Genomic DNA, 115,343 nt, shown 5'->3' with positions numbered 1-115,343 from the left:
TTAGCATTCATGACTTACGACGTACGATGCGTACCCAGATGGCAGCATTGGGGATTGATCCTGTAATAGCTGAAAGATGTCTTAATCATAAAATACCCGGTGTTGAAGGTATTTATAATCGCCACCACTATTTTGAAGAGAGAAAAGCTGCGTTGGAGCAGTGGGCTGAACTGCTGGTTACGCTGGAAAGTGGTGAAGATTACAACGTCGTCCCCATGAGAAAATATAGTAACTGTAATTAGCTGGAGATCGAAATTATGGTGGCGATACAGCTTGTGTGGAGCTAGCGTATATGAAATTGAAACAGAACAAGGGCGAACTATAGGGATTGCTACGCGGGAATTTTTTTTGTTGTAGACTTGGGATAATTGAAAAAATTATGTACAGTATTTATGGGGCAGGATGCCCCATAATGTGAACTAAACATAAACATGGATCGTTTTTATGGAAAATTACCTTACCGCGCGAGAGTCCGCGCAATATCTTGGCGTTTGTCTATCACGCTTTTACCAATATAAGCGTTACATTCCAGCTTTTCCGACTTGCACCATCCAATCTATCAACGGCAGAAAGCGCAGAGTATGGTTGGTTGCAGATCTCGACCAATTCGCAGCCCGATTTCTGTAAGGGGCGAATGATGGAAGTATTAACACGAAACCAAGCTACCGCACAGATCCGCGATATTCTGTTAGATGGTCATAGCCTCACCCCAGCCCAATTTGATAGATACTTATCTGCTGCTGGTGGACATGAGCGCAGCCGTGTTTTAACACTGTTACGTAATGATTGGGGAGTTCCCGTCGAACAGCGAATGGATGGTGCATATCACATTCCAGAAAGGGATTTGGTAAAATATCGACTCGACAAAGCGGGAACGCTTTGTATATGGCGCACCAATGCAAGATACACGAAGATATTACGCAAGGTTGAGTCTGCGTTACGAATACTTAGGGGGATCAGAGGGGACGTGTCTGAATCGTCGTTCTCAGAGGTAACGCGAGCAATTGGGGAAAAGTACCTGTAAGACATAAAAAAACCCGCCCTGCCAGGCGGGTAATTTTAGGAACATATTTGCAATGAAATTATATCACGGGGATCGCGCTGAACAACACATCGTGCGCAAGCGTGGTGCATTTGTTGACGCTTACATGAAACCACGCAACCAAAACAGGCAAAGAAAGAAAACATGCCCAAACAGCCACATCAGAAAGCGCAAAGTGGCTTTTTCGATTGACAGGCTTAGAGCCTTCAAAAGACGTCTACTCTCTATCGATCTGGATGCTACACAAGGTGGAAACGCATATATGCTGACCTTACGCCCAGCACAGTGCATTACGCCGGAAACGTTTAAAACGGCGATAACCACATTCACACGCTCGCTGACGAGACGCAGTATTCCGTGGATATATTGCGTTGAGTGGGCAGCGTTTCAGGATACCCTACATTTACACATGATTGTGAAAGTTCCAGATGAGAATACAGCGAGAGACTTGCTGGTTGCGTGGGTAAAGCGCCAGCCATATGAGGGTCGCCGTAATTTAATTGAAAATCAAAATGTTAGAGTTGTATACAGCTTTGAGGTCCTATCGTACCTTACAAAAGGTAAAACTAAACTTAAGGAGTTTAATGCCAGAGCAGAAAAAAGCCCGTACGACTGGTTATCAATGTCCGTATGGGCGTCATCCAGTAATTGGACAACGCACGCATCGCAGATCATAACCCCAGAAGCAGCAGGATACTTTGAAGTACGGCGTACGCAGTTGAAACTTGAAGCGTCAAAAGCAAAAAGACCAGCACAGCGCCGCAGGATACAGCGAACACTGGCTGACTCACTCGAACGATCACATGTGAAACCAATCATCGTTACATGTAGCGATAAAACATACCACAACTTACAAACGCTAGCCCTCAGAAAAGCCGCAGAGGTAGAGCGTAGAAAGGCGCTACAAGCCAGACAGTACTCACCGAAGGCGATAACGCTTTGTGAATTGTTAAGAAGTAAACCGCTGTTGCTGGTGCTGAGAAAAGCACGCTTGAACATATCCAGAGAGAGAAGGATGCGCAGTTACTATTAGTAGTAGAGTTTTGCGACCGTTTGTGTTTTTTTTAATCAAAAATAGTCATTAAACCACAACATAATCTCCTTAAACGTCAGTAGCGAGAAAGCCGCCAAAGGCGGCGACTCGCATTCGACGATTAAGACCTGCCGCGGGAGAAAGCCGCCAGAGGCGGCGTATCCGCGTAGCTCAATGAAAAATCAACAGTCTTAGAAAAAACGCAATTTTGATGAAGGGCAACCCCATAGAAATATCAATGTTTAGGATTCACTCTTATAGAAAAATTGACGTATAAAAAACAACCAATATTATGGCGGAAAAAAGAAAAATAACAGGAAAAAACAATGGTATAGATGCTTACAATTGTATTGCTGAAAGCCCGAAAACCTGCAACGTAACGTCAACACTGTAAGCGTTTTTTGGCTGTTTTACCTATTCTCGACGCGTAAAAATCCCAGTCAGCGAAAAATCGTAATAGGAGCGATATTTGAGGTTTTCGGTGTGAAGTGGTGAAGAATACATATCGACAAAAAAACAGCGTTAGAAAGCATTTTAGGTGGCTAAAATTGGATGTACTAAACGATGAGTAGCCTCATGAGTACTGATTTGTACTCGATCTAACACTATTGTTGACCTGACGCAAACACTCTTAACAATCGGCTATGGGTCAAAGCTAACATTACTGACATAGTAGGACGTTAATTGGTTGGTATATAATGAGACATATGATTGTTGACGGAGAAATCAACAATCTATAGTGGCTACTTGTTTGAATGTGATATTTTTGTTAAACAGGTGACTGGGTAATCAAGATAGGAGCACTAAGCTATGACTTATGATGAATGCTACTACACGATTCATATTGGATAAGTAATCTAGTGTAGATGTAGAGCTTCTTACCCTTGGCTTTGAAAGCGATCGATAAAGGAAATAATATGAATTGCAGTGACCTTTTTTATGCTGATACAAATACAGAAAACACACTTCATCAGAGAACTCAATTATCTGAAGTTATATTATCTAAAGGTATTGCAAAGAAAAATGAGTTAATAGAATTTCTAAGACAAGAGTTAAAGGAAGCGTTTGACTGTGATGTGCGATTTTGGTTACAAGGTTCATATAAAAGCCATACGCTGATAAAACCGGTAGATAAGTTTTCATCATATGATATCGATATCGGCGTATATTTATTTTTCGATGCTGAAAATGAGGGGGTTGATTCTAAAGATGTTAAGGAAACGCTGAGGGATGCACTATTGTCTTATTGTTCCATTAATAATGAAGCAAAACTGCAAGAGTCAAAAAATGCTTGTGAAGGACTAAAGTTCTCTACTTTTCTTACTGTTGATACTCCTATTTATTATAAAACAGATACTAAGATAAAATTAGCGACAGACAAAGGCTGGAGTGACAGTGATCCAAAAGCTATTCAGGATTGGATTACAAATTATTATAAAGACAAATCTGACAGAGCTTTAATGAAGCGACTCGTTCGATACTTCAAAGCTTGGGTAAATGTAAAGTGGCAAAACACCGGGTTTAAAAAAATACCCTCATTAGCTATTAATGTTTTGGTAGCCCAGCATATGAAACAGCATGTGCGAGAAGATGATTGTTTTATATATACGGCGTTAAGTATTTGCGAGGAACTAGAATCTACATTAATAGTTAGAAATCCTTTAAATAATAGCAACTTAATTTCCATGCCTCAAGATGCTGAGTGCTTTGCACATCAAAAACTTGATGAATTAAAGCAAGTATGCCTTAGCTGCATTAAGTCCGATGATATTAAAAGGGGAGCCCATTTTTCAAATCTTTTCCAACATTACTTCCCACAAATATCATTAGATTCTGCTACAGGTAGCACTGGTCTGCCTGCGGTAGTTAATGTTCCTGAAATCTCAGTTTGTAGATATGATAAAAATGGTAATCATGTTGAAACAATAATTACTGATAGATTGACTGTTAATAAAGGGGATTCACTAACTTTTACAATCCGTAATCATTATGATTTTAATATCTATTCTAGTGCGCAATGGACAGTCAGAAATATTGGCTCACAAGCAAATGATGCTAATGATATTGGACACGCAGTCACAGGTAAACCTAGTGAAAGTCATAAACGAGGCACTTCGTATACGGGGTCTCATACTATGGAATGTATGATTTTACATAATGGGGCAATAATAGGATTTAAAACTATACATGTAATAGTAAAACCTGCGCGTACAGTAAGAAGAAAAACACTTAAATTCTGGAGGGCATGAGAATGTGGGAGCTTTTACCATCGAAGATAAAATATGGGATATCTACTATAATATCTATTATTGTTTTTTTGTTTTTTTTGGAGTTTCTCGGGCAACCAGTTTTGAAGTCGGTTTCTTATACTATTACTACTATTACGATTTTGGCTTTTATATTTGGTAAGTATTTATGGAAGTATTTTTATATAGACTATTTAAAACATAAATTCTGCCCTGATTTTAATGGGCGATGGATAGGTAAAATAGAGTCAAATTACAGTGGTGGAACTAAGGTTGAGTTTCCACTGGAGATTAAAGCTGATTTTTTTTCAATTAAAATGAAAGGAAATACCACAATAGGGAGAACTTACTCAAATTACTGTAAGGTTGTAAGGGCTGAAGATGATAGTTTTGAACTTGTATACATGTTTAAAGTTTTCAATGATACACCTTCAATAACTGATACTAGCTTTTACGAAGGTGCAGCCAGATTACGAGTGATTGATATTAAGACAATGAACATGAAAGGGGTGTTTTGGACTAATCGATGTTGGGAAAATGGCAAGAATACAGCAGGTATAATTGAACTTTCAAAAGAAGTTTAACAGTGCTGTATATGTTTTTCATTGTACACTCTGTTAATAAAAATTTGGCTTTGTTTTTTATCACTAACTTTAGCCATTTTTTATCTCTTAACGATGCGTAGATATATGTATATTGCTCTTTACTGGTGGTTAGATCAAGTATGAGTCAATATACTGGTCACCACGAATCAACGAGCGGGTGGCGAAAATACGTACAATCAACAACGACCTGTAGGGCGTTGTTGATTGCTTGAACTCAAATTATCTGGCTAGTGTCTACCGCATCCATCCAATCAGAATCTATTCCTAGACGTTGTCGAATGTCTTCGTTACTGACCTCTTCCGTTATATTATCCACCAGCAAAGGGTTTTCTTCCGGATAGTTGGGGGAGAGGTTTAGATCCGTCCGTATTTCTTGCATGGTCATATCCATATGTAATTTCTTACTCCAATTGCTAGATAACTACTTACTATTTGTATTATAACTTATATTGTTTACTTTTGTATTAATGCTTGGATAGATATTCAGGTGGATAGATGATTCGCAAGCCACATTTTCCTCATTCCGAATATGATATTGAAGAAGCCAGAGAAGCGTTAACTTACCAGCTTCGGTTGCATCAGCCAGAACACTTCGAAATAACAAGCGCAGAAATGGACAAGTTGCTTAGATTTGGGGTACTGGAACTACGTCCGGATCGTGAAACAATGAGTTACGGTGTACTGACACCAGAAGATTTAGTGAGGGCTTACTATTACTATTTACCACCAGAGCCGACGCCTGAGCCACCAGCCAAAAAACATCCTCTTAAGATACACAAAAAGCTCAGAATTGAGTCTGACCCTGTAAAAGATAAAGCGCGGGAGAAACCGCATAAAATACCTTCAAAGAAGGCTGGTTTTCATGAAGAGGCAAGGATAGAACTGGAGAATGATGTCACCAGCTCTGATATTCCAAGCCAAGGATACGTGAGTGTGCAAAAGGTAGCCGATTTTCTTGCTGTTAGCAAAAGTACATTACAGCGATGGAAGATGAGACCTGATTTTCCAAAGCCAGTTAAAATGGGTGAGAGGCGAGTAATGTTCGATGCCTCAGAGATTTTAGCATGGAGCAAAAAACAAGCAAAAAATCGATAAAGTGTCAATTTTATGTGTACACAAGGGTGTACCCAATGGAAAGACAGCTGTTAGAAAATCATTTAAAATCAAATGTTTTTAGTTGTTTTTGTGTTTCACATTAAGAAAAGTAAGTAATTACTTATTGGGTTTCTCTTGCCATCCAGGAAGAGAAACCCAACCAATCGCGAGGAACAAATATGGAACTCAACTGCCCTGTCTGCCAAAACCCTCTCGAACGCAATGGCGAGACGGCTCACTGCACAACTTGCGATAAAGATTTCACTGTTCAGGCGCTTTGCCCTGACTGTCATCAGCCGTTACAGGTATTAAAAGCCTGTGGCGCGGTGGATTATTTCTGCCAGAATGGACACGGTTTAATTTCTAAAAAGCGCGTTGAATTTACCACTGCTTAATATCACGGGAATATATGTTTTCTTTTATATATTCCCGGTATAAATATAATGAACCAATTTCTATTAGCTTAACACGTAATTAGAGTGAACAAACTCCCATTGTTATAACTTTAAGAATATATTTAGCATTTCTGGTGTGTAATATCTGAACTATCTGGAATACAATGCCGAAGCTGATTTCAGATTATAAAATCGTTACAGGGAAAAGGCATGTTGCGATGGATACGCTATTTTATGCTAATTTTTATCTCTGGTGCTGCTTATGCGACACCAGAGATAAATGTTAAGCAAAGTGACTCTTCATTACCGGATTTGGGAAGCGAAGCTGCCTTACAAGAAGAACAAAATAATAAAGGTAAATCCTTGAAAGAGCGTGGTGTCAACTACGTCGCCGAATCCGCCCAGCAGGGATTTGAGAACCTGACCCCAGAAGCTCTGGAATCTCAAGCAAGAAGCTATCTGCAAGGGCAAATCACCTCATCTGCACAGTCTTATATCGAAGGTGCGCTTTCTCCATACGGTAAAGTCCGTTCGAATCTTTCTATCGGTCAGGATGGCTCGCTGGACGGCAGTTCAATCGACTATTTTGTTCCTTTATATGATTCTCAAAAAAGTGTTTATTTCAGCCAGTTATCCGCTCAACGTAAAGAGGAACGCACGATAGGTAATATTGGCTTCGGCGTTAGACATAATTTAGATAAATGGTTATTGGGTGGAAATATATTTTATGATTATGATTTCACTCGTGGACATCGCCGTTTAGGGTTAGGGACTGAAGCCTGGACGGATTATTTAAAACTTTCTGGTAACTATTATCATCCACTTTCTGACTGGAAAGATTCAAAAGATTTCGACTTCTATTTAGAACGACCTGCGCGTGGTTGGGATGTTCGTGCGGAAGCCTGGCTACCTTCTTATCCACAGTTGGGGGGCAAAGTTGTTTTCGAGCAATATTATGGTGACGAAGTTGCGTTGTTCGGCACCGATAATTTAGAAAAAGATCCCTATGCAGTGACGCTCGGCATGAACTATCAACCAGTTCCGTTATTGACAGTCGGGGCGGACTATAAAGCAGGCACTGGAGATAACAGTGATCTTAGTGTTAACGCCACGATTAATTATCAGTTCGGTGTTCCGCTAAAAGATCAACTGAATAGCGATAACGTCAAAGTCGCTCACTCGCTGATGGGGAGCCGCCATGACTTCGTCGAACGTAATAACTTTATCGTGCTGGAATACAAAGAAAAAGACCCACTTGATGTCACCTTGTGGCTTAAAGCGGACGCCACCAATGAGCACCCGGAATGTGTGATTAAAGACACGCCAGAAGAAGCGGTTGGACTGGAAAAATGTAAATGGACCATCAACGCGCTGATCAACCATCATTACAAAATTATTTCCGCCTCGTGGCAGGCGAAAAATAACGCTGCCCGCACGCTGGTCATGCCTGTTGTTAAAGCGAATACCATCACTGAAGGTAACAACAACCACTGGAATCTGGTGCTGCCCGCCTGGCAGTACAGTTCCGATAAAGCAGAGCAGGAAAAGCTGAATACCTGGCGGGTACGGTTGGCGCTGGAGGATGAAAAGGGTAATCGGCAGAATTCCGGTGTGGTGGAAATCACCGTGCAGCAAGACCGTAAAATTGAGCTGATCGTCAACAATATTGCGGATGTACCTGAAGAGAACAATCACAGCCACGAAGCCAGCGCCCAGGCAGACGGCGTTGATGGCGTGGTGATGGATCTCGACGTCACTGACAGCTTCGGTGATGACACTGACCGCAACGGCAATACACTGCCAGAAGATAACCTTTCCCCGCAGCTTTACGATGCGCAGGATAAAAAAGTCACGCTCACCAATAAACCCTGTTCAACCGAGAATCCCTGCGTCTTTATCGCCAAACAAGATAAAGAAAAAGGAACCGTCACACTCTCCAGTACGTTACCCGGCACTTTCCGTTGGAAAGCAAAAGCTGCTCCGTATGACGACAGCAACTATGTGGATGTGACATTCCTTGGTGCGGGAGGGAATGATGTTAATGCGTTTATCTACTGTGTATCTGCGACTAATCCCGTCAATCTTATCGACAATGAGAAAGAGCATTTGCCTGTGGATAACGCCTACCGCTTTGTTTTGTGGCGCGATGCCAACAAAGATGGCGTTTTCCAGCAGTCGGAAAAACTGACGGAAGAGGAAATGACGCAATACGACTACCAGTGGGAATTTACCGGGCAAAGCGTTAACGGCTACACCGGCGCCCAAACAAATACCAGCAATGAAGATATTGTCATCCCTGCCACTAACGAAGAAGCCGTGCAGAAATTTGGTGCCCAAAAACAAGATGGCGTGCAAGGGTATGGATTACGTGTGGTTTACAGCAAGCACTAGATCGGCGTAATGGCCGATCGGCCAGTCACTGGATATTAATCAAGGAGAGAGTTGAATGAAACATTATTTAAAGCGACCGATGACCAAAGTTGCGCTGGCGCTGGCTTTAGCAGGGTACTGCGCAGTACCAGCAGCCATGGCAGAAGGGCAGGGTAATCTAAGAGCTGGTCAGTGGCAATCAGAGACGCAATCAACCGGAACGATTCAGGGTACAGTGCCGTGGATAACTCGTAGCGCGACAGAAACGAGCGATGCTGATAAATCTCATGTGACTATTACTATTGATCGCGGTGCGCGAACTGCTTCAACGGATGGCGAAAAGCAATTTCATGTTGGCGATAAGTTAACGGCAAACTGGGCCATTGGCGATACCCAGGGCGATCTTGATGACAACAACACAGCGACAAAAGCCACGCTGCAATGGATGAGCTACAAAGATCAAGCGGGTGGTGACCCAAGAGAGATTGGTACAGTTGGCAGTGACACTTACACCATCGCTGCAGCAGATGCGGATCGATACATCGGCTTGAAGATCACACCAACCACCACAACCGGTGACCCTAACGTCGCAGAACAGTTGGTGATGCTTGACCTCTCGACAAATGCTGGTGGTGGTTCTGACAGCGATGATATTCCTGAAGGTCCGGTGTTTGATGATGCGGTTAAAGTGGTCATTCATGAACAGGGCGTTAATACCAACCTGCTGGGCAAAGCAACCAAACTCAAAACCAATACCACCTATCAGGTCATGCTGTGGAAAGATGGAAACAGCAATGGAACCTATGATACGGGTGAAGAAGTTACCAACCAGTACAACTACCGCTGGCGCTTTACAGGCACCAGTTTGCAGTTGGGTACTAACGGCGGGATTGTCAACCCGAGCCACAACAACAACGACCTGGTCATCCCGGTTACCAACGCCGAAGCGAAGACCTCTTTCGACTATTCCGAAGGCGGCCTCACTATTGGCGCAGACGGTGTTCAGGGCTACGGTTTGTCTATCGACTACCAGAGAAAATAATCTTTACCGGCACCATTCCCGTATGGGAATGGTGCTTTTCCGCACACTTTGCTTAGCCAACGTTAAGCAAAGTGGGTTGAGGTAAGAAAGTAACGTTAACGGGCAGGTTTCACTCATGGACGGGAAATTGAAACGCGTAAAAATGGTGATGGCATGTTTAATGCTTACTCTGGCTACGCCAGCAGTAGCGGCATTGAAAGGGAGCCAGTGGCAACATACCGCCGTTTCAACGGATGCCATAAATGGCACCCCTCCCATAGCAGACAGCGCCAGTGTGCCCGTTTATCAGGGCAGTATCCAGCTTGATCCCGCCAAAGAGCATAATGTCGCCAGTACGGCCATGCCGGGGAACTTCAGCGTGGATGCCAGCGCAACCAGTATGATTTTAATTAACCCGGGCGATACCGAAGGTGACATGTTCAGCACTCCGCCGCTGCTGCGCTGGCAAAACCAAACGCTACCTGACGTTTCGCTGGTATGGGCGGAGGCTGCCACGTCTGATGTGCCGCTCGACCCGCAGCCTCGCGCCGATCGCTCCTTCTGCGCGCAAAACCTGGCGGGGCATAAGCTGGTAGTCATTCCACAGTTTGACTCTAAAGAAACGCTTCCGACGCTGAATCTTTTTACCCTGACCGGCGTGCCAAATCAGGGTTCGGTGTTGTTGAACGAAAAGCAGGTGACGCTCAATATTGCCGCAGCCCAGGGTGATTTAGTGAGTGCAAGCGTCAGTGGTTATGACGATACGCTAAAGGCAGCAAAAACCACCGTCGGCAGTACGATAACCTTAACGGTGACCACCAAAAACTGCGAGGGTAACCCAACAGGAAATCTTCCCTTTGTTATCAAACGGAAAGACGCAAGGAATCGCCAGGATGTTGTCAATAACACCGGCCCGGTGAGCATCGATAGCACGGAACTTACCACGACCACAACAGAGTATCACGGCACAACCGATGCCAACGGCACCGCGACCGTCACCGTCACGCAGCCTGCCGGACCAGGCGTAAAAACTCCGCTGGTTGTCAGTCTGCCAGGCATTACACAAACCAGCGAAACGGCAGTGATTTTTACCGTTCTGACCAGCCCGGACGTTGCGGTCGCCAGTATGTGGGGTCACATGCCGGATACGCTGAAAGCGCAGCAGTACACCTTCAGCCGACCAAAACTGGCGGCGGAAGTCAGCAATGAGGATGGCACCGCAGACGATCACAATGAAACCTGGTCCACGTTTGTCTGGAGTGGGGCTGATAACCACTGTGACATTTTGCCGGGTATGCGTCAGTTCGGCGCGTTGGCAACGGTCATTCCCACCTCGATTCAGGAAGTGGCGGGATGGCCAATGCAGGGAAACTATTACTGGTCTTCGCTGGCGGGGGCAAGTGGAATGCACCACGCGGCTGACGTTTCTAACCGTAGCGAGGCGCAAAAACCAGATGCGACGAAATTCCTGGTCAGTTGTGTCGATAAAGAAGCTCCGGACGTCGAACCGAAAATTGTTCTCACGCCCGCGAGTTTTAATGATACGGCGCAGGCGATGAAAGCGAAGGTTGGGGAAGACGCCATCATGCGTCTGACTATTACTGACAACAAAAATAACGATCAGCCGTTAGCGTATTACTATTTCTCTTTGCATCTGGACGACGGCGTTAACCGTAAAAATCAATCCAATCCCACCTGGGAGACGCACCCGGTTCAAATCAGTGGTGGCACCAACCTACAACAGGTAGATGCGCATAATTACGAAGGGATTACTGACGCTAATGGCCAGGCCACACTGACGTTAAGTCAGCCAGACGGCGTTGGTGTGAAAACACACATCACGGCGGCGATGCGTAGTAACTATAACGCATCGGATGCCAAAGACGTCATCTTCACCGTGGTCACCAGCCCGGACAGCGAATATGCCCGCATGTGGGGCCATATGGGCAGTGGGATTATGGCGGAGGGGAATCTCTATAAACGGCCACGCCTGGCGGATGAAACGACGCATGAAGTAGGGGTGATGCGTGAAAATAATGAAGACTGGGCGTTGTTTGACCAGAATACCAGTATGCAGGCGGAATGCGGTGTGGGGCATATTCCCTCGCAAAGTTCTCTGGAGATTTTATTTGCGGGTCATCAGGGAAATACGATAGGCACTGAACATGGCTGGCCGACGGCAAACTATGATTATCTTACCGCCGCCCAGCAAGCCGAATTGCATTCGTCTGTAGACCTGGGAACGGGGGGAGTGGATACCTATTCCGGTTTTAAACCCAACTATCTCTCCTGTTCTGCCAACGAACTGATTGCGCGGGTGGTGGTGGAAACCGATAAAGATGTTTCACCCACCTCTAAACAGGCAAGAGCAAAAGTCGGCGAAAAAATCACCATGACGGTGCGTACAGTCAATGGTCAAAATAATGCGCCCATCCCTTATGCTGACTTTACTATCACGAAAGATATCAGCCTTGATAGAGAAGGAAAGGCAACCGACTATAGCGATCCCAGCAATGGTGCGATAACCCTGAACGGCACGCAATATGGCACCTCACAGCCTTCGATGGTCTACTCTGGCACCACGGACGCGCAGGGCATGGCGACCGTCGTTATCGAGCAGCCGCAGGGGGTAGGTTTAAGAACCAAACTTATCGTCACACCGACCAATTCCGTGCTGCCGAACACAATCAACTACTACGTGATCTTTACCGTTCCCACCAGCCCGGATGTGACCGGTGCGAAAATGTGGGGTCACATGGATAACACCATCACCGTTGGGTCGCTAACCTTTGAACGCCCAAAACTGATTAATGAAGTCAGTGGTGAAACCAGTCAACTGGCTGAAAATAACGAAACCTGGGTACGCGTGGCGCAGGCGGATATTGAAAATACGGCGGCGGGCGGTTGCGGAGTCAATAAAGTGCCGCGCAAAGAACAGCTAAATATGCTTTATGCCGCCAACGACAATAATACTATCCAGACGGTTCACGGTTGGCCAACCCAGCGTGAAGAGTACTGGAGCAGCACACCTGTCGATAAAGTGCCGCATCTGGCGGCGGTCTGGTTGAATAACGGCAGTATAGAGAGTGCGAATACCACGCCAACGTATATGACGTGTTTAGCTACCGCTAATCCGCCTGCAAGTATCATCATGCTTGAAGTTGTGAACCAGGCGCAGTGGAACAGTTCGCTTAACGCAGCGAAGCTGAAAAAGGGCGAGACGTTGCAGGTGAAAGTGACGGTAAAAGATGCTGCCGGTAACCCGATGGCAGATATGCCGTTTACCCTGAAACGCGGTGATGGCTATACCCGCCCAGGTGAGCGTCATACGGCAGGCAGCAGCGATGGGGTTGTCTCATCGGTGGTGGTTGATGCTGGTCTGCCAGATGAAATGGCGCTCAATGATACCGCTACGGCGTATGCCGCCCTGACAGGTAGCGATGGCAGTAAAATACTCAACATTACGCGCCCGGATACCTATGGCACGAAAACGGCACTCACCGCTGCGCTCTATTCCGATCCAACAAAAAATGCATCGATGGATACCATTTTCACCGTCGTCACCAGCCCGGATAGTGCAAAAGCAAAAATGTGGGGGCACATGCCGGAAACGCTAACGGCAGGTGGTCTGACGTTTAAGCGCCCGATCCTGTTTTCAGAGTTGACCGGTAGCCCCGGCAATAAACGCAAGGGGCCGGAAGAAGATAACGAAATCTGGGCGCTGTTTACAGAAGCGCAGGCAGCGAAGAACAGTAATGGCGGCTGTGGTACGGATTATGTCCCCTCCATGAACTCGCTGGTCGCGCTCTCTGGCGCCTGGCACGGGCACTCGGTTGACGGCTGGCCGATACTGAAATCCTATGACTCCAGTACGCCGGACCAGAACAGTATTGGCGATCGTAAATACAAAGGCGTGCAGCTTAACGGCGGCACCAGCAGTAGTCTGGCGGCAACGGACAACGGGTATTTGACCTGTCAGACAACGGCAAACCCGTCGGTTAGCACCATTGAGTTGAGGTCAGCCCAGGCGGCTAAATATGATGGTAACGATGCGGTAAAAGTCAGAACGGATTACAACAAAGTCGGGGATCAAATCACTATGGTAGTGACGACCCGAGATGCGCAGGGTAACCCGCTGGGCTATGTACCGTTTACGCTGAATCATGGTATCACACTGCCCCGTAACCCGAATTCGATTAGCATGGATAACCAGTCACGGTTGTTACATGTAGGGGACAGCTACAGTAACAGTAGCGACTACCTTGATGATGGCAATAAATATTACAGCGTGACTGGGGCTGATGGTTCGACGACATTTACGCTATATCAGCCCAATAATGGGAAGGGGACGCGTATTCCACTGACGGCGGAAATCGATGACGGTAGCGCAATAACGTCGAATACCCTGAGTGCTATTTTCACTGCCATCACCAGCCCGGATACGCCAAAAGCGAATTTCTGGGGGCATATGCCGGAAACCTTAACAGCACATAACGGCAAGGTATTTAAACGTCCATTGTTAAAAGTGGAGGCAGGTTCTTCAAACGGGCTTATTGTCAACAATGAGAACTGGCAGCGACTGACTATCGCTAATGCGCTGAGTGGTATGCAGGGAGGTTGTAAAGATAAACTGCCGTCTATTAACGATTTGCAATCGTTATATGAAGCGTATCCTTCGGGAACCATTGAAACGGCACAGGGCTGGCCGCTGGATAAGTCAACATTGCCAAGACCGTACTTCTGGTCGCGAAGCGTAGTCACTAGTCCAGGCACAGCGAAGATCAGTTATCAGTACATTAATCTCAAATCGGGAACGACTGGGCAGGCAGCTTCAGATGCTACAGATCTCAACTTCCAGACCTGCCTGGAGAGTGCGGAGTCGGTAGGCAAAATTACCCTGACCACGGCGGCGGAAAACTGGGATAGTTCGTTGCCGGCCGGAAAAGCGCATAAAGGCTCACCGCTGCCGCTGACGATTACGGTGACCCGACCAGATGGCTCTCCTGCGGCATTTGAGTCGGTGGGGATTTTGCGTGCCGCCAGTTACAATCGTGCGGGCACATCGCTCAGCGAAACGGTAACGACGGATGATTTGGTGGCCGATACGTTCAACCCAGCACAAACCATACAAAGCGCCAGCATGAATGGTCGGAGTAATACCAGTTATCTGGTTATTCAGACCGATGCTCAGGGTAAAGCGACGCTGAATCTTCACCAGGATAGCTCGACCGGTCTTAGAACACCGATAACCGCATCAGCACTTGGCAGTAGCCCTATGCTAACCGACTCGCTGGACGCAATTTTCACGGTTCTCACCAGCCCGGACGTTAGCGTAGCCAACATGTGGGGGCATATGGCGGAAATGGTGACGGCGGCAGATGGCACCGTTTTTGTGCGGCCTAAAATAAAGGCTGAGTTAACGAACACCTCAGGCGTTCACGTTAAGGATTTAAATAGTGAAAGTTGGCTTGTGCCTACTGTTCAGGAAAGGGAACGTAGCGGCACGGCGGCGTGTGAGGCCGCGCGCTGGCCGACCAACGAGCAACTTATATCGCTGTATCACCGTCATCCCAATGGAACATTGGTGGCTGATACCGGCTGGCCGGTGGAGTCATCGGGATATGCCTGGTGGGCAGTGGACTCGACGTGTGATACCAGCGGAGCCAACAGATGCGCGACTGTCGATTTGTATAATGGCCAGGCTGAGGCGGCGAGCAGAAGCCGTGCATTGCAGGCCTGCTTGCTGAACCCTAACGTTTCGGTGTCTACCGTAACGCTCACCTCAACGGTATTTGACGCTACCACTCAGGCTGCGAAGGTGAAGAAAGGGGAATCTATGCCGGTGACAGTCACAGTGAAAGACAGCGCCGGGAAACCGGTGCCGAACGTGGCCTTTACACTGACGCGCGGTGATGCCGTGCCACGCAACCCAGGGGCGACTTTGTATGGCGACGTGGCGGCGATGGATGACCTGCGCGTTCAGCCGTCCACTGGCGCGATGGTCACGTTATCCGATAGCGGTAATACACTTCAGGGAACCACCGGTTCTGACGGTACGGCGACGTTTATGATTAAACAGGATAATACGCCTGGATATAAAACGCCGCTGACGGTGACGCTGACCGATAACACCAGCATCACCGCGACGATGGATGCCATTTTCACAGTAGTGACCAGCCCGAACGTGGCAAGTGCCTACTTCTGGGGGAATATGAGCGACACCGAGACGGTAAGCGGCAAAACATTGCACCGTCCGTTGCTGAAGTCAGAACTGTCGTCGAATGCTGTCGCAGCGGTAACGCCGGTCGTCAATAATGAAATCTGGGCGCTGGCGCATACGGTTGACAGCAGTAAATGGGATCTGGCGAAACAGTGCGGCAGACTGGGGAATGCACCGGAATACAGCGAACTGCAAACGCTGCATTCCAGCTTTAGCGCGTTGGGATGGCCGTCATCGCCCAGCTTCCCGTATTTATCGCAAAGCCGCTCTGGCAGCCTCTATTGCGGTATCATTGAACCTGCGGGCTCATTGGACTGTGCAATCTCCCCGGCGACGACATCAGGGTTTGCCACCTGCTTCCAGTAACACTTACGCCGCATCCGGCATGAGCGAGAGCCTGTGCCGGATGCGATGCTTGGCGCATCTTATCCGGCCTACGGATTAGCCGCTTTCTTACGCGGTTTACGCGTTTTTGTTACAGCACTGACTTCGCTAATCACCACGCCATCACCTAACCGCGTGGTCAACGTATCGCCCGTTTTCACCTGCTTAACCTGCTTTAGCACTGTTCCATCGGCGGTGCTGGTGACGCTATAGCCACGCGCCAGCGTGGATAGTGGACTCACGGCTTCCAGATGTGTCACTGCATTACCAAAGCGTTCACGCGTGGCACTAAGCTGTGCTCGCAGAGTTTCTGCCAGGCGATATTCCAGTTGTTGAATGCGAGTCTGCGCGCGATGAATGCGTGGTTGAGGATTTTGCTGATTCAGACGCTGTTCAAGCCGTTGCTGTTGCTGCACGACTCGTTTGAGTTGATTTTCCAGTGCATAGCTCATCCGCTTTTGCAGCCGCTCCAGCATGGTTTGCTGGCGCGCCAGACGTAACTGCGGATGTTGCTGCTGTAAACGATGGTGGATCTGCGTAAAGCGCCTGGTACGGTTGGCGAGATAATAATCCATCGCCATTTCCAGCCGCTGGCGGGAAGATTGCACCTGGCGCAGTAACTCCTGCTGATTGCGGCTCACCACTTCGGCGGCGGCAGAGGGGGTTGGTGCGCGTAGGTCGGCAACAAAGTCGGCGATAGTCACATCGGTTTCATGACCGACGGCGCTGACAATCGGAATACGGCTGGCAAAAATCGCCCTCGCCACGCGCTCGTCGTTAAAACTCCACAAATCTTCCAGCGAACCGCCGCCGCGACCGACGATCAAGACGTCGCATTCGTTGCGCAGGTTCGCCAGTTCAATTGCGCGAACGATTTGCCCCGGCGCATCATCGCCCTGTACGGCGGTAGGGTAAATAATCACCGGCAGAGAAGGATCTCGACGTTTTAACACATGCAAAATATCGTGCAGCGCCGCGCCGGTTTTGGATGTAATCACACCGACACAGTGCGCGGGGGAGGGGAGAGGTTTTTTTAGTTGCTGATCGAACAAACCTTCAGCCTGCAACTTCGCTTTTAGCTGTTCGTATTTCTGTTGCAACAAGCCTTCACCGGCTGGCTGCATACTCTCGACGATAATCTGATAATCACCGCGCGGCTCATACAGCGTAATGTTGGCGCGAACCAGAACCTGTTGCCCGTGCTGTGGGCGAAAGGTAACCCGGCGGTTGCTGTTGCGGAACATCGCGCAGCGAACCTGGGCGGTATCGTCTTTGAGCGTAAAGTACCAGTGACCGGAGGCCGGTTGTGTGAAGTTCGAGATTTCACCGCTGATCCACACCTGTCCCATCTCCTGCTCAAGCAGCAGACGAACCGTTTGATTCAGGCGGCTAACGGTAAAAATTGCAGGGGATTGAGACGGTAACATGTGAGCGAGATCAAATTCTAAATCAGCAAGTTATTCAATCGATAGTAACCCGCCTTCTGGGGATAGCAAGCATTATTTGCAAAAAGGGGTAGATGCAATCGGTTACGCTCTGTATAATGCCACGGCAATATTTATTAACCACTCTGGTCGAGATATTGCCCATGCTACGTATCGCTAAAGAAGCTCTCACATTTGACGACGTTCTCCTCGTTCCTGCTCATTCTACCGTTCTGCCGAATACTGCTGACCTCAGCACCCAGCTGACGAAAACTATTCGTCTGAATATCCCTATGCTCTCCGCAGCAATGGATACCGTAACGGAAGCGCGCCTGGCTATTGCTCTGGCTCAGGAAGGCGGTATCGGCTTTATCCACAAAAACATGTCTATTGAACGCCAGGCTGAAGAAGTTCGCCGTGTGAAAAAACACGAATCTGGCGTGGTGACTGACCCACAGACGGTTCTTCCAACCACGACGCTGCGCGAAGTGAAAGAACTGACTGAACGTAATGGCTTTGCGGGCTACCCGGTCGTTACTGAAGAAAACGAACTGGTCGGCATCATCACCGGTCGTGACGTGCGTTTTGTGACCGATCTGAACCAACCGGTTAGCGTTTACATGACGCCGAAAGAGCGTCTGGTGACCGTGCGTGAAGGTGAAGCCCGCGAAGTTGTGCTGGCAAAAATGCACGAAAAACGCGTTGAGAAGGCGCTGGTGGTTGATGATGAATTCCACCTGATCGGCATGATCACCGTGAAAGACTTCCAGAAAGCGGAACGTAAACCGAACGCGTGTAAAGATGAACAAGGTCGTCTGCGTGTTGGCGCAGCGGTTGGCGCGGGTGCTGGAAACGAAGAGCGTGTTGATGCGCTGGTTGCCGCAGGCGTTGACGTTCTGCTGATCGACTCCTCTCACGGCCATTCTGAAGGCGTTCTGCAGCGTATCCGTGAAACCCGTGCTAAATATCCGGATCTGCAAATCATCGGCGGCAACGTGGCAACGGCTGCTGGTGCTCGCGCGCTGGCAGAAGCAGGTTGCAGCGCGGTTAAAGTCGGTATCGGTCCTGGCTCTATTTGTACGACTCGTATCGTTACTGGTGTAGGTGTTCCGCAGATCACTGCCGTTGCTGATGCAGTAGAAGCCCTGGAAGGCACCGGTATTCCGGTTATCGCTGATGGTGGTATTCGTTTCTCTGGCGATATTGCGAAAGCTATCGCTGCTGGTGCAAGCGCGGTGATGGTAGGTTCTATGCTGGCAGGTACTGAAGAATCTCCGGGTGAAATCGAACTCTACCAGGGGCGTTCTTACAAATCTTACCGTGGGATGGGCTCTCTGGGCGCAATGTCCAAAGGTTCTTCTGACCGTTACTTCCAGAGCGACAATGCCGCTGACAAACTGGTGCCGGAAGGTATCGAAGGTCGCGTTGCGTACAAAGGCCGCCTGAAAGAGATCATCCACCAGCAGATGGGCGGCCTGCGCTCCTGTATGGGGCTGACCGGCTGTGGTACTATCGACGAACTGCGTACTAAAGCGGAGTTTGTACGTATCAGCGGTGCGGGCATTCAGGAAAGCCACGTTCACGACGTGACCATCACCAAAGAGTCCCCGAACTACCGTCTGGGCTCCTGATTCTCTTCGCCCGACTTCATGTCGGGCGATTTATATTATCTGTTTCACTTGCCTCGGAATAAGCGTCAATGACGGAAAACATTCATAAGCATCGCATCCTCATTCTGGACTTCGGTTCTCAGTACACTCAACTGGTTGCGCGCCGCGTGCGTGAACTGGGTGTTTACTGCGAACTGTGGGCGTGGGATGTGACAGAAGCACAAATTCGTGACTTCAATCCAAGCGGCATTATTCTTTCCGGCGGCCCGGAAAGTACCACCGAAGAAAACAGCCCGCGTGCGCCGCAGTATGTCTTTGAAGCAGGCGTACCGGTATTTGGCGTTTGCTATGGTATGCAGACTATGGCGATGCAGTTAGGTGGTCATGTTGAAGCCTCTAACGAACGTGAATTTGGTTATGCGCAGGTTGAAGTACAAACTGATAGCGCGCTGATTCATGGTATCGAAGATGCATTAAGCGCAGATGGCAAACCGCTGCTTGACGTGTGGATGAGCCACGGTGATAAGGTAACTGCGATTCCTCAAGATTTCGTCACCGTAGCCAGCACCGAAAGCTGCCCGTTTGCCATTATGGCTAACGAAGAAAAACGCTTCTATGGTGTGCAGTTCCACCCGGAAGTGACTCACACCCGTCAGGGTATGCGTATGCTGGAGCGTTTTGTGCGTGATATCTGCCAGTGTGAAGCCCTGTGGACACCGGCGAAAATTATCGACGACGCGGTAGCCCGCATCCGCGAGCAGGTGGGTGACGATAAAGTGATCCTTGGCCTCTCTGGTGGCGTGGACTCTTCCGTTACTGCGATGCTGCTGCACCGTGCAATTGGTAAAAACCTGACCTGCGTATTTGTCGACAACGGCCTGCTGCGTCTCAACGAAGCAGAGCAGGTTCTGGATATGTTTGGCGATCGCTTCGGCCTGAACATTGTTCACGTTCCGGCAGAAGATCGCTTCCTGTCAGCACTGGCTGGCGAAAACGATCCGGAAGCAAAACGTAAAATCATCGGTCGTGTCTTTGTTGAAGTATTCGATGAAGAAGCCCTGAAACTGGAAGATGTGAAGTGGCTGGCGCAGGGAACTATCTATCCTGACGTTATTGAATCTGCCGCGTCTGCAACCGGTAAAGCGCACGTTATCAAATCTCACCACAACGTTGGCGGCCTGCCGAAAGAGATGAAGATGGGCCTGGTTGAACCGCTGAAAGAGCTGTTCAAAGACGAAGTGCGTAAGATTGGTCTGGAGCTGGGCCTGCCGTACGACATGCTGTACCGTCATCCGTTCCCGGGGCCGGGTCTCGGCGTTCGTGTTCTGGGCGAAGTGAAGAAAGAGTACTGCGACCTGCTGCGCCGTGCGGATGCCATCTTCATTGAAGAGCTGCGTAAAGCGGATCTGTACGACAAAGTCAGCCAGGCGTTCACTGTCTTCCTGCCAGTTCGTTCCGTTGGCGTAATGGGCGATGGTCGTAAGTATGATTGGGTTGTTTCTCTGCGTGCTGTCGAAACTATCGACTTTATGACCGCACACTGGGCGCACCTGCCGTACGATTTCCTCGGTCGTGTTTCCAATCGCATTATCAATGAAGTGAACGGTATTTCCCGCGTGGTGTATGACATCAGCGGCAAGCCGCCTGCGACTATTGAGTGGGAATGATTTGACCCTGCACTATGAATGAACAAAACCCTCTGTTACTACAGAGGGTTTTTTATCCTCAAGAATTATAGGCTTGAAGTTACTAACATCGATTAATTAAACCAACTGTCCGATTTATTCTCTTCTGCTTTACCTACGCTCTTCATTAAATCGCGACCGCCTTCAGTCATATTCCTGTTAGCATCAGCTTCTGACTGCACAACATCGGTTTGCGCGGCTTTGTGCTTCAGTTCCTGATCGATAAATTCGTTTTCTCGCTTAACGCGGGCTTCTTCTTTCGCCAGCGCCATTTTTTGTTTCTGAATCTCTAAGCTGCGCAGCTCATCCTCATAACTTTGATCGCGCTTTTTGTCCGCAGTGGCTTCGGCGTCCAGTTTATCCTGACGAGCTTTCTTATTTGCCGCTGCCGTTGCCGCTCTTTTGTTAGCGGCGGCCTGGGCATTTGCACGCCGTTGCTTCTCTTGCTGGATTTCCCTGTTGCGCTCCGCTACCCATTCGTCATGCTGCCTTTGCTCTTCATTTTTACCTTGCTGTTCCGCTTCTGCGACAGCAGAGAGTTGATCCTGTAATGAAGAGGCGAAAGTTGAACTACTTAAGGCGGCTAAGATGGCGCAAAGTAAAACCTTCTTCATGAATCCTCCTGATTATTAGCTTTTTTCAGGACATTTTGTATTTGGCTGAATACGCGTTTCGTTATACGTAGTGGTAATAACAACGGCTAAACCCGTCGTGAACTGGCACTCTTTACCCACCTGGGTGGAGGTATACACTTTGGTGCCTTCTTTGTATGTTAAAGAAACACCTTCCACTAAGGTTTTATCATTCACCATAGAACCTGCCGCCGCACCTACGGCTCCGCCGCCAACTGCACCTGCCGTCGTTCCAGAGTTACTGCCGGAGCCGACGTTATGGCCAATAACGCCGCCAGCGACTGCGCCAATAAGTGCGCCGAAGGCTTGTGCATTCCGTTTATTTTGTGAGTTGTCTACGGCAACTTTGGCAGGAAGAATAGAAATAATATTAACAGTTTTGGTTTCTTGTTTTGTATTCAGTTGATCGGTTTGATAAACATCGGCGGCATGATCGTCAGCGTTTGACTGGCATCCAGCCAGGGTGAATGACGCTAAAATTGCCACAGGCAGAAGACATTTTTTAAATTTCATCACTATTCCTTGTTATACACATTACGAAAAATAAGATATTTAAGATCATCAAAAGAGCAAAGTAAATGTATTGCGTATAAAGTAATAGATTAAATTTATGAAAATTCATGCGAGAAATAAATTATTAAATAAATATAATTTAAATATATGTATTAATTTAGAGCTTATGCCTTCTAAGGCAGGATCTACGTCAGTCGGGACAATGGGTGAAATTTAAGGTGAAAGAATGCCTGCCGCTTTGTTAACTACAAAGAGCAAAAACATCGGGCAGCAATGCGCCGTCTTGTTAAGTTAAAATGGAGAAGGTAACCGCTAACGTTGTACCGGGGATTCGATAGAGAGAGTGGATTGCTGCGCTTCTTTTTTGCTCTGATGATGCTGCCAGGCACCCACGGACGAGTAGATAAAGCGACCAAAGAAGAAGATAAAGCTGATGAGCAGTACGATACGGGTCATGCGACTGTTAAATCGGTGTCGTTTTCGCATACTGGTTGCCTGACTCACAAAAGGTTCCTTGAAGTATGTCCCACACTGTGGACGGTACTTACATTAAGGCACACCTGGGCAAAATGGTCAATTCTCTATTATGTAAAAAAGCGTCAGCGGATACATATTCTAATGTTATGGAAATTGATTTAATTATTTACAACAATGATGTAATAATGATGGCTTAACATGATAAACGTAATAATTCATTAATCATGGTTATTTTGTTTGATATATATCAATTGGAACTTTCATATGACACTTAGAATCGATACTCTCTATAGTGATGAATAATCATCCGTCGAATTCAGGTGGGATGCCTGTCTGAATACACCCCTTTCAGGATGTGGGGAATTCTGTTGAGCATCTATGAAACTGAATGCAACTTATATAAAAATACGTGATAAATGGTGGGGGCTTCCGCTGATCCTGCCTTCTTTAATCTTGCCCATTTTCGCACAAATAAATACTTTTGCGCATATTTCCTCCGGTGAAGTCTTTCTCTTTTATCTGCCCTTGGCTCTGATGATCAGCATGATGATGTTTTTTAGCTGGGCTGCATTACCGGGTATAGCATTAGGCATTTTTGTTCGTAAGTATGCGGAGCTTGGCCTTTATGAAACGCTTTCCTTAACAGCTAATTTTATTATCATTATTATTATTTGTTGGGGCGGTTACAGGGTCTTTTCTCCCCGGCGTAACAACGTTTCACATGGTGATATCCGCTTAATTTCCCAGCGAATTTTCTGGCAGATTGTTTTTCCTGCAACGTTGTTTCTGGTACTTTTCCAGTTTGCGGCATTTGTAGGGTTACTGGCGAGCAGAGATAATCTGGTAGGGGTTATGCCCTTTAACCTCGGGACATTAATCAATTACCAGGCCTTGCTGGTAGGTAATCTTATCGGCGTCCCACTGTGCTACTTCATCATTCGGGTGGTGCGGAATCCGTTTTATTTACGTAGCTATTATTCGCAATTAAAACAGCAGGTTGACAAAAAGGTTACCAAAAAAGAATTTGCGATCTGGTTGCTTGCATTGGGTGCGTTGTTGTTGTTGCTATGTATGCCATTAAATGAAAAAAGCACAATTTTTAGCACCAACTATACGTTATCGTTATTGCTACCGCTGATGATGTGGGGAGCAATGCGCTATGGCTATAAGTTTATATCACTGCTCTGGGCGGTAGTGCTGATGATCAGCATTCACAGCTATCAGAATTACATTCCCCTTTATCCTGGATATACCACGCAACTGACCATAACTTCCTCCAGTTATCTGGTATTTTCTTTTATTGTGAATTATATGGCTGTTCTGGCAACCCGTCAGCGAGCGGTGGTCAGACGCATTCAACGGCTTGCATATGTGGATCCGGTTGTTCATCTGCCAAACATTCGTGCCCTGAATCGCGCATTGCGTGATGCTCCCTGGTCCGCGCTATGTTATTTACGCATCCCCGGCATGGAAATGCTGGTAAAGAACTATGGCATCATGCTACGCATTCAATATAAACAAAAACTTTCACACTGGCTGACACCGTTGCTGGAACCGGGCGAAGCTGTTTATCAGCTTTCCGGTAACGACCTTGCGTTGCGACTGAATACAGAATCATACCAGGAGCGCATTACCACGCTGGATAATCATCTGAAGCAGTTTCGTTTCTTTTGGGATGGAATGCCGTTACAGCCTCAGATTGGCGTCAGTTATTGCTATGTCCGCTCACCGGTTAATCATATATATCTGCTGCTGGGAGAGCTAAATACGGTTGCCGAACTTTCTATCGTGACCAATACTCCGGAAAATATGCAGCGTCGCGGGGCAATGTATTTACAACGTGAATTGAAAGACAAGGTGGCGATGATGAATCGGCTACAACAGGCGCTTGAGCATAACGATTTTTGCCTGATGGCTCAGCCGATTACAGGGGTGCGCGGTGATGTTTATCATGAAATTCTGCTGCGCATGAAAGGAGATAATGGCGAACTCATCAATCCTGACAATTTCTTACCGGTCGCGCATGAGTTTGGCTTATCGTCCAGTATCGACATGTGGGTTATCGAGCATACACTGCAATTTATGGCAGAAAATAGAGAAAAAATGCCAGCTCGTCGGTTTGCTATTAACCTGTCGCCAACTTCCGTTTGTCAGGCGAGTTTCCCTTTAGATATCAGTAAATTTTTAAGTAAATATCAAATAGAAGCGTGGCAGCTTATCTTTGAGGTAACCGAGAGTAATACCCTGACCAATGTTAAGCAGGCGCAGAATACGTTGCTGCATCTTCAGGAGTTAGGATGTCAAATTGCAATTGATGATTTCGGCACCGGCTACGCCAGTTATGCGCGGCTAAAAAATGTGAATGCCAATTTATTAAAAATTGATGGCAGCTTCATACGCAATATTGCCTCGAATAGTCTGGATTACCAGATAGTGGCGTCAATTTGTCATCTGGCGCGAATGAAGAAAATGCAAGTGGTTGCGGAATATGTTGAAAATGAAGAGATTCGCAAAGCGGTGCATTCTTTAGGTATTGATTATCTGCAAGGATTTTTGATTGGTGAACCTCAGCCGTTAGTGGCGATACTGGGTGAAAGAGAGCCAGTCCGGGAAAGCGCGTAATTTATTTGGGCCAACATAACATGTTGGCCCGTTTTCATTTCATATTAAGCCGCAATTTCAGGCGTGCTTTCTTCTTCAATTTTTAGTCGCCAGCCAGCCACGCCTTCCCAGTATTCTTGTTCCTTTTCCAGATCAAGCAATACCAGCGCGTTCTGGCTAAACCAGTCATGCGGAAAACGCAGGGTCCAGTGGCTGTCATCGGTAATCAGCGTCAATGTTGGCGGCGTGGTGGTAGCCTGACGTTGATTATTGAGTAATACGCCAAGGCGTAATAGCTGAATCAGTGGCAGGAACTGTTTCTTCTTAAACAAGGTAAAGCGCGGCAGATCGTCGAGCTTAATCGCTTTACGGTGATAGCGCACCAGTGTCGCCATCATCAACTGCTGTTCCTGATTAAAACCCGGCAAGTCGCTGTTTTGCAGAATATAAGCGGAGTGGCGATGCAAACCGCTATGGTTGATATTCAACCCGACCTCATGCAGCATGGCGGCCCATCGCAGTAGCGCCTCCAGTTGCGGATGCGCCAGCTTCGGTTGTTGTTCTCGCCACTGTCCGTACATTTGCATAGTGGTATCCAGCACCCGTCGTGCCTGTTCACTGTCGATATGATACTGGTTAGCCAGACTACTGGCGGTGCGGCTACGCACATCCTGATGGCGAAAACGTCCTTCCATCTCATACAGTACGCCTTCACGAAGCGCCCCGTCAGAAAGTCGCAGTTCACGGATGGCTAAGGCATCAAACACACCGCATAAAATCGCCAGTCCAGGAACGAAGACAGTTTTCCGCTCTTCGGAAAGACCCGGTAAACTCAGCGATGCGAAATTACGGTGCCGTAAAACCTCTTTTACCAGTTTTTCCAGACGTTCCGGGGTAATTATCCCGTCTTTCTCGCCCATTTCCATCAACACTTCATGAGCAGCTTTAATGGTGCCGGAAGCGCCCATTGCCACATTCCAGCCCTGGATACGGAATTGCCAGGTTAAGGTTTCAAGTTTTTGCGCTGCTGCCATGCGTGCGCGCTGAAAATTTTCTTTATTGATGACGCCGCCCTGGAAATAAAGCTGGGCAAAGCTGACACAACCCATCCGGCGACTTTCCACGAGAATAGGTTCGAAATTTTCACCAATCACCAGTTCTGTTGAGCCGCCACCAATATCAATAACCAGTTTGCGGCCTTTTTCCGGCTGGGTATGCTCCACGCCCATAAAAATCAGACGCGCTTCTTCGTTGCCGGAAATAATTTCAATTGGGTAGGGGATAACCTTTTCTGCTCGCTTCAGAAAGTCAGTGGCATTCAGCGCCTGACGTAGAGTATGGGTTCCGACAATACAGACGCTGGAAGGAGAAAAACCCTGCAGGCGTTCGGCAAACAGCGACAGGCAGTTTAAGCCACGCGTCATCGCTTCCTCACTCAACATATTATCTGGCCCCAGGCCGTCCGCCAGATGTACCCGTTGTTTCAGGCGACCAATAATCTGCATTGCGCCATCAACCACACGGGCAATGACCATGTGGAAACTGTTTGAACCAAGATCGACCGCAGCAAACTCCTGTGGGCGAGGGGATTTGTCGTGTATTGGCATAGGGTTATTCAGATTGTTCGAGTGATTTGATGTAGTCGTAGATCGCCAATTGCGCCCGTACTTTGCGGCGGTTACCACGGGGGACGTAGCGATTACTGAGTTCTTTATCGATATAACGCGCTTTGACCGTGTCGCTGAACAGAATTTCGATGATGTCCAGCACCCGCTGCTTCAGTCGGGGATCGAGTAGCGGTGTAGCCACTTCAATACGATAATCAATATTGCGTGTCATCCAGTCGGCGGAAGAAAGGTAAACTTTTTTATCGCCGCCGTTTTCAAAAATATAAACCCGATCATGTTCAAGGTAACGATCGACAATACTAATAGCACGAATATTGTCGCTAATACCTTCCAGATTGGGGATCAGCGAACACATTCCGCGTACCAGTAGATTCACCGGCACGCCGGAACTGGAGGCCGCATACAGTCGATCGACCAGACCTTTATCGACCAGGTTATTCAGTTTCAGGGTAATACCGCAAGGCAGCCCTTGTTGAGCGTTGGCTATCTCACGATCCACCATTTCATACAGCAAACGACGGGAGTTTTGCGGCGACACCATTAAATAATCGAAAGTCACCGGACGGTATGGATTTTCAATAAAGTTGAACACCCGCCGTACTTCGTTGGTGATGCGCGCATCGGCGGTCAGCAGTGAGTAGTCGGTATAAAGACGCGCGGTTTTTTCATTAAAGTTCCCGGTTCCGATATGCGCGTAACGCACGACTTCGCCGTTTTCTTTACGTGAAATCAGGAACAGTTTGGCGTGAATTTTCAGCCCCGGCGCAGAGAAAATTACGTGTACGCCCGCTTCAGTCAGCCGTTTTGCCCAGTGAATGTTGGCTTCTTCATCGAAACGCGCCTGTAACTCAACCACCACGGTGACTTTCTTACCGTTGTGAGCGGCGTGGATCATCGAGTCGATGATGCGCGAATCTTTCGCTACGCGGTAAATGTTAATTTTAATCGCCAGTACGCTTGGGTCGAACGAGGCCTGGCGTAGCAGTTCCAGCACATGTTCAAAAGTGTGATAAGGATAATAGAGCAGCACATCGTGTTCGCGAATGGCATCAAAACCGTTACGGAACTGGGCTTTATCAAACCAAATGTGGCGTAAACGTGGCAGTGGCTTATTCACCAGATTCGCTTTGCCGACATTGGGGAAATTAATAAAGTCTTTAAAATTATGATAACGACCACCGGGTACGATGGAGTCGTAGCGGGAAATCGTCAGTTTTTCGCGCAACACCTCAACCAGAGCACTGGGCATATCGCGCTGATAAACAAAACGCACCGGTTCTGCGGTTAAACGCTGCTTCAGACTGGAAGACATCAGCTCCATCAGGCTGGCTTCCATCTCGTGCACTAAATCGTATTCAGCATCGCGGGTCATCTTCATTGAATAGGCATTCAGCGCGTCATAATCAAAGAAGCCTTTGAAAATATCATCAAGGCAGTAACGCAGAATGTTATCCAGAAGAATCATAGGCTTGCGTCTGCGCGGTGCTTCCGGCGGCAAATTCACAAAGCGCGGCACTTTATCTGAGGGGATCTCCAGCAGCGCGTAACGAATAGTGTCGCCACGGATAATTTCTACCGCCAGATAGGTGTAGTCATCTTTCAGGAACTGCACTAAGTCAGTGTCAGGGTTGATTAGAATCGGCGTAATGTGCTGACGCAGATACTGCTTAAAATAATGACGCAGCCAGTTTTGTTGATTGACAGAGAGCTGGCGTTCATTAATCAGGAAAATCTGGTTGCGCGCCATCTCCAGCAACAGTTCGTTGTAGAGGCCGTCGAATTCCTGATCGGCTTTCAGCACGCGGGATTGAATTTTGCCCAGCAAATGGCGGGAATGAGAATTAGAACCTTGTTCTTCGCTAATAATGATGCGTCGCTTCAGTTCAGCGAAGCGGACTTTATAGAACTCATCAAGGTTATTGGAATAGATCCCCAGGAAACGCATCCTTTCAATCAGCGGGTTAGATTTGTCCGCCGCTTCCTGAAGCACGCGTTCATTGAACGATAACCAACTGAGCTCTTTTTCGATGTATAGCTTTTCCTGACCCATTACCACTTTTACTCCGTTTTATTCACGGGACACTGCCTGGATATTATGGCGAGCAATATTGGCAGATGTCCAACTATGCCAGAAAAGGGAGAAAAAAACTGCTGGAGCCTGCGATTTACAGGTGAATTGAAAAACGCCAACGCAGGGCTGGCGCTTTAACTACGGCGGCGTTACTCGTCGGCAGCGTAGCCCTGCGGCGGCAGACGCTGACCATCCAGCCACGCGGCGTTTTCGTGCATCTTCAGACGACCATCGGCAAACCAGCTAATCACCAGCGGATAAATAGCGTGCTCCTGGGTTTGTACGCGGGCGGTGATTTCATCTTCTGTATCACCGGCAAATACCGGGACTTTTGCCTGTAAAATAACCGGCCCACCGTCCAGTTCATCGGTAACGAAATGCACCGATGTACCGTGTTCCTCGTCGCCATTTTCCAGCGCCTGACGATGGGTGTGCAAACCGGGATATTTTGGCAGCAGGGAAGGGTGAATGTTCAGCAAACGACCAGCATAGTGGGAGACAAACGCCGGGCTGAGAATGCGCATAAAACCGGCCAGTACAACCACGTCGGGAGCGTACATATCGATCTCGTGAATCAACTCCCGGTCATAGGCTTCACGACTGTCAAACGCGCTGGCGATGAGCGTATGCGTTGCAATACCGGCTTTGCGGGCGCGTTCAAGGCCGAACGCGTCGGCCTTATTACTGAAAACTGCCCGTAGGGTGCCTTTAATTTTGTTGGTTTTGCAGGCGTCTATAATTGCCTGCAAGTTACTTCCGTTGCCGGAAATAAGCACCACAATATTCATTATTCGATAACCACGCGTTGTTCGGAATCAGAGGCTTTGATGATACCGATTTTCCACGCGTTTTCACCGTTGGCATTAAGCAGAGTGAGAGCTTTGTCCACTTCCGGAGCAGGCAGGGCGATAATCATCCCGACGCCGCAGTTGAAGGTGCGATACATTTCATGGCGCTCGACATTACCCGCCGTTTGCAGCCAGTTGAACACTTCCGGCCACTGCCAGGAGGATTCATCAATGACTGCCTGAGTGTTTTCCGGCAATACGCGCGGAATATTTTCCCAGAAGCCGCCACCGGTCAGGTGCGCAATAGCGTGCACGTCGACCTTTTCGATCAACTCCAGCACTGACTTCACGTAAATGCGGGTCGGTGCCAACAGATGATCGGCTAATGGCTTACCATCAAGTTCGGTAGTTTGTGGATCACAACCGCTGACTTCGAGAATTTTGCGCACCAGCGAATAGCCGTTCGAATGCGGACCGCTGGAGCCAAGCGCAATCAGCACATCGCCGTCGCTGACTTTAGAACCGTCGATGATTTCTGATTTTTCTACCACGCCAACGCAGAAACCCGCAACGTCATAATCTTCACCGTGATACATCCCCGGCATTTCCGCCGTTTCGCCACCTACCAGCGAACACCCGGATTGCAGACAACCTTCGGCGATGCCGCTGATCACTGATGAAGCAGTATCGACATCTAATTTTCCGGTTGCGTAATAGTCGAGGAAAAACAGCGGCTCAGCGCCTTGCACCACCAGGTCATTAACGCACATGGCGACCAGATCGATACCAATGGTGTCGTGACGTTTTAAGTCCATTGCCAGGCGCAGCTTGGTGCCTACACCGTCAGTGCCGGAAACCAGCACGGGTTCACGATATTTTTGCGGCAACGCACACAGCGCACCGAAGCCGCCCAGACCGCCCATCACTTCCGGGCGACGCGTTTTCTTCACTACGCCTTTGATTCTTCCAACCAGAGCATTACCTGCGTCTATATCAACACCGGCATCTTTGTAGCTAAGAGAGGTTTTATCGGTCACTGCTTGGGTCCCCACGCGTTACTTGCGGTAGAAAAATAAAATTCGGCGCAATTCTAACAGGGAAAGCAAACGTTTGCGAGACTGCTTTACATAACCTTTTTTAACCTCTTTTTACCGAGAGAGTGACAAAAAATGTGTACATAGAGAGGATGAATGATTTTTTGCCAGGATAATTACCACTATTAACTATTTGATTATAAAATAACTTTATCTAAAATCTTTATGATCTTGACTGAAGTCAACGAAAATAATATTGCCGCCTTGAAGAAAGGCGGTATAATCCGTCGATTTTTTTTGTGGCTGCCCTCAAAGGAGAAAGAGTATGAAGATCGTGGAAGTCAAACACCCACTCGTCAAACACAAGCTGGGACTGATGCGTGAGCAAGATATCAGCACCAAGCGCTTTCGCGAACTCGCTTCCGAAGTGGGTAGCCTGCTGACTTACGAAGCGACCGCTGACCTCGAAACTGAAAAAGTAACCATCGAAGGCTGGAACGGCCCGGTGGAAATCGACCAGATTAAAGGTAAGAAAATTACCGTGGTGCCGATTCTGCGCGCTGGTCTGGGGATGATGGATGGCGTGCTGGAAAACGTTCCGAGCGCGCGCATCAGCGTAGTCGGTATGTACCGTAATGAAGAAACGCTGGAACCAGTACCGTACTTCCAGAAACTGGTTTCTAACATCGATGAGCGTATGGCGCTGATCGTTGACCCAATGCTGGCAACCGGTGGTTCCGTTATCGCGACTATCGACCTGTTGAAAAAAGCGGGCTGCAGCAGCATCAAAGTTCTGGTGCTGGTCGCTGCACCAGAAGGTATCGCTGCGCTGGAAAAAGCGCACCCGGACGTCGAGCTGTATACTGCATCGATTGACCAGGGATTGAACGAGCACGGATACATTATTCCGGGTCTTGGCGATGCCGGTGACAAAATCTTTGGTACAAAATAAAGAATAAAAATAATTAAAGCCGACTTTAAGAGTCGGCTTTTTTTTGAGTAAAGCGCCTATAACACATAATACAGAGGAATATACTATGACGCGCCGTGCTATCGGGGTGAGTGAAAGACCGCCACTTTTACAGACAATCCCGCTTAGTTTGCAACATTTGTTCGCCATGTTTGGTGCAACCGTCCTGGTGCCCGTCTTATTTCATATTAACCCGGCGACTGTACTGTTATTTAACGGTATCGGGACGCTGCTGTATCTCTTCATCTGTAAAGGGAAAATCCCGGCTTATCTTGGTTCCAGCTTTGCCTTTATTTCACCGGTATTGTTACTGTTGCCATTGGGATATGAAGTCGCGCTGGGCGGCTTTATTATGTGCGGCGTGCTGTTCTGCCTGGTCTCTTTCATCGTGAAGAAAGCGGGAACCGGCTGGCTGGACGTGCTGTTTCCACCTGCGGCAATGGGCGCAATCGTTGCCGTCATCGGTCTGGAGCTGGCGGGCGTAGCTGCTGGTATGGCGGGTTTACTCCCGGCTGAAGGGCAAACGCCAGACTCCAAAACCATCATCATCTCTATTACCACCCTGGCGGTCACGGTTTTAGGTTCCGTGCTGTTCCGTGGTTTCCTGGCAATTATCCCGATTTTAATTGGCGTGCTGGTGGGTTACGCGCTCTCCTTCGCCATGGGAATTGTCGATACCACGCCGATTATTAATGCTCACTGGTTTGCGCTGCCAACCCTCTATACGCCGCGCTTCGAGTGGTTCGCTATTCTGACTATTCTGCCAGCGGCATTAGTGGTTATTGCCGAACACGTAGGTCACCTGGTAGTAACGGCTAACATTGTCAAAAAGGATTTGCTGCGCGATCCGGGTCTGCACCGTTCGATGTTCGCTAACGGCCTGTCGACTGTGATCTCCGGTTTCTTTGGCTCCACGCCAAACACCACCTACGGGGAAAACATTGGCGTGATGGCGATCACCCGTGTTTACAGTACCTGGGTTATCGGCGGCGCGGCGATTTTCGCTATCCTGCTTTCCTGCGTCGGTAAACTGGCTGCTGCTATCCAGATGATTCCATTGCCGGTGATGGGCGGCGTTTCGCTGCTGCTTTACGGTGTCATCGGTGCTTCCGGTATTCGTGTGTTGATCGAATCGAAAGTGGATTACAACAAAGCACAGAACCTGATCCTGACTTCCGTGATTTTGATCATCGGCGTCAGTGGTGCCAAGGTAAACATCGGCGCGGCGGAGCTGAAAGGCATGGCGCTGGCGACTATCGTCGGTATCGGCTTAAGCCTGATCTTCAAACTGATTAGCGTGCTGCGCCCTGAAGAAGTGGTGCTGGACGCAGAAGACGCAGATATAACAGACAAATAATGTACCGACCGGGCAGTGCTGCTGCCCGGTTCAAACATCATGGGATTCTGTGGTAAACTTCTCGCGATTTTGTGAAATCCTGGTTGAGGTATCTCTGAACACACCGGCACAGCTCTCTTTGCCACTTTATCTTCCTGACGACGAAACCTTTGCAAGTTTCTGGCCGGGGGATAATTCCTCTCTACTGGCCGCGCTGCAAAACGTGCTGCGTCAGGAACATAGCGGTTACATCTATCTCTGGGCACGCGAAGGCGCGGGGCGCAGCCATCTGCTGCACGCGGCTTGCGCGGAATTGTCGCAGCGTGGTGATGCGGTGGGCTATGTCCCGCTGGATAAACGCACCTGGTTTGTACCTGAAGTGCTCGACGGTATGGAGCATTTGTCGCTGGTTTGCATCGACAATATCGAGTGTATTGCCGGCGATGAGTTGTGGGAGATGGCGATTTTCGATCTCTACAATCGGATTCTGGAGTCGGGCAAAACACGGTTGTTGATCACCGGCGATCGCCCACCGCGTCAGTTGAATCTGGGATTACCGGATCTCGCGTCGCGTCTTGACTGGGGGCAGATCTACAAATTGCAGCCACTTTCTGATGAAGATAAGTTGCAGGCGCTACAGTTACGCGCGCGTTTGCGTGGTTTTGAACTGCCGGAAGATGTGGGACGCTTCTTGCTGAAGCGGCTCGACAGAGAGATGCGCACGCTATTTATGACGCTGGATCAGCTTGATCGCGCGTCGATTACCGCGCAACGTAAGCTGACCATTCCGTTTGTGAAAGAAATTCTGAAGTTGTAGATAAGGTGTTTATTGTCGGATGCGGCGCGAGCGCCTTATCCGACCTACGCGAAGTTAATCCATAGTATTCCTGGGCCGGACAAGACGCGGCAAGCGTCGCATCCGGCAATGTGCCTTAACTAGCGATGGGGCACATCTTAATCCACGATTTCCAGCACTTGCTCCGGTGGACGTCCAATCCGCGCTTTGCCATTGGCGACCACAATCGGGCGCTCCATCAGCTTCGGATTATCCACCATCGCCTGAATCAGCGCCTCTTCGCTAAGCGAACTGTCAGCCAGGTTCAGCTCTTTATAAAGATCTTCTTTCTGGCGCATCAATTCACGGGCGCTATTCATCCCCAGCATTTTCAGCAAATCGCGCAGCGTTGCCGCATCGGCGGGAGTCTCAAGGTAGAGCACCACTTCTGGCTCCACGCCGTTTTCTTTCAGCAGGGTCAGCGTTTCCCGGCTCTTTGAACAGCGTGGGTTATGGTAGATTTTTACCTGTTTGGTCATTGTTCTTCCTTTAATGCAAATTACATCTTGGTATAAGGCTTAAAGCGTTCCTGCAACTGGCGCAACTGGTCGATGCGCGCATCGTAACGCGCTTGTTGCAGGCTGCCTAATTTCACCTGCGAACTGGCGCTACTCAACAAGGAAATTGCCTGATCGAGTCGCCCGGCGAGCGCATAACCTTCTGCTCGCGCTGCCAGTTCCTGATCGCGATTATTTAGCGCGGCCTCCGCCTGTGCCAGTAAATCCCAGCCATTGCTGTCATCTTTATTGTTAAAGGTGTAGCGGTTCAGAATATTGGCGGCTTCCTGTGGTTGCCCCCCTTGCAGATAAGCGTTCGCCAGGTTGAGCTGCAACACAGGATTGGTGCGCAAATCACGGGCATTTTTCAGGCGATTGATCGCGTCATTGGCTTTGTTTTGCCCAAGATCGATATCGGTAGCTAGATCGAGATACCACGCGTTGCCGGGTTCTGCCGCCAGTAACGGTTGCAGCGTTTTCCGTGCCTCGTCGTATTTATTGGCTTCCATCGCCTGTAGAGCACGACCATATTGCGCCGCTCGTTGCTGACGAACGTTACCTTTTGCCCATTCATCCAGCAAATCACTGGTGAGCTGATTACGTCCGGAATTGTACATCCCCAGTGTGCGCGCTTTCGCCAGATAGAAATCTTCTGACGACTGCACCACCATTGGGCGCATCTGATTGGCACGGTTACGGGCATCAGCCAGACGGCTTTCCGGCAGCGGGTGAGTCAGCAAAATTTCCGGCGGACGCGAAGAGTAACGTGCCTGATCGAGCAGTTTTTCGAGGAAGGTCGGCATCGCCTGCGGATCGAACCCCGAGCGTTGCAGCACTTGAATACCAATGCGGTCCGCTTCCTGTTCATTTTGCTGGGTGAAGCTGATCATCCCCTGGCGCGTTCCAGCCAGTGTACCGGTCAGCGCCGCCATCCCCGCCTGCGGGCTGGCCATTGCCAGTAAAATAGAACCTAACGCCCCGACCCAGGTCAGTGGCGCGCTGCGCTGCTGATCTTCCATCGCTCGCGCCAGGTGACGTTGGGTGACGTGGGAGATTTCGTGCGCCATAACTGAAGCCAGTTGACTTTCGTTATCGGAATAACGGAACAGGGCAGAGTGCAGCACCACGTTGCCGCCAAAGAAAGCAAAGGCGTTAATTTCGTCATTGTTGATCAGAAAGAAATGAAACGGTGTCTTAACTGAGTTGGCATGTGAAACCAGGCGCATCCCCAGCGAATTAATATATTGCGTTAATAGCGGGTCATTAATTAACGGTGCGCTGCCGCGTAGCTGGCGGACATAATAGTCGCCCATCTGCATTTCCTGTCCAATGGAAAGCGTGCTTCCTGCGGAGGTTCCCATATCCGGCAAGGTGTCTGCGCTATCGGCAAACGCCGGGGCTACCTGACCGATGGTCATAGCAGCAATGAGGGTTGCAACCAGGTTTTTTTTCAACTGCCTGAACATAACCTCTGTCCTGTATTTCTGGAGATAGTCATTTGACCGATACTGTAAAATATCGTTCCCACCGCGCCGTCTTTGAGTGTAACGGCGAAGATTAACCCACTCAAATGACTTTTCAGTTTCCTGAATCCGTCATAAAAAGCGAAGTCTTTTTTGTGACATTTCGATACAATTGCGGATCGCAATCCCGCTCTTGAGGTTCAGGGAAGGTCTTTATGCTCGAAATGTTGATGCAATGGTATCGCCGCCGTTTTAGTGATCCGGAAGCGATTGCCTTGCTGGTTATTTTAGTTGCCGGATTTGGCATTATCTTTTTCTTTAGTGGCCTACTCGCACCGTTGCTGGTTGCTATTGTGCTGGCCTATTTGCTGGAATGGCCAACCGTGCGCCTGCAATCTATTGGCTGTTCCCGCCGTTGGGCGACGTCGATTGTATTGGTGGTTTTCGTTGGAATTTTGCTGCTGATGGCGTTCGTGGTACTGCCTATCGCCTGGCAGCAGGGCATATATTTAATCCGCGATATGCCGGGGATGCTCAATAAGCTATCTGATTTTGCCGCCACGTTGCCGCGCCGTTATCCGGCGTTAATGGATGCGGGCATTATTGATGCGATGGCCGACAATATGCGCAGCCGGATGCTCACCATGGGCGATTCGGTGGTGAAAATCTCTCTCGCATCGCTGGTGGGCCTGCTGACCATTGCCGTCTATCTTGTTCTGGTGCCGCTGATGGTCTTTTTCCTTCTGAAAGATAAAGAGCAAATGTTGAATGCCGTCCGCCGGGTGCTTCCGCGTAACCGTGGGCTGGCAGGTCAGGTCTGGAAGGAGATGAACCAGCAAATCACCAACTACATCCGTGGCAAGGTACTGGAGATGATTGTGGTGGGGATAGCCACCTGGCTGGGGTTCTTGCTTTTCGGGTTGAACTATTCACTGCTGCTGGCGGTGCTGGTCGGTTTCTCGGTGCTTATTCCGTACATTGGCGCATTTGTGGTGACCATTCCGGTGGTCGGCGTGGCGCTATTCCAGTTTGGCGCTGGCACTGAATTCTGGAGCTGCTTCGCGGTTTATCTGATTATTCAGGCGCTGGATGGCAACCTGTTAGTACCGGTGTTGTTCTCCGAAGCGGTTAACCTGCATCCGCTGGTGATTATTTTATCGGTGGTGATCTTCGGTGGTCTGTGGGGATTCTGGGGGGTGTTCTTTGCCATTCCTCTGGCGACGCTAATTAAAGCGGTAATCCATGCCTGGCCCGATGGTCAAATTGCGCAAGATTAACCTCCATTCCGCTATATCGCCGGAGGTGAGGAGTGCTGGCCGCAAGCGCAGCCAGCACGGAATGGAGCAAAGTAATCAGGCGTGTTCTTTCAGCCAGTTAATCACTACGTCGTGGTGATTGCTGGTTTTGAAATCGTCAAAGACATGTTCGATTTTGCCGTCAGCATCGATCAAGAAGCTGATGCGGTGAATACCATCGTAGGTTTTGCCCATGAAGGACTTCTCTCCCCAGACGCCGAATTGTTCGCACACCTGGTGGTCTTCATCAGACAGAAGCGTAAAGTTGAGCAGCTCTTTTTCCGCAAAACGGAAGAGTTTTTCGGGTTTATCGGTGCTAATACCCAGTACATCAACACCGGCTTTTTTCAACTCATCCATGTTATCGCGTAAGCCACAGGCTTGTACGGTACAGCCGGGGGTCATGGCTTTCGGGTAGAAATAAACCAGAACACGCTGTCCCTGGAAGTCGGTCAAATTAACTTGTTCTCCGTCTTGATCCGGCAAGCTAAATTTCGGTGCGATGTCACCGGCTTTCAGTGGATTCATTACTTAACTCCATCCTGTTCATCATGTTGGGAATAATTGACGACGCTAATACTGCCTTGCGCATTGAGTTCTGTACATAGTGCTTTGAAAGCTTGTTCAATATTTGCTGAATCCGCAGACGCCGGGCTGTGGGCGGTTATCTGAATATGCAGTTGCGCAGCTCGTTCATTTTCAGCAGGTTGCGTGCGAGACACTAGCTCCGCAATGTTCATATGGTGCGCGTCAAAAAGTGCGGTAAAGCGTTCAATTAAATGCGGTGAATCTGCCACATCGATCTGAACCCAGACAGATGCTGGCATCGGCGGACGCGGACGAGCCGTCGTGCGCTTCATCACGATTAAAAGATCCAGTTCGGCACCTTTCAACGGTAACGTTGATTCGATCAAGGTGATTGCGTTCCATGAACCGGAAAGCAGCATGATAAAGGTGAACTCTTCTCCCAGCATCGCCAGGCGACTGTCTTCAATATTACAGCCGCAACTACTGACATGACGGGTGATAGTGTTCACAATTCCTGGGCGATCGGCACCCAGCGCAGTGATCACCAGATAATGTTGCGATGACAGTGTCAAACCGGTTATTCCTTCAAGGGGGAGAGTAGCTCTTAAGGAAAGCATAAAAAAAACATGCATACAACAATCAGAACGGTTCTGTTTGCTTGCTTTTAATGCCATACCAAACGTACCATTGAGACACTTGTTTGCACAGAGGATGGCCCATGTTCACGGGAAGTATTGTCGCGATTGTTACTCCGATGGATGAAAAAGGTAATGTCTGTCGGGCTAGCTTAAAAAAACTGATTGATTATCATGTCGCCAGCGGTACTTCGGCGATTGTTTCTGTTGGCACCACTGGTGAGTCCGCTACCCTGAATCATGACGAACATGTTGATGTGGTGATGATGACCCTGGAGCTGGCTGACGGGCGTATTCCGGTGATTGCCGGAACCGGCGCTAACGCTACTGCGGAAGCCATTAGCCTGACACAGCGTTTCAATGACAGTGGCATTGCTGGCTGCCTGACGGTGACCCCTTATTACAACCGCCCGTCGCAGGAAGGTCTGTATCAGCATTTCAAAGCCATCGCTGAACATACTGACCTGCCGCAAATCCTGTATAATGTGCCGTCCCGTACTGGCTGCGATCTGCTACCAGAAACGGTGGGCCGTCTGGCGAAAGTAAAAAATATTATCGGAATCAAAGAGGCAACAGGGAACTTAACGCGTGTTAACCAGATCAAAGAGCTGGTTTCAGACGATTTTGTTCTGCTGAGCGGCGATGATGCGAGCACGCTGGACTTCATGCAGTTAGGTGGTCATGGCGTTATTTCCGTTACTGCTAACGTCGCAGCGCGTGATATGGCTCAGATGTGCAAACTGGCGGCAGAAGGGCATTTTGCCGAGGCACGCGTTATTAACCAGCGTCTGATGCCATTACACAACAAACTATTTGTCGAACCCAATCCAATCCCGGTGAAATGGGCATGTAAGGAACTGGGTCTTGTGGCGACCGATACGCTGCGCCTGCCAATGACACCAATCACCGATAGTGGTCGTGAGACGGTCAGAGCGGCGCTTAAGTATGCCGGTTTGCTGTAAAGTTTAGGGAGATTTGATGGCTTACTCTGTTCAAAAGTCGCGCCTGGCAAAGGTTGCGGGTGTATCGCTTGTTCTGTTACTCGCAGCCTGTAGTTCTGACTCACGCTATAAGCGTCAGGTGAGTGGTGATGAAGCCTATCTGGAAGCGGCACCGCTTGCGGAGCTTCATGCCCCGGCAGGAATGATTTTGCCGGTGACTTCCGGTGATTATGCAATACCGGTGACCAACGGTAGCGGTGCTGTCGGTAAGGCGCTGGACATTCGTCCACCTGCCCAGCCGTTGGCGCTGATTTCCGGCGCACGTACCCAGTTTACGGGCGACACCGCCTCGCTGCTGGTAGAAAATGGTCGTGGTAATACTTTGTGGCCGCAGGTTGTTAGCGTGCTGCAGGCGAAAAACTACACCATTACCCAACGCGATGATGCTGGTCAGACGCTGACTACCGATTGGGTGCAATGGAATCGTCTGGACGAAGACGAGCAGTATCGCGGTCGTTATCAAATCTCTGTTAAACCGCAGGGTTATCAGCAGGCGGTAACGGTGAAACTGCTGAACCTGGAGCAGGCGGGCAAACCGGTTGCAGACGCGGCTTCCATGCAGCGTTACAGCACGGAGATGATGAACGTCATTTCCGCCGGTCTGGATAAATCCGTGACCGATGCGGCTAATGCGGCACAAAACCGTGCTTCCACCACCATGGACGTACAAAGTGCTGCTGATGACACAGGCTTACCAATGCTGGTCGTTCGCGGGCCGTTCAACGTGGTTTGGCAACGTCTGCCAGCGGCGCTGGAAAAAGTGGGCATGAAAGTGACCGACAGCACCCGTTCGCAGGGCAGCATGGCCGTGACCTATAAGCCGTTGTCTGACAGCGACTGGCAGGAACTGGGCGCGAGCGATCCAGGCCTGGCATCCGGTGACTATAAACTGCAAGTCGGTGATTTGGATAACCGCAGCAGCTTGCAGTTCATCGATCCGAAAGGCTATACGCTGACTCAAAGCCAAAACGACGCACTGGTATCTGTCTTCCAGGCAGCGTTTAGCAAGTAAAAATACAGGGCTGGAGTAATCCGGCCCTTTTTTCTGTTATGATACGCAAACGTGTGCGTCGGCAGAAAAACGCGATTTTAGCGTTAATTCGCACGAAATTTGTTTGTCGGACACAGGTCAGATAAGGCGTTCACGCCGCATCCGACAAAATATCCGGCACACCAGACAGCAAAAGATTTTAAAACGTTAATTCACACCCAGGAGTGATAAAGATGCAAAAGCAAGCTGAGTTGTATCGTGGTAAAGCGAAAACCGTATACAGCACGGAAAACCCGGATCTGTTGGTGCTCGAATTCCGCAATGATACGTCAGCAGGTGATGGTGCGCGCATTGAGCAGTTTGATCGCAAAGGTATGGTGAACAACAAGTTCAACTACTTCATTATGAGCAAACTGGCTGAAGCGGGTATCCCGACTCAAATGGAGCGTCTGCTCTCCGATACTGAATGTCTGGTGAAAAAGCTGGATATGGTGCCGGTTGAGTGTGTCGTACGTAACCGTGCTGCTGGCTCTCTGGTGAAACGTCTTGGAATTGAAGAAGGTATTGAGCTGAACCCGCCGCTGTTCGATCTGTTCCTGAAAAACGATGCCATGCATGACCCGATGGTTAACGAATCTTATTGCGAAACCTTTGGCTGGGTAAGCAAAGAGAACCTGGCACGTATGAAAGAACTGACCTACAAAGCGAACGACGTGCTGAAAAAACTGTTTGATGATGCCGGTCTGATTCTGGTCGACTTTAAGCTGGAGTTTGGCCTGTACAAAGGCGAAGTGGTACTGGGCGATGAGTTCTCCCCGGACGGCAGCCGCCTGTGGGACAAAGAAACGCTGGAGAAAATGGACAAAGACCGTTTCCGCCAGAGCCTCGGTGGCCTGATCGAGGCCTATGAAGCCGTCGCCCGCCGCCTGGGTGTACAGTTGGACTGATTTTTCTATTCATCATCTTGCCGTGCTGCTGGCACGGCAAGATGACTGCTCTTGTAATACGTGAATTGAACGCTCATTCCTCCATCATTTCCTCCCGTTTTTCTGTGGTAATCTTCCTCTGAAGCACCTACGATCATCACTATAATGAATATATTGTTGAGGTATCTATGCGCTGGCAAGGGCGTCGTGAAAGTGACAATGTTGAAGACAGGCGAAACAGCTCTGGTGGCCCGTCAATGGGCGGCCCCGGTTTCCGTCTGCCAAGCGGTAAAGGTGGGCTGATTTTACTGGTAGTGGTGCTGGTTGCTGGCTACTATGGTGTTGATTTAACTGGGTTGATGACCGGACAGCCGATTTCCCAACAGCAATCAACGCGCTCAATTAGCCCAAATGAAGATGAAGCAGCAAAATTCACCTCGGTAATTCTGGCAACCACGGAAGACACCTGGGGACAGCAATTCGAGAAGATGGGTAAGACTTATCAGCAACCGAAGCTGGTGATGTATCGCGGAATGACACGCACCGGTTGCGGCGCCGGACAGTCCATTATGGGGCCGTTCTATTGCCCGGCGGATGGTACGGTCTATATCGATCTCTCTTTCTATGATGACATGAAAGACAAACTGGGCGCGGATGGTGATTTCGCTCAGGGATACGTTATCGCCCATGAAGTCGGTCATCATGTGCAGAAACTGTTAGGCATTGAACCGAAAGTCCGTCAATTGCAACAAAACGCGACGCAGGCGGAAGTGAACCGCTTGTCTGTGCGTATGGAACTCCAGGCCGACTGTTTTGCCGGTGTCTGGGGGCACAGTATGCAGCAACAAGGCGTTCTGGAAACTGGCGATCTGGAAGAGGCGCTGAATGCGGCGCAAGCCATCGGCGATGACCGCTTACAGCAGCAAAGTCAGGGGCGGGTAGTGCCGGACAGCTTTACTCATGGTACATCCCAACAACGCTATAGCTGGTTTAAACGTGGTTTCGACAGCGGCGATCCGGCACAATGCAATACTTTCGGTAAAAGCATTTAACTTTCGGGGCAGGGATGGCTGAACTGACCGCGCTACACACATTCACAGCGCAAATGAAACGCGAAGGGATTCGCCGCCTGTTGGTGTTGAGCGGGGATGCGTGCTGGTGCTGTGAACATGCACTCAAATTGCGTGACGCATTACCTGGCGACTGGCTGTGGATATCGCCGCAGCCAACTTCTGAAAACCACTGTACGCCAGCGGCGCTACAAACTTTACTTGGGCGCGAGTTCCAGCATTCGGTATTCGATGCTCGCCAGGGCTTTGATGCCGCAGCCTTTGCGGCGCTTGGTGGAACGCTGAAAGCGGGCAGTTGGCTGGTTTTGTTACTCCCTGTATGGGAAGAATGGGAAAACCATCCCGATGCTGATTCGCTGCGCTGGAGTGATTGCGCCAGTCCCATCGCTACACCGCATTTTGTCCAGCATCTCAAACGCGTACTTACGGCGGATAACGACGCTATCCTCTGGCGGCAAAATCAGCCGTTCACGTTGGCGCATTTTGCTCCCCGTACTGACTGGCAATCCGCTACCGGCGCACCGCAACCAGAACAACAACAGATACTACAACAGCTTCTGACTATGCCACCGGGCGTGGCAGCGGTAACTGCTGCGCGCGGACGCGGTAAGTCGGCGCTGGCAGGGCAACTCATTTCCCGTATCGCTGGCAGTGCGATAGTCACTGCGCCTGCGAGAGCCGCAACGAATGTGCTGGCACAATTTGCCGGAGAGAAGTTTCGTTTTGTTGCGCCGGATGCATTGCTGTCCAGTGATGAAAAAGCTGATTGGCTGGTTGTCGATGAAGCTGCTGCAATACCCGCCCCACTATTACATCAACTGGTATCACGCTTTCCGCGTACTTTGTTAACCACTACGGTGCAGGGCTATGAAGGCACCGGGCGTGGCTTTTTGCTGAAATTTTGCGCCCGCTTCCCGCATTTGCAGCGTTTTGAATTGCAACAGCCGATCCGCTGGGCGCAGGGATGCCCGCTGGAAAAAATGGTTAGCGAGGCACTGGTTTTTGACGATGAAACCTTCACGCGCGTACCACAAGGCAAGATCACCATTTCTGCATTTGAACAGACTTCATGGCGAAGCAAGCCAGAAACGCCGTTAAAGGTTTACCAGTTATTGTCTGGTGCGCACTACCGGACTTCACCGCTGGATTTACGCCGGATGATGGACGCGCCTGGACAACATTTTTTACAAGCTGCTTGCGAAAACGAGATTGCCGGGGCGCAGTGGCTGGTGGATGAGGGGGGATTATCTGAAGAGCTCAGTCAGGCGGTATGGGCGGGTTTTCGTCGCCCGCGTGGCAACCTGGTGGCTCAGTCGCTGGCGGCACACGGTAGCAATCCACTGGCAGCAACGTTACGCGGACGGCGTGTCAGCCGCATTGCCGTCCATCCGGCGCGTCAGCGGGAAGGTACAGGGCAGCAACTTATTGCTGACGCTGTGCAATATATGCATGGCCTCGACTATCTTTCGGTGAGTTTTGGCTACACCGAGGAATTATGGCGTTTCTGGCAACGCTGCGGTTTTGTGCTGGTACGGATGGGTAATCATCGCGAAGCCAGTAGCGGCTGTTATACGGCGATGGCACTATTACCCATTAGCGAAGCGGGTAAACAATTGGCAGAATGTGAGCATTATCGTTTACGCCGCGACGCACAAATTCTCTCGCAATGGAATGGTGAAAGCATCTCGGTTGATCCGTTAAACGACATCATGCTTTCTGATAATGACTGGCTTGAACTGGCCGGTTTTGCTTTCGCCCATCGTCCCCTTTTAACGTCGTTAGGTTGTTTAACACGCCTGCTGCAAACCAGTGAACGGGCATTACCGGCGCTGCGAGGACGGTTGCAGAAAAACGTCAGCGACGCGCAGTTATGTACCACACTTAAACTTTCAGGCCGTAAGGCATTGCTGGTTTGCCAACGCGAAGAAGCCGCGCAGGCGCTATTCGCACTTGATGATGTCCGCACTGAACGCCTGCGCAATCGCATAACACAATGGCAATTTTTTCACTGACTCCTTCAATTTTCTCCCATGGTCATTGTGAGTCAGCGGCGTAAAATTAATGACATCAGTTAAGGAGTTCGCCATGAAACATGACCATTTTGTTGTTCAAAGCCCGGATAAACCTGCCCAACAGTTGTTACTGCTTTTCCACGGTGTCGGGGATAACCCGGTGGCAATGGGGGAAATCGGTAGCTGGTTTGCACCGTTGTTTCCAGATGCGCTGGTGGTAAGTGTCGGTGGTGCTGAGCCGAGCGGTAATCCGGCAGGGCGTCAATGGTTTTCGGTACAGGGCGTAACGGAAGAGAATCGCCAGGCGCGGGTGGATGCCATCATGCCGACGTTTATTGAGACAGTACGCTACTGGCAGAAACAGAGCGGAGTAGGGGCTAACGCCACGGCGCTGATCGGGTTCTCACAAGGGGCCATTATGGCGCTGGAGAGTATTAAAGCCGAACCGGGACTTGCCTCACGCGTCATCGCCTTTAACGGACGTTATGCCAGCCTGCCGGAAACGGCTTTTACTGCTACAACAATTCACCTGATCCACGGTGGTGAAGATCCGGTTATCGATCTGGCTCACGCGGTTGCGGCGCAGGAAGCGTTAATTAACGCCGGTGGAGATGTGACGCTGGATATCGTGGAGGATTTAGGTCATGCGATCGATAATCGCAGTATGCAATTTGCCCTGGATCACTTGCGTTATACCATTCCGAAACATTACTTCGACGAGGCGTTAAGCGGCGGTAAGCCTGGCGATGATGATGTGATTGAAATGATGTAAAAGACAGGTGCCGGACGCGTAGGCCGGATAAGGCGTTCACGTCGCATCCGGCTATGATGCCTGATGCGACGCTGACGCGTCTTATCCGGCCTACGGTTGAGCGCCAGACATTATCCGGCCCCTCCAGCTTACTTCTTCGGTTGATCCTTCTTCGGCCAGTCGTCGTCATCGTCCCATTTATCGTTGAAATCACGATGCGGGGGAAGCTCCGGCTTGTTGGCGAGAAATTTCTTATGGTCGACGCGCTTGAGATCTTTGATAACATTCAGCAGGACGCCCACCAAAAAGACAATTACCAGAATCCACCAATATTTAGCCAGCCAGTCCATGCTTTTTTCCTCTTGCAGAACCACTCATCAGGCGACGAGCTGTTCCATGATACGTTGATACATACGGGCAAGTAGCTGCAGGTCGGCAGCGTTCACACATTCATTAATTTTATGAATGGTGGCATTGACCGGCCCAAGTTCCACCACCTGCGCCCCCATGCGGGCAATAAAGCGCCCATCGGACGTTCCGCCTGTGGTCAGTAGCTGCGGTTTAATTTCATTATAGTGCTCAACCGCGTTGACGACCGCATCTACCAGTTTACCGCGCGCAGTCAAAAATGGCTGCCCGGAAAGCCACCAATCGACCGTATAACGCAGTTGATGTTTTTCAAGCAGGGTAAGCACCTGTGCTTTGATCATTTCATCAGTAAGTTCGGTGCTAAAGCGGAAGTTAAACTGTACAAACAGCTCACCCGGAATGACATTATTACTGCCAGTACCCGCCTGAATATTGGCTATTTGCATACTGGTTGCCGGGAAAAACTCATTGCCCTGATCCCACTCGATAGCCACTAACTCATTGAGGAAAGGCGCTGCACGATGTACAGGGTTATCTGCAAGGTGTGGGTAGGCCACATGTCCCTGCACGCCATGAATAGTAAGGTTACAGGTCAACGATCCGCGACGGCCATTTTTCACTACATCACCGACCACTTCGATACTCGACGGTTCACCAACCAGGCAGTAATCCAGCCGTTCACGGCGTGCCATTAAGGTTTCGACCACTTTGACCGTGCCGTTGTGGGCGCTGGCTTCTTCGTCTGAGGTGATCAGAAACGCCAGTCGACCTTTATGGTTGGGATGTTGAGCGACAAAGCGTTCTGCTGCTACCACCATCGCCGCCAGCGACCCTTTCATATCTGCCGCGCCGCGCCCGAATAACATACCGTCGCGAATGGTCGGTTCAAATGGTGGATTGATCCAACGGTCGGCATCGCCAGGCGGTACAACGTCGGTATGTCCGGCAAAGGCTAACGTTTCTCCCTGTCCACGCCACGCCCAAAAATTCTGCGTATCCGCAAAGTCCATGCGTTCGATGGTAAAACCGATCGCCTGTAAACGTTCGGTAATGATTGCCTGACATCCTGCGTCATCAGGACTTAAGGATGGGCGGCGAATAAGCTGCTGTGTCAGCTCAATAACCGGACACGACATAGACTACACCTCATGGAAAAATTGCTGATAACTGGATTCACTGAAACCAAGCAGCATAGGCTTCCCTGGCGCGCAGAGCAATGGGCGTTTGATAATTGCAGGCATTTCAGTCATTAATGCCGCCGCAGAAGCCGCATCGGTGATTTTATTGCGCGTGGTTTCGTCCAGTTTACGCCAGGTAGTACCACGGATGTTGAGTAACGCTTCCCAGCCTAATTCGTTGATAAAACCGTTCAATAATTCGCTGTCCAGCCCATCAACGCGATAATCATGAAAACGATAGTCGATGTTATTGGCTTCCAGCCAACGGCGAGCCTTTTTAATGGTGTCACAATTTTTAATGCCGTAAAGTGTAACCATAATGAATCCTTTTTCGATTTATAAGAATAAATACTCATTTAACGGTCAATACATTTCCCCGACAAATGAATACCAGGGAATATAACATTATTAAGGTGTTTCACTTAACAATTATTAAATAGTTGTGAGCATTTTGAATGTAATTATTAAGAATATTCCCCTAGGTATCTGTATGTATTTCAAACAGAATTAAGCAAGTATTAGAATCCGTATGAATCTGTTGAAATGTTGCTTTGCATCACATAAAAATCCCTGTCTCAGGGCCATAGTATTTACATAGGTTTTGCCCCGGAGGTAGTAATCACTGCAATCGAATAAATTAGCTTCACCACGGTATATTGTTTCCGTAGAATACCCATAATTATAAGAGAGGTTGTTATGATTGAACGTGAACTGGGGAACTGGAAAGACTTTATCGAAGTTATGCTTCGCAAGTAATTACCAGGACAGAAGGTAAAATGAAAGAACCTGATGAACAGGTTCTTTATCAGAAAGTTGAAAAAGGCGACACGTTGGCATGTCGCCTTTTTTATTGCTTATTCCGGGCGTGGCTTCAGAGGGAAACGACGGCGTACCAGCACAAAGAACAGCGGCACGAAGTAAATCGCCAGAATGGTGGCGGAGATCATTCCCCCCATTACGCCAGTACCCACCGCATGTTGACCACCGGAACCGGCACCGCTGCTGATTGCCATCGGCAGTACGCCGAAGATAAACGCCAGCGAGGTCATCAGTATCGGGCGTAAACGCTGGCGGCAGGCATAAAGCGTCGCTTCAAACAGGTCGTGACCTTTTTGGTTCATCTCGTTAGCGAACTCGACAATGAGGATGGCGTTTTTCGCCGATAAACCAATGACCGTTAATAAACCCACCTGGAAGTAAACGTCGTTTTCCAGCCCACGCATCCAGGTTGCCAGCAGTGCGCCGATAACTCCCAGCGGTACAACCAGCATTACCGAGAACGGTACTGACCAACTTTCATAAAGTGCAGCCAGACACAGGAATACCACCAGCAATGAAATGGCATACAGCGCCGGAGCTTGCGCACCGGAAAGTCGTTCCTGGTACGACATCGCCGTCCACTCCAGTCCAAAGCCGTTCGGCAACTGCTTCACTAACGATTCCATAATATCCATCGCTGTACCCGTACTGACGCCCGGTGCGGCTTCCCCGACAATCTCTACCGCAGAATAGCCGTTATAGCGTTCCAGACGCGGCGAACCTGTCTCCCAGCGAGAGGTCGCGAAGGCAGAGAAGGGCACCATCCCACCGTCTTTGTTACGCACATACCACAGGTTGATATCATCCGGCAGCATCCGATACGGCGCGGCGGCCTGCACATAGACTTTCTTCACGCGACCGCGATCCATAAAGTCATTTACATAGCTTGAACCCCACGCGGTTTGCAGCGTGTCGTTAATATCGTCAATGGCAACGCCCAGCGCCTGAGCTTTACGTTGGTCGATATCAATCTGCAACTGCGGACTGTCATCAAGACCGTTATGGCGCACGCGGGTTAATTCCGGATTTTCCGCTGCCAGCGCCAGCAACTGGTTACGTGCAGCCATCAGCGCATCGTGACCCGCTCCGGCGTGATCCTGCAACTCCATATCAAAACCCGCAGAACTGCCAAGACCGCTAATTGCCGGCGGGCTGCTGGCGATAACGCGGGCTTCTTTAATCTTATTAAATTCTTTCGTTGCACGTTCGATAATGGCAAACGAAGTGCCGGTCTTACTGTCGCGCTCACTCCAGTCTTTCAGGCGGATAAACATACGCGCCACGTTTTGCCCGTTGCCGCCAGGGCCTGAACCGACCGTGGCAAATACCGACGTGATATTGTCTTTCTCATGAGTGAAGTAATACTTCTCGATCTGTTCCACCACTTTCAGCGTCTGTTGCTGGGTCGAACCGCTGGGTAGCTGCACCGACGTGGTGAACATGCCACGGTCTTCCAGTGGCAGGAATGACGTCGGCAGACGCAGGAACAGAAACACCATACCGCCTAACAGCAGGACGTAAATCAAAATCCAGCGCAGGCTGCGGTGGAGAATTTTCGCCACCCCTTTCTCGTAGCGTTCGGCGTTACGGTTGAACATCTGGTTAAACCAGGCAAAAAAGCCTTTCTGCCCGTGATGCTCACCTTTTTTCAGTGGCTTAAGTAGCGTGGCACACAGCGCCGGAGTGAGGATCATCGCCACCAGCACCGACAGCACCATCGCCGCAACAATGGTAATAGAGAACTGGCGATAGATAGCTCCGGTCGTGCCGCCAAAGAAGGCCATTGGCACAAATACCGCCGACAGCACCATCGCAATCCCGACCAGTGCCCCCTGGATCTGCCCCATCGATTTACGTGTAGCTTCGCGAGGAGTGAGTCCTTCCTCACTCATAATACGTTCGACGTTTTCCACTACCACGATGGCGTCATCCACCAGCAGACCGATCGCCAGCACCATCGCAAACATGGTTAAGGTGTTGACGCTGTAACCGAAGGCGTAAAGCACGGAGAAAGTGCCCATCAACACCACCGGCACGGCGATAGTTGGAATCAATGTAGCGCGGAAGTTTTGCAGGAACAGATACATGACGAGGAAAACCAGCGCGATAGCTTCTAACAGGGTTTTCACCACGTCTTCAATGGAGGCTTTAACAAACGAGGTGGTTTCATACGCCACCTTATATTCCAGACCGGGAGGGAAGTATTGCGCCAGTTCGTCGAGCCGGTTCAGTACCAGCTTCGCCGTGGCCATTTCGTTCGCGCCGGAAGCCAGTTTTACTCCCAGACCGGAGGCAGGCTTACAATTAAAGCGACTAAGATAATCGTATTTCTCCGCCCCCATTTCGACGGTGGCAACATCGCCCAGTTTCACTTCCGAACCATCCTGATTTACCCGCAAGGTGATATCGCGGAACTGTTCAGGCGTTTGCAACAGCGACTGGGCGTTAATAGTAGCGTTCAATGCTTGTTTATCGACAGAAGGTGTACCGCCAAGCTGTCCGACCGCAATCTGCGCGTTCTGTGACTCAATGGCGTCGGTTACATCTTTAGCCGTCATCTGGAAGCTGTTCAGTTTTACCGGATCAAGCCAGATACGCATCGAATACTGTGAACCATAGGCGTCGATATCACCAACGCCGTTAACGCGGCTTAACGGATCCTGAATATTGCTGGCAACGTAATCGGCAATATCTTGTTTATCCATCGAACCATCGGTAGAGACGAAAGCAATGGTCAGGATGTTAGTATCGCCGGTTTTACGTACTGTCACGCCCTGGTTTTGTACCGCCTGTGGGAGTTTACGCATGGCCGATTGCAGCTGGTTTTGCACCTGTTGCACCGCCTCGTCCGGGTCGGTTCCGGCTTTAAAACTTAAGGTGACAGATGCCTGACCGGTGCCACTGCTTTGTGACGACATATACATCAGGTTATCGAGGCCAGTCATATTCTGCTCGATAACCTGGGTTACGGTGTTTTCCAGCGTCTGAGCCGAAGCGCCTGGATAGTTAGCGGTCACTCGCACGTTCGGCGGCGCGAGATCCGGGTATTGTTCAACGGGCAATGAGAAAATCGCCAGGGTTCCTGTCAGACACAACAGGATTGCCAGTACCCAGGCAAAAATGGGGCGATCAATAAAGAAATTCGCCATTAAAAGAGGACCTCGTGTTTCTGCGTATCGTTGTAGGCTTGACTTGCTTCACTGTAGCGGCAAGGTACGAGCCAATCGTGGAGAAAAAAAGGAGATAATGTAAATTATCATGCCCTTTTATACTGAACCTTAAGTGCCCGTATTCTTTGGTCAACAAGAGGTATTACATCAGTTGACTTTTCTCACCCGCCGCAGAGCGAAAGCTAATACTCACTAACGTGCCGCCGCCGGAAGGTTGCGAAAATGTCAGCGTTCCGCCCAGTCGTTCCGCGCGCTCGCGCATAATATTCAGACCATAATGGCCTTCAGGTTCTTTCGGTTCACCGATGCCAATCCCGTTGTCACGGATATAGACCGTGTGGTTGCCGTCCGGTGCGGTGACGCAGCTAACAGCGATTTCGCTGGCGTTGGCGTGCTTCATCGCATTCAGCACCGCTTCACGAATAATTTGCAACAGATGCACCTGCATTTGCGCATCCAGCGCCAGGGTTGGCAAGCGGCAGTCGAGGGTCAGTTTGGCGCTGGTTTGATTTTGTAATGTATCCAGCATTTCCCGCAGCGCGGAAGGGAGATCCGCCTGCTGCAGCGTGAGGCGGAAAGTGGTCAGCAGCTCGCGTAACTGCCGATACGCATCATTCAATGCCTGGGAAAAATCGGCCATGATACTTTGTGCGGTGGCATTATCTTCCGGTATCGAACGCTTCAGTAACGTCAACTGGATACGCAAATAAGAAAGCACCTGAGCCAGCGAGTCGTGTAATTCGCGGGCGATGGTCGCGCGTTCCTCCATCAACAGCAATTGCTGAAAATGTTTCTGTGCCTGGTTAAAGTACAAACCGCGCCCCAGCATCGATGAAACGCTATTAAGCAGCGGTTCGGAGGCCGACACGTTGCTGTTTTGCCAGTGCAGCTCGCCGTAAACCGTCTCTTGCATGGTCACCGGTAAAATCTGCATCGGCAGTTGCGGGTTGGGCTTTCCTTCGCTAATCCGCCAGTTTTCACCGACATTTAACTCCAGATATTCAGCCGCTTCATTGTCGCGAACAATCTGCAAAATATGGCGGAAACAATGCACATCAATCTGGCTGGTGTTCAGCGCCTGCGAACACTGATACAACACCTCCAGACGGCGCTTGGCCTCGTGGAGATCGCGGGTTTTTTCTTCTACTGACGCTTCCAGCGAACGGTACAATTTATGCAGTTCGCTCGACATCTGGTTAAAGGTTTTGGCCAGCAGTCCCAGCTCATTGGGCAGGCTGGTATCCAGCGGCGGTGAGTCGAACTGACCGTGTTCAATACGCTGACTGGCGGTAACCAGTTGATTCAGTGGGGCAACGACCTGATGGCGTATGCGGCGCAGAGTAAAAAAGACCAGCGTGAAAATACCGATGCCGCCAGCCAGCGAAATCGCCACCACCAGCAGCATTTTGCGTTCAGCGTAGTGCTGTAAAGCCAGCACGAACAGGTCTATCTGATTGACATAATTATCGATATTGGCCTGATACCACGGCAAATCCCCCTTGCTGAGCCGATTATTCATCTCCAGCCAGTTGGCATTCAGATGCGCATAGCGGGTTTTTACTGCCTCTGGCACATACCAGACGTTGAGATTGGTTAATACCGGTGAATGCAGCGCCTGCTGGAACAACTGGCGATGCGCATTGAGTTGTGGACTGCCACTTTGCAAGTCGTAGCCCAGGCGGTAACTCTGCATACGCAGCGATCCGGCAATATTGATCGCCTCAGCGTCGCGCAAACTGCTCGCCAGAGTTAGCAGGGCGATACCCGTGGAAAGAATCGACAGCAGCACAATGTAAAAAAAGGCCCTGGCCAGACTGGCCGAGACGGGTCGTTTAACAATCACACGCGTCTTCTCCACATAAAATCATTAATGTTCCAGGTTGTTGAAACGCAATTTAGTCAGTGATGGGATTATTTGATCTGCCACAGTTTATAGCGAAATAGTTACTTGTTCTGGGCACATGGACATTGCCGATTCCCCTGCAAGTCGGGTAATAACAACACTCATATAAAGAATAAGGTTTTTACAACCAAAAAAGAAGGTCGTTATGAATCGTTTTATTATGGCCAACAGTCAGCAATGTCTGGGTTGTCATGCTTGTGAAATTGCCTGTGTCATGGCTCACAATGATGAGCAACATGTCCTGAGCCAACACCATTTTCATCCCCGAATTACGGTTATCAAACATCAGCAGCAACGTAGTGCAGTGACCTGTCACCATTGCGAAGATGCGCCCTGTGCCCGTAGCTGCCCCAATGGCGCAATCAGCCATGTTGATGACAGCATTCAGGTCAATCAGCAAAAGTGTATTGGCTGTAAATCCTGTGTGGTAGCCTGTCCGTTTGGCACCATGCAGATTGTCCTGACACCCGTCACAGCGGGTAAAGTGAAAGCCACGGCACATAAATGCGATCTGTGCGCAGGGCGAGAAAACGGCCCCGCCTGTGTCGAAAACTGCCCGGCGGATGCGCTGCAACTGGTCACCGACGCCGCACTCTCCGGCATAGCGAAATCTCGCCGCTTGCGCACTGCACGTCAGGAACATCAACCGTGGCATACCAGTACAGCGGCACAAGAAATGCCGGTAATGAGTAAAGTCGAGCAAATGCAGGCAACGCCCGCGCGCGGCGAGCCGGATAAACTGGCAATTGAAGCGCGCAAAACCGGCTTTGATGAAATTTATCTGCCATTCCGCACCGACCAGGCACAACGGGAAGCCTCGCGCTGCCTGAAGTGCGGCGAGCATAGCGTCTGTGAATGGACCTGCCCGCTGCATAACCATATTCCGCAGTGGATTGAACTGGTGAAAGCCGGAAATATCGACGCCGCCGTCGAGCTTTCTCACCAGACCAACACCCTGCCAGAAATTACCGGACGCGTCTGTCCGCAAGATCGCTTGTGTGAAGGCGCCTGCACCATTCGCGATGAGCACGGCGCGGTGACTATCGGCAACATTGAACGCTACATTTCAGATCAGGCGTTGGCGAAAGGTTGGCGTCCTGACTTAAGCCATGTCACCAAAGTGGACAAGCGAGTGGCGATTATCGGTGCGGGGCCTGCGGGGCTGGCCTGTGCGGACGTCCTGACCCGCAGCGGCGTGGAGGTGACGGTATACGATCGCCATCCAGAAATCGGTGGCTTGCTCACCTTTGGCATTCCTTCTTTCAAATTGGATAAATCGCTGATGGCGCGCCGTCGGGAAATCTTCAGCGCAATGGGGATTCACTTCAAACTCAATTGTGAAGTGGGTAAAGATGTCTCTTTGGATTCGCTGCTCGAACAATACGACGCAGTCTTCGTTGGCGTCGGCACTTACCGTTCCATGAAAGCGGGCTTACCCAATGAAGATGCGCCGGGCGTTTATGACGCGCTGCCGTTCCTCATCGCCAACACTAAACAGGTGATGGGGCTCGAAGAGCTACCGGAAGAGCCGTTTATCAATACCGCCGGGCTAAATGTCGTTGTACTGGGCGGCGGCGACACCGCGATGGACTGTGTGCGCACCGCGCTGCGCCACGGCGCAAGTAACGTCACCTGCGCCTATCGTCGTGATGAAGCTAACATGCCCGGTTCGAAAAAAGAGGTGAAGAACGCCCGCGAAGAGGGGGCTAACTTCGAATTTAACGTCCAGCCAGTGGCGCTTGAATTGAATGAGCAAGGTCACGTCTGCGGGATTCGTTTCCTGCGCACGCGTCTTGGCGAGCCGGATGCACAAGGGCGTCGGCGTCCGGTGCCGGTGGAAGGCAGTGAATTTGTCATGCCTGCCGACGCGGTGATTATGGCGTTTGGTTTTAATCCGCATGATATGCCGTGGCTTCAGTCACACGGTGTAACGGTGGATAAATGGGGGCGCATCGTGGCTGATGTTGAAAGTCAGTACCGTTACCAGACGACGAACCCGAAAATCTTCGCCGGTGGCGATGCCGTGCGCGGTGCGGATCTCGTGGTGACTGCAATGGCGGAAGGGCGCCATGCGGCGCAGGGAATTATTGACTGGCTGGGGATAAAATCAGTCAAATCTCACTAATTCCATCCGCAGACAAACCCGACTTCACAGCGTAAGATACTTGTTCATTTCGCGCTGTGGAGTCGGTATGACGCAACAAATCACCCTCATCAAAGACCAAATTCTCTCCGATAACTATTTCACCCTGCACAACATTACCTACGATCTCACCCGCAAAGATGGCGAAGTTATCCGCCATAAACGTGAAGTTTACGATCGCGGCAATGGCGCGACGATCCTCCTGTACAACGCGAAGAAAAAGACCGTAGTTCTGATTCGTCAGTTCCGCGTCGCGACCTGGGTTAATGGCAATGAAAGCGGGCAGTTGATTGAAACCTGTGCCGGGCTGCTGGACAACGACGAACCCGAAGTGTGCATTCGCAAAGAAGCGATTGAAGAGACGGGTTATGAGGTTGGCGAAGTACGCAAATTATTTGAACTGTATATGTCGCCTGGCGGTGTGACCGAGCTAATCCACTTTTTTATCGCCGAATACAGTGACAGTCAGCGTGCTAACGCGGGGGGCGGCGTCGAAGATGAAGATATTGAAGTGCTTGAGCTGCCGTTCAGCCAGGCGCTTGAGATGATTAATACCGGCGAGATACGTGACGGTAAGACGGTGTTATTGCTTAACTATTTACAAACGTCACATTTAATGGACTGAAAAATAACAATAATATTTCGTTGTTTATTATTGGCTCAATCCGATAAATCCGATTGAGCCGCGCTACCTGCGCAACGAAGATACGACTTGTGCTGTTTGTTTGAACTTCTGGGGTCGTACCGTCCATGCGCTATCGCATTTTCCTGCTCTTTTTTTTCGCTTTGTTGCCGACGTCTTTGGCGTGGGCAGCACCAGCGCAACGGACGTTTTCCGACTGGCAGGTCACCTGTAACAACCAAAATTTCTGCGTAGCGCGCAACACTGGCAATCATAATGGACTGGTGATGACTCTCAGTCGCAGTGCCGGGGCGCATACCGATGCCGTTTTACGTATTGAGCGCGGCGGGTTGAAGTCGCCGGATGCGTCGGAAGAGGCGATAGCGCCACGACTGCTGTTAGATGGCGAGCCGCTGGCGTTAAGCGGGGACAAGTGGCGGATTTCGCCGTGGTTATTAGTGACCGATGATACGGCGACCATCACCGCGTTTTTGCAAATGATTCAGGAAGGGAAGGCAATTACCTTACGCGACGGCGATCAGACCATTTCTCTTAATGGATTAAAAGCGGCGTTGTTGTTTATTGATGCTCAGCAAAAGCGCGTTGGCAGTGAAACCGCCTGGATCAAGAAAGGGGACGAACCGCCGCTCAGCGTACCGCCCGCGCCTGCGCTGAAAGAGGTCGTGGTGGTTAACCCAACGCCGACGCCACTCTCACTCGAAGAACGCAACGATTTGCTGGATTATGGAAACTGGCGGATGAATGGTCTGCGCTGCTCGCTTGATCCATTGCGTCGTGAGGTGAATGTCACTGCGCTGACTGATGATAAAGCGCTGATGATGATTAGCTGTGAGGCGGGCGCCTATAACACCATTGATCTGGCGTGGATTGTATCGCGTAAAAAGCCACTGGCCTCGCGCCCGGTACGGTTACGTTTGCCGTTCCACAACGGTCAGGAGACGAATGAACTGGAACTGATGAACGCAACATTCGATGAAAAAACGCGTGAACTGGTGACCTTAGCGAAAGGTCGCGGATTAAGCGATTGTGGCATTCAGGCGCGCTGGCGTTTTGACGGCCAGCGTTTTCGCCTGGTGCGTTACGCTGCCGAACCCACCTGCGATAACTGGCATGGGCCAGACGCCTGGCCCACGTTGTGGATCACCCGTTAAACAAAATGGCGGGAACATGTAGGCCGGATAAGACGCTGTAGGCCGGATAAGACGCGTCAGCGTCGCATCCGGCAATCAGCATCCGGCACCTTTCACTCCCAGCACCTTATGCGCTTTTGCCACAATATTCTCGGCGGTAAAGCCAAAGAACGGGAACAGCTTATCCGCCGGAGCCGATTCGCCATAACCCGTCATCCCGACAATCGCACCTTTGAGGCCAACGTATTTGTACCAGTAATCGGCGATGCCTGCTTCCACCGCTACGCGAGCCGTAACGTTAGAAGGCAACACCGACTCCCGATATTCCTCATCCTGGGCGTCGAAAATATCGGTCGAGGGCAGGGAAACCACGCGAACATTGCGACCTTCTCCCGCTAATTTCTCCGCCGCTTGTAGGGTGATTTCCATCTCTGAACCGGTAGCAATCAAAATAATATCCGGCTTGCCGCCGCTGTCTTTCAGCACATAACCACCACGAGCAATCTCTTTTACCTGATCCGGCGTACGTTCCACCTGCGCCAGATTCTGCCTTGAGAGGATCAGCGCCGTCGGCCCGTTGTGGCGCTCAACCGCCAGCTTCCAGCCCACCGCTGCTTCCACCTGATCGCACGGTCGCCAGGTACTGAAATTCGGGGTTAAGCGCAAACTGGCCAGTTGCTCAACCGCCTGGTGCGTCGGACCATCTTCCCCCAGACCAATCGAGTCATGGGTATAAACCATAATCTGCCGCGCTTTCATCAGCGCCGCCATACGTGCGGCGTTGCGGGCGTATTCAACAAACATCAGGAACGTCGCGGTATACGGTACAAATCCACCGTGGTGCGCGATGCCGTTGGCGATGGCGGTCATACCAAATTCACGCACTCCGTAGTGAATATAATTCCCTGCCAGATCTTCTTTCAGCGACACCGAACCTTTCCAGATGGTTAAGTTACTGGGAGCCAGATCCGCCGAACCGCCGAGCAGTTCCGGCAGCATGGGGCCGTAAGCGTTAAGCGTATTTTGCGACGCCTTACGGGTAGCGATTTTCGCCGGATTCGCCTGCAACTCATTGATATATTTCTGCGTCGTTTTCTCCCAGTCCTTCGGCAAACCTCCGCTCATCCGGCGGGTAAACTCCTCTGCCAGTTGCGGATGGGCTTTTTTATAAGCTGCAAACTTTTCATTCCAGCTCTGCTGCGCTTTTTCGCCTTTTTCGCGGGCATCCCAGGCGTGATAAATCTCTTTAGGGATCTCAAATGGCGGATGGTGCCAGCCCAGTTTTTGCCGTGCCAGCGCCACTTCTTCTTCCCCCAGTGGTGCGCCGTGCGCCTCTTCCTTACCCGCTTTATTAGGCGAACCGAAGCCAATCACCGTGCGGCAGATAATCAACGACGGCTTATCTTTCACGCTTTGCGCTTCGAGAATCGCTTCTTTCACCGCCTGCGGATCGTGACCGTCGATTTCATGGACAACATGCCAGTGATAGGCCTCAAAACGTTTTGCCGTATCGTCGGTAAACCAGCCTTCGGTTTCACCGTCGATGGAAATACCGTTGTGATCGTAAAAACCAATCAGCTTGCCTAGCCCCAGCGTGCCCGCCAGCGAACAGACTTCGTGAGAAATACCTTCCATCAGGCAGCCGTCGCCCATAAACACATAAGTGAAGTGATCGACAATTTCATGATCCGGCTGGTTAAACTGCGCCGCCAGCGTACGTTCTGCTATCGCCAGTCCAACCGCGTTCGCCAGCCCTTGCCCCAGCGGCCCTGTGGTGGTTTCAACGCCTGGCGTATAGCCAAGCTCAGGGTGTCCTGGGGTTTTTGAATGCAACTGACGGAAGTTCTTCAGCTCTTCCAGCGGCAGGTCGTAACCGGTCAGATGCAGCAAACTGTAGAGCAGCATCGAGGCATGACCGTTGGAGAGAATAAAGCGGTCGCGATCATACCAGGTTGGATCGGTGGGGTTATGTTTAAGAAAATCGTTCCACAGCACTTCGGCAATATCGGCCATGCCCATCGGCGCGCCGGGATGACCAGAATTGGCTTTTTGCACCGCATCCATACTGAGCGCGCGAATAGCATTGGCAAGGTCTTTTCGGGACATATAACACTCCGTGGCTGGTTTATAGTTTGGCGGCAAGAAGATCTTCCAGTTTGCGTTGATCGACGGCGAACAGGCGGATACCTTCAGACAGTTTTTCTACCGCCATCGCATCCTGATTGTGCTCCCAACGGAACTCCGATTCGCTCATGGGGGCAGGGCGTGGGAACGTCTGAGAAGGCGGGATCAATTTGCGGACGACTGGCGAGACTTTTTCCTGCAACTCTTTCAGCAAGTTCGGCGCGATAGTCAGACGATCGCAACCGGTTAAAGCGAGGATTTGCTCGGTACGGCGGAAACTTGCGCCCATCACAATGGTTTCATAGCGGTGCTGCTTGAAATAGTCGTAGATATTACGCACCGACTTAACGCCCGGATCTTCTTCCACCACATACGGATCCAGCGGCTTGCGCGCCTGATACCAGTCATAAATACGCCCGACAAATGGCGAAATCAGAAAAACGCCCGCTTCTGCACAGGCGCGTGCCTGAGCAAAGGAAAACAGCAGCGTCAGATTGCAATTAATGCCTTCTTTTTCCAGCTCTTCTGCCGCGCGGATCCCTTCCCAGGTTGAAGCTAGCTTGATCAGAATGCGTGATTTCTCAACGCCCTGCTGCTGGTACAAATCCACCAGATGACGCGCTTTCTCAATACTCTTTTCTTTATCAAAAGAGAGGCGTGCGTCAACTTCTGTCGATACACGACCGGGTACGATTTTGAGAATTTCTGTACCGAAATTGACCGCCAGCTTATCGCAGGCAGCTACCACTTGTTGTTCCTGCGTTTGACCATTTTTTTTACCCCAGGCGATAGCATCGTCTATTAAATGCTCATATTGTGATAATCCGGCAGCCTTGAGTAATAGCGAAGGATTGGTGGTGGCATCCTGAGGATGATAATGGCGAATGGACTCAATATCGCCGCTGTCTGCCACGACAGTGGTGAATTGTTTAATGCCGTCTAACTCGTTCATAGGAAATACTCCTTGAAAAGTAAAGTGTTAGGTGAGTGCGTTAATTCACACTTCTGAGAAATTTTGCTAATCGCATCAAAAAAGCATAGCAGACAGGCATGGTATTGCCGGATTAAGCAGGTAACATCAGTGTTATAGGATTATTGCCAAAATATTATTTTTATGAGGAGAGTTTGGACTTGCTCAAAGTCTGAAAGCTCCGGCAAGGTAATAATGTGCGCCATGTTGTGGGCTGAGGCAGTTGCCCACGCATTTTTGTGAACGTTACGTGAAAGGAACAACCAAATGGATGACCAGTTAAAACAAAGTGCACTTGATTTCCATGAATTTCCAGTTCCAGGGAAAATCCAGGTTTCTCCCACTAAACCTCTGGCCACGCAGCGCGATCTGGCGCTGGCCTACTCACCTGGCGTCGCCGCGCCTTGTCTTGAAATCGAGAAAGATCCGTTAAAAGCCTACAAATATACTGCGCGCGGTAACCTGGTGGCGGTGATCTCCAACGGTACGGCGGTACTGGGGTTAGGCAACATTGGCGCGCTGGCAGGCAAACCAGTGATGGAAGGCAAGGGCGTTCTGTTTAAGAAATTCGCCGGGATTGATGTGTTTGACATTGAAGTTGATGAACTCGATCCGGACAAATTTATCGAAGTGGTCGCTGCGCTGGAACCGACCTTTGGCGGCATCAACCTCGAAGACATTAAAGCGCCAGAATGCTTCTATATTGAGCAGAAACTGCGCCAGCGGATGAACATTCCGGTATTCCACGACGACCAGCACGGAACGGCAATCATCAGCACCGCCGCTATCCTTAACGGCTTGCGCGTGGTAGAGAAAAACATCTCCGACGTGCGGATGGTAGTTTCCGGCGCGGGGGCAGCCGCCATCGCCTGTATGAACCTGCTGGTGGCACTGGGGCTGCAAAAACATAACATCGTGGTTTGTGACTCGAAAGGCGTTATCTATCAGGGTCGAGAGCCGAACATGGCGGAAACCAAAGCCGCTTATGCGGTGGTGGATGACGGTAAACGTACCCTCGACGATGTAATTGAAGGCGCGGATATTTTCCTTGGCTGCTCCGGCCCGAAAGTGCTCACCCAGGAAATGGTGAAGAAAATGGCTCGCGCGCCGATGATCCTGGCGCTGGCGAATCCGGAACCGGAAATTCTGCCGCCGCTGGCGAAAGAAGTGCGTCCGGATGCCATCATCTGTACTGGTCGTTCTGACTATCCAAACCAGGTCAACAACGTGCTTTGCTTCCCGTTCATTTTCCGTGGCGCGCTGGACGTTGGTGCAACCGCTATTAATGAAGAGATGAAACTGGCGGCGGTACGTGCGATTGCTGAACTGGCTCATGCGGAACAGAGTGACGTGGTTGCTTCTGCCTATGGCGATCAGGATCTGAGCTTTGGCCCGGAATACATCATTCCTAAACCGTTCGATCCGCGTCTGATCGTCAAGATCGCGCCAGCGGTGGCAAAAGCGGCAATGGAGTCCGGTGTGGCGACGCGTCCGATTGCTGATTTCGACGTCTACATCGACAAACTGACCGAGTTCGTTTACAAAACCAACCTGTTTATGAAGCCGATCTTCTCTCAGGCTCGCAAAGCGCCGAAGCGCGTGGTGCTGCCGGAAGGGGAAGAGGCGCGCGTGTTGCACGCGACTCAGGAACTGGTAACGCTGGGACTGGCGAAACCGATTCTTATTGGTCGTCCGAACGTGATCGAAATGCGTATTCAGAAACTGGGCTTGCAGATCAAAGCGGGCGTTGATTTTGAGATCGTCAATAACGAATCCGATCCGCGCTTTAAAGAGTACTGGAGCGAATACTTCCAGATCATGAAACGTTGCGGGGTCACCCAGGAACAGGCACAGCGTGCATTGATCGGCAATCCGACAGTGATCGGCGCGATTATGGTTCAGCGTGGCGAAGCCGATGCAATGATCTGCGGTACGGTGGGGGATTATCACGAACACTTTAGTGTGGTGAAAAATGTGTTTGGTTATCGCGATGGCGTTCACACCGCAGGCGCAATGAACGCGCTGCTGCTGCCGAGTGGTAACACCTTCATTGCTGACACCTACGTCAACGATGATCCAGACGCAGAAGGGCTGGCGGAGATCACGCTGATGGCGGCAGAAACTGTCCGTCGTTTCGGTATTGAGCCGCGTGTTGCCTTACTCTCGCACTCCAACTTTGGTTCTTCAAATTGCCCGTCGTCCAGCAAAATGCGTAAAGCCCTGGAACTGGTCAGGGAACGTGCGCCAGAACTGATGATTGATGGCGAAATGCACGGTGATGCGGCGCTGGTGGAAGCGATTCGCAACGATCGTATGCCGGACAGCTCTCTGAAAGGTTCCGCTAATATTCTGGTGATGCCGAATATGGAAGCCGCCCGCATTAGTTACAACTTACTACGCGTTTCCAGCTCGGAAGGTGTAACGGTTGGTCCGGTGCTGATGGGCGTGGCGAAACCGGTTCACGTATTAACGCCAATCGCGTCGGTACGTCGTATCGTCAACATGGTGGCGCTGGCCGTGGTTGAAGCGCAAACCCAGCCGCTGTAATTCTTTCTTAACTCTTACGCTTACCCTGAATATTCAGGGTAAGCGGTTTATCGCAATATATCAGAAGGGATTATTACTTGTTTTTCGAATAATAAAGCGCGCCATATAAAAATAAATCAATATCAATTTAATTATATTCATGTGCTGTACATGAAAATTTATGCATTAGATAAAATATCTCTCCATTCTTAGTGATCTACCTCACCTTTTAAACTCCCTTGCCGAATTTTGTTATTTACTCTGACGAAAAATTGTCACGATAGCGCCAGATTTTTCACAGGCGGCGACTCATGGATAAAGAACGCATCATTCAGGAATTTGTGCCCGGTAAACAGGTCACGCTGGCGCATTTAATTGCGCATCCCGGTGAGGAACTGGCGAAGAAAATCGGCGTTCCCGATGCTGGCGCAATCGGCATTATGACGCTAACTCCCGGTGAAACAGCGATGATCGCCGGCGATTTAGCACTGAAAGCCGCCGATGTGCATATCGGTTTTCTTGACCGTTTTAGCGGCGCGCTGGTGATTTATGGCTCGGTGGGCGCGGTAGAAGAAGCGTTATCACAAACCGTCAGCGGTTTAGGGCGCTTATTAAATTATACGCTTTGTGAAATGACCAAAAGTTAATGCGAGGCATTCATGAAACGAATTGCGTTTGTGGGTGCTGTCGGAGCAGGAAAGACAACGTTATTTAATGCGTTGCAAGGGGATTATACCCTCGCGCGAAAAACGCAGGCTGTGGAATTTAATAATAAGGGTGATATTGATACGCCAGGTGAATATTTTAGCCATCCCCGCTGGTATCACGCCTTAATTACCACGCTACAGGATGTGGACATGCTGATATATGTCCACGGCGCGAATGACCCGGAAAGCCGATTACCTGCCGGGTTGCTGGATATTGGCGTCACGAAACGGCAAATCGCCGTCATCAGTAAAACGGACATGCCGGATGCTGACGTCGCCGCAACGCGACAGTTATTGCGCGAGACTGGCTTTGAAGAGCCGATTTTCGAGCTAAACAGCCACGACCCGCAAAGCGTGCAGCAACTGGTGGATTATCTGGCATCTCTCACCGAACAGGAGGAAGCAGGTGAAAAAACTCATCACAGCGAATGATATTCGTGAAGCCTATGCGCGCGGCGAACAGGCAATGTCCGTGGTTCTGCGCGCCAGCATTATCACCCCGGAAGCGCGAGAAGTGGCGGATCTGCTGGGGTTTACCATCACCGAATGCGATGAATCGACACCGGTAACGGCGTCCGTTCCTGCCAGCGCGCCTGCCGATAAAACCGAAAGTCAGCGCATTCGCGAAACCATCATCGCCCAACTGCCGGAAGGCCAGTTTACCGAAAGCCTGGTCGCGCAACTGATGGAAAAAGTGATGAAGGAAAAGCAGTCGCTGGAGCAGGGCGCAATGCAGTCGAGTTTTAAATCGGTGACCGGCAAAGGCGGCATCAAAGTTATCGATGGCGGCAGCGTGAAGTTTGGTCGTTTCGACGGCGCGGAGCCTCAATGCGTCGGGTTGACCGACCTGGTTACCGGAGATGACGGCAGCAGCATGGCTGCGGGTTTTATGCAGTGGGATAACGCCTTCTTCCCGTGGAAGCTGAACTACGACGAAATCGACATGGTACTGGAAAGTGAACTGCACGTTCGCCATGAAGGCGAAACCATGATCGCCAAAGCGGGCGACGTGATGTTTATCCCGAAGGGTTCCAGCATCGAATTTGGTACGACATCCAGCGAGAAATTCCTGTATGTCGCCTGGCCGGCTAACTGGCAATCCCTATGAAAGATTTCATCACCGAAGCATGGCTAAGAGCGAACCATACGCTTAGCGAAGGCGCAGAGATCCATCTCCCTGCGCACAGTCGCCTGACGCCCTCTGCCCGGGAGTTACTGGAAAGCCGCCATCTGCGCATCAAGTTTATTGACGAGCAGGGCAGCCTGTTTGTTGACGATGAACAGCAGCAGCCGCAGCGCGTTCACGGGCTGACCAGTAGCGATGAATATCCGCAGGCGTGCTGCGAACTCTGCCACCAGCCGGTGGCGAAAAAGCCAGACACGCTGACTCATCTGTCGGCGGAAAAAATGGTCGCTAAAAGCGATCCGCGCCTGGGTTTTCGCGCTGTTCTCGACAGCACCATTGCGCTGACAGTGTGGCTGCAAATTGAACTGGCGGAACCGTGGCAGCCGTGGCTGGCGGACATCCGTTCGCGTCTTGGCAACATTATGCGCGCCGATGCGCTGGGGGAACCGTTGGGCAATCAAGCGATTGTCGGGCTTTCTGACGAAGATCTGCATCGGCTTTCCCATCAGCCTCTGCGTTATCTCGATCACGATCATCTGGTGCCGGAAGCCAGCCACGGGCGCGATGCCGCGTTGCTCAATCTGCTACGCACCAAAGTGCGTGAAACCGAAACCGTAGCGGCGCAGGTGTTTATCACCCGCAGCTTTGACGTAGTACGTCCGGACATCTTGCAGGCGCTGAACCGCCTTTCCAGCACAGTTTACGTGATGATGATCCTGAGCGTGACGAAGCAGCCGCTAACGGTGAAGCAGATCCAACAACGACTGGGAGAGACGCCATGATAATTGAACGTTGTCGTGAACTGGCGTTGCGAGCGCCCGCCAGAGTGATTTTTCCGGATGCGTTAGATCAACGTGTGCTGAAAGCCGCGCAATATTTACATCAACAAGCTCTGGCAACGCCCATTCTGGTCGCCAATCCGTTTGAACTTCGCCAGTTTGCGCTCAGTCATGGTGTGGCGATGGACGGGCTACAGGTGATAGATCCACACAGCAATCTTGCGATGCGGGAAGAATTTGCCCACCGCTGGCTTGCTCGCGCAGGCGATAAAACGCCGCCGGACGTGCTGGATAAACTAACCGATCCGCTGATGTTTGCCGCCGCAATGGTCAGCGCCGGTAAAGCGAATGTTTGCATTGCGGGCAACCTCTCTTCCACGGCGAATGTGTTACGCGCCGGATTACGCATTATTGGTTTGCAGCCGGGCTGTAAAACGCTCTCCTCCATTTTCCTGATGCTGCCGCAGTACAGCGGCTCCGCGTTGGGTTTTGCCGATTGCAGCGTGGTGCCACAGCCGACGGCGGCGCAACTGGCGGATATCGCGCTTGCCAGCGCCGACACCTGGCGCGCTATCACCGGAGAAGAACCGCGCGTGGCGATGCTGTCGTTTTCCAGCAACGGCAGCGCCCGTCACCCCTGCGTTGCTAACGTTCAGCAGGCGACCGAAATCGTCCGTGAACGCGCGCCACAGCTTGTGGTGGATGGAGAATTACAGTTTGACGCCGCCTTCGTGCCGGATGTCGCGGCGCAAAAAGCGCCTGCCAGCCCGCTACAGGGCAAAGCGAATGTAATGGTTTTTCCGTCGCTGGAGGCAGGAAATATTGGCTACAAAATCGCACAACGACTTGGCGGATATCGTGCCGTCGGACCGTTGATACAAGGGCTTGCCGCGCCGATGCACGATCTCTCTCGTGGCTGTAGCGTACAGGAAATTATCGAACTGGCGCTGGTGGCAGCCGTACCGCGTCAGACAGAAGTGAACCGCGAAAGCAGTTTACAAACACTGGTTGAATGAACGGTCCCGTTCTGGACCCTGATAAAGAGGAAAGCACAATGGAAGCATTAGGAATGATCGAAACCCGGGGCCTGGTTGCACTGATTGAGGCTTCTGACGCGATGGTTAAAGCTGCGCGCGTCAAGCTGGTTGGTGTTAAGCAAATTGGCGGCGGCCTGTGTACTGCTATGGTTCGTGGTGATGTTGCAGCCTGTAAAGCGGCGACCGATGCCGGTGCCGCAGCGGCACAGCGTATCGGCGAGCTGGTATCTGTACATGTTATCCCGCGTCCGCACGGCGACCTGGAAGAAGTGTTCCCGATCGGCCTGAAAGGCGACAGCAGTAACCTGTAATCACCCTGTGTGACGTCGATTCGGGCGTCACGCTCTCTCCTTTTTCTATTTACCTTCTGCGGAGGGTAGGGGGAGCTTTTACCTGAAATACGCCACGGAGGCGGGTATGAAACTGGCAGTCGTCACTGGACAAATTGTTTGTACCGTACGCCATCACGGACTGGCGCATGACAAATTGCTGATGGTGGAAATGATTGATTCACAGGGAAACCCTGACGGGCAGTGTGCCGTTGCCATCGACAACATTGGCGCAGGAGCCGGGGAGTGGGTGTTGCTGGTGAGTGGCAGTTCCGCCCGCCAGGCGCATAAAAGCGAAACGTCACCGGTCGATCTGTGCGTGATTGGCATCGTCGATGAGGTGGTCTCTGGCGGTCAGGTAATTTTCCACAAATAAGGCAGAACATCATGAATCAACAGGATATTGAACAGGTGGTGAAAGCGGTACTGCTGAAAATGCAAAGCAGCGACATGCCGCCCGCCGTCGTTCATGAGATGGGCGTTTTCGCTTCCCTGGATGACGCCGTTGCGGCAGCCAAAATTGCTCAGCAGGGGTTAAAAAGCGTGGCAATGCGCCAGTTAGCTATTGCTGCCATTCGTGAAGCAGGCGAAAAACACGCCAGAGATTTAGCGGAACTTGCCGTCAGTGAAACCGGCATGGGGCGCGTGGAAGATAAATTTGCCAAAAACGTCGCTCAGGCGCGCGGTACGCCGGGCGTTGAGTGTCTCTCTGCGCAGGTGCTGACCGGCGACAACGGCCTGACCCTAATTGAAAACGCGCCCTGGGGCGTGGTGGCTTCGGTAACGCCGTCCACTAACCCGGCGGCGACCGTTATTAATAACGCCATCAGCCTGATTGCGGCGGGCAACAGCGTCATTTTTGCCCCGCATCCGGCGGCGAAAAAAGTCTCCCAGCGGGCGATTACGCTGCTCAACCAGGCGATTGTTGCCGCAGGCGGGCCGGAAAACTTACTGGTGACTGTGGCAAATCCGGATATCGAAACCGCGCAACACTTGTTCAAGTTTCCGGGCATCGGCCTTTTGGTGGTGACCGGCGGCGAAGCAGTGGTGGAAGCGGCGCGCAAACACACCAATAAACGTCTGATAGCCGCAGGTGCAGGCAACCCGCCGGTAGTGGTGGATGAAACCGCCGACCTTGCCCGTGCCGCTCAGTCCATTGTCAAAGGAGCTTCTTTCGATAACAACATTATTTGTGCCGATGAAAAGGTACTGATTGTCGTCGATAGCGTAGCCGATGAACTGATGCGTCTGATGCAAGGCCAGAACGCGGTGAAACTGACCGCAGAGCAGGCGCAGCAGTTGCAACCGGTGTTGCTGAAAAATATCGACGAACGCGGAAAGGGCACAGTCAGCCGCGACTGGGTAGGTCGCGATGCGGCGAAAATCGCGGCGGCAATCGGCCTGAACGTGCCGCAAGAAACACGCTTGCTGTTTGTGGAAACCACCGCAGAACATCCTTTTGCCGTGACCGAACTGATGATGCCGGTACTGCCGGTGGTGCGCGTCGCCAATGTGGCGGATGCCATTGCGCTGGCGGTGAAACTGGAAGGCGGTTGCCACCATACGGCGGCAATGCACTCGCGCAATATCGAAAACATGAACCAGATGGCGAACGCCATTGATACCAGCATTTTCGTTAAGAACGGACCGTGCATTGCCGGGCTGGGTCTGGGCGGGGAAGGCTGGACCACCATGACCATCACCACGCCAACCGGTGAAGGGGTAACCAGCGCACGGACGTTTGTCCGTCTGCGTCGCTGTGTATTAGTCGATGCGTTTCGCATTGTTTAAGGAGTAACCGATGGCGCACGACGAACAATGGCTCACCCCGCGTCTGCAAACGGCGGCAACGCTGTGTAACCAGACGCCTGGCGCGACGGAGTCTCCGCTGTGGCTGGGGGTGGATCTGGGCACCTGCGATGTGGTGTCGATGGTTGTCGACCGCGAAGGTCAGCCGGTGGCGGTATGCCTCGACTGGGCCGATGTGGTCCGCGACGGCATCGTCTGGGATTTCTTCGGCGCAGTCACCATTGTTCGTCGCCATCTCGACACCCTTGAGCAGCAATTCGGTCGCCGTTTTAGCCATGCGGCGACGTCATTTCCCCCAGGTACGGATGCGCGTATTTCCATCAACGTACTGGAATCTGCCGGACTGGAAGTCAGCCATGTTCTGGATGAACCAACGGCGGTGGTGGATCTGCTGCAACTGGATAACGCCGGCGTAGTGGATATTGGCGGCGGCACCACCGGTATTGCCATCGTGAAACAGGGCAAAGTGACTTACTCGGCGGATGAAGCCACCGGCGGACATCACATTTCTCTGACGCTCGCCGGAAATCGTCGTATTCCGCTGGAAGAGGCGGAGCAGTACAAGCGCGGTCACGGTGAAGAGATTTGGCCTGTGGTGAAACCGGTGTACGAAAAAATGGCGGACATTGTCGCGCGGCATATCGCAGGGCAGGGCATTACTGATTTATGGCTGGCAGGCGGCTCCTGTATGCAACCGGGCGTGGCGGAGCTATTTCGCAAACAATTCCCGACATTCCAGGTGCATTTACCGCAGCACAGTCTGTTTATGACCCCGCTGGCGATTGCCAGTAGCGGGCGAGAGAAAGCGGAGGGGATCTATGCAAAATGAATTGCAGACCGCGCTCTTTCAGGCATTCGATGCCCTGAATCTGCAACGGGTAAAAACATTTAGCGTCCCGCCGGTGACGCTTTGCGGCTCTGGTGCGGTGAGCAGTTGCGGACAGCAAGCGCAAATGCGCGGGTTGAAACATCTGTTCGTGATGGCAGACAGCTTTTTGCATCAGGCGGGGATGACCGCCGGGCTTATGCGTAGCCTGGCGGTAAAAGGTATCGCCATGACGCTCTGGCCATGTCCGGTGGGCGAACCGTGTATTACCGACGTGTGTGCGGCTGTGGCGCAACTGCGTGAATCGGGTTGCGATGGGGTGATTGCGTTTGGCGGTGGATCGGTGCTCGATGCGGCGAAAGCCGTGGCGTTGCTGGTGACGAACCCCGATAGCACGCTGGCAGAAATGTCAGAAACCCGCGTTCTGCAACCGCGCCTGCCGTTGATTGCCATTCCAACGACCGCCGGAACCGGCTCTGAAACCACTAACGTAACGGTGATTATCGACGCTGTGAGCGGGCGCAAGCAGGTGTTAGCACATGCCTCGCTGATGCCGGATGTGGCGATTCTCGATGCCGCGCTGACCGAAGGCGTGCCGTCGCATGTCACGGCGATGACCGGCATCGATGCGTTAACCCATGCCATTGAAGCGTATAGCGCACTGAACGCCACACCGTTTACCGACAGTCTGGCGATTGGCGCCATTGCGATGATTGGTAAATCGCTGCCGAAAACGGTGGGCTACGGGCACGACCTTGCCGCGCGCGAAAGTATGTTGCTCGCATCATGCATGGCGGGAATGGCGTTTTCCAGTGCGGGGCTTGGGTTATGCCACGCGATGGCGCATCAGCCGGGCGCGGTGCTGCATATTCCGCACGGTCTGGCGAATGCCATGCTGCTGCCAACGGTGATGGAGTTTAACCGGATGGTATGCCGCGAACGTTTTAGTCAGGTAGGCAGGGCGCTGCGAACTAAAAAATCCGACGAGCGTGATGCTATTAACGCGGTTAGTGAGCTGATTGCGGAAGTTGGGATTGGTAAACGACTGGGCGATGTTGGTGCGACATCTGCGCATTACGGCGCATGGGCGCAGGCCGCGCTGGAAGATATTTGTCTGCGCAGTAATCCGCGTACCGCCAGCCTGGAACAGATTGTCGGCCTGTACGCAGCAGCACAATAAATGCCGGATGCGACGCTTGCCGCGTCTTATCCGGCCTACGGGATTGCACATGTAGGGCGGATAAGGCGTTCACGCCGCATCCGCCAATAAATAACAACTAACAGGGAGTAAAGGCGATGGGAATTAACGAAATCATCATGTACATCATGATGTTCTTTATGCTGATAGCGGCCGTAGACAGGATCTTGTCGCAGTTCGGCGGTTCTGCACGTTTCCTCGGTAAATTCGGTAAAAGTATTGAAGGATCGGGCGGGCAGTTCGAAGAAGGCTTTATGGCGATGGGCGCACTGGGTCTGGCGATGGTCGGTATGACCGCGCTGGCGCCGGTACTGGCGCATGTACTTGGGCCGGTAATCATCCCCGTTTATGAAATGCTCGGCGCAAACCCTTCCATGTTCGCCGGAACACTGCTGGCGTGCGATATGGGCGGCTTCTTCCTCGCCAAAGAGCTGGCGGGCGGTGACGTAGCAGCGTGGCTATACTCTGGGTTAATTCTCGGATCGATGATGGGGCCAACGATTGTGTTTTCCATTCCGGTGGCGCTCGGCATTATCGAACCCTCAGATCGTCGTTATCTGGCACTCGGCGTACTGGCGGGCATTGTGACCATTCCGATAGGTTGTATCGCCGGTGGCCTGGTGGCAATGTACTCAGGCGTACAGATCAACGGCCAGCCGGTGGAGTTCACCTTCGCCCTGATTCTGATGAACATGATCCCGGTACTTATCGTTGCGGTGCTGGTGGCGCTGGGGCTGAAGTTCATCCCGGAAAAAATGATCAACGGCTTCCAGATCTTTGCCAAATTTCTCGTTGCATTAATCACCCTCGGTCTTGCCGCTGCGGTGGTGAAATTCCTGCTTGGCTGGGAACTGATCCCCGGTCTTGATCCCATCTTCATGGCGCCTGGCGACAAACCTGGTGAAGTGATGCGCGCGATTGAGGTTATCGGTTCGATCTCCTGCGTCCTGCTTGGCGCGTATCCGATGGTACTGCTACTGACCCGCTGGTTTGAAAAACCGCTGATGAGCGTCGGTAAAGTGCTGAATATGAACAATATCGCGGCAGCAGGCATGGTGGCGACGCTTGCCAACAATATCCCGATGTTCGGCATGATGAAGCAGATGGATACTCGCGGCAAAGTCATCAACTGTGCCTTCGCCGTTTCCGCAGCCTTCGCCCTGGGCGACCATTTAGGCTTCGCGGCTGCCAACATGAACGCCATGATCTTCCCGATGATTGTTGGCAAGCTGATCGGCGGCGTCACGGCGATTGGCGTGGCGATGATGCTGGTGCCAAAAGAAGACGCGGCAACGGCTAAAAACGCAGCGGAGGCGCAATCGTGAGCACTCGCCAGCTACTGAGCGTCGGTATAGATATCGGCACCACCACCACTCAGGTGATCTTCTCCCATCTGGAACTGGTTAACCGTGCGGCGGTGTCGCAGGTGCCGCGCTACGAATTTATCAAACGCGAAATTAGCTGGCAAAGCCCGGTGTTCTTTACCCCTGTCGATAAACAGGGCGGGCTAAAAGAAGCGGAACTGAAATCCTTAATCCTCGAGCAATATCAGGCCGCAGGCATCGCGCCGGAAAGCGTTGATTCCGGCGCCATCATCATCACCGGCGAAAGCGCGAAAACCCGCAATGCCCGTCCGGCGGTGATGGCGCTCTCCCGGTCGCTGGGCGATTTTGTCGTCGCCAGCGCCGGACCGCATCTCGAATCCGTGATTGCAGGCCACGGCGCCGGGGCGCAAACCCTTTCTGAACAACGGTTATGTCGGGTACTGAATATTGACATCGGCGGTGGCACCGCGAACTACGCCCTGTTCGATGCCGGAAAAATCAGCGGGACTGCCTGCCTCAACGTCGGCGGTCGCCTGCTGGAAACCGACAGCCAGGGGCGCGTGGTTTACGCCCATAAACCGGGGCAGATGGTTGTGGATGAGTGCTTCGGCGCAGGCACCGATGCCCGTTCACTGACCGGTGCGCAACTGGTGCAGGTCACCCGGCGGATGGCGGCGCTGATTGTCGAAGTGATTGACGGTACGCTCTCGCCGCTCGCGCAGGCATTGATGCAAACCGGTTTGCTGCCCGCAGGCGCTACGCCGGAAATCATTACGCTCTCCGGCGGGGTTGGCGAATGTTATCGCCACCAGCCCGCTGACCCGTTCTGTTTTGCCGATATTGGCCCGTTGCTGGCAACGGCGCTGCATGAGCATCCGCGCCTGCGTGAAATGAACGTGCAGTTTCCGGCGCAAACCGTGCGCGCCACGGTGATTGGCGCGGGCGCGCATACCCTTTCGCTCTCGGGCAGCACTATCTGGCTGGAGGGCGTACAACTGCCGCTGCGCAATTTGCCAGTGGCGATCCCAATTGATGAAACGGATCTGGTGAATGGCTGGCAACAGGCGCTGATTCAGCTTGATCTATGCCCCAAAACTGACGCGTACGTGCTGGCGCTTCCCGCCGGGCTTCCGGTGCGTTACGCCTCGGTACTGACGGTCATCAACGCGCTGGTCGATTTCGTCGCACGTTTTCCGAATCCGCATCCCCTGCTGGTGGTAGCCGGGCAGGACTTTGGTAAAGCTCTGGGCATGTTATTGCGCCCACAGCTACAACAACTCCCGTTGGCAGTCATTGACGAAGTGATTGTTCGCGCGGGGGACTATATCGACATTGGTACGCCTCTTTTTGGCGGATCGGTTGTGCCGGTGACGGTGAAATCACTCGCATTTCCTTCCTGAATACGGTAGTTATCAGGCGTGGCGCGGTGTGGTGGGGTGTTAGTGGGATTATATCCGGCTGTGTATCCGGTGAAAATGATTGGTCTGGCAGGATGAAATTAATGCTTTTGTGGCTAAAATGTTTTGGTGTTTTCACCACAACCCTGAAGAAAGAATAAAAATAAAAAGGAAAAAACCAAAACCAGAAAGAAGAGAAACCGGAAAAGAGAAGAAAGAGAAAATGAAAAAATAAAAACAAAAAAAGAAAGAACGCTTTGATTTTCGCGTGTTTTTCGGGAGGTGCGCAAGCCTGTTCATCTTACCACGCAATAAATTTATCCTTACAAAATAATAAGTTACATCCTATACCACTTTTTTAGATAAGTATAACCAGAAAAAATCATTATCTGGTTTGTGTGTTTTTTGTTCGATTATAAGTTGTGATAATTATGATTTGATTAGTATTAGCATGTTTAATAATGATGGCATTAAAACCATGCGCGGGGCCTGGGTAGGTTGCTAACTACCTGGGCCTTTGTTTATCCGGTGTCCGGTATAAGCGGGCGTGTATCCGGTAGCGGGGATATGGGCGCGTGTACGTGAAATCTGGCAAATTGACAGGGTAGTTGTGAGGGATTTTTGCGTAGGAGCGTTTATGGCGGGAAGGTTAATTCTAACGCGCGGTTATAATTAAGAAGAATCAATAGCTTATATTAAGAGTGATTGGTCTGTATAGCAAAGCCCGGCGCGGATCCTGGTGGAGTTAACTAAAGAGCATCAGACAGATCAGCATTGTGATAAAAATTATGGCTTGCCCGATAGCAAATAGCATAAATACCAGGTATATAAGCCTTCTCATTTGTTTTTCTTCCCCAAAAACACAGCAACACGCGAAACAGGTGAAAAACTGCCACGCCAACTCTAACGGCTGCAATAATAAGAGCAAGCAAAAAACAATAAATTATGTTAAACACGGTGTGCGACCGTCTTTGAAGGTCCGCCAGTCTGTTCCCCTGGCGTGGGAGTTGGTTAACGGCGGCGCGGGGCTAACATTCCTCCCGGTCTGGTTGACTCCTGCCTGCAAACGCCCATAGCTACGCGCTTCATCGCTTCCTCAAGACGCCTTGAGTCTTCATCACTGAAGCCATTCGTAGTGTTAATGGTGATCGGGCTGTTGATTGTTACGCCGCCACCGCCGCCAATGTCACGATTACTTATCACGCGACCGTTATCACCTGGGATCATGTACTGGCTGCCATTGTTCGCCTTGAATATCTCAGGCTTACCGTGTTCACCCACGCGGTACAGGTTGCCAGCACCAACCGCGCCGCCGTTGTAGCGTCCGCCACCGAAAGCTATTCCACGAATAGCTGAAATGATCTGCGTACCCGCTGACATAGCTTGCGCATAGGCCGGAAGATTAGCCGGGAAAGGCAAGGCGTTTGCCTCAGCAAGCGATTTCTGAAGGCTTAAAGCTGCCGACGCCAATACAAACCCCTTCTGCACAGCAAATAGTGCTTGATATGCCGCATTTTGCTCACCCGCGCCGTCTGCTATGACTCCAGACAGTTCACCGAAGAAATCGCCAAATGTGCCGATCAACTGCTGCTGATTGTTGAATAACGTGTCAGCCTCGTCTTTGATGATTTGCTGGCGGCGCATTGACGCGGTTTTCTGGATGGCGGTTAACGTGTTCTGGTACTGCTGCTCATCCAATACACCCAATTGTCTGTATTTATCCAGCGCCGCTTTTTTCTGCTGCTCCTGCATTTCTACTTGCGCGGCAGGGTTAAACGCCTGGCCTGTTGCCGGATCTACGGTTGTGAGGTATTCCGTCATTACCTGTTGCGTAAAGCGTCCAGCCTGCTCCTTCTGCGCAGCTAACTGTTTAGCCTTGCGTTGTGCTTCAGCTTCTTCCTGTTTTGCTTTACGCGCAGCTTCTGCGGTCTGGCGTTTAGCGAGCGCCACGGCTTCTCGGTCAGCTCTGTTCTTCTCGTCCTGGGCGGCTTTGGCGTCTCGGTACGCCGTTTCCATGTTCACCAGTTCGTCGATCTGCTCCTCGGTATAGCCTTGCGCTTTCAGTTGCATCCTCAAACCAGCTTCCCAGCCTTGCTCAATGGTAGCCAACCGCGCCGCTACACCGTCCAGCATTCTGGTAAAGTTGGCGTTTCGTGCCTCTTCCGCAGCGTCAGAAATAGCGCCTTTTAGTCGGTTTAGTTGATCTTCCAGCATTGCGCCTTTAGTTTGCGCATCAACGAATTTGATAGCCAGTTCCCTGAATGCCTCGTTACCGTTTTCGGTGTCCTGTAGCAATACCTGCATGAAGCCCGATAGTTCCTGCATGGCTTCCGGCGTTCTCGTTGTCGCGGCCCTATTTAGTGCTCGGATGAACTCGTAGGCTTGCTGGTTTGTCAGGTTGTATTCCTCGCCTATGTACATCACGGATTTAGCCAGCGTTGCCATCTGCGCCTGTGTGGTGGGCTGGTTGGCGTTAAGTATGGCTATCGCCTCTTTGTAGTCGTTGGTTGTGATTCCCAGGTCATCAAGTGCCTGCGCTGCCGCTTGTGCGTCAGCTTTACCACCCTGCAAGCTGCGCCAGAATGATGACATTTCCCCCTGCGCCTGTCCTGCCTGCTCTTTCAGGTCACGCAGTGCTGCAATAGCCTGGATCTCAGCCATGTTCCGCATCTGTTTCGCTACTTCAGCGTTAACCTTAGAAAGATTGGCGTAACTATCAGTCATCACCGTCACGCCCTGCTCATTTACAGCGATGACGTCGTTTAGCTTGGTTATCGCTTTATCCAGGTACTCAATTGATCCGGCTGCACTATCAGCGCCTTGCGATAGGCTTCCACCCATAGCGCCAGCGATAGCCAGCACCGCGCCCGCTACAGCGCCCATAGTACCGAAACCAGCTAATAACTGAGCGCCCTGTACGGCGAACGCCTGGAGTGCATTGCCGCCCATCTGAAGTTGTGTAGCAAGGTCTGCTATCTGGTATGATGCGTTACGGATTGCCGGGGAAAGGTTGGTTTTTACTGCTGCTGACGTTTTAGTTAACTGCGTATTTAACTTTTTGACGCCGCTATCAGCTTTCATTGCCCCGCGCTCTATACGATCGAATGCGTCGTCAGCTTGTTTCCCTGCTGTTAATAGCTTCCCTGTACGGGCGTCGACCTCATAGTATATGGTCCCAAGATTCCCACTCATAATATCTTTATCCGCATTGTGCGGACACCTCCAATTATTCTTTACTCTAATAATTCCACCATGAAACAGTTTATTGCCGCTTCAGTGGCTTCGTGTTCCGGTTTGCTTCAATCAATCACAAAAAACATCGCTTAATAGAATCAATGGCTTATAAAGTTGCATCAGCTATGCTTCTTTGTCCGGGCCACTGAAAATCATCTTTTTCCAATGGAATCAATACTGATATACATCCATATCGTTTTTCACATAATGTACGTTATGCGCACTGCGGGAAACGTACTGGATTTATTTACTGGTCGCCGTTCAGTTCATGCAGAGTCTGTTCTGGCAATGAATCCAGCCAGTTTTCTGCATCCTCCCTGTAACACTCCTGGATGCAACGGTTTGTGAAGTTGATAAAAGCGGTCAGTGATTCTGCTTCGTAGTTCCTGTGCGCTCTTCTGGCCTGTTTACGTAGTTGTTTCGCTTCTGCCCGCTGGCCTTCGAGTATCTCCAGCCTGTCTGCAATATCTTGCTTCATGTTCAGCTCCTCGCGCGCGCATAGTACTTGTCCGAAAATTAATCGCCCGTCCCATCATTAATATCGATTCCCACGCTGTGTAACTGGCTATGAATGTCTCTGCGAATGAGAATTAAACGCCTGATGAACTCCATTTCCTCCGCGCTCTGGTTGCTCGGCCCCGATTTCATGTCGATGATTTTATTGATAGTTCCAAGCGATATTCAGCCCACAGACGAAGCGTTTGGCGCTTCATGGCCTGTTTGCTCAGTGGCGAATGTTTCAGGTCTAAGACATGTTCTGCGAGGGTCTTAGCGATGCCCTGCATGATGCGTAGTGCCAACATGATGATTTTCTCCGGACTTGTGCTAATATAGTTCCCGAACATTGTTTCGAGACTGCTTATCCTGTTTGTCTTGTCCGATTTGTTCATTGGTCACATTGTTAAGTCAGCCGGGGTAATTCCCGGCTTTCTTTTATCCGATCAGTACCGAATCCCTATCGCATTGAATACGCGTTTCCGTTGCTCAGCTTCAGGATCGGCGGCCATTTCTGGTTCTGGCTCCGGCATAGACGGGGCGGCATCAAAATGCTCAATTTCACGACCGAAATACGAGTTCAGGTCAATACCTGCCGCACTATCCACTACATCAAAATAGCGACGCTGTTCCTCGGTGAGACAGCTACCCAGACGTTCCTCAACCTGCGCCATAAACTCAGCATCCGGTGAGAAGTACTCATCCGGAGTCGGAGCACCGCTCTGTTTGTGCATCTCCATTTTCTCTGCGTTCGTTTTCAGCCCGGCAATGCGTTTCTCCGGTCCGGCGGCTTTAATAGCGTCAGCAACGATTTGTGGGATCTGCGGTTTAATTATTTCGATAACTTCATTGCTGATTAATTTAAACTGGGCCATACGGATCGCTTTAATCTGCTTATTTAACAGTGCGCGTTCCCCTTCGTTGGCGGTTTTATCGCGCTGTGCTACCAGTTCATCGCCTTTGTTTGTCAGTACATCAAATGCGTCCATTGTCTTTCCTCCTCCGATTATTTAAAAGTGCTTATTGACACGCCGAAACGACGACTTAATTCAAAAAGGAGTCGCGCCTTTGCAGTGCCTTCCATGTCTTCCGGCATTTCAGACTGAAGTTTATCAGCTACTTCATCAACAAGTGGCCGAACCGTTTCCACGAACTTGTCCGCAATATAATCAGCAGAACGCATCACTTTTTCCTGGAATTCCTCACGGCGTTCCTGGGCGGCTGATTTAGGGGCTGTCGTGCGCTGAAAATAACTGTCTAATGAATGCATGGCATCTGCTCCTTTTACTTTGATTGATGTTATTTCTTTAATTGTGTTTGCTTTGATTTTCATGCTGCCTATTCCTTCAGAAATTGCGGTAGCTAGCTTTTTAAATCAATAGGTTATTTGATAATCTCAGTAGCTGTTTTCATTGGTGGCGAGCGCCTTTGTTTTTATAGAATTCCAAAATCTCAGATCGGATAAACTTAATTCTTGAGCCAATCGGACTGACCGGGACGGGCCAGCCTTTAATCTTGTTCATCCACCGGAATATTGTCCGACGGGTAACGCCGAATAAAGCTGCTACCTCGTTAACCGTCATTAATTCGCTATCATTCATGTTCTCACCTCAAAAAGTAGCGGTGAGGAAAATATGGAGAAAACCCTCACCGCGCCCTGAGTGAAATTAAAGGCCAACATTACTGTTGATACTTAATATTATATTCCTCCTGTCCCTGTTTCACATCTTTTACCATATAGGGAAAGGGGATATTCTGTAATGTTTACAAAACTTTTAATTAGCAAAAAATAATTGCGCATCTCACGTAATACAGGGATAATATTACTCAAGGGCTGGTAACCCTTACTCAAAATGTGATCTATAACTACAACGATTGATTTCACTTCCCCGCTCTCTCTCCGGCGGGATTTTTTTTGCCTGAAATCACTACATCAAAACTAATTAAAATTCGATGCCGTTTAAACGCAATATAACGCATTCTGACGGCCTTAATTTTTGGCAATGCATTTGCTCAGGTGTGATTAGATTGATTCGTCTAGCGTGTAATGGTGCGGCGGTAATATCAGATCTCAGCGTTCTGTGTGGCGATTCCTCAGCTCTGAGGGGTGGGGCGTCCGTCATTCAGTCTCAGCACCTTGCTCAAACGAGATCGGCAGCGATGGCGACGCAGGCGGCATTCCATCGTTTAATGAGACATGGCTAACGGGACGATCTGAAATCTGATTGGTGAGACTATTCAGGCGAGACTGTTCAGCGGGAAAAGTGGCACACCATCGTGCTGATTGTTGGATGGCTTAAAAATTTAATGAAATCGCATCGATTTTAAGGCGTCTGAATCGCTCTGTGACGACGTGAAGTTTTAAGGCAAGCAAGTGTAGCGGTCAGGTGTCTTCATTGCGTTACAGATAGCATTCCGTTCGAATTTGGCACGGTCAGGATAGTTTGCGGTGGTCGGTGGCGGGGATAAACCTGCCTGAGTGGTCACTTAAGCCTTCCGTGCGTTGGTGATTGTACTGTTTGCGCCTGGCTATACGCTGGCTGTACTGCTGTTTCCTGTCTGGTCTGTATACGCTGATGAAGCCCATTGTCTTTGCAGTGAGCAATCCCTTTGCGCTTTGCCTTCCTTCGGTTTGCTTACTGCTGCTGTGTGTCTGTGCGGTAGCGATCAATGCTGTTGACGATAGCCATCACTGCTAAGCCGTCTTTTAAGCTGGCGATTGCTCGATGTCTTCCGAAGGTCCACCAATGATGGCAATTCGCCTTTTAAATCCATCAAGACCCCTTCGCCTGGAAGCCGCATGGCTTCCTGTATATTAATTCCTTGTATATTAATTCATGTATATTAGTTTAGTGCTCAGAATGATAACGAGTTGTGCTCAAAATGATAACGAGTTAGTGCTCAGAATGATAACGAGTTACTTTTTTCCGGCTAACTCGTGCTCAAAATGATAACGAGTTGCCCGCCAGCCCGCGCCGTTACTGGCTTTGCTGCATTTTGGTATAGGTTGTTTGTTTAAAGGTGTGCTCAAAATGATAACGAGTTGCCCGCTATGCCGCGTGGTTGCTGGCTTTGTCGTGAATTGCGGAAATAAAAAAGGCCATCGAGTTGACAGCCTTTGTGCGGTGGATTTGGCGGGGTTAATTGACGTTGATTCTGTATGTGTCACCTTTCACCCTGGCTATTCCCTTTCTTGTTCTTGTGATGATCTTCATCGATTCGAGTTTTATCAGCGCCCTTGTAACCGTGGCACGACCAAGCCCGCTCATTTCCGCCATTCTGTTGATTGAGTACCAGAGGATCCATTGTCCATCCTTCCGGCTGGCTTTCGTCGCCATAAACCATAACAAGGTCATGCACGCCGGGGAAAGCTCACGCTGTAATGCGTTTTTGGTGATAAAGCGGCTTACCGCTACGACGCACTCATCACAATGAAAAGTATTGTGATTGTTATTGTCCTGCTCGCGTTCTTCCTGTTCCTGTTCCTGTTCTTCTTCGTGCGCTTCCGGTTCTTCCTGCTGCGGTGCTGGCTGCGAAGGCTTAGCGGCTGCTTTACTGCGTAAGTCGTTCACGATATCGACGGCGGATTTCTTCTCGCTTTTGCCTTTTGGCTTGACCGATAAATACTCACCTTGTAACGCCAGGAAGTCAGCGCGGGCGTCTGCCTGGCTTTGTTCGGGTGATTCCGGTTCTGCGTTGGCGGGTGATGAAATCAGTGATACACGCGCCCAGCCTGTTTTGGCGTTGCATTCCCAGCGATAACCATTAAAGCGGATATCATTCAGGCCATCATTAATGGCGTTCCGTACTTCTTCCGGGATGGCGTCGATTTTCTTGATATCGTATTCGCCGAGTGATTCGCCTTGCCGTGGGGCGTAGGCTGTTGGTAAAATGTTCATGTGGAATTTCTCCTTTTAACTTGTTTCCACGTCGCCCGGAACTGGTTGCCGCCTTTCCGGGCTTTTTTATTATGTTGATCACATTTTCGATCCCCGGATCTGTTATTTGCAAGTTTGAGCAAATCTTTGATTTCATTGGTATAGCTGTATAAAAGGATAACAGGATAAAAGGGTGGTAGGTTGTGTAACCTATTAACCTTTTATACCAGTAAGGCGAAAGAAAAGCCGGACGAATCCGGCAAAGTGAATATAGGTTTTTCTCAGGCTAGAGTAAAACTCCACAAAACAACTACTTACACTAAGCTAAATTGCGCTTTGCGAAAAACCAGCTTAATTATTCATTCCGGCTCCAGCGGATTGCCAGCACCAGCCAGTATTGAATCAATGGCGTCGGCGTAGTCCTGCATCATGGCCCGTCGTTGTTTCAGGTAGGCCGCCTGGTTATAAACTCCCCTGATTCCCTTCGGAACGTGAGCCAATTGGATTTCGATCCAGTCGGGATTGTAGCTGCCGCTTTCGTTAAGTGCGGTTGAATAGGTGGTCCGCCAGCCATGACCAGTGGCGATCGACTTGTACCCGATACGCTCCAGGGCCTTAAGGATGGCACTGGCTGACAAGGGCTTATCCATGAAGCGCCCCGGAAAGACGAAATCACTGTATCCGCTCCTTGTAAACTGGTCCTGTAATAGCTCGACCGCCTGCCTGGATAGCGGGACCACATGCGGGCGGCGGGCCTTCATGACTTCAGCGGGCAATGTGATTGTTGCCGACTCCAGATCCACCCATTCCCAGCGCATTAAACGAAGCTCTGCCGTCCTTAGGGCGCTTAATATAAGCAAACGTATTGCCGTCTGAATCTGAACGCTCCCGGCTCTCTCAAGGGCTTTGTAGAAGGCCGGGATTTCGTTAATTTGTATCCATGCGTTATGGCCTGGGCGGCGGGCTTTCAGTGCCGTGTCCAGATCTGCTACCGGATTACGGCTAACCAGTTCGGTGATGACGGCAAATTTAAAGATCTCACCGATGCGCTGGCGTAACTTGCGGGCAGCCTCCGGCGCGGTGCGCTCTTTCTTCTGGAGCAATGCCAGAACATCACGGGCGGTTATATCCACTATCGACCGCTTACCCAGCACGGGGTAAACATCTTTCTCCAGTGCCGATCGGACCTGCTTTGTATAGCTCTCACTCCAACCGCTCACTCTGGTAGCAAACCAGTCTTCCGCTACCGTCTTAAAACTTGCCGCCATGTTGAGCGCATCAATGGCTTTCTCCTTGCGCGCTTCTTCCATTGGATCAATTCCCTGGGCTATCAGTAAACGGCTCTCTGTGGCGCGTTTGCGGGCTTCCTTGAGGCTAATCAGCGGATATACCCCAATAGCCTGCAACCTTTCTTTCTTGTCTATCCAGTACCGGAATCGCCAGTATTTGCTGCCGTTGGGATGGACCAGCAAAAACAGGCCAGGTGTCTGTGAATCGGTGAGTTTATAGGGCTTGTCCTGCGGTTGTGCGGCCTCTATGGCCTTTGCTGTCAGTGGTGTCTTGCTCAAAACCGGATACCTCGATCTAACGACTCGATAACCCCGCTCATGTATCCGGCGCGTTCGGTTGCGTTCGGCAGGATGAATAACGGGCGTACTAAGGCAATTACCTTACAGGACAAGGGCTAATGATGAAATAGAATTGTTCGAATGCTGGAAGAAATGTTACTCATCACTTCTTCCTGAGGGAACGACTTATGAAACTAAAGACCACATTGTTCGGCAATGTATATCAGTTTAAGGATGTAAAAGAGGTGCTGGCTAAAGCCAACGAACTGCGTTCGGGGGATATGCTGGCGGGCGTTGCAGCGGCAAGCTCGCAGGAGCGCGTGGCGGCAAAGCAGGTGTTGTCGGAAATGACGGTGGCGGATATCCGCAATAATCCGGTGATTTCTTATGAAGAGGACTGCGTAACGCGGCTGATTCAGGACGACGTTAACGAAACGGCCTACAACCAGATTAAAAACTGGAGCATCAGCGAACTGCGCGAGTATGTGCTGAGCGACGAAACCAGCGTGGATGACATTGCCTTTACCCGCAAAGGGCTGACCTCGGAAGTGGTCGCGGCGGTGGCGAAGATTTGTTCCAACGCGGATCTCATCTACGGCGCGAAGAAAATGCCGGTGATCAAAAAGGCCAATACCACCATCGGTATCCCAGGCACTTTCAGCGCCCGTTTGCAGCCAAATGATACCCGTGACGACGTGCAAAGTATTGCCGCACAAATCTACGAAGGGCTTTCTTTCGGCGTGGGCGATGCGGTGATTGGCGTTAACCCGGTGACTGATGACGTGGAAAACTTAAGCCGCGTGCTGGACACCATTTACGGTGTTATCGACAAATTCAACATTCCAACTCAGGGCTGCGTGCTGGCGCATGTCACCACCCAGATCGAAGCGATCCGTCGCGGCGCGCCGGGCGGCCTGATTTTCCAGAGTATTTGCGGCAGTGAAAAAGGGCTGAAAGAGTTTGGCGTGGAGCTGGCGATGCTTGACGAAGCCCGCGCAGTGGGCGCGGAGTTCAACCGTATTGCCGGGGAAAACTGCCTCTACTTCGAAACCGGGCAAGGTTCTGCGCTCTCCGCTGGCGCTAATTTCGGCGCTGACCAGGTGACGATGGAAGCGCGAAACTACGGGCTGGCGCGTCATTACGATCCGTTTATCGTCAACACCGTGGTCGGTTTTATTGGGCCGGAGTATCTCTACAATGACCGGCAGATTATCCGCGCGGGCTTAGAAGATCACTTTATGGGCAAGCTGAGCGGCATCTCTATGGGCTGTGACTGCTGCTACACCAACCACGCTGACGCTGACCAGAACCTCAACGAAAACCTGATGATCCTGCTCGCTACCGCAGGCTGCAACTACATCATGGGGATGCCGCTGGGCGATGACATCATGCTCAACTATCAGACCACCGCCTTCCATGACACCGCCACAGTGCGTCAGTTACTCAACCTGCGTCCGTCACCGGAGTTTGAACGCTGGCTGGAAAGCATGGGCATTATGGCAAACGGTCGCCTGACCAAACGGGCGGGCGATCCGTCACTGTTCTTCTGATGACGCGGAGATAACACATCATGGATCAAAAACAGATTGAAGAAATTGTACGCAGCGTGATGGCGTCAATGGGGCAGGCGGATGCCGCGCCAGCGGAAACCAAATGCGCCACCACAACGTGCGCTGCGCCGGTGACCTCTGAAAGTTGCGCGCTGGATTTAGGTTCCGCTGAAGCGAAGGCATGGATTGGCGTGGAAAATCCGCATCGCGCAGACGTATTAACAGAACTGCGTCGCAGCACCGTGGCTCGCGTTTGTACCGGTCGTGCCGGCCCGCGTCCGCGTACTCAGGCGTTGCTGCGTTTCCTGGCCGATCACTCTCGTTCGAAAGATACCGTACTGAAAGAAGTGCCGGAAGAGTGGGTGAAAGCGCAGGGTTTGCTGGAAGTACGCTCTGAAATCAGTGACAAAAATCTCTACCTGACTCGCCCGGACATGGGGCGTCGCCTGTGTGCGGAAGCTGTTGAAGCCTTGAAAGCACAGTGCGTTGCCAATCCGGACGTACAGGTCGTTGTCTCCGATGGTTTGTCAACTGATGCCATCACCGTCAACTATGAAGAGATCCTGCCGCCGCTGATGGCAGGTCTGCAACAGGCGGGGCTGAAAGTCGGTACGCCGTTCTTTGTGCGTTATGGTCGCGTGAAAATTGAAGACCAGATTGGCGAACTTCTCGGCGCGAAAGTGGTGATCCTGCTGGTGGGTGAACGTCCGGGGTTAGGGCAGTCGGAAAGTCTCTCCTGCTACGCTGTTTACTCGCCGCGTATGGCGACCACCGTTGAGGCCGATCGCACCTGCATCTCTAACATTCACCAGGGCGGTACACCGCCGGTTGAAGCCGCAGCCGTCATTGTGGATTTGGCGAAACGTATGCTGGAGCAGAAAGCATCCGGCATCAACATGACCCGATAAGGAGGCATCATGCCAGCTTTAGATTTGATTCGACCGTCGGTCACCGCCATGCGGGTGATTGCCTCCGTTAACGCTGATTTTGCGCGTGAACTGAAATTACCGCCGCATATTCGTAGTCTCGGGCTGATTTCTGCTGATTCCGATGACGTCACCTACATTGCGGCTGACGAAGCGACCAAGCAGGCGATGGTCGAAGTGGTGTATGGCCGCTCGCTGTATGCCGGAGCGGCGCACGGGCCGTCACCGACTGCCGGTGAGGTGCTGGTTATGCTCGGTGGGCCAAACCCGGCAGAAGTGCGTGCCGGCCTGGATGCGATGGTTGCGCATATTGAAAATGGTGCGGCGTTCCAGTGGGCGAACGATAAGCAAGACACCGCATTCCTCGCGCATGTAGTTTCGCGTACCGGTTCTTATCTCTCATCAACCGCCGGGATCACGCTTGGCGATCCGCTGGCGTATCTGGTGGCACCGCCGCTGGAAGCGACCTATGGCATTGATGCGGCGTTGAAATCGGCTGACGTGCAACTGGTGACCTATGTCCCGCCACCGTCTGAAACTAACTACTCGGCAGCATTTTTAACCGGTAGTCAGGCCGCGTGTAAAGCGGCCTGTAACGCCTTTACCGATGCAGTGCTGGAAATCGCGCGTAATCCAATCCAGCGTGCGTAACGGAGGTTGCCGATGATCAATGCACTGGGATTGCTGGAAGTGGACGGCATGGTCGCCGCGATAGATGCGGCAGATGCCATGCTGAAAGCGGCTAACGTGCGTCTGCTCAGTCACGAAGTGCTTGACCCTGGTCGCTTAACGCTGGTGGTGGAAGGCGATCTGGCGGCGTGTCGTGCGGCGCTGGACGCAGGTTGTGCCGCCGCGATGCGTACCGGGCGTGTCATCAGCCGCAAGGAGATTGGTCGGCCTGATGATGACACCCAGTGGCTGGTTGCAGGCTTTAACCGCCAGCCGAAGCAACCTGATGCGTCCGCTATTGCCGAGGGATCTGCTGACGAGTTGTTGGCGCTGTTAACATCAGTACGTCAGGGAATGACGGCAGGAGAAGTGGCTGCCCACTTTGGCTGGACGCTGGAAAAAGCCAGAAATGCGCTCGAACAGCTCTTTTCTGCCGGGACGTTACGTAAACGCAGTAGTCGTTATCGTCTCAAGCCCCATTAACCTGTCGGAGGTGCCGGGTGTCATACAACACCCGGCATTAACATCATGAAAAAGACCCGTACAGCCAATTTGCACCATCTTTATCATGAACCCTTACCCGAAAACCTGAAGCTCACGCCGAAGGTCGAAGTGGATAATGTTCATCAACGACAGACAACGGATGTCTATGAACATGCCTTGACGATTACCGCCTGGCAGCAGATTTACGATCAGCTCCATCCGGGCAAGTTTCATGGTGAATTTACGGAAATCCTGCTCGATGATATTCAGGTTTTCCGTGAATACACCGGTCTGGCGCTGCGTCAGTCGTGCCTGGTCTGGTCGAACTCGTTCTGGTTTGGCATTCCGGCGACACGTGGTGAACAGGGATTTATCGGTTCGCAATGTCTGGGAAGCGCAGAAATTGCCACGCGCCCTGGTGGAACCGAGTTTGAATTAAGTACGCCGGACGATTACACAATTCTTGGCGTGGTGCTTTCTGAAGACGTCATTACCCGGCAGGCTAACTTTTTGCATAATCCGGATCGGGTATTACATATGCTGCGTAGCCAGTCGGCGCTGGAAGTGAAAGAGCAGCATAAAGCCGCTCTGTGGGGCTTTGTCCAACAGGCGCTGGCGACGTTTTGCGAGAACCCGGAAAATCTTCATCAGCCTGCGGTGCGTAAAGTGCTGGGGGATAATTTGCTAATGGCGATGGGGGCGATGCTGGAAGAAGCGCAGCCGATGATGACGGCGGAAAGCATCAGTCATCAGAGTTACCGTCGATTGCTTTCCCGCGCCCGTGAATATGTGCTGGAAAACATGTCCGAACCGGTGACGGTGCTGGACTTGTGTAATCAACTGCATGTCAGTCGCCGCATGTTACAAAACGCGTTTCACGCTATTTTAGGCATTGGCCCGAACGCGTGGTTGAAACGTATTCGTCTGAACGCCGTGCGACGCGAACTGATAAGCCCGTGGTCGCAAAGCACAACGGTAAAAGACGCCGCCATGCAATGGGGATTCTGGCATCTGGGGCAATTCGCCACGGATTACCAGCAACTGTTTGCCGAGAAGCCGTCACTGACGCTGCATCAGCGGATGCGGGAGTTGGGGTGAGGGAGTTACACCCAATCCCTGACCTGAATAAACTCACTCAACGCCGCTTCCGGACTGCCATCTTCTGGCTGATAATCATACTCCCAGCGAACCAGTGGCGGCATTGACATCAGGATTGATTCAGTGCGCCCGCCGGTTTGCAAACCAAACAGCGTGCCGCGATCCCAGACCAGGTTGAATTCGACATAACGACCGCGACGGTAGAGCTGGAAATTACGCTCGCGCTCGCCATATTCCATCGCTTTACGTCGTTCTACAATTGGTAAATAAGCGTCGGTGTAGCCTTTGCCTACCGCCTGCATAAAGGCAAAACAGTGGTCGAAATCTGGCGTGTTCAGATCATCAAAGAACAGCCCGCCAATACCGCGCTGTTCGTTGCGATGTTTGAGGTAGAAGTATTCGTCGCACCACTTTTTATAACGTGGATAAACGTCTTCGCCAAACGGCTGGCACAGGTCACGGGCGGTGCGGTGCCAGTGAATGGCGTCTTCTTCAAAGCCATAGAAGGGGGTTAAGTCGAAGCCGCCGCCAAACCACCAGACGGGCTCTGCACCCGGTTTTTCGGCAATAAAAAAACGCACATTCGCGTGGCTGGTGGGAACATACGGGTTATGCGGATGCACGACCAGCGAAACGCCCATCGCCTCGAAACTGCGCCCGGCAAGTTCCGGGCGATGAGCGGTGGCGGAAGACGGCATTGCATCGCCGTGGACGTGTGAAAAGTTGACGCCTGCCTGTTCGAAAACACCACCATTACGCAACACCCGGCTACGTCCGCCGCCGCCAGCGTCGCGCTGCCAGCTATCTTCGACAAACTCTGTGCCATCTACGGCGCTTAGCTGCTGGCAAATTGTGTCCTGAAGGTTGAGCAGGAACTGTTTAACCTGGTGTGCGTCGGGCTTCATAACTTACCGTTTTTTCGAGTGTGCTTTCTGGTTGTCAAACCAGTGGAAATAACTGATCACGCCTTCAGCAATCGCTGTGGCGATTTTCTGACGAAACGCCGCCGTGCCTAACAGTCGCTCTTCTTCCGGGTTGGTGATAAACGAAGTTTCCACCAGCACTGAAGGAACCGACGGCGATTTCAACACCACAAACGCGGCTTGCTCAGTGTTGCGGCTGTGCAGTTTATGCACCGGCTTAATCTTTTTCAGAATATGCGAGCCAAGCGTCAGGCTGTTTTTAATGGTATCTGTTTGCACCAGATCAAACAGCACTTGCTGCAATAGATGATCTCTGTCAGTCGCTTTTTTCCCGGCGACTTCATCGGCACGGTTTTCGCGTTCCGACAAATATTTTGCCATCGCACTACTTGCGCCACGGTTAGAGAGGGCAAAGACTGATGCACCTGCGGCTTTTGGGTTGGTAAAGCCGTCGGCGTGAATTGACATAAACAGATCCGCGCCATGTTTATGGGCGATTTCAACGCGATCGTAAAGTGGGATAAACGTATCGCCAGAACGCGTTAAACGCGCATCAATGCCATGATTGCGCAAAATGGAACGGACGTTTTTGGCAATTGCCAGCACCACGTGTTTTTCTTTCGAACCGTTGCGACCGATCGCCCCGGTATCAATCCCGCCGTGGCCTGGATCGAGAACAACGACACGTTTGCCGCCAGCTTTTTTGGCTTTTGGCTTGCTGTGTCCGTTACTGGTTTTTAAAGGTTCTTCTTTGGCGATGGCTTGCGACATGCCTGACAACGTCAGGGCAGCCAATCCGGCTTTCAGCACCTGGCGGCGCGAAGTGAGTGTTTTTAGTGGTTTAAAAGTGCTCATACGGCCTGAGTTGTAATAATAAAGTTCCAGATGTTATATCGTATCGCGTAATCCGTTACGACCGTTTGCTGTTGAGAATTGTTTTACTTTTCATTTCAATAGTTGACAACTCCCCATTATGCCACTTTTTCAACCGATTTTCGTCAGATATTGGCTAATTCAACCGTTCACGCCATAATCACCCTTTTAACCCGCAAAAAGGTAACGAATACCATGGAGATACGCGTATTTCGCCAGGAAGATTTCGAAGAGGTCATCACCCTTTGGGAGCGTTGCGACTTGCTGCGTCCGTGGAATGATCCGGAAATGGACATCGAGCGCAAGATGAACCATGACGTCAGTTTGTTTCTGGTCGCTGAGGTGAACGGTGAAGTGGTGGGAACGGTGATGGGCGGTTATGACGGGCATCGCGGATCTGCTTATTATCTTGGCGTGCATCCTGAGTTTCGTGGGCGTGGCATTGCTAATGCGCTGCTTAATCGGCTGGAGAAAAAGCTGATTGCTCGCGGCTGCCCGAAAATTCAGATCAACGTGCCGGAAGATAACGACATGGTGCTCGGAATGTATGAACGCCTGGGATATGAACACGCCGACGTGCTGAGTCTGGGTAAGCGTTTGATTGAAGATGAAGAGTACTGAGTTTCATCCTGTCCATTATGATGCGCACGGACGCCTGCGTTTACCTTTTCTCTTCTGGATTGTGCTTTTGCTACAGGCGCGAACCTGGGTACTGTTTGTTATTGCCGGTGCATCGCGCGAGCAGGGTAGTGCGCTGCTGAATCTGTTTTATCCCGATCACGATAATTTCTGGCTGGGGTTGATCCCGGGTATTCCGGCGGTGCTGGCGTTTTTGCTGAGTGGTCGGCGGGCTACGTTTTCCCGTATCTGGCATGTGCTCTATTTTCTGTTGCTGTTGGCGCAGTTCGTTTTGCTTTGCTGGCAACCGTGGCTGTGGCTGAACGGCGAATCGGTTAGCGGTATCGGTCTGGCGCTGGTAGTGGCAGATATTGTGGCGTTAATCTGGCTTTTGACCAATCGACGTTTACGCGCTTGTTTTAATGAAGAAAAAGAATAACGGCACTTTTTGGTGAATTTGCACTCCAAGCAACGTTATTGAATAACCAAAGGAAGTGACATGAAATCGCTGCGTTTAATGTTATGCGCTATGCCGTTGATGCTGACCGGCTGTTCCACGATGTCGTCAGTTAACTGGTCTGCCGCTAATCCATGGAACTGGTTTGGGTCGTCCACCAAAGCGAGCGAGCAGGGCGTGGGTGAATTAACGGCGTCCACACCACTGCAAGAACAAGCCATTGCCGATGCGCTTGATGGCGATTATCACCTGCGCAGCGGAATGAAAACCGCGAACGGCAACGTGGTGCGCTTTTTCGAAGTGATGAAAGGCGACAACGTGGCGATGGTGATTAACGGCGATCAGGGCACAATCAGCCGTATTGACGTGCTGGATAGCGATATTCCTGCTGATACGGGTGTTAAAATCGGAACACCGTTTAGCGACCTTTACAGCAAAGCATTTGGCAATTGCCAAAAAGCTGATGGTGATGATAATCGTGCTGTCGAATGTAAAGCCGAAGGCAGTCAACATATTAGCTACCAGTTCAGCGGTGAGTGGAGTGGTCCTGAAGGGTTAATGCCTTCAGACGATACCCTGAAAAACTGGAAAGTCAGTAAAATTATCTGGCGGCGTTAATTTGCGTCTGAACAAACCGCCGCCGCGAAAAAACACGTAAAATAGCGCCCAACAATGCCACGGATTGCGTGGCATTCTTATTTTCAGGAGGAACAATGTCTCAGGTTCAGAGTGGCATTTTGCCAGAACATTGCCGCGCAGCGATTTGGATTGAAGCCAACGTAAAAGGGGATGTTGATGCCCTGCGTGCGGCCAGTAAAACCTTTGCCGATAAACTGGCAACCTTTGAAGCAAAATTCCCGGACGCGCATCTCGGTGCTGTGGTTGCCTTTGGTAACAACACCTGGCGTGCTCTGAGTGGCGGCGTTGGGGCCGAAGAGCTGAAAGATTTTCCGGGCTACGGTAAAGGTCTTGCGCCGACGACCCAGTTCGATGTGTTGATTCACATTCTTTCTCTGCGTCACGACGTAAACTTCTCTGTCGCTCAGGCGGCGATGGAAGCCTTTGGTGACTGCATTGAGGTGAAAGAAGAGATCCACGGCTTCCGTTGGGTTGAAGAGCGTGACCTGAGCGGCTTTGTTGACGGTACAGAAAACCCGGCGGGTGAAGAGACGCGTCGCGAAGTGGCGGTTATCAAAGACGGCGTGGATGCGGGCGGCAGCTATGTGTTTGTGCAGCGTTGGGAGCACAACCTGAAGCAGCTTAACCGTATGAGTGTTCACGATCAGGAGATGATGATCGGGCGCACCAAAGAAGCCAACGAAGAGATTGACGGCGACGAACGTCCGGAAACCTCTCACCTGACCCGCGTTGATCTGAAAGAAGACGGCAAAGGGCTGAAGATTGTTCGCCAGAGCTTGCCATACGGTACAGCCAGCGGCACGCACGGTCTGTACTTCTGCGCTTACTGCGCACGTCTGCACAACATTGAGCAACAGCTGCTGAGCATGTTTGGCGATACTGATGGCAAACGTGACGCAATGTTACGTTTCACCAAACCGGTCACTGGCGGCTATTACTTCGCACCGTCGCTGGACAAGCTGATGGCGCTGTAAGTTTTACTCACGCACCTGTAGCGTCTTGCCGGAGCGGCGTAAATGCTTTATCCGGCCTGTATGATCGTTAAAATTCAATAAATTGCAGTTAACCTGCAGGCCCGATAAGCGTAGCGTATCGGGCTGTTTTGTTTCTAAGTTACGGCTTAGTCCAGATTGACGTCACGGCAGCCAAAGAGCGTGGTGAAAATGAACCCGCTAATCCATGCCACCAGAATCCCACCTGCATACACAGCCATTGCCGGAAGGATGCCTTGTGCCGAAGTCATCAGCGGCAACGCCACCAGGCCAGACGGCCCAAAGGCACTGTTTAGCCCCATCGGCAGACCCCACCATGCGATAAGACCAATAAACAATCCACCTGCTGCGCCGCCTAAACAAGCGGTAACAAACGGTTTCATGCGCGGCAGGGTGACACCGTAAATCAACGGTTCACCAACGCCCAGCAGACCAGGGATAATCGCCCCGCGCACCTGGCTGCGTAAGGCACTGTGCGGCTGCGCGCGCCAGTAAAGCGCCAGCGCCGCGCCCACCTGACCTGCGCCTGCCATTGAAAGGATCGGGAATAGACTGTTGAAACCCTGGCTGTCCATCAAGGCAAGATAAACGGGAATAAAGCCCTGATGCACGCCGAAGACCACGGCAATCAGGAACAGTCCGGCAAGCACTGCACAGCCAAGTGGATTACTGTTCAGATGCATAAACAGCCAGGACATGCCTTCGAATAACCAGCCTCCCAGCGGCATAATCACCAGATATGCCAGCGTAGCGGTGATCAGCAGAGTGATTAACGAGGTCAGCAGCATGTCGAGATCGTCCGGCATAAATTGACGCACCATACCTTCAATGCGGGCGCAGGCCCAGGCGGCAATCAGTACGCCGATGATATTTCCGCGCGGATCGATAGGCAGGCCGAAGAAATCGTGAAAACCAGCGTAGTAACCGGTGGTCGCGCCTGGGTTATAACCGAGCAAAAACAGTGCGGCGATAATCGCGCCATTTACACCTGTGCCGCCGAAGGCCTGAGCGGCGTTATATCCCACCAGGATCACCAGGAAGGTGAATAAGCCTTTGCTGAATACCTTCATAAAATTCAGCGCATCGGGCAGCGTTCCCTGGGCATCTGCCGGAACGTGCATCACCGTGGCGATTAACGTCGCAATCCCCAGCAGCAGACCGGCGGCAATAAATCCGGGGATTAGCGGCGTAAAGATAGTGGCGAATTTGGCGAGAAATTGCTGCACGCCAGAGGTTTGTCTGGCTTTTAACTGACGTTTGTTCTGAGCGGCGATTTCTGCGGCATCCTGCACTGGTGTTTCACCCAACAACACGCTCATCGCTTTTGCGGCACGATGCGCTTTGCCCGACCCAAATACCACCTGTACTTGATCGCTGGTCAAAATGACACCCTTCACCCCTTCCAGCGTTTTGATATCAGGATCAACCAGTGAACTGTCATGTACACCGAGACGCAGACGCGTCATACAGTGACCACAACTGGCGATATTTCCCGCGCCGCCGACGCGGGTAAGAATGGTGTTCAGAAGCTCACTGCTGATCTCTTTAGCCATAGGTTATTCCTTTTCCAGAGCCTTACGAATAAAACCGCCATGCTGCGCCAGGCGTTTTTTCGCTTCTGCGGCATCGAGATTTTTCAAGACCATTACAATCGCTGTTTTGCAGTGGCGATCGCAGGCAATTAGCGCCGCTTCCGCCTGTTCCGCGCTACATCCGGTCGCGTTTTTGACAATATTGACCTGGCGCACGTGTAGTTTTTCATTGGTGGCGACCACATCGACCATCAGGTTGCCGAACACTTTTCCTGACTTAATCATCAGCCCGGTGGAGAGCATGTTGAGCACCAGTTTCTGCGCCGTACCTGCTTTCATCCGCGAAGAACCGGTAACCACTTCAGCCCCGACGACTGGCGTAATAGCAAACTCTGCGGTTGTTGAAACAGCACTACCGGGATTACAGGAAATGCCCACCGTGCGGCAGCCCAACTGGCGAGCGTATTCCAGCCCGGCAATCACATACGGCGTGCGACCACTGGCAGCAATACCGACAACCACATCCTGCGCCGTTAACGCAATATTTTTCAGATCGTTGACGCCGCCTTCCCGGCTGTCTTCCGCGCCTTCCACCGCGTGCTGAATGGCATATTCGCCGCCAGCAATCAAACCAACCACCAGACCAGGTTTCACGCCGTAGGTTGGGGGGCACTCGCTGGCATCCAGAATCCCCAGCCGACCGGAAGTCCCGGCACCGAGATAAATCAGACGACCACTACCGCTGACCTGGGCGTGGATGACATCAATCGCCGCTGCGATATCCGGCAGTACTCGCTCAACGGCCAATGGAACGGTTTTATCTTCATCATTGATAATTCGGCACATTTCCAGCGTCGATACGCGGTCGATTTCAGCCGAGGCGCTGTTCGAACCTTCAGTAATCATTTTTTCAAGTTGCATATACAATCACCTTAAATATTTGCCTTCGAATAATTTCATATGGAGTGAATCATATCTCCCTGCCTGATTATGTACAGCAGGGAATGCATACAATGACAGAGTTGTGGTTAAGGGAGATTTTACTTAAGATTTTCCTGAATTTAGATCCACTCCTCAGCATTGATCTGTTATTCAGGTATGGTAGGGACAATAGAGCGTAATGCTCTGTATTCAAAAGGAGAAACTTGAAATGGGTAAACTCACGGGCAAGACAGCACTGATTACGGGCGCATCGCAAGGCATTGGTGAAGGAATTGCCAGAACCTTTGCGCGTCATGGCGCAAACCTAATCTTGCTGGATATCTCCCCTGAGATTGAAAAGCTGGCGGATGAGCTGTGTGGTCGTGGTCATCGCTGTACGGCGGTAATTGCCGATGTACGCGACCCGGCGTCAGTTACGGCAGCGATCAAGCGCGCGAAGGAAAAAGAAGGGCGCATTGATATTCTGGTGAATAACGCAGGTGTTTGCCGTCTGGGTAGTTTTCTTGAAATGAGCGATGACGATCGCGATTTCCATATTGATATCAATATCAAAGGTGTCTGGAACGTCACGAAGGCGGTGCTGCCGGAGATGATTGCCCGCAAAGATGGTCGCATTGTGATGATGTCTTCGGTCACCGGCGATATGGTGGCCGATCCGGGCGAAACAGCGTATGCCTTAACGAAAGCGGCGATTGTGGGGCTGACCAAATCGCTGGCAGTGGAGTATGCACAGTCGGGGATTCGCGTTAATGCAATCTGCCCTGGTTACGTTCGCACGCCAATGGCGGAAAGCATCGCCCGTCAGTCAAATCCGCAAGATCCGGAATCGGTGCTCACCGAAATGGCAAAAGCAATCCCGCTGCGTCGCCTCGCCGATCCGCTGGAAGTCGGCGAACTGGCAGCCTTCCTCGCGTCGGATGAATCCAGCTATTTAACAGGTACACAGAATGTGATCGATGGCGGTAGCACACTACCGGAGACGGTTAGCGTCGGCATCTGATTCACCTCTGTTTCCTCCCTGCATTAGTGGGGAGGATTTTGTCTTGAACTAAGTTCACCAGGCTATTTTATTTGTCATTTTTGCCCCGGGCAGTGCTCGAAATACTCACGTACTATGTGTACGCTCCGGTTTCTCCGCGCTGTCCGTGTTCAAACTGACTGCAACAATTACGCCTGTTGAACCAAGTTCTTATTCCCTTTTCAACTTCCAAATCACCAAACGGTATATAAAACCGTTACTCCTTTCATGCCCGTTATAAATATGATGGCTATTAGAAAGTCATTAAATATATAAGGGTGCGCAATGGCCGTTAACTTACTGAAAAAGAACTCTCTCGCGCTGGTCGCTTCGCTGCTGCTGGCTGGCCACGTGCAGGCAACGGAACTGCTTAACAGTTCTTATGACGTCTCCCGCGAGCTGTTTGCCGCCCTGAATACCCCGTTTGAACAGCAGTGGGCAAAAGATAACGGCGGCGACAAACTGACGATAAAACAATCCCATGCCGGGTCATCAAAACAGGCGCTGGCGATTTTGCAGGGCTTAAAAGCCGACGTTGTTACTTATAACCAGGTGACCGACGTACAAATCCTGCACGACAAAGGCAAGCTGATCCCGGCGGACTGGCAGTCGCGCCTGCCGAACAACAGCTCGCCGTTCTACTCCACCATGGGCTTCCTGGTGCGTAAGGGCAACCCGAAGAATATCCACGACTGGAACGATTTGGTTCGCTCCGACGTGAAGCTGATTTTCCCGAACCCGAAAACGTCCGGTAACGCGCGCTACACCTATTTAGCCGCGTGGGGCGCAGCGGATAAAGCCGACGGTGGCGATAAAGCCAAAACCGAACAGTTTATGACCCAGTTCCTGAAAAACGTCGAAGTGTTCGATACCGGCGGTCGTGGCGCAACCACCACTTTTGCCGAGCGCGGTTTGGGCGATGTGCTGATCAGCTTCGAATCGGAAGTGAACAACATCCGTAAACAGTATGAAGCGCAGGGCTTCGAAGTGGTGATTCCAAAAACCAACATTCTGGCGGAGTTCCCGGTGGCGTGGGTGGATAAAAACGTGCAGGCCAACGGTACGGAAAAAGCCGCCAAAGCTTACCTGAACTGGCTCTACAGCCCGCAGGCGCAAACCATCATCACCGACTATTACTACCGCGTAAATAACCCGGAAGTTATGGACAAACTGAAAGATAAATTCCCGCAGACCGAGCTGTTCCGCGTGGAAGACAAATTTGGCTCCTGGCCGGAAGTGATGAAAACTCACTTCACCAGCGGCGGCGAGTTAGACAAGCTGTTAGCGGCGGGGCGTAGCTGATGTTTGCCGTCGCTTCCAGACGTGTGCTGCCGGGCTTTACCTTAAGCCTCGGCACCAGTCTGCTGTTTGTGTGCCTGATTTTGTTACTGCCGCTTTCCGCACTGGTGATGCAGCTCTCTGAGATGAGCTGGGCGCAGTACTGGGAGGTGATCACCAACCCGCAGGTGGTGGCGGCCTATAAAGTGACGTTGCTGTCGGCGTTTGTGGCATCGATTTTTAACGGCGTTTTCGGTCTGCTGATGGCATGGATCCTAACCCGCTATCGCTTTCCGGGGCGCACTCTGCTTGATGCGCTGATGGATTTGCCGTTTGCATTGCCGACGGCGGTAGCAGGTTTAACGCTGGCTTCGCTGTTTTCGGTCAACGGTTTTTACGGTGAATGGCTGGCGAAGTTTGATATCAAAGTCACCTACACCTGGCTGGGGATTGCGGTGGCAATGGCCTTTACCAGTATTCCGTTTGTGGTGCGTACCGTGCAGCCGGTGCTTGAAGAGTTAGGCCCGGAATATGAAGAAGCGGCGGAAACGCTCGGAGCAACGCGCTGGCAGAGTTTCTGCAAAGTGGTGCTGCCGGAGCTTTCCCCTGCGCTGGTGGCGGGTGTGGCGCTGTCGTTCACCCGTAGCCTCGGTGAGTTTGGCGCGGTGATTTTTATCGCCGGGAACATCGCCTGGAAGACGGAAGTGACGTCGCTGATGATTTTCGTTCGCTTACAGGAATTTGATTACCCGGCGGCGAGCGCGATCGCTTCGGTGATCCTCGCGGCATCACTGCTGCTGCTGTTCTCTATTAACACTCTGCAAAGTCGCTTTGGTCGGCGTGTGGTAGGTCATTAATGGCGGAAGTTACCCAATTGAAGCGTTATGACGCGCGCCCGATTAACTGGGGCAAATGGTTTCTGATTGGCACCGGGATGCTGGTTTCGGCGTTCATCCTGCTGGTGCCAATGATTTACATCTTCGTGCAGGCATTCAGCAAAGGGCTGATGCCGGTTTTACAGAATCTGGCCGACCCGGACATGCTGCACGCCATCTGGCTGACGGTGATGATCGCCCTGATTGCCGTACCGGTAAACCTGGTATTCGGCATTCTGCTGGCCTGGCTGGTGACGCGTTTTGATTTTCCGGGACGTCAGTTGCTGCTGACGCTGCTGGACATCCCGTTTGCCGTATCGCCGGTGGTTGCCGGTCTGGTCTATCTGCTGTTTTACGGCTCGAATGGCCCGCTGGGCGGTTGGCTCGACGAGCATAACCTGCAAATTATGTTCTCGTGGCCGGGGATGGTGCTGGTCACTATCTTCGTGACTTGCCCGTTCGTGGTGCGCGAGCTGGTGCCGGTGATGTTAAGCCAGGGCAGCCAGGAAGACGAAGCGGCGATTTTGCTTGGTGCATCTGGCTGGCAGATGTTTCGTCGCGTCACATTGCCGAATATTCGCTGGGCGCTACTTTACGGCGTGGTGCTGACCAACGCCCGCGCAATTGGTGAGTTTGGCGCGGTGTCGGTGGTTTCCGGCTCGATTCGCGGTGAAACGCTGTCGCTGCCGTTACAAATTGAATTGCTGGAGCAGGACTACAACACTGTCGGCTCCTTTACCGCTGCGGCGTTATTGACGCTGATGGCGATTATCACCCTGTTTTTGAAGAGTATGTTGCAATGGCGCCTGGAGAATCAGGAAAAACGCGCGCAGCAGGAGGAACATCATGAGCATTGAGATTGCCAGGATTAAGAAGTCTTTTGGTCGCACCCAGGTGCTGAACGATATCTCACTGGATATTCCTTCAGGCCAGATGGTCGCGCTGCTGGGGCCGTCCGGTTCCGGGAAAACCACGCTGCTGCGTATTATTGCCGGGCTGGAACATCAAACCAGCGGACATATTCGCTTCCACGGCACTGACGTCAGCCGCCTGCACGCGCGCGACCGTAAAGTCGGTTTCGTGTTCCAGCATTACGCGTTGTTCCGCCATATGACGGTATTCGACAATATCGCTTTTGGCCTGACGGTGCTGCCGCGTCGCGAGCGGCCAAATGCCGCAGCCATCAAAGCGAAAGTGACAAAATTGCTGGAGATGGTGCAGCTTGCTCATCTGGCGGACCGTTATCCGGCGCAGCTTTCCGGCGGTCAGAAACAGCGTGTGGCGCTGGCGCGCGCGCTTGCTGTTGAACCGCAAATTCTGCTACTTGATGAACCGTTTGGCGCACTGGATGCGCAGGTGCGTAAAGAGCTGCGTCGTTGGTTGCGTCAACTGCATGAAGAACTGAAATTCACCAGCGTCTTTGTGACCCACGACCAGGAAGAAGCGATGGAAGTCGCTAACCGCGTGGTGGTGATGAGCCAGGGCAATATTGAACAGGCTGACGCGCCGGATCAGGTATGGCGCGAACCGGCGACCCGTTTTGTGCTGGAATTTATGGGCGAAGTAAACCGTCTGCGTGGCACCATTCGCGGCGGGCAGTTCCATGTTGGCGCACATCGCTGGCCGCTGGGATATACGCCTGCCTATCAGGGGCCGGTGGATCTCTTCCTGCGCCCGTGGGAAGTGGATATCAGCCGCCGCACCAGCCTGGATTCGCCACTGCCGGTACAGGTACTGGAAGCCAGCCCGAAAGGCCACTACACCCAATTAGTTGTGCAGCCGCTGGGGTGGTATGACGACCCGCTAACCGTGGTGATGCGCGGGGATGACGCGCCAGTACGCGGCGATCGCCTGTTTGTTGGGCTGCAACATGCGCGGCTGTATAACGGTGACGAGCGTATCGAAACCCGCGATGAGGAACTTGCTCTCGCACAAAGCGCCTGATAGGTTGAGTGAATGTTAAACGCCCGGAGGCGCTTCCCGCGATCCGGGCTTTTTAATGGCAAGGTTTTGTAACCTGTAGGCCTGATAAGACGCACAAGCCTCGCATCAGGCAACACCATGTATGGACAGAGATCGTGAGTACATTAGAACAAACAATAGGCAATACGCCTCTGGTGAAGTTACAGCGAATGGGGCCGGATAACGGCAGTGAAGTCTGGTTAAAGCTGGAAGGTAATAATCCGGCAGGTTCGGTGAAAGATCGTGCGGCGCTATCGATGATTGTTGAGGCGGAAAAACGCGGTGAGATTAAACCGGGCGATGTGTTGATTGAAGCCACCAGCGGTAACACCGGCATTGCGCTGGCAATGATCGCCGCGCTAAAAGGCTATCGCATGAAATTGCTGATGCCCGACAACATGAGCCAGGAACGCCGTGCGGCGATGCGTGCCTACGGTGCGGAACTGATTCTGGTGACCAAAGAACAAGGCATGGAAGGTGCGCGCGATCTGGCGCTGGAAATGGCGAACCGGGGCGAAGGCAAGTTGCTTGACCAGTTCAACAACCCCGATAACCCCTACGCCCATTACACCACCACCGGGCCGGAAATCTGGCAGCAGACCGGCGGGCGCATTACCCATTTTGTCTCCAGTATGGGGACAACCGGCACCATTACCGGTGTGTCACGGTTTATGCGCGAGCAATCCAAACCGGTGACCATTGTCGGCCTGCAGCCAGAAGAGGGCAGCAGCATTCCGGGTATTCGCCGCTGGCCAGCAGAGTATCTGCCGGGGATTTTCAACGCCTCGCTGGTGGATGAGGTGCTGGATATTCATCAGCGCGATGCGGAAAACACCATGCGCGAACTGGCGGTGCGGGAAGGGATTTTCTGCGGCGTTAGTTCTGGCGGCGCGGTTGCTGGTGCACTGCGCGTGGCAAAAGCTAACGCTGGCGCGGTAGTGGTGGCGATCATCTGCGATCGCGGCGATCGCTACCTTTCCACCGGCGTATTTGGCGAAGAACACTTTAGCCAGGGGGCGGGGATTTGAGTTTATTGCGCAGGCAACGTTTTATCCGTCTGGGCAATTAACGTATGTAAAAAAGGTTGCGCGTTTTCATCGCTCTTACCAGGGATCTTCACAATGTAAGGCTTTCCGGTAATCGATGATGACGAGGCAACCTTATCAATAAATTGCTCGGCAGTATCAATGCGATTACGGGTATTGCCCAGCTTCAGACGCAGGTGGGAAACCGCTTCATCGCAGGTGTGTTCATCGCCGTTGCGTACAAATATCAAATCCTTTTTCTGTGCTAATCCCTCTAGCATGGCGTTGATGCGGGCTTCTTCATGGGCTGTTAACTTCGCGTAAGCGGGAAGTGCCATTAACAGCGTAATGACCAGACAAATGATTTTCTTCACTGAATTACCTTATCCTTGTTTTGTGATAGCCGATTTGACTGCCAGAATCAGGTAAAGTTTCGGTTGGAATACGATGGGGATCATCGGCAAGGAGAAAAACTAAATGAGTAGTTTGTTGTTGTTTAACGATAAGAGCAGGGCGCTGCAGGCGGATATCGTCGCCGTGCAGTCGCAGGTGGTGTACGGCAGCGTAGGTAACAGCATTGCCGTGCCTGCGATTAAACAGAACGGCCTGAATGTCTTTGCCGTGCCGACCGTGTTGCTGAGCAATACGCCGCATTACGATACGTTCTACGGTGGTGCGATTCCGGACGAGTGGTTTAGTGGCTATTTGCGTGCGCTTCAGGAGCGTGATGCGCTGCGCCAACTTCGCGCTGTTACCACGGGCTATATGGGGACGGCATCGCAAATCAAAATCCTTGCTGAATGGCTGACAGCCTTACGCGAAGAGCATCCTGACTTGCTGATTATGGTTGATCCGGTGATTGGCGATATTGATAGCGGTATTTACGTCAAAGCTGATCTTCCCGATGCGTATCGGCAATATTTACTGCCGCTGGCGCAGGGGATTACGCCAAATATCTTTGAGCTGGAAATATTGACCGGTAAAAACTGCCGCGACCTCGACAGCGCCATTGCTGCTGCAAAAAGCCTGCTTTCAGAGACATTAAAATGGGTGGTTGTTACCAGCGCCTCCGGCAATGAAGAACACCAGGAGATGCAGGTGGTGGTGGTCAGTGCCGATAGCGTGAATGTCATTTCCCATTCACGGGTAAAAACCGACCTGAAAGGTACTGGCGATCTGTTTTGCGCCCAGCTTATTAGTGGATTACTGAAAGGGAAGGCGTTAACCGACGCAGTACACAGCGCGGGCTTACGTGTGCTGGAGGTAATGCGTTATACCCAGCAACATGAGAGCGATGAATTGATTTTGCCGCCGCTGTTAGAAGCATAAAAAAATGGCGCCGATGGCGCCATTTTTCATTGCGGCAAGAATTACTTCTTGATGCGGATAACCGGGGTTTCACCCACAGTCACGCTACCGGACAGTTTGATCAGTTCTTTGATTTCGTCCATGTTGGAGATAACAACCGGAGTCAGGGTAGACTTGGCTTTCTCTTCCAGCAGCGGCAGATCGAATTCAATAACCGTATCGCCAACTTTCACGCGCTGACCTTCTTCAGCAATACGCTTGAAGCCTTCGCCTTTCAGTTCAACGGTGTCGATACCGAAGTGGACGAACAGCTCAACGCCGCTATCGGATTCGATAGAGAACGCGTGGTTGGTTTCAAAGATTTTACCAATGGTGCCGTCAACCGGAGCGACCATTTTGTTACCAGTTGGTTTGATAGCAATGCCATCACCAACGATTTTTTCCGCAAAAACGACATCCGGCACGTCTTCGATATTGACGATCTCGCCAGAGAGCGGAGCAATGATCTCAATAGTTCCGGTATCCTTTTTGTCATCGGAAACCAGAGATTTCAGTTTATCGAACAAACCCATGATCTTCTCCTAAGCAGTAAATTGGGCCGCATCTCGTGGATTAGCAGATTGTTTTTTCTTCAATGAACTTGTTAACCAGCGTCATTAACTCGTCCGTTGTCGGTTGAGCAAGAGCCTGCTCTGCTAACACCTTCGCATCTTCGAAGTTCGTGTTACGGATAATCTTCTTAATGCGCGGGATAGAAATGGCGCTCATAGAGAATTCGTCCAGACCCATCCCCAGCAACAGAAGTGTAGCACGTTCATCGCCAGCAAGCTCACCACACATGCCAGTCCATTTGCCTTCAGCATGAGAAGCATCAATAACTTGCTTGATCAAGTTCAGCACGGACGGTGACATTGGCTGGTAAAGGTGTGAAATCATATCATTACCACGGTCAACTGCCAGAGTGTACTGCGTTAAATCATTGGTGCCGATACTAAAGAAATCAACTTCTTTGGCTAAATGACGCGCAATTGTTGCGGCAGCCGGTGTTTCCACCATTACGCCAATTTCAATTGATTCGTCAAACGCTTTACCTTCGTCACGCAATTCCTGTTTGTAGATTTCGATCTCTTTGCGCAGAGCGCGAACTTCTTCGACAGAGATGATCATCGGGAACATGATGCGCAATTTACCGAAAGCAGAGGCACGCAGGATAGCGCGGAGCTGATCGCGCAGGATCTCTTTACGATCCATCGCGATACGGATAGCACGCCAGCCGAGGAACGGGTTCTCTTCTTTCGGGAAGTTCATGTACGGCAGCTCTTTGTCGCCGCCAATATCCATGGTACGAACGATAACAGCCTGCGAACCACACGCTTCAGCCACTGCTTTATAGGCAGCAAACTGTTCTTCTTCTGTTGGCAGCGCGTCGCGGTCCATGAACAAGAATTCGGTACGATACAGACCAACGCCTTCAGCGCCGTTACGTTCTGCACCTTCAACATCACGAACAGTACCGATGTTAGCGCACACTTCTACCTGGTGACCGTCCAGCGTAATAGCCGGGAGATCTTTCAGTTTAGCAAGCTCTGCTTTTTCAGAAGCAACTTGCTCCTGAACAGCGCGCAATTTATCGATAACTTCGTTGGTTGGATTGACGTAAACCTGATTATTTACGGCATCCAGAATCAGATAGTCGTCATTTTTCACCTGCGAAGTGACGCTACCAGTACCCACGATGGCCGGCAGCTCCAGAGAACGCGCCATAATAGAAGTGTGGGAAGTACGGCCACCCGCGTCGGTGATGAAACCCAGCACCTTCTTCAGGTTCAACTGTGCGGTTTCGGACGGTGTCAGGTCAGCGGCAACCAGAATGACTTCATCCTGAATGGCGCTCAGATCGATAATCTTCAGACCCAGGATGTTGCGCAGCAGGCGCTTACCGATATCACGCACGTCAGCCGCACGCTCTTTCAGGTATTCATCATCCAGTTCTTCCAGGGCAGAAGCCTGACCTTCAATAACTTCATGAGCAGCTGCGTCAGCCGTCATGTGCTTATCTTTAATCAGGGCTATGATTTCCTGCTCCAGCTCCTCATCTTCGAGCAGCATAATATGCCCTTCAAAGATGGCTTCTTTTTCTTCACCGAACGTTTCACCAGCTTTCGTTTTGATCGTTTCCAGCTGGGCTGATGCCTTGGCACGACCGCTCAGAAAACGTTCAACTTCCTGATCAACCTGGTCGGCAGAAATTTTTTTCCGGTCAATGACGATTTCGTCTTCTTTCAGAAGCAGAGCTTTACCGAAAGCGATACCCGGGGATGCTAAAATGCCTGAAATCATAACCCTACCTTACTTGTGACTGATTTTTAAAAGAACCCGGGAAATTACTCGAGTTCCGCCATCAGTTTAACCAGATGTTCAACCGCTTTCTGCTCGTCTTCGCCTTCAGCGGAGATAGTCACAACGGTCCCTTGAGTCAGGCCCAGAGTCTGCAGTTTAAACAGGCTTTTCGCGCTGGCGCTTTTGCCGTTGGAAGTCACAGTAATTTCAGAAGTGAAGCCCTTAGCTTCTTTTACAAACTGGGCAGCAGGGCGGGTGTGCAGACCGTTCGGAGCGGTAATGGTAACTTCTTGCTGGAACATTGTATTTCCCCAACTTATAGGTTTAGTGTTGTGGAACTAAAGTCTAGCCTGGCGGTTTGACTTTAGCCTGTATTGTTAGCGCCAGTTTTTAACAGACGCGACGCACGAAGTGTTCTGTACAGTCCATTGCTGGCGGATATCGACCGCTGACGTTTCGTTCATCATTAAACATTATGCCGCTAAAGGAAGAATTGAACCAAATCATAAAATCGATTCAGCTAAGGCTTTTCCTGTAACGATTAATTTCGCGCATCAAAATAATTAGTCAGGTTAAATACCAGTTCCGACAGGCTGAATCAATGCCAGGAGAGGCTAAAATTTGAAGTAGGCCACAAAAAAGCACCTGAAAAGGTGCTTTTTTACGCATTTTTAACAACCTGGCATTACTGTTGCAATTCTTTTTCGGTAAAGAGATCGGCAAATAATGCGGTGCTTAAATAACGCTCACCCGATGATGGCAGAATAACCACAATATTCTTATTGGTAAAGCTTTCATCTTCTTGTAGTTTCAACGCCGCAGCAACCGCCGCGCCGGAAGAGATTCCGGCAAGAATGCCTTCTTCTTCCATTAAACGACGTGCAGTAGAGATAGCTTCTTCATTGGTGATGCCAATAACTTTATCGACCAGTTTGAGATCAAGGTTAGCCGGGATAAAGCCAGCGCCGATGCCCTGAATTTTATGCGGGCCGGGTTTTATTTCTTCACCTGCCAGCGCCTGGGCGATAACGGGAGAATCGGTTGGCTCAACGGCAACAGAGATGAGGTCAGTCTTGCCTTTGGTGCCTTTAATGTAGCGGCTGACGCCGGTCAGCGTACCGCCAGTACCGACACCCGCAATAAATACATCAACCTGACCGTCGGTATCTTCCCAGATCTCCGGACCGGTGGTTTTTTCATGAATTTCCGGATTCGCCGGGTTGCTGAATTGTTGTAGCAGCAGGTATTTCTCTGGGTTACTGGCGACAATTTCTTCTGCTTTTTGAATCGCGCCTTTCATGCCCTTCGCGCCTTCAGTCAGTACCAGGTTTGCGCCCAGGGCTTTCAGCAGTTTGCGGCGTTCAATACTCATTGTCTCTGGCATGGTCAGAGTGAGTTTATAACCGCGAGCGGCTGCCACATAAGCCAGAGCAATACCAGTGTTGCCGCTGGTGGGTTCAACCAGTTCAACGCCGGGTTTCAGCACGCCGCGTTTTTCGGCATCCCAAATCATATTGGCACCGATACGGCACTTAACGCTGAAGCTGGGGTTACGAGATTCCACCTTCGCCAGAATACGTCCGTTACCGATGCGATTCAGGCGAACCAGCGGTGTGTGACCGATAGTCAGCGAGTTATCTTCAAAAATCTTACTCATGGCCTGTCCTTAACTGTATGAAATTGGGATACAACAGGTAGCATACCCGCTCAGAGAATATGCGGAAGTAAGGATTTAGCATATCTATATGCAGAAGGGAAATAATGACTTGCAAGATGGAATAAGGGTGGCATAAGCCACCCTTGTTTCATACAAATAGTTTACAAAATAATCGGAAGATTGTTACCGCCATAGTGCATGTTTAGCGCGATAGCAATCGACCCACATTGCTGTCGCGCCACAGACGGCCACCGGCATGATGAACAGGTTGAGCACCGGGATCATCGTGAACAGACTCGTTAATGCGCCAAACTGCATGTTAGTGATTTTGCGCGTGCGCAGGGCAGTGCGCATCTCTTTAAACGGCACTTTGTGGTTGTCGAACGGATAGTCGCAGTACTGAATGGCTAACATCCAGGCGCTGAACAGGAACCACAACGCTGGCGCGACGGTTTGCCCGATGCCAGGGATAAAGTAGAGGATCAGCAATACGATGGCGCGTGGCAAATACCACGCAAATTTTTGCCATTCGCGTTTCATAATTCGCGGCACATCTTTCATGATACCCAAAATTCCGGTATCCGGCGGCGTAGCGCCTGTCAGCCTTGCTTCCAGTTGTTCAGCCAATAAACCGTTAAATGGCGCGGCAATCCAGTTCGCAATAGTTGAGAAAAAATAGCCAAAAATCAGCAGCACGGAGAGAACCGCGACAGGCCACAGCAAATAGCTTAACCATTGCAGCCAGTCAGGCACGTGGCTCATTAATGATGGGATCCAGACATCCAGTTGGGTAAAGAGCCACCAGAATGCACTTCCCATCAACAAAATATTGACCAACAGAGGTAAAATGACAAAACGCCGAATCCCGGGTTGCGAGACGAGCTTCCAGCCTTGCGCAAAATAGTAAAAACCGCTGCGTGGGGAAGATGTGTATGTTGAAACCATAATCAGGAGATGCTCCTTTTGACCAATCCCAGGAAAATTCTGCGTATTTTACCGGGTAATTGCGCAATGGACAGTTAGGATATGTTCGAAAAAACAGCAAAAAGCACGATTTCATCTATCTTTGTGCTGTGAAAGTTAAGAGTGCACTTGCACTCGAGGTAATCGGCAAATACTCTTAGTGAGTAAATGTTTGCCGTGGTGGCAAGGTGTTAGAACAACAGAGAATATAATGATGCAGGATTTGCGTCTGATATTAATCATTGTTGGCGCGATCGCCATAATCGCTTTACTGGTACATGGTTTCTGGACCAGCCGTAAAGAACGATCTTCTATGTTCCGCGATCGGCCATTAAAACGAATGAAGTCAAAACGTGACGACGATTCTTATGATGAGGATGTCGAAGATGATGAGGGCGTTGGTGAGGTTCGTGTTCACCGCGTAAATCATGCCCCGGCTAACGCCCAGGAGCATGAGGCTGCTCGTCCGTCGCCGCAACACCAGTACCAACCGCCTTATGCGTCTGCGCAGCCGCGTCAACCGGTTCAGCAGCCGCCTGAAGCGCAGGTATCGCCGCAACATGCTCCGCATTCAGCGCAGCCGGTTCAGCAACCGCAGCCGGTTCAGCAGCCGACCTACCAGCCGCAGCCTGAACAGCAGGTTGCTTCGCAAGTACCGCCAGCTCCGCAACCGACGCAGCCAGCGCCCCAACCAGCGCAGCAGGCTTTCCAGGTTGCGGAACCCGTAGCGGCACCGCAGCCTGAACCTGTAAATGAACCGGCACCTGTCATGGATAAGCCGAAGCGTAAAGAAGCGGTGATCATTATGAACGTCGCGGCGCATCACGGTAGCGAGCTGAATGGTGAACTGCTTCTTAACAGCATTCAGCAGGCGGGCTTTATCTTTGGCGATATGAATATTTACCATCGTCATCTCAGCCCGGACGGCAGTGGCCCTGCGTTATTCAGCTTGGCGAATATGGTGAAACCGGGAACATTCGATCCTGAAATGAAGGATTTCACCACTCCTGGCGTCACTATCTTTATGCAGGTTCCGTCTTATGGTGATGAACTGCAAAACTTCAAGCTGATGCTGCAATCTGCGCAGCATATCGCTGATGAAGTCGGTGGCGTAGTTCTTGACGATCAGCGCCGTATGATGACTCCGCAGAAACTGCGCGAGTATCAGGACATCATCCGCGAAGTGAAAGACGCTAACGTCTGATACACTTAAGGCAAATTAACTCTTCTTCGAACCCCCGCTTGTCGGGGGTTTTTAGCATTGATGGTGCGATATGGAATCAATCGAAAGACAACTCACAGAACTGCGAACGACGCTTCGCCATCATGAATATCTTTATCATGTGATGGATGCGCCGGAAATTCCCGACGCTGAATACGACAGGCTGATGCGTGAGCTGCGCGAGCTGGAAGCAAAACATCCGGAACTCATTACCCCGGATTCACCAACCCAGCGCGTAGGTGCAGCGCCGCTGGCAGCCTTCAGCCAGATCCGTCATGAAGTACCGATGCTGTCGCTGGACAACGTTTTTGATGAAGAGAGTTTTCTCGCTTTCAACAAACGCGTACTGGATCGTCTGAAAAGTAACGAAAAAGTCACCTGGTGCTGTGAGCTGAAGCTTGATGGCCTTGCCGTCAGCATTCTGTATGAGAATGGCGTTCTGGTCAGTGCGGCGACCCGTGGTGATGGCACCACCGGCGAAGACATCACCTCTAACGTCCGTACTATTCGCGCGATTCCGCTGAAATTGCATGGTGAGAATATCCCGGCGCGCCTGGAAGTGCGTGGTGAAGTATTCCTGCCACAAGCAGGGTTCGAAAAGATCAACGAAGAGGCGCGACGCACGGGCGGGAAAGTATTTGCTAACCCACGTAATGCTGCGGCAGGTTCGCTGCGTCAGCTTGATCCGCGTATCACGGCGAAGCGACCGCTCACGTTCTTCTGCTACGGCGTTGGTGTGCTGGAAGGCGGCGAGCTGCCGGACACCCATCTTGGTCGTTTAATGCAATTTAAAAAGTGGGGATTACCGGTCAGCGATCGTGTCACGTTATGTGAATCGGCAGAAGAGGTGCTGGCGTTTTACCACAAAGTGGAAGAAGACCGTCCGACGCTGGGCTTTGATATCGACGGTGTGGTGATTAAAGTCAACTCACTGGCGCAGCAGGAACAGCTTGGGTTTGTTTCACGTGCCCCGCGCTGGGCTGTGGCGTTTAAATTCCCGGCGCAGGAACAGATGACTTTCGTGCGCGACGTTGAGTTTCAGGTTGGACGTACCGGCGCTATTACGCCCGTTGCGCGTCTGGAACCTGTACATGTTGCAGGCGTGCTGGTGAGCAATGCTACCTTACACAATGCCGATGAAATCGAACGTCTTGGTTTACGCATTGGCGATAAAGTGGTGATCCGCCGCGCTGGCGATGTGATCCCGCAGGTGGTTAACGTCGTGCTTTCTGAACGCCCGGAAGATACCCGTGCCGTAGAGTTCCCGACACATTGCCCGGTATGTGGTTCTGACGTCGAGCGTGTGGAAGGAGAAGCAGTCGCCCGCTGTACCGGTGGCCTGATTTGCGGCGCTCAGCGTAAAGAGTCGCTGAAACATTTTGTTTCCCGTCGCGCGATGGACGTTGACGGTATGGGTGACAAAATCATCGACCAGCTGGTTGAAAAAGAGTACGTCCACACACCTGCTGACCTGTTTAAACTCACCGCAGGCAAACTGACCGGACTGGAGAGAATGGGGCCGAAATCAGCGCAAAACGTGGTTAGCGCGCTGGAAAAAGCGAAAGAAACCACCTTTGCTCGCTTCCTTTATGCGCTTGGCATTCGCGAAGTCGGCGAGGCCACTGCAGCAGGTTTGGCAGCATATTTCGGCACGCTGGACGCACTGGAAGCAGCCTCGATTGAAGAGCTGCAAAAAGTGCCCGATGTCGGAATTGTCGTCGCATCCCATGTTCACAACTTCTTTGCCGAAGACAGTAACCGCAATGTCATCAGCGAGCTGTTGGCGGAAGGTGTTCACTGGCCTGCGCCGGTGGTGATTAACGCGGAAGAGATCGACAGTCCGTTTGCCGGTAAAACCGTGGTGCTCACCGGTAGCTTAAGTCAGATGTCGCGTGATGATGCTAAAGCTCGCCTGGTCGAACTGGGCGCGAAAGTCGCGGGCAGCGTTTCGAAGAAAACCGATCTGGTGATCGCCGGAGAAGCCGCAGGTTCTAAACTGGCGAAAGCGCAGGAATTGGGCATTGAAGTGATCGACGAAGCAGAGATGCTACGTTTGCTGGGTAACTGAGATGGAAAAAGAGCAGCTGATTGAAATAGCCAATACGATAATGCCGTTTGGCAAGTACAAAGGGCGTCGCTTAATCGACCTGCCGGAAGAGTATCTTTTGTGGTTTGCCCGCAAGGATGAGTTCCCGGCAGGAAAACTCGGTGAGCTAATGCAAATCACGCTGCTGATTAAAACCGAGGGGCTGACGCAACTGGTTCAGCCCCTGAAACGTCCGCTTTAAATCTTCCCTGCGTGGCTTTCCTGCTGCGCCTGTAGTTGCTCGGTCTGGCGCTTATAACGACGCGCCAGCACCGCGCAAACCATCAGCTGGATCTGATGGAAAATCATCAGTGGCAGCACCATCATACCGATAACTGACGTTGGGAACAGAATGTTCGCCATCGGAATACCATTCGCCAGGCTCTTTTTCGAACCACAGAAGACAATCGTTATCTCATCCGCCTTATTGAAACCCAGTCGGCGTGCCATAAAGACGTTAATCACAATCACGATAGCCAACAGCACGCAGCTGACCACCACGATAAACAGCAACGATCCCCAGCCGACTTTGTGCCAGATGCCGTTAACAACAGCTTCGCTGAAGGCCGTATAGACCACCAACAGAATGGAGGTCTGGTCAGTTTTCGCAATCCACTTTTTATTGCGCGCCACCCAGTTGCCAATCCACGGGCGAGAAAGATGCCCCAACACAAAAGGTAGTAACAGCTGCAGCATAATCTTACCGACCTGTTCGAGGCTGCCCTCTGCACCGTGAACATTCATTACCAGACCAACCAGCAATGGCGAAAGGAAAATACCCAGCAGGCTGGATGCTGATGCAGAACAAACGGCCGCCGCAACGTTACCGCCCGCCATCGAGGTAAAAGCGATTGCAGACTGCACCGTGGCAGGAAGAATGCAAAGATAGAGAAAGCCGGAATAGAGCATTGGATCGACGTTTACTGGTTTCCACCAGGCAAACAACACGCCCAGAACCGGAAACAGCACGAAGGTACTGCACATCACCCACAAATGCAGTCGCCAGTGACTACCGCCTGCAATAATGGCCTCTCGCGACAACTTCGCGCCGTGCATAAAGAACAGCAGGGCAATGGCTGCTGTGGTCAGATTTTCAAAGAAGGGGACGAAATCGCCTCTGGCCGGAAAGAAAGAAGCCAGTAACACCACCGTGACCAGGGTTAAGGTGAAAGGATCGAGGATACGAAAAAGTTTCATAAAGGCTCCAGATAATCGATGGTTCTATTGTGCTTCTTCCAGTTTGAGAAATAAAATTGATTTATTGCATTCATTCATGAAGAAAATAGATGAATGACTCTTTAAAACAATTAAAGGTTTTCGTCACAGTAGCGAAGGAAGAACCGGACACTTTCAACAGCTGGTGAAGCATTAGAGGACGTGGAGCAAGAACAGGGGGAATAGTGATGGCAGGGCGAGAAGGGGAGCCGTTGTATCATATATCGTGTTATGCATTTCTGCCGGGAATCCCGGCAGAAATGGTTCAGAAGTTAAATTTGACCGAGTAAATGATGGCGTCCTGATACCAGGCTTCTCCCAGCTTGTCGTCCGCGTAGCGATACTGAAGCCCCGTAGTTATATTCGGGGTAGCATTCCACCAGAGGGCGACCGCACCGTTCAGCCCTTCTTTACCGCCATTACCTGTTGCGTAGGTGGCATCACGGTCAAACTCGTACTCGTTCCAGTTGGTGAGGGTGAATTTCTCTCTGCCCAGCATAAAGCTGTAACCCGCAACCCAACCTGCCACGTAGCCGTTATCGCCCGTGTAATAGGTTTGATCCGTATAGCGTTTGGCAAAGAAAGGTTTGAACCACCAACTGTTACCGGTGAAGTTGTAGCCAAAACCGTACAGGAACATATCGTCGTGGAAATTTACCCGATTTGCAGAACCGTAGGTGCCATACGCGTGCAGGTAGAGATTAAATCCGGTATTGCCCAGGTAAATGCGGTTGGTATTTTTAAAGGTATAACGCTGCTCACTACCTGGTTTATCGTGGTGGTCGTTATAAAAGTTTTCCCAGTCGAAAAACCCGTACATTTCTCCCCAACTAAAGTTGGCACCGCCTTCCAGTTCCAGATAACCAAAATCATCTTTGTGTGACTTAGTTGACGATTTCTCGGTGGTTCGGCTGGTCCAGTCCAGGTAATGCACGCCGATATCTGCAAACCCACCTTTAAATTCTGCATGAGATATAACAGGTATGGCTAATAAAGAGGTGAGCGTCAGAGTTAAAAGATGTTTTTTCATAGCATAATTCCCTATGCCGATCGTTATTAGTAGATTGCTTAATAAAGTGGTTTGTTAAAAACAGCATATTGTTAATGCAAGGGAGTGAATATCGCCAATACAGTTTTTGCTGGGAATTAATAGTGAAAAGATATAAATCCATCGATATCGAATCACTATTGAATGCGTGAGGAAAGTGTATTGGTAAGAGCCGGGACAACTTCGCTATAAAAAGACATTAGATTCAACCCTACTGAAAAAAGGATATATATGTCTCAGGCTCAATTTTCTCATAACCCGCTATATTGCGTCGATATTATCCAGGCTTATAAACCTGATTTCACACCACGAGTGGCTTTTATTTTAGGTTCCGGGCTGGGCGCGCTGGCCGATCAGATTGATAACGCTGTCGCCATTTCCTATGAAAAGCTGCCGGGTTTCCCGGTGAGTACGGTGCATGGACATGCGGGTGAGCTGGTGTTGGGGCATCTCCAGGGCGTTCCGGTGGCATGTATGAAAGGTCGAGGGCATTTCTATGAAGGTCGTGGAATGACCATCATGACCGACGCGATTCGTACTTTCAAATTGCTGGGCTGTGAACTGCTGTTCTGCACCAATGCGGCGGGCTCACTGCGTCCGGAAGTCGGTGCGGGCAGTCTGGTTGCGCTGAAAGACCACATCAACACCATGCCAGGTACACCGATGGTGGGTCTTAACGATGAACGCTTTGGCGAACGCTTCTTCTCGCTGGCGAATGCCTACGATGCGGACTACCGCGCACTGTTGCAAAAAGTGGCGAAAGAAGAGGGTTTCCCCCTGACGGAAGGTGTGTTCGTCTCGTATCCGGGGCCGAATTTCGAAACGGCGGCAGAGATTCGCATGATGCAAATTATTGGCGGGGATGTCGTTGGAATGTCCGTTGTGCCTGAAGTTATTTCAGCACGCCATTGTGACCTGAAGGTCGTGGCCGTTTCTGCGATTACCAATATGGCGGAAGGTCTGAGTGACGTGAAGCTCTCGCATACCCAAACGTTGGCGGCAGCGGATCTCTCTAAGCAGAACTTTATCAACCTTATTTGCGGCTTTCTGCGCAATATTGCCTGATTAAAACAACAATAAACGGCCTCACGGGTGAGGCCACATGATGCGACAAGGAAACGATTATGAGCATCGCTTTGCGCTTAAAGGTAATGTCCTTTTTGCAATATTTTATCTGGGGGAGCTGGCTGGTTACCCTCGGTTCCTACATGATTAATACCCTTCATTTTACCGGCGCTAACGTCGGTATGGTCTACAGCTCCAAAGGGATTGCTGCGATTATTATGCCCGGCATTATGGGGATTATCGCGGATAAATGGCTGCGTGCGGAACGCGCATATATGCTGTGCCACCTGGTGTGTGCTGGCGTGCTTTTTTATGCGGCATCCGTCAGTGATCCGGATACGATGTTTTGGGTGATGTTAGTCAATGCGATGGCATTTATGCCGACCATCGCGTTATCAAACAGCGTCTCTTATTCCTGCCTCGCCCAGGCCGGGCTTGACCCGGTGACAGCTTTCCCGCCTATTCGCGTTTTTGGTACGGTGGGGTTCATCATTGCGATGTGGGCAGTAAGCTTACTGCATCTGGAATTGAGCAGCCTGCAATTGTATATCGCTTCCGGCGCGTCTCTGCTGCTGTCGGCTTACGCGCTGACTTTGCCTAAAATTCCTGTTGCGCAGAAAAAAGTGACTACTTCGCTTGCCAGTAAACTCGGTCTGGACGCGTTTGTGCTATTCAAAAATCCGCGTATGGCCATCTTTTTCCTCTTCGCCATGATGCTGGGCGCGGTACTGCAAATTACCAACGTTTTTGGCAACCCGTTCCTGCATGATTTTGCCCGTAACCCGGAGTTTGCTGATAGCTTCGTGGTGAAATATCCGTCCATTTTATTGTCAGTTTCACAGATGGCTGAAGTCGGTTTCATTCTGACGATTCCGTTCTTTTTGAAGCGTTTCGGCATCAAAACGGTCATGCTTATGAGTATGGTGGCCTGGACGCTGCGCTTTGGCTTCTTTGCTTATGGCGATCCGTCACCAACTGGGTTTATTTTGCTGCTGCTGTCGATGATTGTTTACGGCTGCGCATTTGATTTCTTCAATATTTCCGGTTCGGTCTTTGTTGAACAGGAAGTTGATTCCAACATTCGTGCCAGCGCACAGGGGCTCTTTATGACCATGGTAAATGGTGTCGGTGCTTGGGTTGGCTCGATTCTGAGCGGCATGGCAGTGGATTACTTCTCGGTAGATGGCGTAAAAGACTGGCAAACTATCTGGCTGATGTTTGCAGGATATTCTCTTTTCCTCGCAGTGATATTTTTCTTTGGATTTAAATATAACCATGACCCTGAAAAGATAACACATCGAACAGTGACACATTAAAAGAACTGGCAGCTCCGTTTTTCAGGGCTGCTTTTATGATAAAGGTTAATTAATGAAAGATATTTTATTTTCTTCTGGCGTCGGTTTTGGTATTGGTGCTTTATTTACAATCGTGCGGTTACCTATTCCCGTGCCAAATGTATTGCCGGGTATATTATCTATTGTGTTTATGTATGTAGGTTATCTGGTGGTGAAATACTTTATGCCGTGATAATTTAATAAGATATATTTATTAAACGGAGCATTTAATTATGGAACGCATTTACAGAACAGACCTTAAGTTGCTCCGTTATTTTCTTGCTGTAGCGGAAGAGTTACATTTTGGCCGCGCAGCGGCGCGTTTAAATATGTCTCAGCCTCCGCTCAGTATTCATATTAAAGAGCTGGAAAATCAACTCGGCACACAGCTTTTTATTCGTCATTCGCGCAGCGTCGCCCTGACACACGCGGGCAAAATCTTGATGGAAGAATCGCGCCGGTTGCTGATGAATGCAAATCAGGTGTTGGCTCGGATTGAACAAATAGGCCGGGGAGAAGCAGGGCGGATTGAACTCGGTGTGGTCGGAACGGCAATGTGGGGACGGATGCGGCCGGTTATGCGGCGATTCCTTAGGGAAAACCCCAACGTTGAAGTACTGTTTCGCGAAAAGATGCCTGCGATGCAAATGGCGCTGTTGGAGCGCCGCGAACTCGATGCCGGGATCTGGCGAATGGCGACAGAACCACCGGAAGATTTTACCAGCTTACGCTTGCATGAATCGGCGTTTCTGGTAGCGATGCCTGAAGAGCATCACCTCTCATCATATTCCGACGTTCCGCTGGAAGCACTACGTGACGAGTATTTTGTCACAATGCCGCCCGTGTACACTGACTGGGAATTTTTGCAGCGCGTTTGTCAGCAGGCGGGTTTTTCACCGGTTGTTATTCGCGAAGTTAATGAACCACAAACGGTGCTGGCCATGATCAGTATGGGCATTGGTATCACATTGATAGCAGACAGCTATGCACAGATGAACTGGCCTGGTGTCATTTTCCGTCCGCTCAAAGAGCGCATCCCGGCAGATTTATATATTGTTTATGAAACGCAGCAGGTGACGCCCGCGATGGTTAAGCTGTTGGCAGCATTGAGACAGTAGGCGAGGGGGAGATAGCCGGAAATCGTAGGTCTGATAAGCGAAGCGAATCTGGCAATTTCGCAAATCGCACATAGCAAAAAAGCGCCTTTAGGGCGCTTTTTTACACTGGTGGGTCGTGCAGGATTCGAACCTGCGACCAATTGATTAAAAGTCAACTGCTCTACCAACTGAGCTAACGACCCGAAGTGGTGGGTGATGACGGGATCGAACCGCCGACCCCCTCCTTGTAAGGGAGGTGCTCTCCCAGCTGAGCTAATCAC

104 protein-coding genes, 1 tRNA gene and 1 pseudogene (1 of these 106 running past the window's edge) are annotated in these 115,343 nt (G+C 51.0%); 65 read left to right on the top strand and 41 right to left on the bottom strand.

The window, feature by feature from the left end; all coding sequences use genetic code 11:
- From FC814_RS03310 to FC814_RS03285, 5 genes are all read left to right on the top strand, one after another.
- Positions 1-242, top strand: the end of a protein-coding gene (locus FC814_RS03310) for a site-specific integrase (RefSeq protein WP_001096655.1). The gene continues 1,021 nt to the left of window position 1, outside the view; 242 of the gene's 1,263 nt are visible here — the last part of the coding sequence; its start codon lies beyond the left edge, outside the window; its stop codon occupies positions 240-242.
- A 392-nt stretch (positions 243-634) separates the two neighbouring features.
- Complete coding sequence (locus tag FC814_RS03300; protein ID WP_224394355.1) at positions 635-1,024, top strand: hypothetical protein; 390 nt, start codon at positions 635-637, stop codon at positions 1,022-1,024.
- Between the two features lie 52 nt (positions 1,025-1,076).
- Positions 1,077-2,075, top strand: a complete 999-nt coding sequence (locus FC814_RS03295; protein ID WP_000780855.1) for a hypothetical protein — start codon at positions 1,077-1,079, stop codon at positions 2,073-2,075.
- A gap of 917 nt (positions 2,076-2,992) precedes the next feature.
- Positions 2,993-4,324, top strand: coding sequence for a cyclic GMP-AMP synthase DncV-like nucleotidyltransferase (locus tag FC814_RS03290; protein ID WP_137325510.1), 1,332 nt, complete (start codon positions 2,993-2,995; stop codon positions 4,322-4,324).
- 2 nt (positions 4,325-4,326) lie between these two features.
- Positions 4,327-4,905 carry a hypothetical protein gene (locus tag FC814_RS03285; protein WP_042336081.1) on the top strand — a complete coding sequence of 193 codons (579 nt, stop codon included), beginning with the start codon at positions 4,327-4,329 and terminating at the stop codon, positions 4,903-4,905.
- Positions 4,906-5,140: 235 nt separating this feature from the next.
- Here FC814_RS03285 and FC814_RS22800 read toward each other — a convergent pair whose 3' ends face one another.
- A complete protein-coding gene (locus FC814_RS22800; RefSeq protein ID WP_063856356.1) occupies positions 5,141-5,317 on the bottom strand; it encodes a hypothetical protein in 177 nt (58 codons plus the stop codon).
- 104 nt (positions 5,318-5,421) lie between these two features.
- On the opposite strand from FC814_RS22800, the gene FC814_RS03280 reads away from it, so the two are divergent.
- The 5 genes from FC814_RS03280 to FC814_RS03260 all read left to right on the top strand — a co-directional run bounded on the left by FC814_RS03280 (position 5,422) and on the right by FC814_RS03260 (position 16,393).
- Positions 5,422-6,021: an AlpA family transcriptional regulator gene (locus FC814_RS03280; RefSeq protein WP_137325509.1), complete on the top strand. Its 600-nt coding sequence runs from the start codon at positions 5,422-5,424 to the stop codon at positions 6,019-6,021.
- 179 nt (positions 6,022-6,200) lie between these two features.
- Complete coding sequence (locus FC814_RS03275; RefSeq protein ID WP_000422358.1) at positions 6,201-6,416, top strand: zinc ribbon domain-containing protein; 216 nt, start codon at positions 6,201-6,203, stop codon at positions 6,414-6,416.
- Positions 6,417-6,626: 210 nt separating this feature from the next.
- Positions 6,627-8,807: an intimin-like inverse autotransporter SinH gene (sinH, locus tag FC814_RS03270; RefSeq protein WP_137325508.1), complete on the top strand. Its 2,181-nt coding sequence runs from the start codon at positions 6,627-6,629 to the stop codon at positions 8,805-8,807.
- Positions 8,808-8,862: 55 nt separating this feature from the next.
- Entirely contained in the window at positions 8,863-9,828 is a 966-nt protein-coding gene (locus tag FC814_RS03265; protein ID WP_000683616.1) for a SinI family autotransporter-associated protein, read from the top strand.
- Between the two features lie 115 nt (positions 9,829-9,943).
- Positions 9,944-16,393: a DUF823 domain-containing adhesin gene (locus tag FC814_RS03260; protein ID WP_137325507.1), complete on the top strand. Its 6,450-nt coding sequence runs from the start codon at positions 9,944-9,946 to the stop codon at positions 16,391-16,393.
- A gap of 68 nt (positions 16,394-16,461) precedes the next feature.
- Here FC814_RS03260 and xseA read toward each other — a convergent pair whose 3' ends face one another.
- Positions 16,462-17,838, bottom strand: a complete 1,377-nt coding sequence (xseA, locus tag FC814_RS03255; RefSeq protein WP_137325506.1) for an exodeoxyribonuclease VII large subunit — start codon at positions 17,836-17,838, stop codon at positions 16,462-16,464.
- A 161-nt stretch (positions 17,839-17,999) separates the two neighbouring features.
- On the opposite strand from xseA, the gene guaB reads away from it, so the two are divergent.
- Positions 18,000-19,466 carry an IMP dehydrogenase gene (guaB, locus tag FC814_RS03250; protein WP_001299507.1) on the top strand — a complete coding sequence of 489 codons (1,467 nt, stop codon included), beginning with the start codon at positions 18,000-18,002 and terminating at the stop codon, positions 19,464-19,466.
- Between the two features lie 68 nt (positions 19,467-19,534).
- Positions 19,535-21,112 carry a glutamine-hydrolyzing GMP synthase gene (gene guaA / locus FC814_RS03245; RefSeq protein WP_000138265.1) on the top strand — a complete coding sequence of 526 codons (1,578 nt, stop codon included), beginning with the start codon at positions 19,535-19,537 and terminating at the stop codon, positions 21,110-21,112.
- A 92-nt stretch (positions 21,113-21,204) separates the two neighbouring features.
- Here the strand turns inward: guaA and FC814_RS03240 are convergent, their stop codons facing one another.
- The 3 genes from FC814_RS03240 to FC814_RS03230 form a co-directional block, all read right to left on the bottom strand.
- Complete coding sequence (locus FC814_RS03240) at positions 21,205-21,744, bottom strand: DUF5384 family protein (protein ID WP_137325505.1); 540 nt, start codon at positions 21,742-21,744, stop codon at positions 21,205-21,207.
- A gap of 15 nt (positions 21,745-21,759) precedes the next feature.
- Complete coding sequence (locus tag FC814_RS03235; RefSeq protein WP_010344568.1) at positions 21,760-22,278, bottom strand: glycine zipper 2TM domain-containing protein; 519 nt, start codon at positions 22,276-22,278, stop codon at positions 21,760-21,762.
- 309 nt (positions 22,279-22,587) lie between these two features.
- Positions 22,588-22,779, bottom strand: a complete 192-nt coding sequence (locus tag FC814_RS03230; RefSeq protein WP_000075999.1) for a YfgG family protein — start codon at positions 22,777-22,779, stop codon at positions 22,588-22,590.
- Between the two features lie 17 nt (positions 22,780-22,796).
- Between FC814_RS03230 and FC814_RS22795 the strand changes: the two genes are divergently transcribed.
- Positions 22,797-22,949, top strand: a complete 153-nt coding sequence (locus FC814_RS22795; RefSeq protein WP_170967942.1) for a hypothetical protein — start codon at positions 22,797-22,799, stop codon at positions 22,947-22,949.
- A gap of 181 nt (positions 22,950-23,130) precedes the next feature.
- A complete protein-coding gene (locus FC814_RS03225) occupies positions 23,131-25,374 on the top strand; it encodes a sensor domain-containing phosphodiesterase (protein ID WP_085461011.1) in 2,244 nt (747 codons plus the stop codon).
- Positions 25,375-25,418: 44 nt separating this feature from the next.
- On the opposite strand, the gene ppx is transcribed toward FC814_RS03225, so the two are convergent.
- The 4 genes from ppx to purM form a co-directional block, all read right to left on the bottom strand.
- The gene (gene ppx, locus FC814_RS03220; RefSeq protein ID WP_001121374.1) at positions 25,419-26,960 is read right to left on the bottom strand and encodes an exopolyphosphatase; all 1,542 of its coding nucleotides are present in this window, start codon (positions 26,958-26,960) and stop codon (positions 25,419-25,421) included.
- A gap of 4 nt (positions 26,961-26,964) precedes the next feature.
- Positions 26,965-29,031 carry a polyphosphate kinase 1 gene (gene ppk1 / locus FC814_RS03215; protein ID WP_010344570.1) on the bottom strand — a complete coding sequence of 689 codons (2,067 nt, stop codon included), beginning with the start codon at positions 29,029-29,031 and terminating at the stop codon, positions 26,965-26,967.
- A 170-nt stretch (positions 29,032-29,201) separates the two neighbouring features.
- Positions 29,202-29,840 carry a phosphoribosylglycinamide formyltransferase gene (gene purN / locus FC814_RS03210; protein WP_001028605.1) on the bottom strand — a complete coding sequence of 213 codons (639 nt, stop codon included), beginning with the start codon at positions 29,838-29,840 and terminating at the stop codon, positions 29,202-29,204.
- A complete protein-coding gene (gene purM / locus FC814_RS03205) occupies positions 29,840-30,877 on the bottom strand; it encodes a phosphoribosylformylglycinamidine cyclo-ligase (RefSeq protein WP_010344571.1) in 1,038 nt (345 codons plus the stop codon). Before purM ends, purN begins: the two co-directional genes overlap by 1 nt.
- Positions 30,878-31,199: 322 nt before the next feature.
- Between purM and upp the strand changes: the two genes are divergently transcribed.
- The 3 genes from upp (at position 31,200) to FC814_RS03190 (ending at position 33,997) form a co-directional block, all read left to right on the top strand.
- Positions 31,200-31,826, top strand: a complete 627-nt coding sequence (upp, locus tag FC814_RS03200) for a uracil phosphoribosyltransferase (protein WP_001295473.1) — start codon at positions 31,200-31,202, stop codon at positions 31,824-31,826.
- 85 nt (positions 31,827-31,911) lie between these two features.
- Positions 31,912-33,201: a uracil permease gene (gene uraA / locus FC814_RS03195; RefSeq protein WP_000198328.1), complete on the top strand. Its 1,290-nt coding sequence runs from the start codon at positions 31,912-31,914 to the stop codon at positions 33,199-33,201.
- Between the two features lie 94 nt (positions 33,202-33,295).
- Positions 33,296-33,997 (top strand): DnaA inactivator Hda, encoded by a 702-nt coding sequence (locus tag FC814_RS03190; protein ID WP_001307333.1) that lies wholly within the window; start codon positions 33,296-33,298, stop codon positions 33,995-33,997.
- A 137-nt stretch (positions 33,998-34,134) separates the two neighbouring features.
- On the opposite strand, the gene arsC is transcribed toward FC814_RS03190, so the two are convergent.
- Positions 34,135-34,494, bottom strand: a complete 360-nt coding sequence (gene arsC, locus FC814_RS03185) for an arsenate reductase (glutaredoxin) (protein WP_000166470.1) — start codon at positions 34,492-34,494, stop codon at positions 34,135-34,137.
- Positions 34,495-34,514: 20 nt separating this feature from the next.
- On the bottom strand, positions 34,515-35,978 hold the full coding sequence (gene bepA, locus FC814_RS03180; protein WP_000489665.1) for a beta-barrel assembly-enhancing protease: 1,464 nt from the start codon (positions 35,976-35,978) through the stop codon (positions 34,515-34,517).
- Positions 35,979-36,190: 212 nt separating this feature from the next.
- On the opposite strand from bepA, the gene FC814_RS03175 reads away from it, so the two are divergent.
- On the top strand, positions 36,191-37,252 hold the full coding sequence (locus tag FC814_RS03175) for an AI-2E family transporter (RefSeq protein ID WP_000892038.1): 1,062 nt from the start codon (positions 36,191-36,193) through the stop codon (positions 37,250-37,252).
- A 75-nt stretch (positions 37,253-37,327) separates the two neighbouring features.
- Here the strand turns inward: FC814_RS03175 and bcp are convergent, their stop codons facing one another.
- Positions 37,328-37,798: a thioredoxin-dependent thiol peroxidase gene (gene bcp / locus FC814_RS03170; RefSeq protein WP_001068678.1), complete on the bottom strand. Its 471-nt coding sequence runs from the start codon at positions 37,796-37,798 to the stop codon at positions 37,328-37,330.
- Positions 37,798-38,370: a glycine cleavage system transcriptional repressor gene (locus tag FC814_RS03165; protein WP_000176182.1), complete on the bottom strand. Its 573-nt coding sequence runs from the start codon at positions 38,368-38,370 to the stop codon at positions 37,798-37,800. The genes bcp and FC814_RS03165 overlap by 1 nt, the downstream gene beginning before the upstream one ends.
- Positions 38,371-38,516: 146 nt before the next feature.
- Between FC814_RS03165 and dapA the strand changes: the two genes are divergently transcribed.
- The 6 genes from dapA to ypfH all read left to right on the top strand — a co-directional run bounded on the left by dapA (position 38,517) and on the right by ypfH (position 45,205).
- Positions 38,517-39,395: a 4-hydroxy-tetrahydrodipicolinate synthase gene (gene dapA, locus FC814_RS03160; RefSeq protein WP_010344577.1), complete on the top strand. Its 879-nt coding sequence runs from the start codon at positions 38,517-38,519 to the stop codon at positions 39,393-39,395.
- Positions 39,396-39,411: 16 nt separating this feature from the next.
- Positions 39,412-40,446, top strand: a complete 1,035-nt coding sequence (gene bamC, locus FC814_RS03155) for an outer membrane protein assembly factor BamC (protein ID WP_137325504.1) — start codon at positions 39,412-39,414, stop codon at positions 40,444-40,446.
- A gap of 212 nt (positions 40,447-40,658) precedes the next feature.
- A complete protein-coding gene (purC, locus tag FC814_RS03150) occupies positions 40,659-41,372 on the top strand; it encodes a phosphoribosylaminoimidazolesuccinocarboxamide synthase (protein ID WP_001295467.1) in 714 nt (237 codons plus the stop codon).
- 167 nt (positions 41,373-41,539) lie between these two features.
- Positions 41,540-42,403 (top strand): neutral zinc metallopeptidase, encoded by an 864-nt coding sequence (locus tag FC814_RS03145; RefSeq protein WP_001267512.1) that lies wholly within the window; start codon positions 41,540-41,542, stop codon positions 42,401-42,403.
- Positions 42,404-42,417: 14 nt separating this feature from the next.
- Complete coding sequence (tmcA, locus tag FC814_RS03140; RefSeq protein WP_137325503.1) at positions 42,418-44,433, top strand: tRNA cytosine(34) acetyltransferase TmcA; 2,016 nt, start codon at positions 42,418-42,420, stop codon at positions 44,431-44,433.
- Between the two features lie 73 nt (positions 44,434-44,506).
- Complete coding sequence (ypfH, locus tag FC814_RS03135) at positions 44,507-45,205, top strand: esterase (RefSeq protein WP_137325502.1); 699 nt, start codon at positions 44,507-44,509, stop codon at positions 45,203-45,205.
- Positions 45,206-45,333: 128 nt separating this feature from the next.
- Here the strand turns inward: ypfH and FC814_RS03130 are convergent, their stop codons facing one another.
- The 3 genes from FC814_RS03130 to FC814_RS03120 are packed head-to-tail and all read right to left on the bottom strand — an operon-like array spanning position 45,334 to position 47,049.
- Positions 45,334-45,534 (bottom strand): YpfN family protein, encoded by a 201-nt coding sequence (locus FC814_RS03130; RefSeq protein WP_000383836.1) that lies wholly within the window; start codon positions 45,532-45,534, stop codon positions 45,334-45,336.
- 27 nt (positions 45,535-45,561) lie between these two features.
- Complete coding sequence (dapE, locus tag FC814_RS03125) at positions 45,562-46,689, bottom strand: succinyl-diaminopimelate desuccinylase (protein ID WP_001277782.1); 1,128 nt, start codon at positions 46,687-46,689, stop codon at positions 45,562-45,564.
- A gap of 3 nt (positions 46,690-46,692) precedes the next feature.
- Positions 46,693-47,049, bottom strand: a complete 357-nt coding sequence (locus FC814_RS03120; RefSeq protein ID WP_137325501.1) for an ArsC family reductase — start codon at positions 47,047-47,049, stop codon at positions 46,693-46,695.
- 378 nt (positions 47,050-47,427) lie between these two features.
- Here FC814_RS03120 and ypfM point away from each other — a divergent pair, with 378 nt between their 5' ends.
- A complete protein-coding gene (gene ypfM, locus FC814_RS03115) occupies positions 47,428-47,487 on the top strand; it encodes a protein YpfM (RefSeq protein ID WP_001386977.1) in 60 nt (19 codons plus the stop codon).
- A 98-nt stretch (positions 47,488-47,585) separates the two neighbouring features.
- Here ypfM and acrD read toward each other — a convergent pair whose 3' ends face one another.
- Together acrD and narQ are read right to left on the bottom strand one after the other, a co-directional pair.
- A complete protein-coding gene (gene acrD, locus FC814_RS03110) occupies positions 47,586-50,699 on the bottom strand; it encodes a multidrug efflux RND transporter permease AcrD (RefSeq protein WP_137325500.1) in 3,114 nt (1,037 codons plus the stop codon).
- 163 nt (positions 50,700-50,862) lie between these two features.
- Positions 50,863-52,563, bottom strand: a complete 1,701-nt coding sequence (narQ, locus tag FC814_RS03105; RefSeq protein ID WP_137325499.1) for a nitrate/nitrite two-component system sensor histidine kinase NarQ — start codon at positions 52,561-52,563, stop codon at positions 50,863-50,865.
- A gap of 205 nt (positions 52,564-52,768) precedes the next feature.
- Between narQ and aegA the strand changes: the two genes are divergently transcribed.
- From aegA to FC814_RS03090, 3 genes are all read left to right on the top strand, one after another.
- Positions 52,769-54,748 (top strand): formate-dependent uric acid utilization protein AegA, encoded by a 1,980-nt coding sequence (aegA, locus tag FC814_RS03100; protein ID WP_001078905.1) that lies wholly within the window; start codon positions 52,769-52,771, stop codon positions 54,746-54,748.
- A gap of 67 nt (positions 54,749-54,815) precedes the next feature.
- Positions 54,816-55,391: a GDP-mannose pyrophosphatase NudK gene (nudK, locus tag FC814_RS03095; protein WP_010344584.1), complete on the top strand. Its 576-nt coding sequence runs from the start codon at positions 54,816-54,818 to the stop codon at positions 55,389-55,391.
- A 125-nt stretch (positions 55,392-55,516) separates the two neighbouring features.
- Positions 55,517-56,560 (top strand): DUF1176 domain-containing protein, encoded by a 1,044-nt coding sequence (locus FC814_RS03090; RefSeq protein WP_137325498.1) that lies wholly within the window; start codon positions 55,517-55,519, stop codon positions 56,558-56,560.
- A 75-nt stretch (positions 56,561-56,635) separates the two neighbouring features.
- Here the strand turns inward: FC814_RS03090 and tkt are convergent, their stop codons facing one another.
- Together tkt and tal are read right to left on the bottom strand one after the other, a co-directional pair.
- On the bottom strand, positions 56,636-58,645 hold the full coding sequence (gene tkt / locus FC814_RS03085) for a transketolase (protein ID WP_032225925.1): 2,010 nt from the start codon (positions 58,643-58,645) through the stop codon (positions 56,636-56,638).
- A gap of 19 nt (positions 58,646-58,664) precedes the next feature.
- Positions 58,665-59,615, bottom strand: coding sequence for a transaldolase (gene tal, locus FC814_RS03080; RefSeq protein ID WP_137325497.1), 951 nt, complete (start codon positions 59,613-59,615; stop codon positions 58,665-58,667).
- Between the two features lie 285 nt (positions 59,616-59,900).
- Between tal and maeB the strand changes: the two genes are divergently transcribed.
- The 14 genes from maeB to FC814_RS22790 all read left to right on the top strand — a co-directional run bounded on the left by maeB (position 59,901) and on the right by FC814_RS22790 (position 72,927).
- Positions 59,901-62,180: an NADP-dependent oxaloacetate-decarboxylating malate dehydrogenase gene (gene maeB, locus FC814_RS03075; protein ID WP_137325496.1), complete on the top strand. Its 2,280-nt coding sequence runs from the start codon at positions 59,901-59,903 to the stop codon at positions 62,178-62,180.
- A gap of 290 nt (positions 62,181-62,470) precedes the next feature.
- Positions 62,471-62,806, top strand: coding sequence for an ethanolamine utilization microcompartment protein EutS (gene eutS, locus FC814_RS03070; RefSeq protein WP_000356956.1), 336 nt, complete (start codon positions 62,471-62,473; stop codon positions 62,804-62,806).
- A gap of 12 nt (positions 62,807-62,818) precedes the next feature.
- Positions 62,819-63,298, top strand: coding sequence for an ethanolamine utilization acetate kinase EutP (eutP, locus tag FC814_RS03065; protein ID WP_000820741.1), 480 nt, complete (start codon positions 62,819-62,821; stop codon positions 63,296-63,298).
- Positions 63,273-63,974, top strand: coding sequence for an ethanolamine utilization acetate kinase EutQ (eutQ, locus tag FC814_RS03060; protein WP_137325495.1), 702 nt, complete (start codon positions 63,273-63,275; stop codon positions 63,972-63,974). Before eutP ends, eutQ begins: the two co-directional genes overlap by 26 nt.
- Complete coding sequence (eutT, locus tag FC814_RS03055) at positions 63,971-64,774, top strand: ethanolamine utilization cob(I)yrinic acid a,c-diamide adenosyltransferase EutT (RefSeq protein ID WP_137325494.1); 804 nt, start codon at positions 63,971-63,973, stop codon at positions 64,772-64,774. Before eutQ ends, eutT begins: the two co-directional genes overlap by 4 nt.
- Positions 64,771-65,787, top strand: a complete 1,017-nt coding sequence (gene pta / locus FC814_RS03050; protein ID WP_000582949.1) for a phosphate acetyltransferase — start codon at positions 64,771-64,773, stop codon at positions 65,785-65,787. The genes eutT and pta overlap by 4 nt, the downstream gene beginning before the upstream one ends.
- A 38-nt stretch (positions 65,788-65,825) precedes the next feature.
- Positions 65,826-66,119, top strand: coding sequence for an ethanolamine utilization microcompartment protein EutM (gene eutM, locus FC814_RS03045; protein WP_000387713.1), 294 nt, complete (start codon positions 65,826-65,828; stop codon positions 66,117-66,119).
- Positions 66,120-66,225: 106 nt separating this feature from the next.
- Positions 66,226-66,513 carry an ethanolamine utilization microcompartment protein EutN gene (gene eutN / locus FC814_RS03040; RefSeq protein ID WP_000762199.1) on the top strand — a complete coding sequence of 96 codons (288 nt, stop codon included), beginning with the start codon at positions 66,226-66,228 and terminating at the stop codon, positions 66,511-66,513.
- A gap of 11 nt (positions 66,514-66,524) precedes the next feature.
- Positions 66,525-67,928 (top strand): aldehyde dehydrogenase family protein, encoded by a 1,404-nt coding sequence (locus FC814_RS03035; RefSeq protein ID WP_137325493.1) that lies wholly within the window; start codon positions 66,525-66,527, stop codon positions 67,926-67,928.
- Positions 67,929-67,938: 10 nt separating this feature from the next.
- Positions 67,939-68,775 (top strand): ethanolamine utilization protein EutJ, encoded by an 837-nt coding sequence (gene eutJ / locus FC814_RS03030; protein ID WP_105281145.1) that lies wholly within the window; start codon positions 67,939-67,941, stop codon positions 68,773-68,775.
- Positions 68,765-69,952, top strand: a complete 1,188-nt coding sequence (eutG, locus tag FC814_RS03025) for an ethanolamine utilization ethanol dehydrogenase EutG (RefSeq protein WP_137325492.1) — start codon at positions 68,765-68,767, stop codon at positions 69,950-69,952. Before eutJ ends, eutG begins: the two co-directional genes overlap by 11 nt.
- Positions 69,953-70,068: 116 nt before the next feature.
- Positions 70,069-71,295, top strand: a complete 1,227-nt coding sequence (gene eutH / locus FC814_RS03020; RefSeq protein WP_000512384.1) for an ethanolamine utilization protein EutH — start codon at positions 70,069-70,071, stop codon at positions 71,293-71,295.
- Complete coding sequence (eutA, locus tag FC814_RS03015) at positions 71,292-72,695, top strand: ethanolamine ammonia-lyase reactivating factor EutA (RefSeq protein ID WP_000107567.1); 1,404 nt, start codon at positions 71,292-71,294, stop codon at positions 72,693-72,695. The genes eutH and eutA overlap by 4 nt, the downstream gene beginning before the upstream one ends.
- Before the next feature lie 79 nt (positions 72,696-72,774).
- Positions 72,775-72,927 carry a hypothetical protein gene (locus FC814_RS22790; RefSeq protein WP_001685288.1) on the top strand — a complete coding sequence of 51 codons (153 nt, stop codon included), beginning with the start codon at positions 72,775-72,777 and terminating at the stop codon, positions 72,925-72,927.
- Positions 72,928-73,703: 776 nt separating this feature from the next.
- Here the strand turns inward: FC814_RS22790 and FC814_RS03005 are convergent.
- From FC814_RS03005 to FC814_RS02965, 8 genes and pseudogenes are all read right to left on the bottom strand, one after another.
- Positions 73,704-75,773 carry a hypothetical protein gene (locus FC814_RS03005; RefSeq protein ID WP_301546353.1) on the bottom strand — a complete coding sequence of 690 codons (2,070 nt, stop codon included), beginning with the start codon at positions 75,771-75,773 and terminating at the stop codon, positions 73,704-73,706.
- A gap of 400 nt (positions 75,774-76,173) precedes the next feature.
- Positions 76,174-76,404: a hypothetical protein gene (locus tag FC814_RS03000; RefSeq protein WP_000806590.1), complete on the bottom strand. Its 231-nt coding sequence runs from the start codon at positions 76,402-76,404 to the stop codon at positions 76,174-76,176.
- 38 nt (positions 76,405-76,442) lie between these two features.
- Positions 76,443-76,729 (bottom strand): annotated as a pseudogene (locus FC814_RS23055) (hypothetical protein).
- Positions 76,730-76,867: 138 nt separating this feature from the next.
- Positions 76,868-77,410, bottom strand: coding sequence for a hypothetical protein (locus FC814_RS02990; RefSeq protein ID WP_137325490.1), 543 nt, complete (start codon positions 77,408-77,410; stop codon positions 76,868-76,870).
- Positions 77,411-77,427: 17 nt separating this feature from the next.
- Positions 77,428-77,754, bottom strand: coding sequence for a hypothetical protein (locus FC814_RS02985; RefSeq protein ID WP_000692633.1), 327 nt, complete (start codon positions 77,752-77,754; stop codon positions 77,428-77,430).
- Between the two features lie 76 nt (positions 77,755-77,830).
- Positions 77,831-78,022 (bottom strand): AlpA family transcriptional regulator, encoded by a 192-nt coding sequence (locus FC814_RS02980; protein ID WP_000999973.1) that lies wholly within the window; start codon positions 78,020-78,022, stop codon positions 77,831-77,833.
- 1,539 nt (positions 78,023-79,561) lie between these two features.
- Entirely contained in the window at positions 79,562-80,320 is a 759-nt protein-coding gene (locus FC814_RS02970; RefSeq protein ID WP_137325489.1) for a winged helix-turn-helix domain-containing protein, read from the bottom strand.
- 338 nt (positions 80,321-80,658) lie between these two features.
- On the bottom strand, positions 80,659-81,867 hold the full coding sequence (locus tag FC814_RS02965; RefSeq protein WP_137325488.1) for an integrase arm-type DNA-binding domain-containing protein: 1,209 nt from the start codon (positions 81,865-81,867) through the stop codon (positions 80,659-80,661).
- Positions 81,868-82,055: 188 nt separating this feature from the next.
- Between FC814_RS02965 and eutB the strand changes: the two genes are divergently transcribed.
- The 5 genes from eutB to eutR are packed head-to-tail and all read left to right on the top strand — an operon-like array spanning position 82,056 to position 86,593.
- Positions 82,056-83,417 carry an ethanolamine ammonia-lyase subunit alpha gene (gene eutB, locus FC814_RS02960; protein WP_137325487.1) on the top strand — a complete coding sequence of 454 codons (1,362 nt, stop codon included), beginning with the start codon at positions 82,056-82,058 and terminating at the stop codon, positions 83,415-83,417.
- Between the two features lie 20 nt (positions 83,418-83,437).
- Positions 83,438-84,325, top strand: a complete 888-nt coding sequence (eutC, locus tag FC814_RS02955) for an ethanolamine ammonia-lyase subunit beta (protein WP_137325486.1) — start codon at positions 83,438-83,440, stop codon at positions 84,323-84,325.
- Positions 84,326-84,334: 9 nt separating this feature from the next.
- Positions 84,335-84,994, top strand: a complete 660-nt coding sequence (eutL, locus tag FC814_RS02950; RefSeq protein WP_001111030.1) for an ethanolamine utilization microcompartment protein EutL — start codon at positions 84,335-84,337, stop codon at positions 84,992-84,994.
- Positions 84,995-85,006: 12 nt separating this feature from the next.
- Entirely contained in the window at positions 85,007-85,495 is a 489-nt protein-coding gene (eutK, locus tag FC814_RS02945; protein ID WP_137325485.1) for an ethanolamine utilization microcompartment protein EutK, read from the top strand.
- Positions 85,496-85,540: 45 nt separating this feature from the next.
- Complete coding sequence (gene eutR, locus FC814_RS02940; RefSeq protein WP_137325484.1) at positions 85,541-86,593, top strand: HTH-type transcriptional regulator EutR; 1,053 nt, start codon at positions 85,541-85,543, stop codon at positions 86,591-86,593.
- 5 nt (positions 86,594-86,598) lie between these two features.
- Here the strand turns inward: eutR and hemF are convergent, their stop codons facing one another.
- Together hemF and amiA are read right to left on the bottom strand one after the other, a co-directional pair.
- Positions 86,599-87,498 carry an oxygen-dependent coproporphyrinogen oxidase gene (gene hemF / locus FC814_RS02935; protein ID WP_137325483.1) on the bottom strand — a complete coding sequence of 300 codons (900 nt, stop codon included), beginning with the start codon at positions 87,496-87,498 and terminating at the stop codon, positions 86,599-86,601.
- Between the two features lie 3 nt (positions 87,499-87,501).
- Positions 87,502-88,371 carry an N-acetylmuramoyl-L-alanine amidase AmiA gene (amiA, locus tag FC814_RS02930; protein ID WP_000102902.1) on the bottom strand — a complete coding sequence of 290 codons (870 nt, stop codon included), beginning with the start codon at positions 88,369-88,371 and terminating at the stop codon, positions 87,502-87,504.
- 213 nt (positions 88,372-88,584) lie between these two features.
- On the opposite strand from amiA, the gene FC814_RS02925 reads away from it, so the two are divergent.
- From FC814_RS02925 to yfeX, 4 genes are all read left to right on the top strand, one after another.
- On the top strand, positions 88,585-89,010 hold the full coding sequence (locus tag FC814_RS02925; protein WP_000406000.1) for a GNAT family acetyltransferase: 426 nt from the start codon (positions 88,585-88,587) through the stop codon (positions 89,008-89,010).
- The gene (locus tag FC814_RS02920) at positions 88,997-89,446 is read left to right on the top strand and encodes a DUF2919 domain-containing protein (RefSeq protein ID WP_010344614.1); all 450 of its coding nucleotides are present in this window, start codon (positions 88,997-88,999) and stop codon (positions 89,444-89,446) included. Before FC814_RS02925 ends, FC814_RS02920 begins: the two co-directional genes overlap by 14 nt.
- Positions 89,447-89,506: 60 nt before the next feature.
- Positions 89,507-90,082, top strand: coding sequence for an RpoE-regulated lipoprotein (locus FC814_RS02915; protein WP_137325482.1), 576 nt, complete (start codon positions 89,507-89,509; stop codon positions 90,080-90,082).
- Between the two features lie 95 nt (positions 90,083-90,177).
- Positions 90,178-91,077: a porphyrinogen peroxidase gene (gene yfeX / locus FC814_RS02910; protein ID WP_010344616.1), complete on the top strand. Its 900-nt coding sequence runs from the start codon at positions 90,178-90,180 to the stop codon at positions 91,075-91,077.
- A gap of 146 nt (positions 91,078-91,223) precedes the next feature.
- Here yfeX and murP read toward each other — a convergent pair whose 3' ends face one another.
- Both murP and murQ read right to left on the bottom strand, forming a co-directional pair.
- Complete coding sequence (gene murP, locus FC814_RS02905) at positions 91,224-92,648, bottom strand: PTS N-acetylmuramic acid transporter subunit IIBC (protein ID WP_001040441.1); 1,425 nt, start codon at positions 92,646-92,648, stop codon at positions 91,224-91,226.
- Between the two features lie 3 nt (positions 92,649-92,651).
- Complete coding sequence (gene murQ / locus FC814_RS02900) at positions 92,652-93,548, bottom strand: N-acetylmuramic acid 6-phosphate etherase (RefSeq protein WP_137325481.1); 897 nt, start codon at positions 93,546-93,548, stop codon at positions 92,652-92,654.
- A 229-nt stretch (positions 93,549-93,777) separates the two neighbouring features.
- Between murQ and ucpA the strand changes: the two genes are divergently transcribed.
- The 6 genes from ucpA (at position 93,778) to cysM (ending at position 99,730) form a co-directional block, all read left to right on the top strand.
- On the top strand, positions 93,778-94,569 hold the full coding sequence (gene ucpA / locus FC814_RS02895; protein WP_000517454.1) for an SDR family oxidoreductase UcpA: 792 nt from the start codon (positions 93,778-93,780) through the stop codon (positions 94,567-94,569).
- Positions 94,570-94,872: 303 nt separating this feature from the next.
- Entirely contained in the window at positions 94,873-95,889 is a 1,017-nt protein-coding gene (cysP, locus tag FC814_RS02890; protein WP_000290254.1) for a thiosulfate/sulfate ABC transporter substrate-binding protein CysP, read from the top strand.
- On the top strand, positions 95,889-96,722 hold the full coding sequence (gene cysT / locus FC814_RS02885) for a sulfate/thiosulfate ABC transporter permease CysT (protein WP_032225900.1): 834 nt from the start codon (positions 95,889-95,891) through the stop codon (positions 96,720-96,722). Before cysP ends, cysT begins: the two co-directional genes overlap by 1 nt.
- Positions 96,722-97,597, top strand: coding sequence for a sulfate/thiosulfate ABC transporter permease CysW (cysW, locus tag FC814_RS02880; protein WP_000852695.1), 876 nt, complete (start codon positions 96,722-96,724; stop codon positions 97,595-97,597). The genes cysT and cysW overlap by 1 nt, the downstream gene beginning before the upstream one ends.
- Positions 97,587-98,684: a sulfate/thiosulfate ABC transporter ATP-binding protein CysA gene (gene cysA / locus FC814_RS02875; RefSeq protein ID WP_000021084.1), complete on the top strand. Its 1,098-nt coding sequence runs from the start codon at positions 97,587-97,589 to the stop codon at positions 98,682-98,684. Before cysW ends, cysA begins: the two co-directional genes overlap by 11 nt.
- A gap of 134 nt (positions 98,685-98,818) precedes the next feature.
- The gene (cysM, locus tag FC814_RS02870; RefSeq protein ID WP_000105472.1) at positions 98,819-99,730 is read left to right on the top strand and encodes a cysteine synthase B; all 912 of its coding nucleotides are present in this window, start codon (positions 98,819-98,821) and stop codon (positions 99,728-99,730) included.
- 2 nt (positions 99,731-99,732) lie between these two features.
- Here cysM and FC814_RS02865 read toward each other — a convergent pair whose 3' ends face one another.
- The gene (locus FC814_RS02865; protein ID WP_105281156.1) at positions 99,733-100,101 is read right to left on the bottom strand and encodes a YfeK family protein; all 369 of its coding nucleotides are present in this window, start codon (positions 100,099-100,101) and stop codon (positions 99,733-99,735) included.
- Positions 100,102-100,204: 103 nt separating this feature from the next.
- Here FC814_RS02865 and pdxK point away from each other — a divergent pair, with 103 nt between their 5' ends.
- Positions 100,205-101,056, top strand: a complete 852-nt coding sequence (gene pdxK / locus FC814_RS02860; protein WP_000096632.1) for a pyridoxine/pyridoxal/pyridoxamine kinase — start codon at positions 100,205-100,207, stop codon at positions 101,054-101,056.
- Positions 101,057-101,097: 41 nt separating this feature from the next.
- Here pdxK and crr read toward each other — a convergent pair whose 3' ends face one another.
- From crr to cysZ, 5 genes are all read right to left on the bottom strand, one after another.
- Positions 101,098-101,607 (bottom strand): PTS glucose transporter subunit IIA, encoded by a 510-nt coding sequence (gene crr / locus FC814_RS02855; protein WP_000522247.1) that lies wholly within the window; start codon positions 101,605-101,607, stop codon positions 101,098-101,100.
- A 40-nt stretch (positions 101,608-101,647) separates the two neighbouring features.
- Complete coding sequence (gene ptsI / locus FC814_RS02850; protein WP_000623129.1) at positions 101,648-103,375, bottom strand: phosphoenolpyruvate-protein phosphotransferase PtsI; 1,728 nt, start codon at positions 103,373-103,375, stop codon at positions 101,648-101,650.
- A 44-nt stretch (positions 103,376-103,419) separates the two neighbouring features.
- On the bottom strand, positions 103,420-103,677 hold the full coding sequence (ptsH, locus tag FC814_RS02845) for a phosphocarrier protein Hpr (protein ID WP_000487600.1): 258 nt from the start codon (positions 103,675-103,677) through the stop codon (positions 103,420-103,422).
- Between the two features lie 383 nt (positions 103,678-104,060).
- A complete protein-coding gene (gene cysK, locus FC814_RS02840; RefSeq protein ID WP_000034402.1) occupies positions 104,061-105,032 on the bottom strand; it encodes a cysteine synthase A in 972 nt (323 codons plus the stop codon).
- A 183-nt stretch (positions 105,033-105,215) separates the two neighbouring features.
- Positions 105,216-105,977, bottom strand: coding sequence for a sulfate transporter CysZ (gene cysZ, locus FC814_RS02835; RefSeq protein ID WP_137325480.1), 762 nt, complete (start codon positions 105,975-105,977; stop codon positions 105,216-105,218).
- Between the two features lie 229 nt (positions 105,978-106,206).
- Between cysZ and zipA the strand changes: the two genes are divergently transcribed.
- The 3 genes from zipA to FC814_RS02820 all read left to right on the top strand — a co-directional run bounded on the left by zipA (position 106,207) and on the right by FC814_RS02820 (position 109,505).
- A complete protein-coding gene (zipA, locus tag FC814_RS02830) occupies positions 106,207-107,199 on the top strand; it encodes a cell division protein ZipA (protein ID WP_032225895.1) in 993 nt (330 codons plus the stop codon).
- Between the two features lie 70 nt (positions 107,200-107,269).
- Entirely contained in the window at positions 107,270-109,285 is a 2,016-nt protein-coding gene (gene ligA, locus FC814_RS02825; RefSeq protein WP_137325479.1) for an NAD-dependent DNA ligase LigA, read from the top strand.
- Position 109,286: 1 nt separating this feature from the next.
- On the top strand, positions 109,287-109,505 hold the full coding sequence (locus FC814_RS02820) for a DUF3820 family protein (RefSeq protein ID WP_000410201.1): 219 nt from the start codon (positions 109,287-109,289) through the stop codon (positions 109,503-109,505).
- Here the strand turns inward: FC814_RS02820 and FC814_RS02815 are convergent.
- The gene (locus FC814_RS02815) at positions 109,502-110,500 is read right to left on the bottom strand and encodes a bile acid:sodium symporter family protein (protein ID WP_000765627.1); all 999 of its coding nucleotides are present in this window, start codon (positions 110,498-110,500) and stop codon (positions 109,502-109,504) included. The two genes, FC814_RS02820 and FC814_RS02815, sit on opposite strands and share 4 nt — an antisense overlap.
- A 283-nt stretch (positions 110,501-110,783) precedes the next feature.
- Positions 110,784-111,548 (bottom strand): outer membrane protein OmpK, encoded by a 765-nt coding sequence (locus FC814_RS02810; RefSeq protein WP_137325478.1) that lies wholly within the window; start codon positions 111,546-111,548, stop codon positions 110,784-110,786.
- 249 nt (positions 111,549-111,797) lie between these two features.
- Here FC814_RS02810 and xapA point away from each other — a divergent pair, with 249 nt between their 5' ends.
- Genes xapA through xapR form a run of 4 tightly spaced genes read left to right on the top strand, consistent with a single transcriptional unit; the run spans position 111,798 to position 115,083 of the window.
- Positions 111,798-112,631 carry a xanthosine phosphorylase gene (gene xapA / locus FC814_RS02805; RefSeq protein ID WP_032225890.1) on the top strand — a complete coding sequence of 278 codons (834 nt, stop codon included), beginning with the start codon at positions 111,798-111,800 and terminating at the stop codon, positions 112,629-112,631.
- Positions 112,632-112,690: 59 nt separating this feature from the next.
- Positions 112,691-113,947 (top strand): xanthosine/proton symporter XapB, encoded by a 1,257-nt coding sequence (gene xapB, locus FC814_RS02800; protein ID WP_000020387.1) that lies wholly within the window; start codon positions 112,691-112,693, stop codon positions 113,945-113,947.
- A gap of 52 nt (positions 113,948-113,999) precedes the next feature.
- The gene (locus FC814_RS02795) at positions 114,000-114,158 is read left to right on the top strand and encodes a DUF1427 family protein (RefSeq protein WP_000651752.1); all 159 of its coding nucleotides are present in this window, start codon (positions 114,000-114,002) and stop codon (positions 114,156-114,158) included.
- A 40-nt stretch (positions 114,159-114,198) separates the two neighbouring features.
- On the top strand, positions 114,199-115,083 hold the full coding sequence (gene xapR, locus FC814_RS02790; protein ID WP_000439925.1) for a DNA-binding transcriptional regulator XapR: 885 nt from the start codon (positions 114,199-114,201) through the stop codon (positions 115,081-115,083).
- A 106-nt stretch (positions 115,084-115,189) separates the two neighbouring features.
- Here the strand turns inward: xapR and FC814_RS02785 are convergent.
- Positions 115,190-115,265 (bottom strand) — tRNA-Lys (locus FC814_RS02785).
- Positions 115,266-115,343: the final 78 nt, after the last annotated feature.

Source organism: Escherichia sp. MR (assembly GCF_005280595.1).
In the GTDB taxonomy this organism is placed as follows: domain Bacteria; phylum Pseudomonadota; class Gammaproteobacteria; order Enterobacterales; family Enterobacteriaceae; genus Escherichia; species Escherichia ruysiae.
Note: the sequence above shows the minus strand (reverse complement) of the source record. Positions and strands in the feature narration are given on the sequence as shown.

Excerpts from the sequence above, each read along its gene's own strand:
- FC814_RS03130 (WP_000383836.1), bottom strand. The coding sequence starts at position 45,534 with ATGGACTGGCTGGCTAAATATTGGTGGATTCTGGTAATTGTCTTTTTG.
- cysK (WP_000034402.1), bottom strand. The coding sequence starts at position 105,032 with ATGAGTAAGATTTTTGAAGATAACTCGCTGACTATCGGTCACACACCG.
- ptsH (WP_000487600.1), bottom strand. The coding sequence starts at position 103,677 with ATGTTCCAGCAAGAAGTTACCATTACCGCTCCGAACGGTCTGCACACC.
- eutB (WP_137325487.1), top strand. The coding sequence starts at position 82,056 with ATGAAACTAAAGACCACATTGTTCGGCAATGTATATCAGTTTAAGGAT.
- cysA (WP_000021084.1), top strand. The coding sequence starts at position 97,587 with ATGAGCATTGAGATTGCCAGGATTAAGAAGTCTTTTGGTCGCACCCAG.
- FC814_RS03090 (WP_137325498.1), top strand. The coding sequence starts at position 55,517 with ATGCGCTATCGCATTTTCCTGCTCTTTTTTTTCGCTTTGTTGCCGACG.
- guaB (WP_001299507.1), top strand. The coding sequence starts at position 18,000 with ATGCTACGTATCGCTAAAGAAGCTCTCACATTTGACGACGTTCTCCTC.
- guaA (WP_000138265.1), top strand. The coding sequence starts at position 19,535 with ATGACGGAAAACATTCATAAGCATCGCATCCTCATTCTGGACTTCGGT.
- sinH (WP_137325508.1), top strand. The coding sequence starts at position 6,627 with ATGTTGCGATGGATACGCTATTTTATGCTAATTTTTATCTCTGGTGCT.
- FC814_RS02795 (WP_000651752.1), top strand. The coding sequence starts at position 114,000 with ATGAAAGATATTTTATTTTCTTCTGGCGTCGGTTTTGGTATTGGTGCT.
- eutK (WP_137325485.1), top strand. The coding sequence starts at position 85,007 with ATGATCAATGCACTGGGATTGCTGGAAGTGGACGGCATGGTCGCCGCG.
- ppk1 (WP_010344570.1), bottom strand. The coding sequence starts at position 29,031 with ATGGGTCAGGAAAAGCTATACATCGAAAAAGAGCTCAGTTGGTTATCG.
- eutJ (WP_105281145.1), top strand. The coding sequence starts at position 67,939 with ATGGCGCACGACGAACAATGGCTCACCCCGCGTCTGCAAACGGCGGCA.
- hemF (WP_137325483.1), bottom strand. The coding sequence starts at position 87,498 with ATGAAGCCCGACGCACACCAGGTTAAACAGTTCCTGCTCAACCTTCAG.
- FC814_RS22800 (WP_063856356.1), bottom strand. The coding sequence starts at position 5,317 with ATGGATATGACCATGCAAGAAATACGGACGGATCTAAACCTCTCCCCC.
- FC814_RS03290 (WP_137325510.1), top strand. The coding sequence starts at position 2,993 with ATGAATTGCAGTGACCTTTTTTATGCTGATACAAATACAGAAAACACA.
- ucpA (WP_000517454.1), top strand. The coding sequence starts at position 93,778 with ATGGGTAAACTCACGGGCAAGACAGCACTGATTACGGGCGCATCGCAA.
- eutG (WP_137325492.1), top strand. The coding sequence starts at position 68,765 with ATGCAAAATGAATTGCAGACCGCGCTCTTTCAGGCATTCGATGCCCTG.
- FC814_RS03225 (WP_085461011.1), top strand. The coding sequence starts at position 23,131 with ATGAAACTGAATGCAACTTATATAAAAATACGTGATAAATGGTGGGGG.
- eutL (WP_001111030.1), top strand. The coding sequence starts at position 84,335 with ATGCCAGCTTTAGATTTGATTCGACCGTCGGTCACCGCCATGCGGGTG.
- dapA (WP_010344577.1), top strand. The coding sequence starts at position 38,517 with ATGTTCACGGGAAGTATTGTCGCGATTGTTACTCCGATGGATGAAAAA.
- FC814_RS03145 (WP_001267512.1), top strand. The coding sequence starts at position 41,540 with ATGCGCTGGCAAGGGCGTCGTGAAAGTGACAATGTTGAAGACAGGCGA.
- FC814_RS03035 (WP_137325493.1), top strand. The coding sequence starts at position 66,525 with ATGAATCAACAGGATATTGAACAGGTGGTGAAAGCGGTACTGCTGAAA.
- FC814_RS02810 (WP_137325478.1), bottom strand. The coding sequence starts at position 111,548 with ATGAAAAAACATCTTTTAACTCTGACGCTCACCTCTTTATTAGCCATA.
- yfeX (WP_010344616.1), top strand. The coding sequence starts at position 90,178 with ATGTCTCAGGTTCAGAGTGGCATTTTGCCAGAACATTGCCGCGCAGCG.
- xseA (WP_137325506.1), bottom strand. The coding sequence starts at position 17,838 with ATGTTACCGTCTCAATCCCCTGCAATTTTTACCGTTAGCCGCCTGAAT.
- maeB (WP_137325496.1), top strand. The coding sequence starts at position 59,901 with ATGGATGACCAGTTAAAACAAAGTGCACTTGATTTCCATGAATTTCCA.
- pdxK (WP_000096632.1), top strand. The coding sequence starts at position 100,205 with ATGAGTAGTTTGTTGTTGTTTAACGATAAGAGCAGGGCGCTGCAGGCG.
- FC814_RS03260 (WP_137325507.1), top strand. The coding sequence starts at position 9,944 with ATGGACGGGAAATTGAAACGCGTAAAAATGGTGATGGCATGTTTAATG.
- murQ (WP_137325481.1), bottom strand. The coding sequence starts at position 93,548 with ATGCAACTTGAAAAAATGATTACTGAAGGTTCGAACAGCGCCTCGGCT.
- FC814_RS03240 (WP_137325505.1), bottom strand. The coding sequence starts at position 21,744 with ATGAAGAAGGTTTTACTTTGCGCCATCTTAGCCGCCTTAAGTAGTTCA.
- cysW (WP_000852695.1), top strand. The coding sequence starts at position 96,722 with ATGGCGGAAGTTACCCAATTGAAGCGTTATGACGCGCGCCCGATTAAC.
- FC814_RS03000 (WP_000806590.1), bottom strand. The coding sequence starts at position 76,404 with ATGAAGCAAGATATTGCAGACAGGCTGGAGATACTCGAAGGCCAGCGG.
- FC814_RS03005 (WP_301546353.1), bottom strand. The coding sequence starts at position 75,773 with ATGAAAGCTGATAGCGGCGTCAAAAAGTTAAATACGCAGTTAACTAAA.
- ppx (WP_001121374.1), bottom strand. The coding sequence starts at position 26,960 with ATGCCAATACACGACAAATCCCCTCGCCCACAGGAGTTTGCTGCGGTC.
- purC (WP_001295467.1), top strand. The coding sequence starts at position 40,659 with ATGCAAAAGCAAGCTGAGTTGTATCGTGGTAAAGCGAAAACCGTATAC.
- zipA (WP_032225895.1), top strand. The coding sequence starts at position 106,207 with ATGATGCAGGATTTGCGTCTGATATTAATCATTGTTGGCGCGATCGCC.
- tkt (WP_032225925.1), bottom strand. The coding sequence starts at position 58,645 with ATGTCCCGAAAAGACCTTGCCAATGCTATTCGCGCGCTCAGTATGGAT.
- eutP (WP_000820741.1), top strand. The coding sequence starts at position 62,819 with ATGAAACGAATTGCGTTTGTGGGTGCTGTCGGAGCAGGAAAGACAACG.
- FC814_RS03265 (WP_000683616.1), top strand. The coding sequence starts at position 8,863 with ATGAAACATTATTTAAAGCGACCGATGACCAAAGTTGCGCTGGCGCTG.
- upp (WP_001295473.1), top strand. The coding sequence starts at position 31,200 with ATGAAGATCGTGGAAGTCAAACACCCACTCGTCAAACACAAGCTGGGA.
- xapR (WP_000439925.1), top strand. The coding sequence starts at position 114,199 with ATGGAACGCATTTACAGAACAGACCTTAAGTTGCTCCGTTATTTTCTT.
- eutN (WP_000762199.1), top strand. The coding sequence starts at position 66,226 with ATGAAACTGGCAGTCGTCACTGGACAAATTGTTTGTACCGTACGCCAT.
- FC814_RS02990 (WP_137325490.1), bottom strand. The coding sequence starts at position 77,410 with ATGGACGCATTTGATGTACTGACAAACAAAGGCGATGAACTGGTAGCA.
- bamC (WP_137325504.1), top strand. The coding sequence starts at position 39,412 with ATGGCTTACTCTGTTCAAAAGTCGCGCCTGGCAAAGGTTGCGGGTGTA.
- FC814_RS03285 (WP_042336081.1), top strand. The coding sequence starts at position 4,327 with ATGTGGGAGCTTTTACCATCGAAGATAAAATATGGGATATCTACTATA.
- eutR (WP_137325484.1), top strand. The coding sequence starts at position 85,541 with ATGAAAAAGACCCGTACAGCCAATTTGCACCATCTTTATCATGAACCC.
- murP (WP_001040441.1), bottom strand. The coding sequence starts at position 92,648 with ATGGCTAAAGAGATCAGCAGTGAGCTTCTGAACACCATTCTTACCCGC.
- eutS (WP_000356956.1), top strand. The coding sequence starts at position 62,471 with ATGGATAAAGAACGCATCATTCAGGAATTTGTGCCCGGTAAACAGGTC.
- FC814_RS03300 (WP_224394355.1), top strand. The coding sequence starts at position 635 with ATGATGGAAGTATTAACACGAAACCAAGCTACCGCACAGATCCGCGAT.
- eutM (WP_000387713.1), top strand. The coding sequence starts at position 65,826 with ATGGAAGCATTAGGAATGATCGAAACCCGGGGCCTGGTTGCACTGATT.
- FC814_RS02980 (WP_000999973.1), bottom strand. The coding sequence starts at position 78,022 with ATGAATGATAGCGAATTAATGACGGTTAACGAGGTAGCAGCTTTATTC.
- bepA (WP_000489665.1), bottom strand. The coding sequence starts at position 35,978 with ATGTTCAGGCAGTTGAAAAAAAACCTGGTTGCAACCCTCATTGCTGCT.
- aegA (WP_001078905.1), top strand. The coding sequence starts at position 52,769 with ATGAATCGTTTTATTATGGCCAACAGTCAGCAATGTCTGGGTTGTCAT.
- xapB (WP_000020387.1), top strand. The coding sequence starts at position 112,691 with ATGAGCATCGCTTTGCGCTTAAAGGTAATGTCCTTTTTGCAATATTTT.
- tal (WP_137325497.1), bottom strand. The coding sequence starts at position 59,615 with ATGAACGAGTTAGACGGCATTAAACAATTCACCACTGTCGTGGCAGAC.
- dapE (WP_001277782.1), bottom strand. The coding sequence starts at position 46,689 with ATGTCGTGTCCGGTTATTGAGCTGACACAGCAGCTTATTCGCCGCCCA.
- FC814_RS03280 (WP_137325509.1), top strand. The coding sequence starts at position 5,422 with ATGATTCGCAAGCCACATTTTCCTCATTCCGAATATGATATTGAAGAA.
- ptsI (WP_000623129.1), bottom strand. The coding sequence starts at position 103,375 with ATGATTTCAGGCATTTTAGCATCCCCGGGTATCGCTTTCGGTAAAGCT.
- FC814_RS03175 (WP_000892038.1), top strand. The coding sequence starts at position 36,191 with ATGCTCGAAATGTTGATGCAATGGTATCGCCGCCGTTTTAGTGATCCG.
- cysZ (WP_137325480.1), bottom strand. The coding sequence starts at position 105,977 with ATGGTTTCAACATACACATCTTCCCCACGCAGCGGTTTTTACTATTTT.
- amiA (WP_000102902.1), bottom strand. The coding sequence starts at position 88,371 with ATGAGCACTTTTAAACCACTAAAAACACTCACTTCGCGCCGCCAGGTG.
- nudK (WP_010344584.1), top strand. The coding sequence starts at position 54,816 with ATGACGCAACAAATCACCCTCATCAAAGACCAAATTCTCTCCGATAAC.
- FC814_RS03120 (WP_137325501.1), bottom strand. The coding sequence starts at position 47,049 with ATGGTTACACTTTACGGCATTAAAAATTGTGACACCATTAAAAAGGCT.
- xapA (WP_032225890.1), top strand. The coding sequence starts at position 111,798 with ATGTCTCAGGCTCAATTTTCTCATAACCCGCTATATTGCGTCGATATT.
- FC814_RS02925 (WP_000406000.1), top strand. The coding sequence starts at position 88,585 with ATGGAGATACGCGTATTTCGCCAGGAAGATTTCGAAGAGGTCATCACC.
- FC814_RS22795 (WP_170967942.1), top strand. The coding sequence starts at position 22,797 with ATGTCCCACACTGTGGACGGTACTTACATTAAGGCACACCTGGGCAAA.
- FC814_RS02820 (WP_000410201.1), top strand. The coding sequence starts at position 109,287 with ATGGAAAAAGAGCAGCTGATTGAAATAGCCAATACGATAATGCCGTTT.
- eutC (WP_137325486.1), top strand. The coding sequence starts at position 83,438 with ATGGATCAAAAACAGATTGAAGAAATTGTACGCAGCGTGATGGCGTCA.
- FC814_RS02815 (WP_000765627.1), bottom strand. The coding sequence starts at position 110,500 with ATGAAACTTTTTCGTATCCTCGATCCTTTCACCTTAACCCTGGTCACG.
- eutT (WP_137325494.1), top strand. The coding sequence starts at position 63,971 with ATGAAAGATTTCATCACCGAAGCATGGCTAAGAGCGAACCATACGCTT.
- ligA (WP_137325479.1), top strand. The coding sequence starts at position 107,270 with ATGGAATCAATCGAAAGACAACTCACAGAACTGCGAACGACGCTTCGC.
- FC814_RS02985 (WP_000692633.1), bottom strand. The coding sequence starts at position 77,754 with ATGAAAATCAAAGCAAACACAATTAAAGAAATAACATCAATCAAAGTA.
- FC814_RS02920 (WP_010344614.1), top strand. The coding sequence starts at position 88,997 with ATGAAGAGTACTGAGTTTCATCCTGTCCATTATGATGCGCACGGACGC.
- cysT (WP_032225900.1), top strand. The coding sequence starts at position 95,889 with ATGTTTGCCGTCGCTTCCAGACGTGTGCTGCCGGGCTTTACCTTAAGC.
- eutH (WP_000512384.1), top strand. The coding sequence starts at position 70,069 with ATGGGAATTAACGAAATCATCATGTACATCATGATGTTCTTTATGCTG.
- arsC (WP_000166470.1), bottom strand. The coding sequence starts at position 34,494 with ATGACCAAACAGGTAAAAATCTACCATAACCCACGCTGTTCAAAGAGC.
- crr (WP_000522247.1), bottom strand. The coding sequence starts at position 101,607 with ATGGGTTTGTTCGATAAACTGAAATCTCTGGTTTCCGATGACAAAAAG.
- bcp (WP_001068678.1), bottom strand. The coding sequence starts at position 37,798 with ATGAATCCACTGAAAGCCGGTGACATCGCACCGAAATTTAGCTTGCCG.
- purN (WP_001028605.1), bottom strand. The coding sequence starts at position 29,840 with ATGAATATTGTGGTGCTTATTTCCGGCAACGGAAGTAACTTGCAGGCA.
- pta (WP_000582949.1), top strand. The coding sequence starts at position 64,771 with ATGATAATTGAACGTTGTCGTGAACTGGCGTTGCGAGCGCCCGCCAGA.
- acrD (WP_137325500.1), bottom strand. The coding sequence starts at position 50,699 with ATGGCGAATTTCTTTATTGATCGCCCCATTTTTGCCTGGGTACTGGCA.
- FC814_RS03295 (WP_000780855.1), top strand. The coding sequence starts at position 1,077 with ATGAAATTATATCACGGGGATCGCGCTGAACAACACATCGTGCGCAAG.
- FC814_RS02970 (WP_137325489.1), bottom strand. The coding sequence starts at position 80,320 with ATGAACATTTTACCAACAGCCTACGCCCCACGGCAAGGCGAATCACTC.
- ypfH (WP_137325502.1), top strand. The coding sequence starts at position 44,507 with ATGAAACATGACCATTTTGTTGTTCAAAGCCCGGATAAACCTGCCCAA.
- uraA (WP_000198328.1), top strand. The coding sequence starts at position 31,912 with ATGACGCGCCGTGCTATCGGGGTGAGTGAAAGACCGCCACTTTTACAG.
- tmcA (WP_137325503.1), top strand. The coding sequence starts at position 42,418 with ATGGCTGAACTGACCGCGCTACACACATTCACAGCGCAAATGAAACGC.
- FC814_RS02915 (WP_137325482.1), top strand. The coding sequence starts at position 89,507 with ATGAAATCGCTGCGTTTAATGTTATGCGCTATGCCGTTGATGCTGACC.
- cysP (WP_000290254.1), top strand. The coding sequence starts at position 94,873 with ATGGCCGTTAACTTACTGAAAAAGAACTCTCTCGCGCTGGTCGCTTCG.
- FC814_RS03275 (WP_000422358.1), top strand. The coding sequence starts at position 6,201 with ATGGAACTCAACTGCCCTGTCTGCCAAAACCCTCTCGAACGCAATGGC.